Source organism: Brevundimonas sp. LM2, assembly GCF_002002865.1.
Classification (GTDB): Bacteria; Pseudomonadota; Alphaproteobacteria; order Caulobacterales; family Caulobacteraceae; genus Brevundimonas.
Genome location: NZ_CP019508.1, coordinates 273638 through 384022, shown reverse-complemented (window position 1 = coordinate 384022; position 110385 = coordinate 273638). Strand labels below are relative to the sequence as shown.

Here is a 110385-nt window from a genome sequence, read left to right as displayed (position 1 = left end):
TGCCACGGCGAAAATCACCTCGGTGTTTGGCCCGAACACGCCGCCGTGTGCATGCGGATCGGCCCCTGCCTTTTCGCTCGCATGGTCGTGGCCGTCCCCGGCTTGATGGTCGTTAGCGGACGAACTCATCGGGCCGCCTCCTTATTGTCTTCGGCGCGAGCCGCGTTCTGCAGAATTTCGACGCCGCCCTTGGTCGCGAGCGCGGCGACCAACAGTCCGACCACGAGGTCCGGCCACGACTGATCGAGCCACAGCACAAGCCCGCCAGCGACGAGAATCCCGCCGTTCGCCGCGAAGTCGTTCAGACTGAAGGTTTCGGCGGCCTCCATGTTGACGTCGTCGGAGGTGACTCTTTTCAGCAGCAACAGGCAGACGAGGTTCACGACCGCTGCGACGAGAGCCATCCCCATCATGGTCCAGCCGACGGGTTCCGCGCCGAACCACCATCGCCGGCCGACGTCGATAACGACGCCGGCGGCAAAGAGCAGCAACAGGACACCGGACAGACGGGCTGCACCTCTTTTCCAGGACAAGGCTCGGCCTACGGCCAGGAAGCTGATGAGGTAGACAACCGAGTCCGCTCCATTATCGACCGCATTGGCCAGCAGGGCGCTGGAGTCGGCGAGAATGCCGCCGGCGCCCAGACCCACGAAAAGCAGGGCGTTGAGGATGAGGACCACCAGCAGCGTACGGCGCTGCTGGTGGTCCTCCGAGGATCGAGACGTCAATCGTCCATTCCTTCCGAGGCTCTGTGCTTGACCGCCCTGGCTGCGAAGGTCGGCAAAACGAGCAAGGTCAGAATGGTCGCGGTCAGAAGACCCCCGATCACCACCGTCGCCAGCGGCTTCTGGACTTCCGCCCCGGCCCCGTGCGCCAGCGCCATCGGTATAAAGCCGACGATGGCGACCATGGCAGTCGTCAGCACCGCGCGAAGGCGGCTGGAGGCGCCCTCTATGGCGGCGTCATAGGGCGTGAGACCCGCCGTCAGCCGCTCGCGGATCGCCTGCATCAGGACAAGTCCGTTCAGGGTCGCCACACCGGAGACGGCGATAAAGCCGACAGCCGCCGAGACCGAGAAGGGCATCCCGCGCAGCAGTAGCGCGAGCGCGCCGCCGACCAGGGCCAAGGGCACGCAGGCGAACACCAAACCGGCCTCTGCGAATGAGCCCAACGCCAGGAACAGCAGCACGCCGATCAGCACGAAGACGATCGGGATGACGAGACCGAAGCGCTGCACCGCCCGCTCAAGGTTCTCGAACTGCCCGCCCCATTTTAGATAGACGCCCGCCGGCAGGTCGATCTTCGAGACCTGGCTCTGTGCGTCTGTGACGAAGCCGCCCAGATCGCGACCGCGAACATTGGCCTGAACCACCATGCGGCGGCTGCCGTTCTCGCGACTGATCTGGTTAGGGCCTTCACCGACCTGAATGCGCGCGACCGAGGACAGCGGCACGATGACACCCGTGTCGGAGACGATCGGCAGGGCCGCCAGAGACGCCGGATCGTTGCGGTCGTCGTCGGGCAGGCGGACGACGACGTCGAAGCGTCGGTCGCCCTCGAAGATGCGCCCGGCCTCGGCGCCACCGACGCCCGCCGAGACCGCCTCGCTGACGTCGGCTGCGGAGAGGCCGTAGCTGGCGGCGGCGATGCGATCGACGCTGACGGTCAGGGTGGGCAGGCCGGAGGCCTGCTCGACCCGAACGTCCGCCGATCCGGTTGTTGCCCGCAGTGAAGTCGCGACCTGATCCGCGACCCGCTGAAGCGTATCGAAGTCATCGCCGTAAACCATGACGGCGAGATCGGTGCGGACGCCGGAGATCAGTTCGTTGAACCGCAGTTCGATCGGCTGGCTGAATTCGAAGTTGTTGCCGATCTGTAGCGCTGCGACGCCTTCGATCCGCTCGATCAGCTCCTCCTTCTCCAGGCTCGGATCAGGCCAGTCCTTTCGGTCCTTCAGCACGATCACGCTGTCGGAGATGTTCGGCGGCATCGGGTCCACCGCCGCCTCTGCCGTGCCGGTGCGCGAGAACATGGTCTCCACCTCCGGCTGGGCCTTGATGGCGCGCTCCAGGGCCATTTGCATGGCGAGGGACTGCTCCAGCGAGGCCGAGGGCACGCGCAACGCCTGCATGGCGATGTCGCCTTCGTCCAGTGTGGGGATGAACTCGCGGCCCAGCGACATGAAGGAGATCGCGCCGATGGCGAGGGTCGCCACCGCAGAGATCAGCACGATCTTGGGCCGCGAGACCGCCGCCTGGATCGCCGGCTGGATGAACCGGCGGGCGAACCGCAGAATCCAGGTCTCGTGTTCGACCGCCTGACCGTCTGGACCGACGTGAACTGACTTGGGATCACGCACGAGCAGGGCCGTCATCGCGGGCACGAAAGTGAAGGAGAAGATGAAGGCGCCGACCAGAGCCAGCATGACGGTCGCGCCCATGGGCTGGAACGTCTTGCCTTCGACTCCTTCAAGCATCAGCAGCGGGGCGAACACCAGAAGGATGATCAGTTGTCCAAAGGCGGCCGGCTTGACCATCTGACGGGCAGACTGAACGGCCACGTCCAATCGCTCATGGCGGGTCAGCATCCGTCCCAGGGACGCCCGGCGCTGGGTAAGCATCAGCAGGGTGTTCTCGATCACCACGACTGCGCCATCGACCATCAGACCGAAGTCGAGTGCGCCCAGGCTCATCAGGTTACCGCTGATACCGAACCGATTCATGCCGATGACGGCGAACAGGAACGACAGCGGGATCATCAGGGCGGTGATGCTCGCCGCGCGAATGTTCCCCAGCAGCAGGAACAGGACGACGATGACCAGCAGCGCGCCTTCGGCAAGGTTGCGGGCGACCGTCGAGATGGTCGAGTTGACCAGTTCGCTGCGGTTCAGCACTGGCACGGCGACCACGCCGGGGGGCAAACTGTCGTCCACGACCGACAGACGTTCGGCTGCGGCCTGAGCGACCGTGCGGCTGTTGCCGCCCGCGATCATCAGCGCAGTGCCGAGCACCGCCTCGTGGCCGTCGCGACTGGCGCCGCCCAGACGCGGAGCCTGGCCGATCTCGACTGTGGCGACATCGGCGACCCGGACGACCAGACCCCCGCGATTGACGACCGGCGCCTGCGCCAGATCGTTGATCGTCAGCGCTAGGGCGTCGGTGCGAACGACCAGGGCCTCGCCCGCACGCTGGATATAGCCGGCTCCGGCCTGAGTGTTGGCCCGCTCGACCGCCTCGACCAGATCAGTGAGGCCGAGCCCATAGGCCGCCAGTTGCGAAGCATTGGGTCGGACGGCGTATTCCTTGACGTAGCCCCCGACCGTATCGACCCCGGCAAGACCCGTGGTGGTGCGCATTTGGGGCGCGATGATCCAATCCTGGACCGTGCGCAGATAGGTGGCGCGCTGTTCAGCGGTCGTCAGTCGCTCGCCTTCAGGGGTCAGATAGGCCCCGCCGGCCTGCCAGCCCGGTTGGCCGGGCTTGGACAGGTTTTCGCTATTGAAGGGCACATAGTCGACCGTCCACATCAGAACCTCACCGAGGCCCGTGGTGATGGGCGAAAGGCCCGGCTCCACGCCCTCGGGTAGTCCCTCCGACGCGGCGGCGAGCCGTTCGGCGACCTGCTGACGCGCGAAATAGATGTCGGTCTGGTCAGTGAAGATCGCGGTGATCTGGCTGAAGCCGTTACGCGACAATGACCGTGTGCTGGTCAGACCGGGAATGCCAGCAAGCGCGGTTTCCAATGGATAGGTGACCTGACGCTCGATCTGCTCGGGCGCCAGAGCGGGAGCGACCGTGGTGATCTGCACCTGACGGTTGGTGATGTCGGGGACCGCGTCGATCGGCAGTTTGGTCAGTTCGAACAGACCCAACGCCGCGACGAGGCTGACGGCAAGGACGATGAACCAGCGGAACCTGACGGACGCTGTGATAATAGCTGTAAACATGATCGTCGCCCCTAGTGGCCGTGCTCGGCCTCGCCCTTGGCGAGTTCGGCTTTGAGGAGGAAGGCATTGGCCCCGGCGATACGTTCGGCCCCGGTCAGGCCACTCAGGATTTCAGTGCGATCTCCCGCCTGCCGACCCGCCAGGACCGGAACGGCCCGGAAGCCCTCAGCGGTACGGACGAAGACGACGCTAGCGCCTTCAACCGTCTGGATTGCGTCGGACGGCACAGTGAGGCCGCTTCCCGAGTTACCGGTGACCACCGAGCCGGAAACCGCCGAGCCCGCGGGCGGCAGACTGCCTCCTGACGGGCGTGCGCGGATCACAGTTCCGCCGCCCTCTCCGCCTGCGCCGGCCGCAACGCCGGTGACGACGGCATCGAACTCTCCAGCAGGTCCTTGCACACGCACGGACGATCCGGCTCGAACCTGAGCCGCAAGCGCCGGCGGTGCGTTGAAGACGATCTCGACACGCGCCGGGTTGGTGACCTCGGCGATGACACCGCCTTGGGCGGCAAACCCACCCGGCCCGACCTGAACGCTGGTGACCACACCTGAAATGGGACTGGTCACGCTGAGACGTCCGGAAGCGTTGGGCGATCCGGCGGCGGAGACCCGCGCCCTCGCGGCGCGAGCCGCAGCTTCTGAACTGAGCGATTGGGCACGAGAAGTCTCGACCTCCTGTCGAGCGACGACGCCGGCTTCCTCGAGATTCCGGTCACGTTCATAGGCGCGACGGGCGGCATCCGACGATGCGGCGGCCGCGTCCGCATCGGCGCGGAGGGTCGCGGCATCGCCGCTGACCAGGATTGCCAGCGATTGTCCGGCCCGCACTGATTGACCTGGCGCGACCAGAACCCTTTCGACGCGGCCACCGACGCTCGCGGCGACGGCCGCCTTCGCATCCACCATCGGCTCGACCCGGCCCGACACGCGGGTTTCGCCGCCACCACCGCCGGTCACGGCGACGATGGCGATGTTGGCGGCGGTGATCTGAGCCGACGTCAGGACGACGACGCCTTCTTCGCCGCCTGCTTCCTCGCCCTCGGCGTGCTCGCCCTCCTCCTCGGAATGTCCGGCTTCACCCTCCGCCGCCGGAGCCTCGGCGGGTGAGCGGGTCATGGCATAGAGCCCTGCGCCACCCAGGACGACGACGGCGGCGACCCCGGCCATCAGCCAGGTCTTATTGATCTGTGGTGTGCGTTTCATAGCGATGTTCCAAACGGGGCGCGGCCTTGCAGGCGCGCGAGGTCGATTTCGGCCCGGACCCGCGCGAGACGGGCGTCCACGGCGGCGTTGCGGGCGGCAATGAGGGCGGCGCGGGAAGACCGCAGTTCCAGTTGCGAGATGCGCCCCGCCTCGAACCCGATCCGCGAGAGGCGATAGGCTTCCTCGGCGGCCGTGACCCCGGCGTCGGTGGCTGATACACGGCTTGCCGAAGCCCGCAGACGCGCCGTAGCCGCGTTACGGTCAGCCTCGGCCTCCTGTCTGGCACCGGCAAGTCGAGCGTCCGCAGCCCTAAAGTCGGCTTGCGCAGCGTCAATGTTGCCCCGGTTTCGGTCGAACAGCGGCAGTGGCATGCTGAGGCCGAAGGTCAAAGCCGTCGCGTCCTCCGCTTCGTAGCGGCGGAAGCCTACCGAGGCGCGGACATCGGGCCGGGCGCGGATGCGTTCGACCTCGATCCGGCTTTCGGCCGCCGCCCGCTCGGCCTCGGCCACGCGGACCTGCGGCGTCGCGTCCGGCGTCACGCCTGCTGCTGCAGGCACCCGGTCGATCAGGCTGACGTCGATCGAAGTAACCAGCGTCGGCAGCATCGCCACGGCGGTCAGCCGCGCGAACGCCGCGTCCCGTTCGGCCTCGGCCTCGTCCAGGGTCGCGCGGGCGGCGGCGGCTTCGCTCTCGCCCTGAATGCCGCGCAACAGGGGCTCGCGCCCCTCTTCGACCAGGATCAGCGCCGCGCGGGTGTCGGCGATGGTGACCGTCAGGGCCTCCTCGGCCAACAGGAACCGCCGCTGGGCGGCTTCCGCCTCGGCATAGACGAGGGCCAGCCTCGCGCCCGCCTCGACGGTCGCGAGGTCACGCCTCAGACCCGCCGTGCCGGCGTCGGCTCTCGCGACTTCGACCCGCGCGCCGCGACGGCCCCACAGTTCCAGGTCTTGCGTCAGCGACAGCGTGGTCTCGGCATTGTCGTAGCCGGAGAAGGGACCGCTGCCGAAGGCGTTCTCCGCCTCCAGCCCCAATTCGGGATTGGGGCGGACGCGCGCCTGACGGACGCGCGCCTCGGCCGCGTCGAGCAGAGCGCCGGCCTCGACAGTGGTTGGCGTCAGACCGATGCGTTCAAGCAGCGCCTCGAACGAAGGCGCGGGATCGGCCCAGGCAGGGCCGGTGACCGCCGTCGCCATCGCGACCACGGCGCAGCCGATCGCGAGACGCGACCGACCAGATTTCAGGGGTGGCATGTTCCATATCCCAGCAGTTCCAGACGAATGACGCGCGCCAGCAGGCGCAGGGCATCGTCAGGCTCTGGGAGGGCGTTCCAGGCCGCTGGGCGCGCGAGACGCCATGGGCTCGTCAGCCGGGCGCAGCAGACTTGGCGCGACGGCTGCCGTCACCGCCACGGATTGGGGCGAGGACGGCATCGCGGTGCCGCCGTGATGGCAGTGGCCGTGGGAACAGATGACGTGACTGTCCAGATCATTGACAGGATCGGCCGGGGCCTCCCTGACACTCTCCGAGGCATGGGCGGTCACCATTTCCGGGGCGCAGGTCGCGGCCTCGACGGCGGACGCGAGGACAAACAGGGCCAGTAACGACGCGAGCAGCGCCGCCATCCAACCTTGTCTGGCCGAGGACAATCCCATGGCCTCCCATAACACGGTCCGCCGCCACTGCAATCGCAACTTCGTCGCAGACCCTTTGCGCCTTTTCCTCATGACTGGGTCTCCGGTTGGCGTGCGGCCGCCCTGAGCTCCGCCCGCGATTGGCTGACGATCGACCAGGCGGATTGGAGGAACACCGCAGCGAGAATGCCGCCTGCGACCAGGTCGGGCCAGCGCGAGGCGGTCAGCCAGACGAGGCCGCCGGCCGCCGCGACCACAAGGCTTTCGATCAGATCGTTGCGCGTGCAGAGCCAGACGGAACGGACATTGGCGTCGCCATCGCGATGCCGCACGAGTAGCAGGGCGGCGATTGCGTTGGCGAGGAAGCCAAACAGGCCCAGGCCGGTGATCACCGTCCCTTCGGGCGGTGCACCCGACACAGCCCGCCAGATGGTGAAACCGAGGATGAACCCGGCCAGTAGCCCCAGGCTCGCGCCCTTGAGCAGGGCGGCGCGGGAACGGACCCGCACGGACCTGCCGATCGCCCACAGGCTGATGGCGTAGGTCGCGCTGTCGGCGAGGAAGTCTAGCGCATTGGCCCCGAGAGACGCCGAGCGCTGGGCCAGGGCGCCGCCCGCGACGGCCACGAAGGCCACCGCGTTGATCGCGATTACCGCGAGCAGGATGCGGCGGTAGGCGGGCGAGGCGCCGTCGAATTTGACGATCGCGCCGCAACAGGCGGCGGCGGGTCTGTCCTGGATCAGGGGCTCGGTCATCGGAGGCTCCGGCGGGGCGTCGGACGACCTATGCATCCTCTAGCGACTAGAGGATCAAGCGCTTATTCTCACGTCATGACTTCTTCCGTCCCCTCGCTTCTCCAATCTATAGGCAAGCTCGCCGCGGCCACGGGCGTGAAGGTTCCGACCATCCGCTTCTATGAACAGATTGGCCTCCTGGCGCCGCCGCCCCGTACGGCCAGCGATCGTCGCCTCTATGACGGCGCCGCCCTGCGTCGGTTGTCCTTCATCCGTCATGCACGTCAGCTGGGGTTCGACCTAGACGCCATCCGCTCGCTGCTCGATCTGTCCGACCATCCCGATCGGCCCTGTGGCGATGCCAATGCGATCGCTGAGCGTCATCTGGCGGACGTCACGGAGAAGATCGCGCAACTCCAGGCCCTGCGAACCGAACTGTCACGGATGTCGGCGGAATGCGCCGGCGGCCGGGTGTCGGCCTGCAAGGTGATCGAGGTGCTGCACGATCACGACCTGTGCGCGGAAGGCGACCACCGGGCCTCTACGGTCACAGGATCCCATGCTGTTTCGGCAACACAGAGGCCGGGGTGACCAGGCGGCGCAATCTCGGCGGACCAGAAGCGGGCGAAGCGTATGGCATCGTCTCCAAGGCTCTATTTCCGGCGATCTGCTCGCGAGCCGATATCCTCAGAAAATAATGCGATCTTTTCAGCAGATTTCAGGGGCTTTCACCGCAACGCGCCTTGCCAGTGGACAGACGAACGCTCGCCAGCAAAAGATTTTTGGTAGCGGTGTGGTAGCGGCGTAAAAAATAGGGTGGGCGATCCCGTTGGGATCGCCCTGCCATAACCTATTGATTGCCTTGGCAATCTCGACTGGAGCGGGCGAAGAGATTCGAACTCTCGACCCCAACCTTGGCAAGGTTGTGCTCTACCACTGAGCTACGCCCGCACTTCAGTCGGAGGCGGGCTTGTAGCGGGAAGGTGCGACGGATCGCAAGTCCCTTGAGCAACTTTCCTTGCGCTCAAGCAGCGAGCCGCCGCGCGGCGAGCGATAGCGCCCTCCCTCGCGTCAGCGAGGCGCCATCCTGATGGCACCGTCCAGCCGGATGCATTCGCCGTTGATATAGACGTTGCGGGCCAGCTCCAGCACCAGGGAGGCATAGTCCGACGGCTTGCCGAGGCGGCTGGGGAAGGGGATCTGGGCGGCCAGGGCGTCCTGGATCTTCTGGTCCATGCCCGCCATCATCGGCGTCCACATGATGCCGGGCAGGATGGTGTTCACGCGGATGCCCTCCTGGGCCAGGTCCCGCGCGACCGGCAGGGTCATGGCGTAGACGCCGCCCTTGGACGCCGAATAGGCCGCCTGGCCGACCTGGCCGTCCTGGGCCGCCACCGAGGCGGTGTTGACGATCAGGCCGCGCTCGCCGTCCTCCAGGGCGTCCAGCGTCACCATGCCCAGCGCCGCCTGCGACAGCACGCGGAAGGTGCCGAACAGATTGACCCGCACGGTGCGCTCGAAGCTGGCCATGTCGTGGGCGCGGATCTCGCCGGTGTCCTTCTTGCGGCTGACCGTCTTCTGGCCGGTGGCGATGCCGGCGCAGTTGACCAGCAGCCGTTCCTGGCCGTGGGCGGCGCGGGCCTTCTCGAACCCGGCGGCGACCGAGGCGTCGTCGGTCACGTCCACATGGCAGAAGACGCCGCCCAGCTGTTCGGCGATGACCTCGCCGCGCTCGGCGTTCATGTCGAACAGGGCGACCTTCGCCCCCGTGGCCGCGATCGCCCGCGCCGTGCCTTCACCGAGGCCACTGGCCCCGCCCGTGACCACCGCGGCGATGCTGCTGTCGAGTTTCATGGCGTCCGTCCCTATATGTCGTTTGAACTTCTGGAAGTCGGGGGGATTTAGCCGCCATGACCGCAAACGCCAAACCTGCAGCGGGCGCCCCCTCGCCCGAGGACGCCATCGACCCGGCCAAGGCCCTGCTGCCCGCCGTGCAGCGCGTCAATGAGGTGCGGGTCAAGACGGGCTTCTGGCCCAAGGTCGGCCGGGTCGCCGCCCGCATCCCCTTCGCCAACCCCCTGATCAGCGTCTACTACGCCGCCCGCGACCCGGAGACGCCCCTGGCCGCCAAGGGGGTGATGATGGGGGCCCTGGCCTATTTCGTCCTGCCGATGGACGCCATTCCCGACCTCCTGGCCGGCATCGGCTTCACCGACGACGCCGCCGTCATCACCGCCGTGATCGCCACGATGGGGGCCAATATCCGGAAACGCCACCGCGAGGCCGCCGAACGGGCGCTGGAGCGGCTGCGGGATTAATCCTCCCCCATCGGGGGAGGTGGCGCGGCGCGCCTTCGCGACGTGACGGAGGGGGTTCACCCCACGTTCGGCGTCTGGGGCTGGCCCCCTCCACCACTTCGTGGTCCCCCTCCCCCGATGGGGGAGGATTAGTACGTCTTCACGTCCCCCCGGCTCTGCGGCCCGATGGCGGTGTTGGACCGCAGCCACCCCACGATCGACAGCCGGTCCCGCGTCGCGAACGAGGCGACCTGGGTCACCGCGTGCCGCGTCGGCACCACGAACAGGTTCAGCGCATTGAACGCCGGCACCCAGCCGTGCTCGATATGTCCGTCGGCCCCGTAGAAGACTAGGTTGCCGCCCCAGTCGGCGCGCCAGTCGCGGCTGAAGTTCAGCACATAGCCGTACAGCCGGTTCTTGCCGGGCGAGACGTCGTTGTGGCTGGTCAGGACATGGCCCGGCCGATAGCGCGAGGCCTGGGCGTCGGCCAGGTCGATCCGGTCGTCGCCGGTCACGGCGCGCGCGAAGCCGATGAAGGCCGGGCTGTTCAGCCAGTCCAGCACGGCGTCGGCCGCGTCGCCCGCCCCGCCCCGCTCCGCCGTCAGCCGCCGCGTGTCGAAGATGTACTGGGTCAGCGGACTGGCCCCGTCGACCGCCGCCTCGTCCAGCCAGGCCTGTTTGGCCGGATCCTCCGCCACCCGCCCGTCCAGCGGCAGCTCCAGATAGGTCCCGCCCGCCGCGACCGTGGTCTTCCAGCGCCGCTCGGCCGCCAGCACCGCCTCGACGGCGTCCGCGTCCCCGGCCGCGAGAATGCCCGGCACATGCAGCCGCTGCCCACCGGCCACGAAGGCCTTCGCCAGGGCCTCGACATCCAGGTCCGGCGACAGGCGCAAGGAGCTCACCCCTGGCCTCCCGGCGGCGGGGTCGTGCGCCACCAGCCGGTGATCGCATAGCGCGGCATCCCGGCGAAGGGCGCCACCATCGACACCGCATGGCTCTGCGGCACCTTGAACAGGTTCAGGGTCCCGATCCCGGGCACGAAGGTCTCGACGACCGCCTCGCCGTGCAGGAACATCAGCAGCCCGCCCCACTCCGCCCGCCAGTCCGGCGACAGGTTCAGCACATAGGCATACAGCCGCCCGGCATCGACATGCTCGTCGGTGTGCCGGTTCAGGAAATGGCCGGGCAGGTAGCGCGTCGCCTGGGCGTCGACATAGGCGATCCGGTCGTCCCCGGTCAGGGCCCGGGCGAAGGCCAGGAACCCCTCCGAATTGAACCAGGCGTGCAGGTCGTACAGCGCCTGCGGGATCGTCAGCCCCATGGCCCGGGCCTGGCCCAGCTTCAGCCGGTCGAAGAGGAACTGGAACCCTTCGGTCGCCTCCTCGTGGCAGAGGGCGATCAGACGGGCCTGTTCCAGCAGGGGCTCGGCCTCGAACACGGCCACCGGCACCTCGGTGTTCCAGGGATTGTGGATCGCCCGCATCCACAGCATGGCCGGGTCGGTGACGGCCTCATACAGCGCCCCGACCCCCTCCTGCAGCAGGCCCGGCAACCGCAGGCGCCCCGTCGCCGCCAGCCGCGCGGCGGCCGCCTCCAGATCCAGCCCGTCCGAAAGCATGGTCACGACTCCACGGTCACCACGATCTTGCCCAGGGCGGTCCGGTCCGACAGGGCCTGGATCGCCTGATGCGCCCGCTCCAGCGGGAAGGTCCGGCTGACGCGCGGCTTGATCTTCCCATCGGCCCAGAAGGCCATCAGCTCGGCCATGTTGGCGGCGTGGCCGGCCGGGTCGCGCGCCACGGCCGCGCCCCAGAACACGCCGATCACCGACACCGACTTCAGCAGGGTCAGGTTCAGCGGAAACGACGGGATGCCCGCCGGGAAGCCGATCACCAGATAGCGTCCGTTCCAGTCCATCGACCGCAGCGCCGGCTCGGCATAGTCGCCGCCCACGCCGTCGAACACCACGTCCGGCCCGTCGCGGCCCGAGGCCAGCCGCAGTTCCCCCGACAGTTCCTTCTGCGCCGCCTTGTCCATCGCCCCGGCGGGATAGATCAGGCCGTTGTCGGCCCCCAGCTCCAGGGCGAACTGGACCTTGTCGTTGGTCGAGGCGGCGGCGGTGACCTGGGCGCCCATGGCCTTGCCCAGCTCGACCGCCGCGGCCCCCACGCCCCCGGCCGCGCCCAGCACCAGCAGCCGCTCGCCGGCCTGAAGCTTGGCCCGGTCCTTCAGCGCGTAATAGGCCGTGCCATAGGTCAGGACGAGGCCGGCCGCCTCCTCGAAGCCCATGCCGTCGGGCATCTTGATCAGGCTTTCGGCCCGCACCGCGATCCGCTCGACCAGGCCGCCCCAGCCCGGGACGGCGATGACCCGGTCGCCCTTGAACACGCCCTTGACGCCCTCGCCGACCGCCTCGACCACGCCCGCCACCTCGCCGCCCGGCGAGAACGGACGTTCCGGCCGGAACTGGTACTTGTCCTCGATGATCAGGGTGTCGGGGAAGTTGATCCCGACCGCCTTGACCTCGATCACAACCTCGCCGGCCTTGGGCGTCGGATCCAGCACCTCCTCGACCACCAGGGACGAGGGACCACCGACGGTCTTCGAAAGCACGGCGCGCATGAGTCTGGTCTCGCTTCGCTCGGGCGACCTAGAGCGCGTTCGCGCTGCTTGAGGTCGCCTTGTCAGGTTGGTTCGGCGTATCGCCACCCCCGCTTGGAAAGTGGCGCACCCCTGCGCGCGACGCTAAAGAGCGCCACGCCCGAATGAAAGAGGCGAGTGCCCAGGAGTCTCCCATGCCCCGACCCGCCCTCATCCTGCACGGCGGCGCGGGCGCGCGGCGCGACCGGGACTATGGCCGCGAGAGCGAGCACATGGGCGAGGTCGTCCGGGCCATGGCGGCGCGCCTGGCGGCGGGGGCCGCGGCGCTGGACGTGGTGGTCGAGACGCTCGTCCTGCTGGAGGATTCCGGCCTCTATGTCGCCGGTCGCGGGGCCTCGCCCAATCTGGCGGGCGACTACGAGCTGGACGCCAGCCTGATGGACGGCCCGACCCGCCGGGCCGGGGCCGTGGCCGCCTTCCAGGGCTACCGCAATCCGATCCGCGCCGCCCGCGCCGTGATGGACCACACCCCCCATGTCCTGCTGGCCGGATCCGGGGCCGCCGCCTTCGCCGCCGACCAGGGGCTTGAGCCGATCGACGACCCGGCGACCTGGTTCACCCGCGCCGGTCTGGACGAGGACAACCATCCCCCCGGCCAGGGGCGCTCGGCCGCCCTGGCCCACGGCACGGTCGGCTGCTGCGTGCTGGACGCCCAGGGCCGCCTGGCCGCCGGCACCTCGACCGGCGGGGTGTTCGGCAAGCTGCCGGGCCGCGTCGGCGACACCCCCCTGCCCGGGGCCGGCGTCTGGGCCAGCGACCGCGTCGCCGTCTCCTGCACCGGCCAGGGCGAGTATTTCATCCGGACCCAGGCCGCCGCCGCCGTCGACTGGCGCGTCCAGTCGGGCCAGAGCCTTCGCGAGGCCGGTTCCGCCGCCATCGCCGAGATCGGCACGATGGGCGGCGACGGCGGTCTGATCGCCCTGGACGCCCAGGGCCGGCGCGCCGACCCCTTCAATAGCCAGGGCATGAAACGCGCCTGGCTGACGCCGGACGGCGATGTCGGGGTCGAGGTGTTCGGCCGGTCGTAACCCGTTATCCGCCGTCTTTCTCCCCCCGCCTTCGGAGCGGGAGGACGCGGCTCAATCGTCCGTCGCCGCCGGTGCCTCGCCCTCGACCACCGCATCGCTGGCCTGATCCAGGGCGTACTGGGCGATCAGCTGATAGGTGACCAGCTGTTCGGGGTCGTCGGCGGCCCAGGCTCCGCTGATGGCCATGACCGGGGCGGCGCGCAGCGCGCCCTGGACCTCGGGATCGTTCATGGCGTCGGCGACCAGGGCCTCGACGTCAATGTCGGCCAGGGCCTCCTGGGCGATCGCCCCCGCGTGACGGCTGATCTCGGCGGTGAAGGCCGAGACCTCGGGCGCATATTCGGTCCAGATCGCCGCGATCCGCGCCTCGCGCTGGTCGGCGGTCAGGCTCTCGTCGGCGCTGATGGCCTCGGCCCGCTCCCCGAACGCCGCCATCCGCGCCTCGAAGGCCGCGCCCGCCGCCTCGATCGCGGTCTCGGACGCGGTCTGGGGCTCGCCGGCCATCGCGCTGGACAGCGGCAGGATCGCCAGGGCGGCGGCGAGGCTGAGGGCGCGGATCATGGCGGGCTCCAATCGTGACATGCGTCAGGCTCCGCGCGAACGCCGCCTCGCTCAAGTGAAATCGCGGTAAGGGGGCGGGCGGGACCAGAAGAGGCGACCTTGTGAACGGGGACGCGCCCAAACACCCCAAACGGTGTTATCTTCGATTCGAATCGAATGAAGAGCGGCGTTTTCGTCAGGATGGATGCTGAAACGCTGGCGCGGCTGGCCGAGGTGGCGCGCGCAAGCGGAGCATCGCAATCCTTTCTAATGGCGGCGATCGCTGCGGATTGGCTGGCCCGGATGGAGACGACCGATGGCGGGTGTGAAGCGGCGGCCAAGGCGCTGGTCGGAGCCGGAGGGGTCCCCGCCATGCGACGCGCCAGACCCTCAAGAGACTGATGCGACGTTGGCCGATTTGGCTACTCGACTGACAGATCTATATATTGATGAACTTGAAGCGGCTCTGGAGAAGGGTGAGTGCACGATTGAGTCTCTACAAGAAAACGGGCAGCACTCACTGCGAATCCGCAAAAGAGCGCTGCACAAGCTATTAAGAGCCCAATAAGGATGGCCTTCCGAAGAGGAAAATCGACCTCCGCCTTGGCCCATACCTCCTTATATGTTTCCCGCTGCCTTACCGCTTTCCCGGACAGATACTCAGAGCGATTGGCGAAGTCGCGAAACTGCGTCGGTGCCATCAGAGGAAACAAAACTGTCGACGCCGCGAGGCCGAAGACAAGGGCTACAAAGAACAGACCCATCAGCCGCACTTCACCGCGAGCCGGGGCGCAGGTGGCGTCTTCTGTGAGCAGAGCTTCGGGCAGACCGAATATCAGGACCGCGCCGAAGACGACCGTCAGCAAGTTCGAATTGTAGATCAAGGCCTTCAAACCCGTCCATCGAACGAACGGGTGATGCGGTCTCAGCCAAGACATCAGGGTCTGTAACTTCTCCAGAACACCCGGGTCAGTCTTTCCCAGTCCGTCGTGTTCATAACATCCGCCACCGTCAGTCTAATCCCGGTTATGCGCTTCGCTCCAAGCTCAGGCTGCAGCTGTTCAACCAGATGACGCGCGCGACGGCGAATGACGTCATGGTGGGGGCTGATGAGATTGACCCGCCGGCCCGGCCGGGTCTGGTGACCGGCCAGCGGATTGTCGGTCTCGTAAAGGGCATGGATGGCCGTATCGACCAACTGCTCGATCTGGCGAATGACGAAGTCCTTGAACCTCAGGTACAGTTGGCTCTGTTCCGAGATGGTTCCGGCTTCGCTGACTTCCGAAAGATTTGCCTTCAGCTTATCCTTGACGATCTGAAAAAGAGCCTCATCAAACGTGCAGTTGCGGCAAGGAAGACTTTCGACCCTCTGGGCCTGCTTAGCATTCTCGACCGTGGCGGCATCAATCGGCATACAATCCCCCTCAAGCTGGAACTCGTGGAACACGGTTAGCCGATTAGACAACCTTGTGAAAGTCCTTCCAGATCGCGTTGCAGGATCAGCGAGCGTTGCGCTTGGCGAGGACCCGCAGGCGAAGCGCGTTCAGCTTGATGAAGCCGGCGGCGTCGTTGTGGTCGTAAGCCTGGACGCCTTCCTCGAAGGTGACAAGGTCCTGGTCGTACAGGCTGTTGGCACTCTCGCGGCCGATGACCGAGACATTGCCCTTGTACAGCTTGATCCGGACCGTGCCCGAGACCTTCTGCTGGCTGTGGTCAATGGCGGCCTGCAGCATTTCCCGCTCCGGCGCGAACCAGAAGCCGTTGTAGATCATCTGGGCGTATTTGACCGCCAGCTCGTCCTTCAGATGCATCGCCCCCCGGTCGAGCGTGATCGACTCGATGCCCCGGTGCGCGGCCAGCAGGATGGTGCCGCCCGGCGTCTCATAGACCCCGCGCGACTTCATCCCGACGTAGCGGTTCTCGACCAGGTCCAGCCGGCCGACGCCATTGTCGTGGCCGAGCTCGTTCAGCTTGGTCAGGAGCGTGGCCGGGCTCATGGCCTCGCCGTCGATGGCGACCGCGTCGCCCTTCTCGAAGGTCATGGTGAAGACCTGCGGCGTGTCGGGCGCGTCCTCCGGGCTGATGGTGCGCTGGTGCACGAACTCGGGGGCCTCGACGTTCGGATCCTCCAGCACCTTGCCCTCGGAGGACGAGTGCAACAGGTTGGCGTCGACGCTGAACGGGGACTCGCCGCGCTTGTCCTTGGAGATCGGGATCTGGTTCTTCTCGGCGAACTCGATCAGGGCCTCGCGGCTGCGGTATTCCCATTCGCGCCAGGGGGCGATGACCCGGATGTCGGGCTCCAGCGCATAGTAGCCGAGCTCGAACCGGACCTGGTCGTTGCCCTTGCCGGTGGCCCCGTGACAGACCGCGTCGGCGCCGACCATGCGGGCGATCTCGATCTGGCGCTTGGCGATCAGCGGCCGGGCGATCGAGGTGCCGAGCAGATACTGGCCTTCGTACAGGGCGTTGGCGCGGAACATCGGGAAGACGAAGTCGCGCACGAACTCCTCGCGCAGGTCGTCGATGAAGATGTCCTCGGGCTTGATCCCCATCTTCAGCGCCTTCTCCCGGGCGGGGGCCAGCTCCTCGCCCTGGCCCAGGTCGGCGGTGAAGGTCACGACCTCGGCGTTGTACTCGGTCTGCAGCCATTTCAGGATGATCGAGGTGTCCAGGCCCCCGGAATAGGCCAGCACGACCTTCTTCACGGGCTTGTCGGAGGCTTTGGCCATGGCGGGATCCTTGAAGAACGATGCGCGGCGGGGATTGGCGGCGCTTAAAGGGCCTGACGCCCTGCGATGCAAGGGCGCGATTGTGGCCGCCCGTCTTGGCCGGGCCCGCCCCGCCGCCTATCTTCAAGGTCACAGACCGGAGACCGCCGTGACCGATCCAGCCCCCCTGCCCGCGCCGATCGCCGAGACGCCGCCTCGACCGCTGACGGACGCCGCCCGCCGCGCCCTGGCCGAGGCCGCCGAGCGCCGCGCCGCCGCCGAGGCCGCGATCCTGCCCGACGAGCATGGCGGACCGCAGGGACCCGAGCCGACGCGCTACGGCGACTGGGAGAAGAAGGGCCTGGCCATCGACTTCTGAAGCGCCGGCTTTAGCCCAGCCGTCCCGTCCGTTCGATCTCGACCGGGCCGGTCATCATCACGTGGCCGGTGGCCTCATCCCAGTCGATCTGCAGCTCGCCGCCGTCGACGACAACGGTCGCGCTCCGACCGGTCAGGCCGCGACGGGACGCCGCCACCAGCGCCGCGCAGGCCCCGGTGCCGCAGGCCCGGGTCAGGCCCGCGCCCCGCTCCCACACCCGCAGCCGGATCCGGTCCGGGGCCAGCACATGGGCGAAGCCGACGTTCACCCCCTGCGGAAACAGCGGGTGGTGCTCGATCAGCGACCCCGCCCCCGTGACGAAGCCGTCGTCCTGCCGGTCGGTGAAGAAGACGACGTGCGGATTTCCCATGCTGACCGCGCCGGGCGTGTGCATGACCGGGTCGTCGATCGGCCCGATCTGCAGCTCGATCCCGCGCGTGTCCATCTCTTCGGCCAGGGGGATGTCACGCCAGTCCAGCCGGGGCGCGCCCATGTCGACGGTGACCCGTTCCGGCCCCGCCCGTGTCGCGGTCGCCGGGCCGCCCAGGGTGTCGATGGTCACGCGGTCGGAGCCATTGGCCTGCATCAGCATCCAGCCGACGCAGCGCAGCGCGTTGCCGCAGGTCTCGACCACGCCGCCGTCGGCGTTCCACACCCGCATGAAGGCGTCGGCGCGGTCCGAGGGCTCGATGGCGATCAGCTGGTCGAACCCCTCGCCCGTCTGACGGTTCGCCAGGGCCCGCACCCGGTCGCCGTCGGGCGTGAACGGTGTCGCCAGCGCATTGACCACGACGAAGTCGTTGCCCGCGCCGTTCATCTTCACGAAGGGTGTGGAGGCCTGCATGGCGGCCATATAGGCACGCTCACCGCAGTGGCCCAAGCCCAAGCGACGCAACGCCTGGGCCGCCCACCCGTTAGGCGGTCTCCCTGGACAACAAGCGAGGCTTTTCCGATGAACCTTCCCAATGGCGCGATGGTGGCCGTGGTCGACGGCGAGAAGCTGGCCCTGTTCAAGAACACCGGCCACACCGACGTCGCCCTGACCGCCCAGCCGACCCCCGCGATCGAGGACCGGGTGTCGGGCTCGCCCGGCCGCCACTCCAGCGGGGCCAACCCCGACAACGACACCCAGGCCGAGGATGGTTTCGCCATGGGCGTGGCCGAGGTGCTGAACAAATGGGCCCTGAACAACAAGTTCGACGCCCTGCTGGTCATCGCCGCGCCCAAGACCCTGGGTGAGCTGCGCAAGCACTGGCACAAGGAACTGTCGTCCAAGCTGGTCGGCGAGATCGCCAAGGACCTGGCGGGCCATTCGACCGACCAGATCGCCGCCGCCATCCAGAAGCACTGATCCCCGACGTCTGACGCGGCCTGTCCAATCGGCCGCGTCGGGCGGCGGTGGCCGTGGCCCGATGCCTCGGCTAGAGAAATCCCATGACCGCATCGGACCGGCCCGCCGACGGGGGGCTCAGACTTCGCGCCCGACTGCGGGCCCTCTACCACGGCACGTCGCGCACGGCCGTGCGCTTCCGGCTGGCGGTGCTGGTCGTCGACCTGACCATCATCGGCTTCTTCGTCGCCGCCCCCCTGCTGCGCGATGACCGGCTCGTCTTCTATGCGCTGGACTATGTGGTGGCCGCCCTGCTCGGCGCCGATCTGCTGGCCCGCGCCCTGGCCTATTCGGATATCAAGGACTGGCTGAAACGGCCCATCGTCTGGGTCGACCTCTTCATCCTGGCCACCCTGCTGTTCCCCGCCTGGCTGTTCAACCTCGGCTTCCTGCGGGTCATCCGGCTGTGGACCCTGGTCAACTCGGACTTCTTCTGGCGCACCATCGGCCGGCGCTACGACGACACCCGGGTGGAGGACACGACCAAGGCCGTCGTCGCCCTGGTGACCTTCGTCTTCGTCGCTACCGGCTTCGTCTACACCAGTTTCATGGGCCGCTACGACGGCATCAGCGGCTGGGTCGACGCCCTGTATTTCACCGTCACCAGCCTGACCACGACCGGCTATGGCGACATCCTGCTGCCCGGGGTCTGGGGCCGTCTCGTCTCCATCGTCATCATGCTGGTGGGCGTCACCCTGTTCGTCCGCCTGGGCCAGACCCTGCTGGGGCCGCACAAGGTCCGCTTCCCCTGCGACCGGTGCGGCCTGAGGCTGCACGACCCCGACGCGGTGCACTGCAAGGCCTGCGGCAACCTGCTGTGCATTCCCGACGACGGACGTTGAGTCCGGGTCCGGATGACAAATCGGTAACCTCCCACGCGTCCGCCTTGCCCGTCCGGGCACGGCCCCTAAGGTGCGGCCCGACCGCCTGAGGAGCCGCCCCATGATCCGCCGCGCCGGCCTTGCCGCCCTTCTGGCCTCCACCCTGATCGGACCCCCCGCCATCGCCCAGACCGCCCCCGACCGCACTTCGCCCAATCCGCCGCTGATCGAGGGCGGCTTCGCCACGACCGACGCCACCGACCCCTATCTGTGGCTCGAAGATGTCGAAGGCGAGCGCGCCATGGCCTGGGTCGATGCGCGTAACACCCAATCCTTGGGCGTGCTGCAGGGCGACCCCCGCTACGAGACTCTGCACCAGCAGGCCCTGGACCTGGTCCAGGCGCGCGATCGCATCCCCCAGCCGGGCTTCACCCGAACCGGCGCGGTCGACAATTTCTGGCAGGACGCCGAGCATGTGCGCGGCATCTGGCGGCGCACCACGCTGGACAGCTACCGCACCGACGCCCCCGAGTGGCAGACCATCCTCGACATCGACGCCCTGTCGGCGGCCGAGGGCAGGAACTGGGTCTACAAGGGCTCGACCTGCCTGCCGCCCGAGGAGCGGCTGTGCCTGGTCTCCCTGTCGGACGGCGGCAAGGACGCCGTCGTGGTGCGCGAGTTCGACACCGAGGCCCGCGCCTTTGTCGACGGCGGGTTCGACCTGCCCGAGTCCAAGGGCGGCGTGGCCTGGGTCGACGCCGACACCCTGCTGGTGGCCCGCGACTTCGGCCCGGGCACCCTGACCTCCTCGGGCTATCCGATGATCGTCAAACGGTTGAAGCGGGGCCAGTCGATCGACCAGGCCGAGACCCTGTTCACCGGCCAGCCGTCGGACGTCTCCGTCAGCGGCTTCGCCCTGCGCGATGCCGACGGCGTGGTCCAGGCCGTGCTGATCAACCGGGGCGTCAGCTTCTACGAGGGCGAGACCCACCGGCTGAACGCCGACGGCACCACGACCCAGCTGGCCCTGCCGGCCAAGTCCGACATCAATGCCCTGGTCCAGGGCCAGCTGGTCGTCACCGTCAAACAGGCCTGGACCGCCCCGTCCGGCCAGGATTTCCAGACCGGCGACTTGATCGCCTGGCCGCTCAGCGCCTGGCTGGCCGATCCGGCGACGCCGGCGCGGCTGATCATTCGTCCGACCGAGCGGGAATCGATCGAGTCGGTCACCGCCACGCGCAACCGGCTGGTGGTCGCCCTGTTCGATAACGTGCGCGGCGCGGCCTATGTCTATACCCCCAATCCCGACGGCGACTGGGCCCGCAGCCGCCTGGACCTGCCCGAGAACGTCTCGGTCGGCCTGGGCTCGGCGTCAGAGGTCGACGACCAGGTCTTCGTCAGCGTCTCCGGCTATCTGACGCCGCAGAGCCTGTATCTGGCCGACGCCGCAGATGGTGGGGCCGCCGTGGTCAAGGCCCTGCCCGCCAAATTCGACGCCGCGTACATGACGGTCGCCCAGTTCGAGGCCCGCTCGGCTGACGGCACCCTGATCCCCTATTTCGTCGTTCACGGCACCGCCCTGGCCCTGGACGGGTCCAACCCGACCCTTCTGTACGGCTACGGCGGCTTCCAGAGCTCGCTGCTGCCCGGCTATTCGGCCACGGTCGGCAAGCTGTGGCTGGAGCGGGGCGGGATCTATGTCGTCGCCAACACCCGCGGCGGCGGCGAGTTCGGGCCGAATTGGCACGAGGCCGCCCTGCAGCGGAACCGCCAGCGGGCGCACGAGGATTTCCAGGCGGTGGCCCAGGACCTGATCGCCCGCAACATCACCAGCCAACCCCACCTCGGCATCATGGGCGGGTCGCAGGGCGGGCTGTTCATGGGGGCGATGCTGACCCAGCGGCCGGACCTGATCAACGCCGCCGTCATCCAGGTGCCCCTGTTCGACATGTTCCGCTTCCACAGGCTGCTGGCCGGGGCGTCCTGGCGGGCCGAATACGGCGATCCCGACATCCCCGAACAGCGCGCCTGGATCGGCGAATACTCGCCCTATCAGAACCTGCGGGCGGGCCAGCCGTATCCCGAGGTCTTCATCCACACCTCGACCAAGGACGACCGCGTCCACCCGGGCCACGCCCGCAAGGCCGCCGCGCGGCTGGAGGAGCTGGGCTATCCGGTCCTGTTCTACGAGAACACCGACGGCGGCCACGCGGCCGGCGCCAACCTGCGCGAGACCGCCCGGCGCATCGCCCTGGAATACACCTATCTCACCCGCCGGCTGATGGACTGAGGCTTGATGCGTATCCAAACCCTGATGGCGGCGACGGCCCTGATGGTGCTCGCCGCTCCCGCCCTGGCCCAGACGCCCCCGCCCCACCTGCCGACCGATCTATCCCCTGCCGGCGTCCGCGCCGCCGACGATCACCTGGCGCTGGAGCAGGTCGAGGGCGCCGAGGCCCTGGCCTTCCTCGCCGCCGCCAATGAACGGTCGCTCGCCGTCCTGACCGGAGACCCCCGCTACGAGACCTTCCGTCAACAGGCCTTCGACATCCTGTCGTCCACCGCCCGGATCCCGGCCCCATCCTTCCTCGGCGACGGCATCGGCAATTTCTGGCAGGACGCCGACCATCCCAAGGGCCTGTGGCGGCGCACGACGCTGGACCGCTACCGCACCGACGCCCCCGCCTGGGAAACCCTGATCGACGTCGACGCCCTGGCCCGCGCCGAGGGCCGGGACTGGGTCTGGAAGGGCGCGGACTGCCTGGCCCCCGACGAGACCCGCTGCCTGATCAGCCTGTCCGACGGCGGCAAGGACGCCGTGGTGGTGCGCGAGTTCGACCTCGCCACCCGGACTTTCGTCCCGGCTCAAGGCCGGGAGGGCGGCTTCGTCCTGCCCGAGGGCAAGCACAGGCTGGAATGGCTGGACCGCGACACCCTGCTGGTCGCCACCGACTTCGGGCCCAGCACCCTGACCGAGAGCGGCTATCCCTTCATCGTCAAACGGCTGACGCGCGGCCAGACCCTGGCCCAGGCGACCGAGGTCTATCGCGGCGACAGCGCCGACGGCGGCTATGGCGTCAGCCCCACCGTCTATCGCGACAAGGACGGGGTGGTCGAGGCGGTGATCATCACCCGCCCGCTGGACACCTTCCGGTCGGAGACGTGGATGCTGGCGGATACGGGTGCGGTCCAACTGGACCTGCCTGCACGGGTTACGGTTCACGGCGTCCTGCAAGGGCGCTTGATCTTCTCGCCCGAAGAAGCCTGGACGCTCAACGGGGGGACTTCCCCAGCGGGGGCCGTACTCGCCTTTTATCCGTCCGAGCTGGTGAAATCAGATGATCGAGTCATCATTGATGATGGTCCCTCAGTGGTGGTTTTCGTGCCGGAAGCGCGTCAGTCCGTGCAGCAGGTCGCCGTGCTGGACGACCGTCTGGTTATCGCGACGACAGACAATGTCGCGGGCCAGTTGCACGTCTATCGCCACCAACCCGGGCGACCCGCGCGCTGGAACGCGCAGGAGATCACCGTCCCGGACAACCTGGCGGTCGGCCTGGCTGATTCGTCCAAGGCGCGCGGCCAAGTGTTCGTCTCCACCCAGGGCTTCCTGACGCCGCCGACGCTCAGCCTGCTGGAGGCCGAAGCCACCGACCTCGTCGCGCTCAAGGCCGGCCCCGCCCTGTTCGACGCCTCGACCCATGTGGTCGAACAGTTCGAGGCCACCTCCACGGACGGGACCAAGATCCCCTATTTCGTCACCCGGCCCCGAGACCTGGCGATGGACGGATCGGCCCCGACCATCCTGTTCGGCTACGGCGGCTTCCAGGTCGCCTTCCCGCCCGCCTACAAGCCCGAGATGGGCAAGCTCTGGCTCGAGAACGGCGGAGTCTTCGTCCAGGCCAACATCCGCGGCGGCGGCGAGTTCGGCCCGGCCTGGCACCAGGCCGCCCTGCGCGAGAACCGCCAGCTCGCCTTCGACGACTTCGCCGCCGTGGCCCGCGACCTGCAGACGCGCGGCATCACCTCGCCCCGCCGCCTCGGCATCTATGGCCGCTCGAACGGCGGGGTCCTGACCTCGGTCTCGATCACCCAGCATCCGGAACTGTTCAACGCGGCGGTGATCGAAAGCCCCTTGATCGACATGCTGCGCTATCCCGACCTGCCGGCCGGGGCCTCCTGGATCGGCGAATTCGGCGACCCACGCATCCCCGGCGACGCCGCCTTCATCGCCCGCTATTCCGCCTATCAGCAACTTCGTCCGGACACGGACTATCCCCGCGTCTATGTCACCACCAACACCCGCGACGACCGCGTCCACCCCGGCCATGCCCGCAAGTTCGCCGCCCGCCTGACCGATCAGGGTCACGACGCCCTCTATTACGAGGAGACCGCGGGCGGTCACTCCAACGACGCCGACCCGGTCGCCAACGCCCGCCGCTGCGCCCGGCACTATGTCTATCTGAGCCAGCAGCTGATGGACTGATCGCTGGCGCGCGCAAGACCGGCTGGTTCACGCGAATATGAGGCGCGGAGCGACGCGGTCCCGGTTAGGACTCGGCGTATGAACCTTCAGGGCATCTTCGTCGCGGGCCTGGCCGCCCTCGTGGGCGCGGCCGCCGTTGGGTCCGACGCCCAGACCGCCGGGGTCGGCGACGCGGTGCGGGCCCTGCGCCCGGTCGAGCCCGTGGTGGTCGAGCTGTTCACCGCCCAGGGCTGCTCAGGCTGTACCGAGGCCAACCGCATGGTCGAGGCCCTGGCCGAGGCCCCCGGGGTCATCGCCCTGACCTGGTCCGTCGACTACTGGGATTATCTGGGCTGGCAGGACACCTTCGCCCGGCCCGAGTTCGGCCAGCGCCAGCGGGCCTATCAGTCGGCCCTGCGGCTGCGCGGCGTCTATACGCCCCAGGTGGTGATCGACGGCCGCCGCCAGGTCTCGGGCTCGGACGCCGAGGCGGTCCAGGGCGCCATCGTCGAGGAGGCCGCCCGCCGCGTGTTTCCGCCGGAGATCCAGTTTCGCGAAAGCGGCGACGCCGTCGGCATCGGCAGCGGCGCTGTCCCCGCTGGTGGGGCCGACGTCTGGGCCGTGACCTATCGCCCGGGCCGCCAGGACGTCAGCGTCTCGGACGGCGACAACCGGGGCCAGGTCGTCAGCGCGGTCAATGTGGTGCGCAGCCTGACACGGCTGGGGCCCTGGCGCGGCCAGCCGATCCTGCTGACCCTGCCGGCCGCCACGGACACCGACGACCGGACCGTGGTCCTGGTCCAGGGCCGGTCCGATCGCCGCATCCTGACCGCCGCGGTCCTCTGAACCTAGGCCGGTTCGTCGGCCTCGTCCGAGGGCGGGGCCCAGTCGGGGTGATCGACGTCCTCGCCGCGCGCCTTGGCGTCCTTCTTGGCCTGTTTGGCCGCCGCCTTGCGGGCCGCCTTTTCGGCGTCCGCCTTGTCCCGTTCCATCCGTTCGAAGCCGTAGTTGGGTTTTCTGGCCATGAGAGTCCTTCTTGAGGGGCACGAAACGCGCGTCCGGCGCGCGCGACTTGAGCGCCAATGTGGGGCGCTCCGGCGGTTCAGTCCACTGCGATGATTTCGACCGACTGACCGGCGACCGTGGCGGTGTCGCCGACGGCCTTGCCGATCAGGGCCCGGGTCAGGGGCGAGACGTGGCTGACGGAGCCCGCCGTCGGGTCCGCCTCGTCCTCGCCGACGATGCGCCAGGTCTGGGTGCGGCCGTCCTCGCGCTCGATCGTCACCGTGCCGCCGAACCGGACCCGGCCGTCGGCTTCGGCCTCGACCACTTGGGCATTGCCGCGTCGGGCCGACCAGTAGCGCAGGTCGCGCGTGGCCCGCGCCATGGCCGTGCGGTCGGCCTCGATCGAGCCCGATGCCTGAGCCGCCCCATAGGCGGCGCGGGCCTCGGCCAGGGCGGCGTCGATCGCGGCGAGGCCCTGCGGCGTCACCAGATTGGCATGGGGGGAGACGGGGCGATCGGGCAGATCGGCGGCCGTGGCCTCCAGATCCTCCTCGCGGGTAAAGGCAACGCTCATGGTTCCCCAAGCGTATGACGGGATGGGACGTTCCTGTGCAAGCCGCGCCGGGCTAAGGAGCGGCCATGACCACCCCCCTCGATCCCGCCGTCCACATCATCGGCGCCGGCCCCGCCGGGCTGATGGCCGCCGAGACCCTGGCCAGCGCCGGGGCCCGCGTCGTCGTCCATGACCGCATGCCGTCGGTCGGGCGCAAATTCCTGATGGCCGGGCGCGGCGGCCTGAACCTGACCCATTCCGAGGACCAGCCGGCCTTCCTGGCCCGCTATGGCCCCGCCGAGCCGCCGCTGACCGACTGGCTGGACGCCTTTTCCCCCGACGACCTGATCGCCTGGGCCCACGGCCTGGGCCAACCGACCTTCGTCGGCTCCAGCGGTCGGGTCTTCCCTCGTACGATGAAGGCCTCGCCCCTGCTGCGCGCCTGGCTGGGGCGGTTGGCCAACCTGGGGGTCGAGATCCGGACGCGGTCGCGCTGGACCGGCTGGCGCGGCGAGACCCTGGTGTTCGACACCCCGGACGGCGAACGCCTCGAACAGCCCGCCGCCACCATCCTGGCCATGGGCGGGGCCAGCTGGCCCCGGCTGGGCTCGGACGGGGCCTGGGTGCCCGCGCTGGAAGGCGAGGGCATCCCCGTGGCCCCCCTGGTTCCCGCCAACGCCGGGTTCGACGTGGCCTGGACCGAGGTCCTGACCGACCGCTTCGCCGGGGCGGTGCTGAAGCCCGTGGCCCTCAGCTTCGGCGGCCAGCCCCTGAAGGGCGAACTGGTCCTGACCCGCTACGGCGTCGAGGGCGGGGCGGTCTATGCCCTGTCGGCGGCGCTGCGCCGGGCCATCGCGGCCGACGGCTCGGCCCTGCTGAGCCTGGATCTGCGGCCCGACCTGTCGGAGGCCGCCCTCGCCGAACGGCTGGTGCGGCCGCGCGGCAAGGACAGCATGACCAACCACCTGCGCAAGGCCGGCGGCCTGTCGCCCGCCGCCATCGCCGTGCTGCGCGAGATCGGCGACATCCCGCCGGGCGTCGAGAAACTGGCCAAGCGGATCAAGGCGGTCCGGCTGAAACTGACCGGCATCCAGGGGCTGGACCGCGCCATCTCCACCGCCGGCGGGGTGCGGTTCGAGGGGCTGGATCCCGCCCTGATGCTGAGCGCCCGCCCCGGGGTCTTCGTGGCCGGGGAGATGATCGACTGGGAGGCCCCGACCGGCGGCTATCTGATCCAGGCCGCCCTGGCCTCGGGCGTCGTCGCCGCCCAGGGCGCTCTGCGGTGGCGGGCGTCGCAAACGCCGGATATGAGCCCCGCATGACCACCACCGCTCCCGAGATCTCCGGCCTTTGCCCGCCGCGCTTCGCCGCCGTGAAGGACGCTTTCGCCAATAACTTCACCGACGCCCCCGACAGGCTGAACGAACAGGCGGCCCGGTTCTCGGTCGTCATCGCCGGCGAGACCGTGGTGGACCTGTGGGCCGGGTCGGCCGACCCGCGCACGGACACCCCCTTCACCGACCGGTCGCTGGTGCCCGTCTTCTCGACCGGCAAGGCGGTCATGGCCCTGCTGATCGCCTCGGCCGTCCAGCGCGGAAAACTGGCCTATGAGGAGAAGGTCGCCCACCTGTGGCCGGCCTTCGCCGCCCACGGCAAGGGCGAGATCACCGTGGCCCAGCTGCTGTCGCACCAGGCCGGTCTGCCGGGCTTCACCCAGACGGTCGACCCGACCATCTGGTTCGACCAGAGGGCGGTGCTGGACACCCTGGCGGCCCAGGCGCCGATGTGGCCGCCCGGCACGGCCTCGGGCTACCACCCGGTCACGGTCGGCTTTCTGGCCAATGAGGTGTTTCGCCTCTCCGACGGCCGCAGCATGGGCCAGGCCCTGCGCCAGGACTGGGCCGAGCCCTTCGGCCTGGACCTGTGGATCGGCCTGCCCGAGGCCGAGCACGACCGGGTCGCCATCCTGCGCAAACCGTCCAAGGCCATCGACCTCGGCCCCATCGACGCGGTCAAGACCGCCGCCTTCCTGGATCGGGGCTCGGCCCCCGGCGGTCGCGGATCGACCGAATGGCGCACCGCGGAGATCCCCTCGGCCAATCTGCACGGCACGGCCCTGGGCCTGGCGCGCCTGCTCGGCCTGCTGGCCGACGGCGGGCGGCTGGACGGCAAGACCCTGCTGTCCCCGGGCGTGGTGGCCGAGGCGAGCCGCGAGCGCATCGTCGGCCCGGACAGGGTCCTGCCCTTCACCCTCAGCTGGGCGGCCGGCTTCACCCGCAACGCCGGGCTGAACATCTTCGGACCGAACCCCGACGCCCTGGGCCACTGCGGCTGGGGCGGGTCGTGCGCCTTCGCCGATCCGGCGACGAAGCTCTCCGCCGCCTATGCCATGACCCGCCAGTCGCCCTATCTGCTGGGCGACCCGCGGGCGCAACGGCTGATCGACGCTCTCTATTCGGCGCTCTGAACCCGTCCGGGCGCGGTCAGACCCCCGACGATCCCGGCGACGACCGCGCAGACGGCCGACAGGCCCATGACCCAGCGGAAGGCGGTGTGGAAGGCGTCGATGGCGGCATCCGACGTCTCCGTCCCCGCCATCACCCCGCCCAGCAGGGCCCGGCTCTCGGGAGCCTCCAGCGTCGCCACGAACACCGCCGACAGGACCAGCCCCAACAGCGCCACGGCCAGGAGGCCGGCGATCCGCGCCACGGCATTGTTGACGCCCGAGGCCACGCCGGTCCGGCCGGGATCGACCGCCCCCATGACCGCCGCGGTCAGGGGTCCGACCGCCAGGGTCATGCCGATCGCCAGCACCGTCATCCCCGCCAGCGGCCCGTCAACATAGCCGGCCCCGCGTCCCGGCACGGCGATCAGCGCCAGCCCCAGCCCGGCCAGGACCGGCCCCACGCTCAGCGACAGCCGCGCCCCGAACCGGTCCGCGATCCCGCCCGCCACGGTCGAGAACAGCCCCATGACCACGGCGAACGGCAGCATGGCCGACCCCGCCTCGGTCGCGCTCCAGCCCTGGACCCGGATCAGATCGAACGGCAGGAAGAACATGGCCCCGCTCAGGGCGAAATAGAGCAGCAGGGTCAGGACGTTGATCCCGCTGAACACCGGCGACCGGAACAGGCCGAGGGGCATCATCGGATGCGCCTCGCGCGCCTCGGCCACCAGGAAGCCGCCCAGCAGGACGACCCCGGCCGCCAGGGCGGCCACCACCCAGCCGTCCCCCAGGCCCCGGTCCGGCGCGGCGGTCAGGCCCCAGATCAGGACGCCCAGCCCCGCCACGGCCAGTCCGGCCCCTGGCGCGTCCAGCGTCCTGGCCTCCGGATCGCGGCTTTCCGGCACGGCCTTCAGGGCGACGACGACGGTCAGGATCGCCAGCGGGACGTTGATCCAGAAGATCGCCCGCCAGTCCGCGTGATCGGCCAGCCAGCCGCCGACCAGCGGCCCGACCATGCCGAACAGGGCCCCCGCCCCGGCCCAGGTGCCGAAGGCCTTGCCGCGTTCCTCGGGCGGGAAACTGGCCCCGATCAGGGCCAGGGCACCGGGCGTCAGCAGGGCCGCGCCCACGCCCTGCGCCGCCCGGCCCATTATTAACAGGGCCGCCGTGGGAGCCAGGCCGCAGGCCACCGAGGCCAGGGCGAAGACGACCACCCCGATCAGGAAGACCCGCTTGCGCCCGAACCGATCCCCCGCCGCGCCCCCGCTCAGGACGAGGGCCCCGAGCGTCAGCAGATAGGCGTTGGAGATCCACTGCCCCGCCGCCGGGCCCGCGCCGAGGTCGCGCTGGATGGCCGGCAGGGCCACGCCCAGGGCCGAGCCGTCGATGAAGGTCAGGGCCGAGCCCAGCACGGTGGCGACCAGGATGGCGCGCTTTCGGCCCTTCGACAGGCCCGTCTGCGTGACCGCCACAGCCTGGACTTGGCCGGCTTCGCAGGGGGGACGCTGGGAACCGTGCATGCGTCAGCCTAGACCGGCTGGGCAGCCTCGGCCATGGCCCGTCGCGCCGCCCGGGCCCGCAGGAAGGCCGCCGTCGCGAAGACCCCGGCCCCGACCCAGATGAAGGCGAACGACACGGCCCGCAGCGGGGTGAACAGCTCGCCCGTGGCCAGGCCGACGCCGAACTGCAGGGTCGGGGCCAGGAACTGGATGAACCCCATGGTCGACAGCGGCATCCGCCGCGCCGCATAGGCGAACAGGGCCAGGGGCAGGACCGTCGCCGGCCCGTTCAACAGGGCCCAGCCGAAGGCCTCCGGTGTCGCGAAGGCATGACCCTGTCCCTGCATCTGCAGCCAGGCTACGAACACCAGGCCGAACGGCAGCAGCAGCAGGCATTCGATGAACAGCCCCGCCTGGGCCTCGACCGGCACCCGTTTCTTGATGATCCCATAGGCCCCGAAACTCAGCGCCAGGGCGATCGAGATCCATGGCGGCCGACCCAGGGCCAGGGCCTGGAACACCACGCCGACGGCCGCCAGACCGATCGCCACCCAGCCCCACCGGTCGATCTTCTCGCGGAACAGCCACAGCCCCACGACCATGTTGAGCAGGGGGTTGATGTAGTAGCCGAGGCTGGCTTCCAGGGTCGCATGGTGCGTCGTGGCCCAGACGTACAGGCCCCAGTTGATCGCGATCAGCACCGTCGCCAGACCCAGCCAGGCCAGGGTCTTCGGCTGGCTCAGCACGGCCCGGACCTGCGGCGACTGCCCGGCCAGCAGCACCAGGCCGCCGGCGAACAGCACCGACCACAGGGCCCGATGCGACAGGATCTCCGGCGCGGAAAACCCCTGCGCCGCCTGGCCCATGAACAGCAGGGGCATGAACCCCCACATGATGTAGCAACCCACCGCCGACAGGAAGGCCGCGCGGGTCGGGGTGGGCGGAGGCGGGGTCATCGTCGATTCCTTTCCCTCTCCCAGAGGGAGAGGGACTCTAGACCGTCAGGGTGCGATAGCCGCTCTTGGGCTTGATGGTGCCCGTCTCGTCCAGCAGCTGGGCGATCTGGACGGCGTTCAGGGCCGCGCCCTTGCGCAGGTTGTCGGACACGACCCAGAACACCAGGCCGTTCTCGACCGTGTGATCCTTGCGGATGCGGCTGACATAGACGGCGTGCTCGCCCGCCGCGTCGACCGGGGTGATGTAGCCGTCGTGCTCCTGCTTATCGATCACCTGGATGCCGGGGGCCTCGCGCAGGATGGCGCGCGCCTCGTCGGGGCTGATCGGCCGCTCGAACTCGACCGTGACCGCCTCGGAGTGGCCGACGAAGACCGGCACGCGGACGCAGGTGACCGTCAGCTTGATGTTCGGATCCAGCATCTTGTGGGTCTCGTCCGACATCTTCTGCTCTTCGTCGGTATAGCCGTCCTCGTTGAACGACCCGATGAAGGGGATGACGTTGAAGGCGATCTGCTTGGGGAATTTTTTCGGCTTGGCGTCGCCCAGGCCATAGATGGCCTTGGTCTGGTTCCACAGCTCGTCCATGCCTTCCTTGCCGGCCCCCGAGACGGACTGATAGGTCGAGACCACCACGCGCTTGACCTTGGCCGCGTCATGCAGCGGCTTCAGCGCCACCACCAGCTGGGCGGTCGAGCAGTTGGGGTTGGCGATGATGTTCTTCTTGCCCGCCAGCTTGATCGCGTCGGGGTTCACCTCGGGCACGATCAGCGGCACGTCCGGGTCCTTGCGGAAGGCCGAGGAGTTGTCGATCACCATCGGCCCCAGCTTGCCGATCTTCTCGGACCAGGCGCGCGACACGTCCCCGCCCGCGCTCATCAGCACGATGTCGACGGTCGAGAAGTCGAAGCTGTCGATGTCCTGGCATTTGATGGTCTTGTCGCCCCAGGCGACGTCCATCCCCTTGGATTTCCGCGAGGCGACCGCGTGCATCTCCGAGACCGGGAACTCCAGCTCCTCGAGAATGGTCAGCATCTCGCGCCCGACATTGCCGGTGGCGCCCACGATCGCAATATTATAGCCCATTCTGGGTGTCCTTCGGACGCGCTATCGCTCGGCTCGCGGAGCCTCGCTGCTTGAGCGCGGTATGGGGGAGTTCGGAGCATCGTGTTCCGAGGTTTGGCATTTAGGCGTTCGCGCCTGCGAAGCAACCGCTTTTCAGGGCGGACGGGCGTCGCTATGCCCCAGTTCCATGCCCTCTCGCATTGCCCGTGCTTATGAAAGTCGCCTGACGCAGGGGCTGCTGACCCGAGATCCGGCTCAGGGGACAGCGGTCGCGGCCCTGTCCCGGCTGGAGATCGACCTGGGCAAGCGCAAGCTGTTCGGCGGGGTGCCCGAAGTGCGAGGCCTCTATCTCTGGGGCCCGCCCGGCCGGGGCAAGTCCATCCTGATGGACCTGTTCTTCGTCTGCGCCCCCGAGCCCAGGAAGACCCGGGCCCATTTCCACGCCTTCATGGCCCGGGTCCACGACCTGATCCGCCAGTGGCGCGACGGCGACCGCAAGACCCGCCAGGCCGTCTTCGGCACGCACAAGGGCGATGATCCGATCGAGCCGGTGGCCGCCCTGATCGCCTCGGAGGCCCGGCTTCTGTGTTTCGACGAGCTTCAGGTCACCGACATCGCCGACGCCATGATCCTGGGCCGCCTGTTCGACGCCCTGTTCGAACGGAAGGTGGTCGTCTGCATCACCTCGAACCGGGCCCCCGACCAGCTGTACAAGGACGGCATCAACCGGCCGCTGTTCACCCCCTTCATCGACCGGATCTCGGAACGCTGCGAGGTCATAGAACTGTCCGGGGCGCGCGACTGGCGGCTGGACCGGATGAAGGCCTCGCGCGTCTGGTTCGACGGCGCGGACGGGGTGGGTCGAAGCGATTTCGAACAGCTGTGGGACGACCTGCGCGGCGGCATGCCCGAATGCCCGGCCCGGCTGACCGTCCTGGGCCGCGAGGTGGTGATCCAGCGCACCGCCGGCGGTCTGGCCCGGGTGACCTTCGATCAGCTGTGCGAGGTGCCGCTGGGGCCGCAGGACTATCTGGCCGTCGCCGAGCGCTTCCACACCCTCTTCATCGATGACATTCCCCTGCTGGGCCCCGACCGGCGTCAGGCGGCCCGGCGCTTCGTCACCCTGATCGACGCCCTGTACGAGGCGAAATCCCGGCTGGTGGCCACCGCCGTCGGGGCCCCGGAGCAGATCTATCCGGCGGGCGACGGGGCCTTCGAGTTCGAACGCACCGTGTCGCGGCTGAACGAGATGGCGAGCCAGTCCTGGCTGGACCAGGCGACCCGGGCCGACTGACCCGGCCTTGGGTTGGCCGCAAAAGCCTCTAGGGTGAGGCGGTCAAGGAACCCGCGCATGACCCGTCTCGCCCTCGCCCTTACCATCGCCTGCCTAGCCGGACCGGTCCTGGCTCAGGAGGCCCCCGCCCCGGCCGCAAGCGCCCCCGCCCCCGCACGCTGGAACGGCCTTCCGGTCGTGGCGATCGCTGAACGGCTGACGGCAGCGGGCCTGACGGTCGAAGCCCCCCAGGCCCGCGACGACCGGGTCTATCTGCTGGTGCAGGACGGGTCCCTGCGCTGGGTCATGACCCTGTTTTCCTGCACCGCCGGGGCCTGCCCCGACGTCCAGTTCACCGCCGCCTTCTCGGGGGCCAATGCCACGCCCGAGATCATCTCGCGCTGGAACGCCGAGCGCCGCTTCGTCAAGGCTTTCTCCGCCGCTCCGGAAACCGAAGGCGGAGAGCCCCAGGCCGTGGCCCAGTACGACGTCCTGCTCAATCAGGGCACCGACGCCGCCCAGCTGGACGACCCCATCCAGGTCTGGCGCAGCCTCGCCACCGACCTGGGACGGACGGTGGCGACGTCTCAATAGAAGTGTCTCCTCCCCGTCGCGCAGCGATGGGGAGGTGGCCCGAAGCGAAGCGAAGGGACGTAGGGGTTCTGGGTGCACGCAGAACCCCTCCGTCAGCTCGCAAGGGCTCGCTGCCACCTCCCCATCCCTTCGGGACGGGGAGGAGACCAAGCGCTCAAGCAGCGAGGCCCCGCGGGCCGCGCGTTAGCGCCCTCGCTCGCCCCTACGCCAGGGACGCGTCGATGTCCTTGCAGGCCTGCAGCAGGCCCTGGACCGAGGCGACGGACTTCTCGAACATCGCCTTCTCGTCATCGTTGGTGGTGAACTCGATCACCTTCTCGACGCCGTTCGCGCCGATCAGGGCGGGCACGCCGACGTAGAGGTCCGACAGGCCGTATTCGCCCGACAGCCAGACGGCGCAGGGCAGGACGCGCTTCTGGTCCAGCAGATAGGATTTGGCCATGGCGACGGCGCTCTCGGCCGGGGCGTAGAAGGCCGAGCCGGTCTTCAGCAGGGCGACGATCTCGCCGCCGCCCTTGCGGGTGCGGTCGACGATGGCGTCCAGATCACCCTGCGACAGCAGGCCGGCCGAGACCGCGTCGGGCAGGGGCAGGCCGCCGACCGTCGAGTGGCGCACCATCGGCACCATGTCGTCGCCGTGACCACCCAGGGTCCAGGCGTGGATGTCCTGCACCGAGACGCCGGTCTTCTCAGCCAGGAAATAGGCGAAGCGGGCCGAATCCAGCACGCCGGCCATGCCGACGACCTTCTCCTTGGGCAGGCCGGAGAATTTCTGCAGGGCCCAGACCATGGCGTCCAGCGGGTTGGTGATGCAGATGACGAAGGCGTTGGGGGCGTGGGCCTTGATGCCCTCGCCGACGGCCTTCATGACCTTCAGATTGATGCCGATCAGGTCGTCGCGGCTCATGCCCGGCTTGCGCGGCACGCCGGCGGTGACGATGCAGACGTCGGCGCCGGCGATGTCCTCATAGGCGTTGGCGCCCTTCAGCGAGACGTCCGAGCCGAACACGGCGGTGGCCTCGGCGATGTCCAGCGCCTTGCCCTGCGGCGTGCCCTCGGCGATGTCGAACAGGATCACGTCGCCCAGGGCTTCGCGCGCGGCCACGTGGGCCAGGGTGCCGCCGATCATTCCGGCGCCGATGAGGGCGATCTTCGCGCGAGCCATGGGGTCAATCTCCGGGAGAGGGTGTGCGGTGCGATACCGATGTCGCGCGGCGGTCTAGACCCGGCGGCTTTCGCCTGCAACCGTGACGCCGCGTGAGGTTTCCCCGACCATGACCCAGACCCTGACCGATTTCGTGGCCCCCGCCGACGTGCCGGGCGGCCTGCTGACCGTCGCCGACGAGACCACGGTGCGGGCCGAGGTCGCGGCCTGGCGCGCCCGGGTGCTGAAGACCCCCTGCCTGTGGGACCGGGCCACGCGCGGCACCCAGGACCGGATCAACCGGATCATCCCGGAGCGGGTCCACGCGGCCATCACCTCGGGCGTGGAAGCCCTGACCCGGGGCATCCTGTCCGGCTCGGAGCTGCTGAAGGCCAAGCCTATGGCCGACGGAACCCTGGCGGCGCGGGAGCTGAAGGCCCGGGCCGTCATCACCGCCCATCGCAACACCGCCAGCGTCGAGGGCGGGGTCGCCGGCACCGGGGGCTTCGTCCTGGCGGCCGTGGACTTCCCGGCCCTGATGGCGATCAAGGTGCGCATGCTGGGCGAGATCGTCGCCGCCTACGGCTGGGGCGGTGGCCCCACGGGCGATACGCTGCGCGAGCGGCTGTTCGTCCTGCACATCTTCCACCTCGCCTTCGCCAGCGCCAAGCGACGGCCCGAGGCCCTGGCCGAACTGGAGCGGTGGATCGCCGGGGTCGACCAGCCCCAGGCCCTCGCCGACTACGACTGGCGCCGGTTCCAGATCGAGTATCGCGACTTCATCGACCTGGCCAAGATGGCGCAGCTGATCCCCGTGGTCGGGGCCCCGATCGGGGCGGCGGTCAATTGGCGGCTGGTTGAGCGGCTGGGCGAGACGGCCGTCATGGCGTGCCGGATGCGCTGGCTGGCGGAGGCGGACGGGCCGGGCATCTGACGGCTTTACCCCGCCGGAAGCGCCGGGCAAGGTCGAGGCTTCAACCGACAGGATACCCTGATCATGCGCGCACGCTTCGGACTTCCGTTGATGGCGGCCCTGGCCGTGATCCCGGCGCTCACCACACCCGCCGCGGCCCAGACCCCGCCCGCCACCATCGGCCAGCAGTACGTGCCCGCCCCCTGGTGGATGCGCGATCCGGTGATCGCCTCGATCGGCCATGTGCGGGTCGAGCTGCAGGCGAACCGGGCCGGTTTCTCCGCCACCTTCCAGACCGTCGACCGCAGCGTCGCCGACGCCTCGAGGAAGGCCGCCGACCAGGTTCGCGCCCTGAGCCAGACCCTGGCCGCCTATGGCGTCGACACCGTCCGGGTCGAGACCAGCCTGACCACCCAGCCCCTGTATGACCAGTACCGCGACGAGAACGGGGTCCTGCGCGACAACACCCGCGCCGACCGCATCGAACGCTATCAGGCCCAGGCGACGGTCAGCCTGACCATCCGCGACGTCCGCCAGCTGGAGCGGATCTACGCCACCGTCGTCGCCTCCCAGCCCAATTCGATCGGCCAGGTCTATTTCAGCCTGGAGCCCGACAATGTCGCCAAGTCGAACCTCGCCCGCGAGGCGGTCCGCGACGCCGCCAGCCGGGCCCGCGCGGCGGCCGAAGGCGCCGGCGCGACCCTCGGTGCCGTGCGGGTGATCGATCCGACCGGCCGGGCCTGCCAGACCGACGTCCTGGCCGGCTGGCCCTCCTACGGCGCGGGCGCATCCCAGGCGACCACCGTCGATGAGGACATCGTCGTCAGCGGCAGCCGGATGGCGTTTGCGCCTCCCCCGCCACCGGCGCCACCGGCGCCGCCCGCCCCAGGCCAGGCCCCCAGCGAGGCCCAGATCGAAGCGGCGCGTCTGGCACTGCAGCCGCCGCTGCAGACCCTGACCGACCAGGCCTGCGTGGTCTACGGCCTGGACTGAGCATGGCTGGCTTCGCCGTTGACCCGGCCTTCGAGGCGGGTTCGGTCTTCGTCGCCGATGGGGACCTGTGCCAGGTCCGGCTGCAGGACGACGCCCGGTTTCCCTGGCTGATCCTGATCCCGCGCGTGGACGGAGCGGTGGAGCTGGACGACCTGTCGGAAGCCGATCGGCTGCGGCTGATGGCCGAGATCGTCGCGGCCGGGGCCAGGGTCCGGGCGCTGGGTCGGGCGATGGGGCGGCCGGTCGAGAAGCTGAACGTCGCCGCCATCGGCAATGTCACGGCCCAGCTGCACGTCCACGTCGTGGGGCGGCGTCGCGACGACGGCCTGTGGCCCGATCCGGTCTGGGGGCGGGGCAGTGCCATCCCCCATGGCGACCGGCTGCCGGATGCGGTGAGGGTGGCTAGCGCGCCAGAGTGACGGCGCGACGGCGACCGGCCTCGGTCAGCTCGCCGACCCAGCCGTCGCCCGACGGCCGCAGAGTCAGGCCGCCGTCCCTCCAGGCCAGGACCACGCCTGCGTTCGACCGTTCGGCCCGGTCGATGACGCCGGACTCCGTCGGCGTCCCGTCCCTGCGCCAGGCCCCCTCCAGCGGGCGCGCCGGGCCCTCGTCGGTCAGGGCCAGCGTCAATATCTCGGCCCCGGACGCGTCCCGGACCCGCCAGCGCCCGTCCAGGGGACCCATCCGCGCATCCATGCCGGACTCGGCCTCGACGACGCCGCGATCATAGGCCGCCTCGGCGGACGTGGGGGCGAACTCGTAGCTGGCGCGATAGGCCCCGACGGCGACGGGATGGTCGATCGGGCGCCGCCGCGGATCGCCGCGGCCGTCGCCTTCGGCCGTCACCCGCCCGAAATTCGAGGGCGGCTCGAACGGGCGTACGACAGGCGGCGCATAGAGGGGCGCGCCGTCGGTCGCGACCGTCTGGGGCGATGAAACCGCCAAAGAGATCAAGGCCAGGAGCACCACGGGTCCAGACTGTCCCGGTTCTCGACCGATGACCAGCGCAGACGACGGTCACGCGAAATCGTGATCGCCGTCCCACGGTCGATCGCCGTCGTCGGATGTGCGGCCGTTTGCAGCGCAGCATCGCGTTGACACCGGCCCGTGACGGTCCCTAAAGCCATGACCCACGGGTTTTCCGCCTGATCAACCTCGGTTTTTTTGAGAACCAATCGCATGTCGAACCCTTCCGGCGACGCGGCGGACGACCAGACCGGTCGCTTCGTGGCCCAGCCCAACGGCCGCCCTCGTCCCCTGTCGCCCCATCTTCAGGTCTGGCGCTGGCACGTGACCATGTTGGCGTCGATCCTGACCCGGATCACCGGTTCGGCCCTCTATTTCGCGACGGCCCTGATCGTGCTGTGGCTGGGGGCGATGGCCTTCGGGCCCGAGGCCTACGCGACCTTCGTGGCCCTGGCCGGTTCGCCCCTGGGCCTGCTGGTCTGGTTCGGCCTGACGGTCAGCCTGATGTATCATTTCGCCGCCGGCGTCCGCCATCTGGTCTGGGACGCGGGGGCCGGCCTGACGCCGAAATCGGCCAATACGGCCTCGCATCTGTCGATCTGGTTCGGGATCCTGGCCTCGGTCGGTTTCTGGATCGCCCTGTTCGCCACCGGAAAGGTCACGCTGTGAGCCGGGTCCAGAAAGCCTTCCGCAACGGCGTCAAGGTCTCCGAAGTGCACGGCGCGGGCGAATGGACGGCCGAGCGCCTGTCGTCGCTGATCCTCGTGCCCCTGACCGTGTGGGCGATGTGGTCGGCCTTCCAGATCGCCGGTGGCGGCTACGACGGGGCGGTCGCTTGGTTCTCCAACCGCGTGAACGCCGGCCTGATGGCCGTGACCCTGCTTGCGACGCTGTGGCACATGAACATGGGCCTCAAAGTCATCGTGGAAGACTATATCCATCGGGACGGGTCGAAGGGGCTGCTGCTCGGTCTCAACACCCTGTTCTGTCTGGCGCTCGCCGCCGGCAGTGTCTTCTTCATCGTGCGGCTGGCGCTGGGTTCGGCGCCTCTGCCCGCCGGGTTCGGGATCTGATCATCTGATGCGTGCCACCTATGAGTTCGTCGATCATGCCTATGACGTCGTGGTCGTGGGGGCCGGGGGCTCCGGCCTGCGCGCCGCGCTCGGGGCCGCCCAGCAGGGCCTGAAGGTCGCCTGCGTCAGCAAGGTCTTCCCGACCCGGTCGCACACCGTGGCGGCCCAGGGCGGCATCTCGGCCGCGCTCGGCAACATGGGCGAGGACTCGTGGAAATGGCACATGTACGACACCGTCAAGGGGTCGGACTGGCTGGGCGACCAGGACGCCATCGAATATCTGGTCCGCGAGGCCCCCAAGGCCGTTTATGAGCTGGAACACTGGGGCGTGCCCTTCAGCCGCACCGACGACGGCAAGATCTATCAGCGCGCCTTTGGCGGCATGACCAAGAACTACGGCGAGGGCCCGGTGCAGCGCACCTGCGCCGCCGCCGACCGCACCGGCCACGCCATCCTGCACACCCTGTACGGCCAGTCGGTGCGCCGCGAGGTCGAGTTCTTCATCGAGTATTTCGCCCTCGACCTGATCATGCACGACGGGGCCTGCACCGGCGTCACGGCCTGGAAGCTGGACGACGGCACCGTCCACCGCTTCCGCGCCAAGCTGGTGATCCTGGCCACCGGCGGCTACGGCCGCGCCTATTTCAGCGCCACGTCGGCCCACACCTGCACCGGCGACGGCAATGCCATGGTGCTGCGCGCGGGTCTGCCGCTGCAGGACATGGAGTTCGTCCAGTTCCACCCCACCGGCATCTACGGCGCCGGCTGCCTGATCACCGAGGGCGCGCGCGGCGAGGGCGGCTATCTAACCAACTCGGAAGGGGAGCGGTTCATGGAGCGCTACGCCCCCTCGGCCAAGGACCTGGCCAGCCGCGACGTCGTCTCCCGCTCCATGACGATGGAGATCCGCGAGGGTCGCGGCGTGGGTCCGAACAAGGACCACATCAACCTGCACCTCGACCACCTCGACCCGGCCGTGCTGCACGAGCGCCTGCCCGGCATCTCGGAAAGCGCCAAGATCTTCGCCGGCGTCGACGTGACCAAGGAACCGATCCCGGTCATCCCGACGGTCCACTACAACATGGGCGGCATCCCCACGAACTATCACGGCGAGGTCCTGACCAAGGTCGGCGGCGATGCCGACACCGTGGTGCCCGGGCTGATGGCCGTGGGCGAGGCGGCTTGCGTCAGCGTCCACGGAGCCAACCGCCTGGGCTCCAACTCCCTGACCGACCTGGTGGTGTTCGGCCGAGCCGCCGGCCTGCGCGCCGGCGAGGTGGTCGACAAGGCCGCCCCCGTGCCCGAGGCCCCGGCTCACACGACCGACCGCCACCTGGCCCGCCTGGACCGCTTCCGCTTCGCCTCGGGCTCGACCCCGACGGCGAAACTGCGCGGCGAGATGCAGCGGGCCATGCAGTCCGACGCGGCGGTGTTCCGCACCGGCGAGACCCTGGCCGAGGGCGTCGCCAAGCTGCGCGACATCCACGCCCGTGGAGCCGACATCCAGACCACCGATCGCGGCATGATCTGGAACACCGACCTGGTCGAGACCCTGGAATACGACAACCTGATCGACCAGGCCCTGGTCACGATCGAGAGCGCCGCCAACCGCAAGGAAAGCCGCGGGGCGCATGCCCGCGAGGACTTCCCCGATCGCCACGACGAAGAATGGATGAAACACACGCTCGCCTGGAAGACCCAGGGCGACGGCGTCCTGATCGACTACCGCCCGGTGCACGAATACACGATGTCCACGGACATCGAATACATCAAACCCAAGGCGCGGGTTTACTGAGGAACCGATGGTCCAGCTCACCCTCCCCCGTGGCTCCAAGCCGACCAAGGGCCGTGTCCACAAGGCCGCCTCCGGCTCCAAGAACGTCAAGACCTACAAGGTCTATCGCTACGACCCCGAGGTCGACGCCTCGCCGCGCTGGGACGTCTACGAGGTCCCCACCGGCGACCACGGCCCGATGCTGCTGGACGCCCTGATCCACATCAAGTCGACCATCGACCCGACCCTGACCTTCCGCCGCTCCTGCCGGGAAGGCATCTGCGGCTCCTGCTCGATGAACATCGACGGGCGCAACACCCTGGCCTGCACCAAGGGCTGGGACGAGTGCGCGTCCAACACCATCGCCATCGCCCCCCTGCCGCACCAGGCCGTGGTCAAGGACCTGGTCACCGACTTGACCCTGTTCTACGCCCAGTACGACTCGATCAAACCCTATCTCCAGTCCGACGACGCGGACCCGACCACCGAACGCCTGCAGTCGCCGGAGGACCGCGCCAAGCTGGACGGTCTGTACGAATGCATCCTGTGCGCCTGCTGCTCGACCTCCTGCCCCAGCTACTGGTGGAACCAGACCGAATACCTCGGTCCGGCCGCCCTGCTGCAGTCGTATCGCTGGATCTCCGACAGCCGCGACGACCAGACCCAGGCCCGGCTCGACGACCTCGAGGATCCGTTCAAACTGTATCGCTGCCACACGATCATGAACTGCGCCCAGGTCTGCCCCAAGGGGCTGAACCCGGCCAAGGCCATCGCCGAGACGAAGAAACTGATGGTCGCGCCGAACCGCAAGAAGCAGGCCGCCTGATCAGACGGCCAGCCTGAGGCCGCAGTGGGTCGCGAAGTGACGGAAGTCGCCATCGCGGGTGATCAAGGCCGCGTCGTGGTCCAGGCAGAGCTGGGCGATCAGCGAGTCCGCGAACCTCGCCTTCAGACGGCGGCTTAGAACGGTCCTGCGGGTCGCCGCGGCGCGCCCAGAAACCGTCAGTGACGAGAAGGCGCGGAAGATCGTCCAGCACCTCGGCCAGTTCGGTTTGCTCGCCGGGAAAGGACAGCACCTCCATTTCTACCGGGGGCGGCAGAAAGAGGACGTTGTCCTCCATGGCGCGGTTCAGGGCTGCGGTCTGAGGCGTTCGTTCGCCCTTCAGCCAGTCGATCAGCGTGCTGCTATCGACCGCGATCAACCCCGCTCCCAAGGATCCGGCCCTTCCTCGCGCAGGGCGGCGAGCGTGACGCCGCTGTCTCTTTCCAGATCCATCGTGCCTCTCAATGCGCGCAGCCGCGCATAGGCATCGGCCCGCAGCATCCGGCGGAGCGCTTCCCGCAGGGTCTCGCTCACGCCCATGCCCGTGACTTTCTGACCGCGCTCGATCAAGTCGATCGGGACGAAAGCGGTGATCTTGCGCATCTCGTTCATAGGCCACTATTGCCATATGCGGGTTACGGCATCAACTTACGGCCTTGCCTCTCGTGGTCGCCTTTGCGAAGACCGCCCCATGCCCAAGATCACCTATATCGAGCATGACGGCCGCGAGCATGTCGTCGAGGTCAAGACCGGCCTCAGCGTCATGGAGGGGGCGGTCCGCAACAACGTGCCCGGCATCGACGCCGACTGCGGCGGGGCCTGCGCCTGCGCCACCTGCCACGTCTATGTCGACGAGGCCTGGCGCGAAAAGGCGGGCAAGGCCTCGGCCATGGAGGAGTCCATGCTGGACTTCGCCGAGAGCGTCGAACCGAACTCGCGGCTGTCCTGCCAGATCCGCATGTCCGAGGCGCTGGACGGACTGATCGTCAGGCTTCCGGCCAACCAGCACTGAGGCGGGCTTGAAGCCGCCACGGCGTTCATGCGTTGAGCAACCGTGACCATGCCCAACCCACAGGATCGTCGAAACCAGCCGCGCCTGCCCGCCGATCGTCGCGGCGTGCTGATCGTGGACGATCGGGAGCTGGCCTGCAGGATCGCCGACGCGTCCGAGGGCGGCGTCAAGGTCCGGCTGGAACGCGCCGTGGCCCTGCCGCGGACGGGGACGCTGGTCGATGTCGATCAGGCCCAGGCTGCCGAGGCCACGGTCGCCTGGCAGAAGGGTGCCGAGGCAGGTCTGAAGCTGGATCCGCGCGCCAGTGTCCGGGGCCTGGTCCCGTCACGCCTGCTCGCCGCGCGCGAAGCCTGGGTGCGCGCCTCCCGGCGTTGAGGACGCGCGTCAGTTCAGCCGCATCCGCAGGCGATCCATGCTGACCTGATGCATCCGGTGGTCCTGACCCGAGACGGCGTGGGCCCGGTGCAGGGCCGCCAGGGCTCCGGTCAGGGCCCCCTGTTTCTCGCGCGCCGCCGCGACATCCAGCCAGGGCCGGTGATCGTCCGGGTCCAGCAGGGCCCGCCGCACGGCGGACCGCTCGGCGCTGTCATAGTCCTCGGCCTTGATGGCGCGGCTGAACAGCACGTTCTGCAACCGGATCAGGGCGTGTTTCTCGCTGACGGGCGACATCAGCAGATCCAGCCGGTCGGCCACGTGCGGGGTCAGGCCGGCCAGCAGGGCGCGGCGGGTCAGCTCCGACGGCATCACCACCCGGCCCTGGCTGAAGGGATCGAGCGCGACCGGGCCGGCGTCCGTCTCGACCCGCAGCAGGAAATGGTTGGGAAAGTCGACGCCCGAGGCCTTCATCCCCGCATGCCGCGCGGCATCCAGGTAGAAGACGGCCAGGGCCACCGACAGGCCCCGGCGCCGCTCGGCCACGGCGATGATGTCGGTGTTGGCCGGGTCGTGGTAGTGCAAGAGGTCGCCATTCAGCCGCAGGTCGGCCGCCATGGTCTCGGCCAGGGCGTCGTCCGGACTTTCACCCGTCATGCGCTCGGCCAGGCGATCGCGCGCGCAGAGCGCCAGCTGCCGCGCCGGTTCGGCGTCGCGGAACGGATGATCGTGAAGGGCGCAGGCGATGGCCGCGTCCAGCAACGGAAAGTCGTCGCCCTCGGCCTGGCCCGCCTTGGCCAGCACACGTTCCGCGTCCGCTCGTGGCATGGCGACGTCCTCCGACGACGCGTCCCGGGTCCTGGGGACTACAGACCGCGACGATGACGCGGAAACCGCCCCGACGCCAGCGCCACCGTGTCCAGCCGCAGCGTCAATCCCTTCAGACCGGGTCTTTGGCGCAACACCGCCATCCCCGCCGCGCGCAGCCGCTCCCGCTGGGCCGGCTTCAGCGCGGTCAGGGCCGCCTCCAGGGTCGCGCGGCGCTTGACCTCGACGACCGCGAGAATGCCGCCCTTGCGGGCCAGGATGTCGATCTCGGCCCCCGGGGTCTTCAGCCGAAATCCCAGCACTTGATAGCCCTTCAGCATCAGCCAGAGGGCCGCGACCCACTCCGCGCCGTGCCCCTCGGCGAAGGCCTGACCGCCCCGCGCCCGTCGCCGCTCCGACGCCACCCGGACGGGCTGGACCGGCCGACGGACGCGATCCCGCTTCATCCCCGCCCCTGCAGCTCCAGCGCCCGGCGGTAGAGAGGCTTGCGCGGCAGATCCAGCGCCCGCGACACCTCCGAGGCGGCCTCGCCGGGGGCCAGCCGGGCCAGGGCCTCGGTCAGGGCGGCATCGGCATCGGCGGCGCTGGCGGTCTCGGTCTCGCCCGGCCCCACCACCACGACGATCTCCCCCTTGGGCCCGTCCAGGGCGGGATCCACCGCCAGGGCATCCAGCGGACCGCGCACGCAGGTCTCGAACAGCTTGGTCAGCTCGCGGCACACCGCCGCCGGCCGCGGCCCAAGCACCGCCGCCATGTCGGTCAGACTGGCCCGCAGCCGGGGCCCGCTCTCGAAGAAGACCAGGGTCTGGCGCGCCGATTTCAGCTCGGCCAGCATGGTCTGCCGGCCCGCCGACTTGGGCGGCAGGAAGCCCGCGAACAGGACCCGGTCGGCCGGCAGGCCCGACAGCACCAGCGCCGCCAGCAGGCTGGAGGCGCCGGGGATGGGGTGCACGGGCAGGCCCGCCGCGATCACGGCGCGGGCGACGACGAAGCCGGGATCCGACACCATCGGCGTGCCCGCATCGGACACCAGGGCCACCACCCCGCCCTCGGCGATCCGCTGGATGGCCAGCTCGGCCGCCTGGGCCGAGGCGTGGTCGTCGCACCGCTCCAGCCTGGCCTTCAGCCCATAGGCCGACAGCAGTTTGGCGCTGACCCGGGTGTCCTCGGCCAGGACCAGGTCGGCGGCGGCCAGGACGTCCAGCGCCCGCAGCGTCATGTCACGCAGGTTCCCGATCGGGGTCGAGACGAGATACAGCCCCGCCGACACCGGCCTGGGCGGCGGGGCGGTCGGGGGAAAGGGGCCGGGTTCACTCATCGGCTGACCGTGCCAGCCGGGGCGGTCCCGGACAATGGCCGCCTCACGTCAGCAGGGCCTTCAGCACGGCGTCCAGCACCGGCCGACCCCGCGCCGTCGCCGCCAGCCGCCCGGCCTCGATCCGCACGAAGCCGTCCTCGACCAGGCCTGCGACCGGCCCCGAGGCCATCGGCAGATCCAGGGCCGCCAGATCCGCCGTCGCCACGCCCTCGACCGTGCGCAGGCCCAGCAGGACCCGCTCCTCGGCGGCCTCGCGTTGATCCAGCATCGGGCTTTCCGACCACGGCGTGCCCGCCGCCACGCCCTCCACATAGGCCGCGATCCGGCGGTGGGCGACGGTCGCGGTGCGGGCCCCACCGAGGGTCAGCCGCCCATGCGCCCCCGGTCCGACGCCCAGATAGTCCCCGCCGCGCCAGACGTGCAGATTGTGCGCCGACCGCGCCGCGACGCCGCGCGCATGGTTCGACACCTCATAGGCCTCGAACCCGGCCGCCCCCAGCACGGCCTGGGTCGCCTCGTACAGGTCGGCGGCCCGGTCCTCGTCCGGCGGGACCAGGGTGCCGCGATCATAGGCCCGGCCAAAGGCCGTGGCCGCCTCGATGGTCAGCTGATAGGGCGAGACGTGCTCGAACCCCTGGGCCACCGCCTCGCGCAGCGCCCCGGCCCAGGCCTCGACGGTCTGACCGGGCAGGGCATAGATCAGGTCGATCGACAGCCGGTCGAACACCGATCCCGCCACGTCTATCGCCCGCCGCGCCTCGTCGGCCGAATGGTTGCGCCCCAGGAAGGCCAGGGCGGCGTCGTCCAGCGACTGGACGCCCAGCGACAGCCGGTTGACGCCCGCCGCCCGCAAGGCCCCGAAATGCGCCGCCTCGGCATCGGTCGGGTTGGCCTCCAGGGTGATCTCGATCTCCCCTTGGGGTCGGAACAGGGTCCTGGCCGTCTCCACCACCCGCGCCACGTCGTCCGACCGCATCAGCGACGGCGTCCCCCCGCCGAAGAAGATCGAGGCCAGGGGCCGGCCGCCGATCGTCGCCGCCTGGGCCGACAGGTCGGTCAGGATCGCCTCGACCAGCACCGCCTGCTCCGCCCGCCAGCTCCGGTCCCGCACCACGTTGAAGTCGCAGTAGGGGCAGATGCGGGCGCAATAGGGCCAGTGGACATAGACCGCCACGGCCTCGCCCGGGTCGGGCACCGGATCAGTCAATCAGGGCGGCCTTCAGCCGGTCGAACGCCCGGGCCCGGTGGCTCATGGCGTCCTTCCGGTCCGGGTCCATCTCGCCGAAGGTCTGGTCATGGCCGTCGGGAATGAAGATGGGATCGTAGCCGAAGCCGCGGTCGCCCCGGGCCGGAAAGGTCACCACTCCATCGACCCGACCATCGACCACCACGCAGGGGCCGTCGGGCCAGGCCACGGCGAGGGCCGAGGTGAACCAGGCGGTTCGATCGCGCGCGCCCAGCTCGTCGAGCCGCGCCTCGATCTTGCTCATGGCCATGCCGAAATCCCGGTCCGGCCCGGCCCAGCGCGCCGAAAAGATGCCCGGGGCCCCGTCCAGGGCCGCGACCGACAGGCCGGAATCGTCCGCCAGGCAGACCTCGCCCGAGAACGCCGCTGCGGTCCGTGCCTTCAGCATGGCGTTGCCGACGAAGGTGCCTTCGGTCTCGGCCGGTTCGGGCAGGTTCAGCTCGGCCGCCGTGACCACCGTGTAATGCCCGTCCAGCAGGGCGTGGATTTCCCGCGCCTTGCCCGCGTTATGGGTCGCTGCGACCAATCGCATCCCCTTGATAAGCTTCATCTTCATCGACGCTCCACTGGCCGAGACCATTCATTGCTCAAGTTTAATATCGTTAAACGATATGTAACGTGACCCGTCACCCGGCACGTCCTATCTATCATCTCAAGAACGGCAGCCACGACGTTCCCCGGTTTGGTCGCAACGAGCAAATCGAAGCCTGTGGTTAGAGAACGCGGGCAACAAATGACCCGGTTCAGGATCGAAAGACGAATACGATGAACACGATGAACGCCTCCCTCTTCATGGACAAGGTCGGCACCGTCCTGGTGAACGCCGCCCTGCTGGCCGCCCTGCCCACTGCCCTGGTGGCCATTCTGGTCCAGTCTTTCTAAGAAGGCTTTCTTCCGCGCGCCGCAACGTCGCTGCGCGGATCGCATAAAAAGAAAAGGGCTTCCCTTGAAGACCAGAGCGATGAAGATCACCGCGTCGGGGTTCGCCGGACCCCGCGCGGCCATCGCGCCTTAAGTCCCGGCCGAGCGCCTCAGCGATGCCCCTTCACCGGCCCGATCTCCGCCTGTCGAAACTGCCCCGCCTGCGCCCGCCGTTCGGCGTGAAATTCCAGACGCCGTTCAAGACCCTGGGTCCCGGTTCGGTGTCCAGCCTGTTGAAGATCGCCCTCGACGTCGCCTATCTGCTGCTGATGCTGATCACGGTCGTTTTGCTGCTTCTGTTCGTGGCGGCGATCTTCATCCCCGTCAGCCAGTACGACATCACCTTCACCAGCGACGACGGCGGCACGCAACAGCCGCTGACCCGCGCCCTGGTCCTGTTCGGCGTGGGGGCCTTTTCCGCCTATTTCGGCGGCTTCCTGCTGATCCTGCGAAACCTTCGCAAGATCTTCCGCACCCTGACCCTGGGCGATCCGTTCCAGCCCGAGAACGTGCGGCGCCTGCGTCAGGTCGGGCTGATCCTGGCCGTCGTCACCGCCGGCGTCTGGCTGGCCCAGGGCATGGTGGCCGCCCGCCTGGCCCCCGGGGTCATGGATCCCCAGGGCCTCGGCGAGCTTCTGACCCCGGTGTTCTCCGTTCTGGTGGTCTTCGTCCTGGCCGAGGTCTTCCGAGAGGGGGCCCGTCTGCGCCGCGAGTCGGAGCTGACCATCTGATGGCGATCCGCGTGCAACTGGACCGCATGCTGCTGGCGCGGCGCATGTCGCTGACCGAGCTGGCCGACCGGGTCGGGGTGACCCTGGCCAATCTGTCGATCCTGAAGACCGGCAAGGCCCGGGCCGTGCGGTTCTCGACCCTCTACGCCCTGTGCCGCGAGCTGGACTGCCAGCCGGGCGACCTGCTGGTCTATGAGCCCGGCCCGCCCGACGCCGACGACGGCGACGAGGCCTGAGCCGTGGCACGGCGACCGCCCCCGGACCTGACCGTCGAAGACCGCCGCATCTGGGCCCGGGTGTCGGGCACGGTGACGCCGCCCAGGACGCGCAAGGCCGCGCGGGTCACCCCCGGGGCCCTCCTGCCCGATGAACCGCTGAAGCCCGAGACGGTCAAGCCCGCCCCGCGCCCGCCCGGCCCGATGGCCGCCAAGCCCTCGACCAAGATCCGGAGCATCGCCGCAGCCACGCCTCGCGCCCTGCCGATCCCCCCGCGCGCCGTTCCGGAAGAGCTGGAACCCCGCCGCCAGCGACGGCTGTCGCGCGAGCGCGATCCGATCGAGGCCTCTATCGACCTGCACGGCTTCGGCCGGTTCGAGGCCGAGGACCAACTGAGGGCGTTTCTCGCCGCGTCCCAGGCGCGGGGCCTGAGGGCGGTGCTGGTGGTGACCGGACAAGGTCGCCGGGGCGGCGGCATCATCCGCGCCTCGATCCACGAATGGCTTCAGGGTCATGCCCTGCGCGGCGTCGTCTCCGGCTTCGCCATGGCCCACCGCCGCCACGGCGGCGACGGGGCCATCTATGTGACGCTCAAGAAGCGCTAGTTGAGGGCCAGCCCATGCTCGGCCGCCAGGTCGGCCAGGCGGACCATCGGACGAGGCCCCCAGTGGGCGATGACCTCGGACGCCGCGAGGGAGCCGAGCTTGCCGGACTGTTCCAGCGTCAGGCCACGCGCGACCCCCAGCAGGAAGCCGGCGGCGTACTGGTCGCCCGCCCCCGTGGTGTCGATCACCTTGTCGACCGGATAGGCGGCGACCGACACCCGCTCGTCGCCCGAGAGGATCACCGAGCCGTGCTCGCCCCGGGTGATGGCCGCGATCTCGACCATCGACGCCAGCCGATCCGCCGCCGCGTCGAAATCCTCGGTCTCGAACAGGGCGGCCAGCTCGCCTTCATTGGCTAGGACGATGTCGGCCGAGGCCTCGATGAAGGCCAGCAGCTCGGCGCGCCAGCGGGCGACGACGAAGGTGTCCGACAGGGTGATGGCGACCTTGCGGCCGGCCGCGTGGGCGGCGGCGGCGGCGGCTTCGAAGGCGGCGCGGGCCGGGGCCGGGTCGAACAGATAGCCCTCCAGATAGACGATGGCGCTGGCCGCGATCAGATCGGCGTCGATATCGGCCGTGCCCAGCTGGTTGGCGGCGCCCAGGAAGGTGCACATCGTGCGCTGGCCGTCCGGCGTGACGTTGATCAGGCAGCGGCCCGTTCCAGCGCCGCCTTCCAGCACCGGCGTGTCGAAGTGGACGCCCGCGGCGCGGATGTCGTGGCTGAAGACCTCGCCCAGGGTGTCGGGCGCGACCTTGCCGATATAGGCCGCCCGGCCGCCGAAGCTGCCGACGCCTGCCACCGTATTGCCGGCCGAGCCGCCCGACGCCTCCACGCCCGGAGCCATGGCGTCATAGAGGGTCGCGCTCTGGGCCTCGTCCACCAGCTGCATCGAGCCGGCGGTCAGGGCCTGGGCGGCCAGGAAGGCGTCGTCGCAGGGGCTGAGGACATCGACGATGGCGTTGCCGACGGCGCAGACGTCGTGGGTGGGGGCGTTCTGGGTCATCAGGCCCCATAGCGGGCGGAGCAGGGGGACGCCAGAGGGCGCATTACCGAAGCTTCACTTGCTCCGGCCGGGCCGACGCTCGACGGTCAAAGCCTTGCCGGAGATCGCCATGCTGACCCTCATCGCCGCCCTCGCCCTCCAGACCGCCGCCCCGACGGTCGTGCCCGACGGCGGGCGGCTTAGCGAGGAGCGCAAATGCTATGTGCTCAGCATGACCCGCGCCGGCACCTCGACCCCGGTCGGCGTGACCTGGCAGACCACCGAGCGCGACACCGTCGACGGCCAGCCCGTGCTCCGCGTTGTGGTGCATCAGTCGGTCAACGGCGGGGCCTTCGACATGCGCGACGCGTTCGTGCTGGAGGCGGCCAGCCTGCGCCCCCTCTCCCTGGTCAACACCCGCCAGGGCCAGGTCCACGTCCGGGCGACCTACAGCCCGGACCGGATCACCGGCGAGACGATCACCAACGGCGTCTCCACCCCGATCGACGTGCCCCTGACCGGCCCGGTGTGGGAGGGCAATCTGTACGGCCTGACCTTCGCCGCCCTGCCCCTGGCCGAGGGGGCGACCTTCACCCTGCCCTACTGGCAGTACGACAAGGGGTTCGGGGCCTTTTCGGTCCAGGTCACCGGATCGGAGACCGTCCGCACCCCCGATGGCCCGGTCGAGGCCTGGGTGGTACAGGCGGGCCCTGACGAAAACCGCGCCCTGACCTATCGGATTTCCAAGGCGGGCAACCGCGAATTGAGCCATACGGCGGCGCAAGGATCGCAGGCCCTCGGCGGCGATTGTTCAACCCTGGAAACCCGACCCTGACCCCGATCGCCGTCCTGACGCCCGCCGCCGACGACCCGGCTTACAAGAGCCACTGGCCCGTCGTGCTGGACCGCCTGTCCAGCGCCCTGGCCCTGGCGGACGTCACCGCCGTCCCGACGGCCTGGACCGACCATATCCACGACGCCTCGGGCCTGATGGACTATCCACTGGTCCTCGGCGTCCTGACCTGGGGCTATTATGAGCGCCCCGCTGACTGGCGCGCGGCCACCCGACTGTGGGGCGAGGCCGGTGTGCGGATCGCCAATCCGGCGTCCGTGCTGGGCTGGAACTCGGACAAATCCTATCTGCGCCGGCTGGAAGCGGCCGGCGTCCCGATCCCGCCGACGCAGTGGACCGACCAGGCCACCCAGGACCTGGTCGAGGCCGCCTTCGACCGGTTCGGCACCGACACCCTGATCGTCAAGCCGACGGTCTCGGGCGGGGCCTGGAAGACCAGCCGCCTGTCGCGCGGCCAGACCCTGACCGATGCGCCCCCCGGGGCCGCCATGATCCAGCCCTTCCTGCCCGAGCTGGTCGCGGCCGGCGAACTGTCGCTGCTGTTCTTCGGCGGGCGGCTCAGCCACGCGGTCAACAAGCGCGCCAGGGCCGGCGATTTCCGCATCCAGTCCCAGTACGGCGGCCAGTACGTCCACCTGCCCGAGCCCCCGGCCGCCGCCGTCGCCCTGGCCGAACGGGTGCTGACGGCCATCGAAGAGCCCCTCCTGTACGGCCGCATCGACATGGTCGAGACCGCCGCCGGCTGGGTGCTGATGGAGGCCGAGCTGATCGAGCCCGACTTCTATCTGGGCGAGGCTCCCGATCGCGGCCGGATGTTCGCCGAAGCGGTCCGGGCCCGCCTCGACACCGGCACCTGACAGGCCACCCGCAGACCTGCGACGAGACGCCGCCGGTCGCAACCGGGCCGGTGGCGGATGGTTCGATCCGCATGCAACGCAGACATTTCCTCGCCGGCGGCCTCGGTCTCGCCGTCGCCGGTGGGCCCTTGGCCGCCTGCGGTCAGGCCGGACCCACCGCCATTCCCACGCCGCCGACCCAGGGACTGGACCCGGCCATCTCGGCCGCCGCCCTGGCCCAGGCCGGCACCCTGCCTCGGCTCCATGCCCTGATCGTCGCGCGCGATGGACAGGTGCTGGCCGACCAAGTGTTCCGCGGGCCGGGGCTGGACGTCCCGGTCAACATCAAGTCCGCCTCCAAATCGGTCCTGACGGCTGTCGCGGAGGTCGCCATCGGGCGAGGGATCCTGACCGGCGTGGACCAGCCGGTGGCCCCCTTCCTGTCCGACCGCTTCCCGGCCAACCCCGATCCCCGACTGGCCACCCTCACGATCGGCCATCTGCTGTCAATGCGCGCCGGCCTGGGCTCGACCTCCGGGGCCAATTACGGGGCCTGGGTCTCCAGTCCGAACTGGGTCCGCCACGCCCTGGCCCGCCCCTTTGAGAGCGATCCCGGCGGCACCCTGATCTATTCGACCGGCACCTCCCACCTGACCTCGGCCGTTCTGACCCGCGCCTCGGGCCGGTCCACCCTCGAACTGGCCCGCGACTATCTTGGCGAGCCCCTGGGCATCACCATCCCCAGCTGGCCCGCCGATCCGCAGGGCATCTATTTCGGCGGCAACGACATGCGCCTGTCGCCCCGCGCCCTGCTGGCCTTCGGCGAGCTGTACCGCAACGACGGCCTGCATCAGGGCCAACGCGTCCTTCCCAAGGGCTGGGTCCAGACCTCGTGGGAGCCGCGCGGCAGCTCGCGCTACACCGGCGACGGCCACGGCTATGGCTGGTGGATCCGCCAGGCGGGCGGCCACGACGTCTTCTATGCCTGGGGCTATGGCGGCCAGATGGTCTTCGTGGTGCCCGGCCTGAACCTGACCGTGGTCATGACCTCGGACCCGTCGCCGGTCGAACAGCGCGACGGCCACGTCCAGCGCCTGCACGCCCTGCTGGCCGACGGCTTCATCCCCGCCGCCGAACGCGGGGCCTAGAGACCGGCCATCAGTCCCCGCGCCGGGCACAGGTCCGAGACCGGACAGCCGGGGCAGTTGGGCTTCCGCGCCGTGCAGGTGTAGCGGCCGTGCAGGATCAGCCAGTGGTGCGCCTTGGGCAGGAACGCCCCGGGCACCACCTTATGCAACTGGTCCTCGACCTTGTCGGCCGTCGCCGCATTGGCCAGGCCCAGCCGGTGCGAAACGCGGAACACATGGGTGTCCACGGCGATGGCCGGCTCGATCCCCAGCTCGTTCAGCACCACGCTGGCGGTCTTTCGGCCCACCCCCGGCAGGGCCTGCAGATCGGCCCGGTTCAGCGGCGTCACCCCACCATGCCGCTCCAGGATGATGCGGCTCAGGGCGATGACGTTCTTCGCCTTGCCCCGGTACAGGCCGATCGAGGCGATATAGGGCACCAGCCCCTCCTCCCCGAGCGCCAGCATCTTCGCCGGCGTGTCGGCGACGGCGAACAGCTTTTCCGTGGCCTTGTTGACCGAGACGTCGGTCGCCTGGGCCGAGAGGGCGACGGCCACCACCAGGGTGAAGGGGTCCTGGAACGTCAGCTCGGTCCTGGGCTCGGGCATGATCCGGGCCAGGCGCGCGAAGATGTCCTCGACCCGATCCTCGTCCGGCGGCCAGGCGAAGATCGGGATCGGTGCCCCGGTCATCACGCTGCCGGGCTTGCGGGCGGGCGCGGCCTTGGCCTTCGCTTTGACCTTAACCGACTTAACCACCCCGATCTCCGTCATCCTCCGGGACCGACGACAGGCGCGGATCCACCCCCAGCGCCACGATGGCCTCGACCGCCGCCCGCTCGCCCTCGGCCCAGGCCCCGTGGGCCGTGCCGTAGAAGGCCTTCGACGTCGCCTCGCCGGCCACGAAGATCCGGTCCTCGACCGGCCGCGCCAGCCGCGCCCGGGCGCCACTGTCCGGATCGCCCTGCCCCGGCAGCACATGCGAATAGGCCCCTCGCGCAAACACGTCCGCACCCCACAGGGAGGTCGCCACCGGCCGGATCCGCCGCCGGAAGCTGGACCCCAGCAGGTCGGACAGTTCGCTGGCCGCAAAATCGAGGAAGGCCGCCTCGCCCCCCACCTCCAGCCCCCAGGCCAGGTCGCCGCCGAAATAGGCCTCGATCATCGGCCGCCCGAACGGCCGAAGATGATAGCCCCCGGTCTGGGCCGTGTCGGTCCGGCCCCACAGCTGGCTGTCGATCGGGAAGTCCTCGGCCCCGTCCACCGTCATGTGCAGCTTGGACGCCAGCCCCAGCGGCGCCCCCGCCGCCGCCTCGATCAGGTCGGGCAGCGGCGGATCGAACCGCACCGCCTCGCCCGCCAGCACCGAGGTCGGCAGGGTCAGGATCACCGCCTTCGCCTCGATCATGCCCCGGGCCGTCTCGATCTTGATCACGGGCCCGCGCCGGTCGATCCGCGACACCGGGGCGTTCAGCACCACCGGCACCGCGTGCCCCAGGGCGGCGACCAGCGTGCCATAGCCCTCGACGACCCGCAGGTTCGCCCCCGTGTCCGCATAGGCGTCATAGTCCAGGGTCGAGACCTCGGCGAACGTCGCCCCGTTCAGCGCCCCGCTGATGGCGTCGATCAGGCCGTTCCAGCGTTCGCCGGCCACGAACAGGTCCGAGGCCGGCCGGTCTTGCCCTGCGGCCGCCGCCTCGGCCACCCGCGCGCCGAAGGCTTCAAAGGCTTCGCCCAGCTGCGCCTGTTCGGCCCGGCTCAGGCCCAGGTCGAAGGCCTGCTGCTGCCAGGGCGGCGGAGTGTCGTCGACGGTGAACCGGGCCGCCTGAGCCAGGCCGACCAGCGGGTTCGCATCGGCCGAATGCAGCCAGCCGCAGCCCATATCCAGCCCGAAGCCGTCGCGCTCCACCGTATGCGCCCGCCCGCCGATCCGGTCGCGCGCCTCCAGCACCACGCAGTCCACCCCGGCCGCCGCCAGGCGTCGCCCCGCCGCCAGCCCGGCGGCCCCCGCCCCGATCACGGCGACATCGATGGACGAGGGCAGGCGGATGGAGGCGGTCATGCGCCTGGAATGCCCCGAAACACGACGTGTTCAAAGAACCGGTGATGGCTTATTGATTATTGGACGATACGGTCCATTTAACGCATCTTCCCCGCCCCTCCCGCTCGCGCTGTTCAGAGTCTTCCCATGGCCCTCGCTCCCGCCTTCAAGAAACGCCTGCCGCTGATCGTCGGCGGGGTCGTCGCCGTCGGCCTGATCGTCGGCGGCGGCCTGTGGTGGACCAACAAGCAGCGCTGGGAGGCCACCGACAACGCCTTCGTCCAGGCCGACACCACCCTGGTCAGCCCCCAGATCGACGGCTACGTCGCCGAGGTCCTGGTCCAGGACAACCAGCGCGTCGAACGGGGCCAGATCCTGGTCCGTCTCGACGACGCCGACGCCCGGGCCCAGCTGGCCCAGGCCGAGGCCAATCTGGCCGCCCTGCTGGCCGCGGTCGACAATGTCGATGCCCGCGCGGCCCAGGAACAGGCCCTGATCGCCTCGCGCGCCGCCGGCGTCGCCCAGGCCCGCGCCCAGGCCGACCTCGCCCAGTCCCAGGTCCAGCGCTATTCGACCCTGCAGAAACAGGGCTGGGTCTCGCAGCAGCGGATCGAGACCGAACAGGCCGGGGCCCAGACCGCCGCCGCCTCGGTCGCCGAGGCCCAGGCCGCCCTGGTCGCCGAACAGCGCACCGCCGGGGTTCTGGGCTCGACCCGCAGCCAGAGCCTGGCCGCCGTCGAACAGGCCCGCGCCCAGGTCGACCTGGCCCGCACCAATCTGGACCGCACCGTCATCCGTGCCCCGGCCGCCGGCGTCGTGGGTGCCCGCGGCGTCCGCGCCGGCCAGTATGTCCGCCCCGGTGGGCAGCTGCTGTCCCTGGTGCCGCTCGGCGACACCTATGTCGTCGCCAACTTCAAGGAGACCCAGCTGGACCGGCTGCGGCTCGGCCAGACGGTCCACATCTCGGCCGACGCCTTCCCCGGCCAGGACCTGACGGGCCGCATCGACAGCTTCGCCCCCGCCACCGGCTCCGAGTTCGCCCTGATCCCGGTCGAGAACGCCACCGGCAACTTCACCAAGATCACCCAGCGCATCCCGGTGCGCATCCTGGTCGATCACGCCAACGGCGGCGCGGCCCTGCGGCCCGGCCTCTCGGTCGAGGTCAAGGTCGATCTGAAGAGCGCGGGCGGCGACAGCTTCGCACAAGCCGCCACCGGCCCGACCCGTCTGGCCGACGCCGGGACCTCGGCCACCCAATGACCGCCGCCACCCTCGACGGTGCGCCGCCCGCCGCCCCGGCCCAGGCCGAGCCGCAGATCAACTGGACCCTGCTGATCCTGGGGTTCGCGGGGATGGTGATCGGCCAGTTCATGGCCATCCTCGACATCCAGATCGTCGCCGCCTCCCTGCCCCAGATCCAGTCCGGCATCGGGGCCTCGGCCGACGAGATCAGCTGGATCCAGACCGCCTATCTGATCCCCGAGGTCGTGATGATCCCCCTGTCGGGTTATCTGTCCCGCCTGTGGGGCACCCAGCGGGTGTTCCTGATGAGCTGCGGCGGCTTCGTCCTGATGAGCATCGCCGTGGGCCTGTCGTCCTCGGTCGAGGTGATGATCTTCTTTCGCGCCATCCAGGGCTTCGTCGGCGGGGCCATGATCCCGACCGTCTTCGCCGTGGCCTTCACCGCCTTTCCGCCCGCCAAGCGCGTCACCGCCTCGGTCTTCATCGGCCTGATCGTGACCCTGGCCCCCACCATCGGCCCGACCCTGGGCGGCCACCTGACCGAGGCGCTGAGCTGGCGCTGGCTGTTCTTCATCAACGTGCCTTTCGGCCTGCTGTCCTTCTTCCTGGTCTGGCGCTACGCCAATTTCGACAAGGGCGATCCCAGCCTGTCCAAGGGATTCGACTGGCTGGGCCTCGGCCTGATGGCCACCTTCCTGATGAGCCTGCAGTTCGTGCTGGAGGAGGGCTCCAAGAACGACTGGTTCGCCGACGACTCCATCCTGCTGCTGGCCGTGGTCGCCCTGCTGTGCGGGCCCGCCTTCGTCTGGCGCTCGCTGCGCTACTGGAATCCCGTGGTCGAGCTGCGGGCCTTCAACAACCGCAACTTCCTGGTCGGCACCTTCATGACCTTCACGGTGGGAGCCGCCCTGTTCGGCGGCACCTTCCTGCTGCCGTTGTTCCTGGCCCGGGTGCGCGACTATTCCCCGGCCGAGGTGGGCACCACCATGGTCGTCTCGGGCCTGGCCATGTTCGCCACGGGTCCCTTCGCCGGACGGCTGGTGCGGGTGCTGGACCTGCGCATCCTGATGTTCGGGGGTTTCATGATGGCGGCCTGGGGCATGTGGGACGCCCATGCCGTCACGCCCGAATGGGGTTTCTGGCAGTTCGCGGGGGTGCAGGCCCTGCGCGGATCCGGCATCATGCTGGCCATGATCGCGGCCCAGCAGGTGACCATGTCGACGATGCCCCCGCACATGGTCAAGAACGCCTCGGGCCTGGTGAACCTGTTCCGCAACGTCGGCGGAGCCTTCGGCCTGGCCTATCTGAACACCTCCCTGACGACCAACACCGCCATCCACATGGGCGAGCTGACCAGCCGCATCAGCGTCACCAGCACCGGCATGCAGGACATGCTGGCCGGCATGGCCGAGCGCATGTCCGGCTCCATCGATCCGCAAGGCGCGGCGATGCAGGCGGTCCACGGCATTCTGCTCCGCCAGGCGACCACCCTGGCGTTCGGCGACGCCTTCGCCCTGCTGGCGATCGGCTGCGCGGTCGCCGGTTTCGTCACCCTGCTGGCCAAGCCGGTCAGGCCGGGCACCGGCACCCCTCCCCCCGCGGACGCCCACTGATGGCCCGGGTCGTCGGCCAGATCGACGAACGCAAGTCGGAGGCCATTCTGGACGCCGCCTCCGCCCTGTTCGCCGAAAAGGGGGCCGCCGCCTCGATGGACGCGATCGCCCGGCGCGCTGGGGTGTCGAAACAGACGCTCTACAACCGCTACGGGTCGAAGGTGGAGATCGGTCGCGCCCTGGCCGAGCGCCGCTCCGACCTGATCACGGCGCCGCTGCGGGCCGGGGGCGACCCCCTGACCGTCCTGACCGCCCTGGCCGAGTCCATGCTGGCCAAGCTGTGCAGCGCCGACGGCCGCGTGTCCATGCGCGGCGTGGCCCTGATGTCGCCCCAGGCCCCCGACCTGGCCGAGGCCGTCTATCACGCCGGACCGGGCGAGAGCCTGCGCCGCCTGGCCCTGTGGCTGGCCGAGCAGGACCGCCAGGGCCTGATCCGCGTCCCCGACCCCGAGCTCGCCGCCGAGATGTTCGTCGGCATGACCATGGGCCATGGCCACCTGCGCGGCATCCTGGGCATCGAGGAAGCCCGCGCCATCGACATCCCCGCCCGCGCCCGCGAGACGGCCCAGCGCTACCTGCGGGCCTTCGCAGTCTGAGCCGATGCGCCTACACAGCGAAACGTCTGTCCGGAGTGCCCTCTTATGCTGATCGCCTATTCCGCCTGGCCCGAGATCGAGGCGCGGCTGAACACCACAAAGACCATCCTCATCCCCATCGGCTCCAACGAGCAGCACGGCCCCACCGGCCTGCTGGGCACCGACTGGATGTGCCCCGAGATCATCGCCCAGGCGGCCGAGAAGACCGACGACGGCCTGATCGTCGCCCCCACCTTCAACATCGGCATGGCCCAGCATCACCTCGGCTTCGCCGGCACCATCTCCCTGCGCCCCTCGACCTTCATGGCCGCGATCACGGACTGGGTGTCATCCCTGAACCGGCACGGCTTCGACCACATCTATTTCCTGAACGGCCACGGCGGCAATGTCGCCACCATCGAGGCGACCTTCTCCGAGCTCTATGCCGAATGGTCCTTCGCCGAGGAGCCCGCCCCCTTCGTGCTGAAGCTGCGCAACTGGTGGGACCTGCCAGGCGTGATGGGGCTGTGTAATTCGCTGTTCCCGACCGGCCACGGCATGCACGCCACCCCGTCCGAGATCGCCGTCACCCAGGCCGCCTGGCCCGAGCGGATTAAGACGGCCGCCTACAGCCCCCGGATCGCGCCCAGCGGCCCGATCCGCGACGCCGCCGACTATCGCGCCCGCTTCCCGGACGGCCGCATCGGCTCCGATCCCGGCCAGGCCAGCCCGGAAAAGGGCCGCCGCATCATCGACGCCGCCGTGCCCGCCCTGCTGAAGGACGTCGCCGCCTTCGCCAACGAACCCTTGCCCGCCTGACCAAAGGGGCCCAAGCCGGTCCGATGACCACGCCCGACGAGACCGCCCGCCATAGCCACTCGGCGGAGTCCAATGCCGCCAACGGCGGCGAGATGCTGCGCGCCGCCTCGGATGTCATCGCCGCCCGACTGACGATCATGGCCGAGGGCCTGGCCAATCCGATGCAGGCGGACATGCGCGAGATGTCGCTGATGGGGTCCGAAAAGGTCGAGGCCCTGACCGCCTCGGCCCATGCCATGACGGACAATCTGGGCGACCTCGCCGCCCGCGTGTCCCAGTCCGCCCTGGACGAGGTGGCCCACGCCCAGCAGGCCGCCGCCCGCATCGCGGCCGCCGGCTCGCCCCAGGCCGCCGCCACCGCCCATTATGACTATGCCGTCGCCTGGTGGGGCCGGGCCGCCGGCCAGATGCTGACCCTGAACACCGAACTGCTGAAGGCCCAGGCCGACGCCCTGGCCCCGATCCACTCGGCCGCCGTCGCCAATGCGGCGCGCCTGAAGCGCTAGACCTTCCCCCGTTCGCGTGGATGCGCCGTCGCGTTTTTGCTCGGCGTCGACGGGTTCATCACAAAGGGCACAAAGGAAGGCACAAAGCGCACGACGGGTCCTGCGAGGTTGCCATGACCGGGCCCGCACGCGACCGGACTGAATGCGGCGTACGCCGCATCCGAAGGCATCTTCCTCAATACGGCTCAACCCCTTGGTGTCCTTTGTGGTTCTCTTCGTGCCCTTTGTGATGAACCTGCCGGCCCAGCTCCCGCCCCCTAGAAATTGGCGACCGATCGGCCGCAGCGGACCAGCGCCTCAGGAACGGCCAAGCTCGGGCAACGTTAGGTCGCCGTCACCCACAAGGAGCGACGACCATGACCGATCCCAACAACCACGCGACCGAAGACCACCCCGGCATGCTGGGCGACGGCACCGAGGAACAGAACCTCAACCAGCCCGGCGATCCGTCCAAACGGATCACCGAGGACGAGGTCGACGAGGCCTTCGGCGGCGACGAAGCGACCGAAGACGAGGCCTGATCCCGCCTAACCGGTCCGGATCACCGCCCCGTCGATCCGGACCGGCCACGGCGTCAGCCTTCCCCCCGCGCAGGGCCCTCCGACGCAGGCCCCGCTGAGGGGCTCGAACACCGCCCCGTGCCAGCCGCACAGGATCAGCGACCCGTCCGGCGTCAGATAGCGGTCCAGCTCCATGGCGATCGGAAACCCCTGGTGCGGGCAGCGATCGACCCAGCCCGCCACCTCGCCCGCCTTGCGCACCACGAATCCGTGGAAATAGGCCTCGCCGATCTGCAGCACGAAACCGCGCGAGCCCGGCTCGGCGACGTCCTCCACGGCGCACAGGGCGACCCCGGCCGGCGTGGCCCAGACGCGCTTGCGGTCCAGCGGCGCGGCGTCGCTCACGCCCGCTCGGCCTTCAGCGGCCGCGACAGCAGGGATTCGATCATCGCCTCGACCGTCGTCTCGCCCGCCAGCAGGGCCGCGGTCGCCGCGCAGATCGGCATTTCCACGCCCATCTTCCGCGCCAGGTCGCGCACCGCCGGCGCACTCTCATAACCCTCGGCCACCGACCGCTTGCCCGCCAGGGCCTGGTCGATCGTCTGGCCCTGGCCCAGGGCCAGGCCCAGGCTCATGTTGCGCGACTGGGGGCTGGAACAGGTCAGGACCAGGTCGCCCAGGCCGCACAGCCCCGCCACCGTCTCCGGCTCGCCCCCCAGGGCGACGCCCATCCGGGTCATCTCAGCGAAGCCCCGGGTGATCAGGGCGGCATGGGCCGACCGCCCCAGGCCCCGGCCCTCGGAGATGCCGCAGGCGATGGCCAGCACGTTCTTGATCGCCCCCCCGACCTCGGCCCCGATCAGATCAGTGGCCAGATAGGGTCGGAAACCCGGACCCGACAGGGTCTCCATCAACCGCTCACCCAGCCCCGCGTCGGCGCAGGCCAGGGTCACGGCCGTCGGCAGCCCCTTCGACACATCGGCGGCGAAGCTCGGCCCCGACAGGACGGCGGCGGGCGCGTCCGGGATCGTCTCCGCCAGCACCTCGGTCATCAGCTTCAGCGAGCCGCGCTCGATCCCCTTGGAGCACAGCACGATGGGCGCGCCGTCGCGATGATGCGGCGCATAGGCCGCGAGGGTCCCGCGCATGAACTGGGCCGGCGGGACCGCCAGCACCAGGTCGCACGCCCCCAGATCGGCCAGGTCCGCGGTGACCGAGATCGCCGCGTCCAGCACCACGCCCGGCAGGAAGGCTTCGTTGATCCGCCGCGCGGTGATGCTCTCGACCACCTCGGGCTCGCGCGCCTGCAGGATGACGTTCAGCCCGGCGCGCGCGCAGACCAGCGCCAGGGCCGTGCCCCACGCCCCCGCGCCGATGACCCCTGCGGTGCGAAACTGCATCGAAACTCCTACGCCTTCGCGCCCTTGCGCCCGGTCGGATGGACAGGATCGGCCAGGGCGCGCGCCTCGTCTAGCGGCCATCGCGGGCGGGCGGGCGCGTCGATATCCGAAACCAGCCCGCGCTGAAGCCGTTCCGCCCCCGCCAGGGCGATCATCGCCGCATTGTCGGTGCAATAGGCCATCGGCGGCGCCAGGAAGGCGAACCCGCGCTTGTCCGCCGTCGCCTCCAGCACCCGCCGCACGGTCTTGTTCGCCGCCACCCCGCCTGCCACCACGAAAAGCCGATGCGCGTGTTTCGCCGCATAGTCCGCCATGGCCCGGTCCGACCGCTCCGACAGCTGGCGCGCGATCGCGCTCTGCACCGCATCGGCCAGATCGGCCCGGTCCCGGTCGCTCTCGCAGGCCTGGGCCAGGCGCGACGCCGCCGTCTTCAGCCCCGAGAACGAGAAGTCGCAGTCCTTGCGGCCCAGCAGGGCGCGCGGCAGGTCGAAGCGGGATCCGTCGCCGCGCTCCGCCGCCCGCTCCAGCGCCGGTCCGCCCGGATAGCCGAGCCCCATGGCCTTGGCGATCTTGTCGAAGGCCTCGCCCGCCGCGTCGTCGATCGTGGTCCCCAGCCGGCTCATGTCGCCGATGCCGCGCACCTCCAGCAGCTGGCAATGGCCGCCGGACACCAGCAGCAGCAGGAAGGGATACTCGACCTTCGCCCCCAGCCGGGCCGACACCGCATGGCCTTCCAGATGATTGACGGCCACCAGCGGCAGGCCGCGCGCCAGGGCCACCGCCTTGCCGAAGCCCAGCCCCACCATGACCCCGCCGACCAGACCCGGCCCCGCCGTCGCCGCCACCCCGTCCAGGGCGTCATAGCCCAGCCCCGCCTCGGCCATGGCCCGGCGCACGACCCCGTCGATCATCTCGACATGGCTGCGGGCGGCGATCTCGGGCACCACCCCGCCGAAGGCCGCGTGATCGTCGATCTGGCTGTGCACGATCGAGGACAGCACCGTCGCCTCGCCATCGGCGGTCAGGCGGACCACCGAGGCGGCGGTCTCGTCGCAGCTGGTCTCAAGGCCGAGGACAGTCAGGGCGCTATCGCTCGCGACGCGGTCGCTCGCGGCTTGAGCGCGGGGGGCGCTATCGCCCGCGACGCGGTCGCTCGCGGCTTCAGTGCGCGCGGAAACCGGCTTTCCGGCGCGATTTTCGCTGTTAAGGTCGCCGACGCTTTCCACCGGGTTCAGGTAGCGACCCCGGCCCCACGACGCAACGGACCCGCATGGCCACGATCCGAATCGGTACCCGCCGCAGCGCCCTGGCGCTGGCCCAGTCCGGCATGATGCAAAGGGCCATCGCCGCCGCCATGGATCTGCCGATCGAGGAGGTCATCCTGGTCGAGATCGTCACCACCGGCGACCGGATCCAGGACCGGCGTCTGATGGAAGTCGGCGGCAAGGCCCTGTTCACCAAGGAGATCGAGGAGGCCCTGCTGGACGGTCGCGTCGACATCGCCGTCCATTCGATGAAGGACGTCCCGGCCGAACAGCCGCCCGGCCTGACCCTCGCCGCCATCCCGGAACGCGAGGACGCCCGCGACGCCTTCATCAGCCGCGACTGGGACGATCTGGAGCATCTGCCGCACGGCGGCCGCCTCGGCACCGCCTCCCTGCGGCGCCAGGCCCAGGCCCTTGCCCTGCGCCCCGACCTGCAGATCGAGATGCTGCGCGGCAATATCGACACCCGCCTGCGCCGCGCCGCCGACGGCGAGTTCGACGCCATCCTGCTGGCCGCCTCGGGCCTGAACCGGCTGGGCCGGTCGGACGCCGTGCGCGGCTTCCTGTCGGTCGACGCCTTCCTGCCCGCCCCCGGCCAGGGGGCCCTGGCCCTGCAAACGCGCGAGGGCGACACTGACCACGCCTGGGTCCAGGCCATGACCCACGTCCCCACCGCCCTGTGCGTCGCCGCAGAGCGCGGGGCCATGGTGGCGCTGGAGGGCTCGTGCCGCACCGCCGTCGGGGCCCACGCCCATATCGACGGCGACCGCCTGACCCTGACCACCGAGATGCTGGCCCCTGACGGCACCGCCCGCTGGCGCCGCGCGGGCGAGATCACCGGCCTGTCCGCCGCCGACGCCATGGACCAGGCCCGCGCCCTGGGCCTGCGCCTCGGCCACGAGGTGCACCAGAGGGCCGGTGACCAGAGCGTCCCGGCCTAGGCCTTGAGCGTGCCGCGCCGCGTCTGGGTCACCCGCGCCCGGCCCGGCGCCGACCGCACCGCCGAGCGCCTGACCGCCCTCGGCTACATCCCCCTGGTCGTCCCCCTGCTCGAGGTCCGGCCGCTCGACGTCCGTCTCGACCTCGACGGGGTCGAGGCCCTGGCCTTCACCAGCCTGAACGGCGTCGCCGCCTTCGCCGCCCTGACGCCCGACCGGACCTTGCCCGTCTTCGCCGTCGGCGACGCCACCGCCCGCGCGGCCCAGACCGCCGGCTTCGCCGCGGTCCGCTCGGCCGCCGGCGACCTGACCGCGCTGGCCGCCCTGATCCGCGGCGAGGCGCCCGGCTGTTCGATCCTTCACCCCGCCGCCGTCGAGCCCGCGGGCGACCTGGCGGCCACCGTCGGCCCCGCGGCCCGCGTCCGGGTCGTCTCCGTCTATGAGACGCGCGACACCGGCGCCGCCCCGCCCGCGCTCTGGGACGCCGTCCTGCTGCACTCCCCCCGCGCCGCCCGGGCCATGCCGCGCCACCTCGCCGGCGGCATCGCCGTCGCCCTGTCCCCCGCCGTCGCCGCCGCCCTGTCGGACCAGGCCTTCGCCGCGCTCCACATCGCCGACGCCCCGACCGAGACCGCCCTGCTAACCGCCCTTGGCAAGCCGGGGCCCGCCGTATAAACAGCCGCATCCGTCGCCCGGGCGCACGCCCGGGCCGACGCGCCGCTTTAGCTCAGCTGGTAGAGCACCGCATTCGTAATGCGGGGGTCAGGTGTTCGAGTCACCTAAGCGGCACCATTCTTCCAGGGAACGCGCTCAGACGCCGCCGTGATGGACAGGGCGATGGCCGTGGAGGCCGCCTTTCGTCTGCGCGACCCTCAGCGGGCGGTGACCTCGATGTTGAGGGTATCGAGGTAGGTTCCGGCATAAAGCCCGTTCGCATCGTCCAGCGTGATCAGGATCGGATAGCTGATGCCGTCCAGCGACGGCGCCGGTGCGCGGTTCAGGATCATGGGTCCGGTCAGGGCGCTGGAAACACCGTCGAGGGAGAATCGGTAGGCAATGCTGAACCCCGGCTCGGCCGCGCTCTGCGGGTGATCCACATGAATCATGCGGCCGAGATGGTCAGACCAGGCGGTGATCACGACGTCGGTCGTGGCGCGCACCTGCAGGGCGGCGGTCGCCGTTTCGTGGCTGTCCAGTTCGCCGAAGTCGATGAAGGCGAGGCTGCCCTGGCTCCCCCAGACGCCAGAGGCCCCCGCGATGTTCGCCTGGGCGCGGGCCGCCACGTCGATTTCAGCGATGAATCGGCTGGGGCCCGAAACGGGCGCGCCCGCGGCATCGAACAATTGCGCCTCGAGCGAGACCGCGCGCAACCCGGCCTGGGCATACTGTCCGGCGGGGACAAAAACCTCGAACCGCATCGACGCGCGAGGGCTGTCGACCGGGATGACGAGGCTGCCGCTCGCAGCGGCCGATCCGGCGTCTGACTTTAGGATGAAGGCCAGTGACGGGCCCTCGCCCTCCAGCGCATAGGGCCCGTTGTCGGCGGGTCTGATCCGCAGAATGCCCGTGGCCTCGCCCTCGAGGTCGACCGAGACCGTGAGGGCGACGGCGACCGCCGCGCCGCTGAAAGGGTCGTAGGTCGCTCGCGCGGCACCCGCGATGACAGGGTCGGCGGCGGCGGCTGGAACCGCAACGAGCAGGGCCGCCGCGGCCACCATCGAAACCGGGACGCGGAGGACGGCGGATATGAGCCTCATGGTTGGGTCCCTTTCAAGACGATGTCCGGCAGTTCGACGAGGCCAAGCGCGGCCTCCGGCACGACGATGTCTTCCGCGGCGCGGCCGTCCGCCAGAACCACGGCATACCGGCCGGGCGCGACCCGCTCGGCGACCAGCCGGCCCGTGCGGTTGGTGAAGAACGCGGAGGCGGCGGTCCCGGCTCGGTCCAGGCGTCGCAGTTCCCCGGAAACCAGCGGAACAGGGGCCCCGGCCGCGTCGCGCAGATGCGCCATCACCGTGTTGGCGGCGTCGGACCCGACCCGGTGGAAGAACCCGGAACGGGGGCCCCCGAAGGCGTCGATCCGGGCCGAACCCAGGTCGTAACCTAGCGGGAGATCGTCCACCTCCACCGAGAAGCTCTCGGCCTGGTAGGCGCGGCGGAGCGGCGCCAGACCCGGCCCCCAGCGATCCGCGACCGCGGCGATCGGTCCGCCGTTCCCCTCGCGCAACACCGCCCGCCGGCGGGCCAGCGCCGGGTGTGGCTCGACGATCACGAACCCGTCTCCGAACGGCCGCCCGAAGGCCGCGTGACCGTCCGCCCAACCGAGACCCATGCCGACACGGGCCTCGCTGATCGAACGGCGGATACGGGTGGTGTCGCGTTGGCTTTCGCTGCGGTGGCTGAGGTCGAACTCGGCGCGAGGGGCGGTGTAGATGACGTCGCCGTCGAGCCTATGGACCCCGTCGATCACGCCGACCGCGGCGCGCCCTCCCCAGTCGCCCACCCTGCGGGCCGTGAAGCGCTGGATCTCGACCTGAGCCTCGTAAGGGCTCGTGGCCTGTCGCAGGCGCAACGACGCATGGCGGCCCAGCCGGCGCGTGATGTTGAACAGGAACCGATCCGGTCGCTCGCGGGATCCAGCCACCCAGGGCTGAGCGGTCGCCGAGAGCGTCCACTCACGCCACCGCCAACCGGCGGTGAGGGAGACGAAGGTGCTGCGAACCCGGCTTTCCACATGGGAGGCCGTGAACCCCAAGAAGCGGCTTCCCTTGCGCGCGAGATACCGCGCCTCGATGCGCGTCTCATTGAACGCGGTCCCGGCGACATCGCCGAGGGAGCCGAAGCCGGCGCGGCGATGCTCGATTTGGGCATCGAACTCGTGCAGCCAGGTCCGGTACTCGACGGCGGGCAGCCGGTAGCGGGCCAGCGCGGCCCAGGCGCGGTCCACGTCGCGCTTCGATATGGCGAGTTGAGCAGCGACGAGTCCCAGGCGGGTCCCCCAGGCGGCGCGGACACCGACCAGCGCGATGTCCGGCCCCACCTCCAGCTCGCCCCCGACGGTCACGGCATCGGAGAGGCCACGGGCGTAATGCGCCGTCAGCACGGGATCGTCGGTGTAGGCGTAACCCCCCTCGAAATCGAACGGGTCTCTCAGGACACCGGCGGAGACGCCGAATTGATCGAGCCCACCCCCGAGCAATTCGATGTCGGCGAAGGTCGAAAAACCGGCGATCTCGCGAACGCCGAACTCGTCCTCGACCAGCACCCGGATGGCGTTGGCACCCTGGGTGAAGGGGAAGTCGCGCACGTCATAGCGCCCCGGCACCAGGGACAGCGTCGCGGTGACGACGCCGTTGACCTCGATCGTGACGACGGAGGGGCGCTCCAGGGTGAACGTCGCTCGACCGGACGCCTGGATATTGCGAAACGGCTGGATGGTCGCGTAGTCACGTTCGACGCTCAGTCCGAGGATGTCTGGCGAAACCTGAAAGCCCTCGGGACGCGGCCGGACATCCCCGGCCCGGTAGCGGATCGCCTGATCGTAGTCATCATGGATGAGGGTAACGGCATTGCGCCGCCAGGCCTCCCGCCTGTCCGCATCGTAGTCCCCGCCGCCGACCAGGGCCCATCCGTCAAACCCTCCGACGGCGATGAAGCCATTGAGGTCGGCGCGGAAGGGCTGGGACCCTTCGGGCTCGAAATCGCTTTCATGGACATAGGCGGCCCGGCTGACCAAGGACACGCCTGCGGCGACCTCCGCCGCGCCCGCCATGAGCTCGGCGGAGGGGGGGCTGGCCGGACGCAGCGTCAGGGCCGTCTGCCCGGTCTGTTCAGGGGTCAGGCGAACGTCGAGCGTCAGAGCGGCGGGATCGTATCCGACCACCAGACCGAGACCCTCGAGTTGGGCCAGGCTGGCGGAGCCGGAGGGCAGCTGTTCGAGCAGGGCGAGGACGCCAGGGTCGACGCGATCGGACAACAGCGCCCTCAGCCGCTCTCCCATGACGACCACGCCGCCGTCCGGCAGGATCCGGGCGCTGATGTCGCCCAGGTAGAAACCATTCAGCGACAGGGGAAGTTCGAGATCCACGGCCTGAAGCGCCGGCGGGGCGGTGCGGATGGGCGCGTCCTCAGATGGAAAAGGCGGCGCGAAAAGGCCTGGCTCGCCGGATGCGGGAAACGCGGCCACGAACAGCGCCAGCATACTGGTCATGCCCCCAGGCCAGCGGGCGCGATGATGTGCCATGCCCCGTCATTCCGTCGGCGGGGCAGAGATGGTGATCGCGACCTTCGCGGGATCGAATGCGGGCGGGGTGGCGATGACCAGTTCGCGCTGGGAACGGGGCGGAACGAGGTTGCTCTGGATGTCGCCGAACAGGGTCGGGCCATCCAGGGTCTGCTGGCGGTCGCCGTCGCTCAGGGTCCAGGCCGTTCGCGTCAGGCGGACATAGCGGGTGCCCTTGTTTTCCAGCGACAGACGCCAGCCACCCGTGGGCTCGGGAACGACGGCGTTCACAACCAGATCGCTCTGCGAGTCGGGGGGCACGACGTTGACCAGCGTGTTGAAATTCACCCCGACGACGATGCCGCTTTCGCCTTCCGGCAAGGCCACGGGCAGTTGCCTCAGCGAGATGCGGTAGGACCGGGACACCTCCAGCGAGGGGTCGCCGACATATCGAATGCGAAACGCCTGGGCCCCCCGAGACGGGATGAGCGACTGTGGCGGGAAGATCTGGAAATCTTCGTCGGCGGGGGACCAGGTCTCGGCCCCCTGCGCGTCATAGGCGATGGCGCTGGCGGTGACCTCGACCGTGATGGGCGCGCTCCTCGGATTTTCCATGCGGAGCGTTCGGGTCGCGCCGGCACCGCTGGGCGTGAGGGAGAACACCATGGGCTCGACCTGCTGCGCCCACACCGGCGACGCGACGAGCGCCAGGCCGATGGCCATGGCGGCCCACAGAAGGATGACCGCCCCCGGCGGCCGGGTGGCGAGTCTGATCAGTTTCAACATTGCGACACCCTTGTTGCTGAAGTGACGGGGAGCGGCTCTGCCACCCCCCGCCCTCTCACTCAGTTGGCAGTGATATCGACGGTCAGAGTGTCGCTGTAACCGCCGGCCCACACGCCGTTACCGGCGAGAGTCGCAGTGAACGCCGCATTGTTCACGCCGGACGCCAGCGTGAAGCTGCCGGGCAGGGCGTCGGTGTTCGAAATGTCGTTGATGCCGACGAGAGCCGCCAGGCTGAGCGACAGGCCGATCGCAGCCTGGGACATGTTGACGTTGTAGCCGACGCCCTGGTCTTCGAAATCATCGCTCTCCAGATGGCCTTCCGCCGACGTGAGCGACATCGTCGCACCGTCCACATCGTTACAGCGGACGTCGAACGCGTCGGTCACCTGGGCGCCCGTCACGATGTTGGCGAAGTTCAGGGACGGGTTCAGGTTGTTGACGAAGCAGACGGGCGCGACGGAGCCGCCCAGGTTGGTCTGCTGTTGAGCGCTGGCGGCGCCCGCGAACACCAGGGCGAGCGCGGTCACGCTTCCCAGAATGATGGACTTGGTCATGGCTTCATTCCTTTTGCTGCAAACGGAGAAATCAGGTTGTTTCTAGATTTCTGTCCGGACCTAGCCAGGACCGGCTAGGCTCGAGATCGTTAGCAGGCTGTATTGAATCACCAATCCCTAGTCTTGTTTGCCTTCTTCCGTAGCTAAAACTGACACTACCGATATTGTTATTAGTCAGTTTGCGCGTCTTATAGCAGCGAACTGGCCAGTCGGATGGTGTTGTTGAGTCCGCGCACTCCCATCTTGGCATAGATGCTTCGCAGATGCGCCCGCACAGTGTGCTCGGAAATGCGCAGCAGCTTGGCGGCGATCTTCGGGCACTGCCCGTCCAGCAGGCGGGTCAGAACATCGGTTTCCGACCGGCTCAGCTGGAAGGCCCGGCAGATCGCGTCCATGGACTGCTGGGTCGGGTTCAACTCCGCCGAAAGCGCCAGGATGCACCACGTTTCGCCGGGCACCCCGTGAACGTCCGCCGTGAACCAGCCGCCATGGCGCTGGCGCAGCACCGCCCTCATGGTCAGGCCGCTGTCGACGACCTGCTGAACGGCGGACAGATAGCGTGTGTCGCAGTCTGCGGAACCGAACTTCAAGGTGCCCAGGCTCGTGACAGCCAACTGCCCATTGTCCAGGGCGCGCTTGCTCGCCGGATTGGCGCAACGAAGCTGACCTTCCCTATTGACGACGAACCGGGGTGCCGGATCGAGGACGAACCAACCGTCCCACCCCTGCGAACAATCGACATCGTCGCCGCTCGACGATCCCTCGCCATTCAAGCGGGCCCAGGGCACCTCCAGGTTCGGTGTCTTGAGCAGTCTGTGTTTGGCGGGCTTGATCCCGGCGGGCTGGCGAATTTGGTCGTCCGCGATGGAGTTGTAAGTCACGACTTCCCCCCGTCACACCCCCAGGCCACTGCTGGGCTGTGGACACAAAACACCGCGTTACGTCAAAAATAACAATCCCAAACTTGCCTAGCCGATTCAGTGTACCCAAAAGTCGTTAGGCATAACGGGTACCCAGGCCGACGGCCGCAGACGTGGCGCGATGGTTAACAGGGCCCGCATGTTGCAGTGCACGCTTGTTGCGCTTGATCAAATCTGAACAGTGAATAGCGGATACATCCACACAGACTGCAGTCGACATCATATGGCCCAAGAAATGATACTTTCTTGTTTTGTAATCTTTTATAGTACAGCCAATTATAGGTCCCCTTGAAGGGACTAACTTCAATTATAACAGGTTGGTAATCTTGTGGATAAATTGACGGGACAGGTCCGACGTCTCGAATACCCTGCCCCGGTTGCATTAAATGATTTGCCAACCACTCATCGGTGGACATGGGCGCGCGTCCGGCAAGCCGCGTCGAAGACGTTCGCAGATGCATTGAAGTTAAGGTTGAGGGACACAGCCACGTCGGGGGTCGCGACCGCCCGCAGGCCCAAGCGGTCCCGTGTGGCTGACGCCCGGAAGGGGACACGCCAAGCGTGAGGGCCCGGTCGAGGCCAGGCCTCGCCGGCCATTCGATGAGCCGACAGCTGAACCCGTTCAGGCGACAATCCCATGATCTCGAGCGCGGTTTGGGGCTCGGGACCCGTGCCCGGTCCGCTGGCCGGGTCCTCAGCGGGATCGGGGGGTGGCAGCGTCTTTCGCAGACGGTATTCGCAGGCCGCCTCGCAGCGTCCCTTGAACATATAAGCATATCTTTATATGTCTGCACGCCACCTCGCCCCCCGTGGCTGCTCGGAGCATCGCCTTGTCCCGTTCTTCCTTCCTGTTCACCTCGGAAAGCGTCTCCGAGGGCCATCCCGACAAGGTCGCGGACCGGATCTCCGACACGGTCGTCGACCTGTTCCTGTCCAAGGACCCCTATGCCCGCGTGGCCTGCGAGACCCTGACCACGACCAATCTGGTGGTCCTGGCCGGCGAGATCCGCGGCGAGGGCGTGATGGACACGGCCGGAAACTGGGCCCCCGGCGTCGAGGCCGAGATCGAGGCCGCCGTCCGCGCCGCGGTCAAGGACATCGGCTATGAGCAGACCGGCTTCCACTGGGAGACGTTCGAGTTCATCAACCGCCTGCACGGCCAGTCGGCCGACATCGCGGTGGGCGTGGACGCCGCCGGCAACAAGGACGAGGGCGCGGGCGACCAGGGCATCATGTTCGGCTATGCCTCGAACGAGACGCCCGAGCTGATGCCGGCCACCCTGCAGTACAGCCACAACATCCTGAAACGCCTAGCCGAGGTCCGCCACGGCGGTGACACCCGGCTGGAGCCCGACGCCAAGTCCCAGGTCACCATCCAGTACGAGGACGGCGTGCCCGTCCGCGCGACCTCGATCGTCCTGTCGACCCAGCACGCCGCCGGCCTGTCCTCGGCCGACGTGGCCGAGATCGTCAAGCCGCACATCCTGGCCGTCCTGCCCGAGGGCTTCACGGACGAGACCACCGTCTGGCACATCAACCCGACCGGCATCTTCGAGATCGGCGGACCCGACGGCGACGCCGGCGTGACCGGGCGCAAGATCATCGTCGACACCTACGGCGGGGCCTCGCCCCACGGCGGCGGCGCCTTCAGCGGCAAGGATCCGACCAAGGTCGACAGGTCGGCCGCCTATGCCTGCCGCTACCTGGCCAAGAACGTCGTCGCCGCCGGTCTGGCCGACCGCTGCACCATCCAGATCAGCTATGCAATCGGCGTGGCAAAGCCCCAGTCGATCCACGTCGACCTGCACGGCACGGCCAAGGGCCCGATCAACGAGGCCGTCCTCGAAGACAAGATCCTGGGCCTGATCGGCGGGGCCACCCCCCGCGCCATCCGCGAGCATCTGGGCTTGAACAAGCCGATCTACGCCCGCACCTCGGCCTACGGCCATTTCGGCCGCACCCCCGACGCCGACGGTGGCTTCAGCTGGGAAAAGACCGATCTGGTCGATCAACTGAAGGCCCTCGCCTAGGCGCGCAGTCCGGCCAAGGATTGACCGCAGGGGAAAGGCGTGTTTTCATAAAACTCCGGTTGCGGAGGGGCATGATGCGTGTCTTCGGCATGGCTTTGGCGACGACGATGGGCCTCGGTTTGGCCTTGGGGGCCACAGCCGCATCCGCTCAGACCCCGGATGTGAATGCCGGCGGGCCGGCCCCCGGGCGGGGCAGCGTCGAGCAGACGTTCGGCCCCTACCGCCTGGAGATGATGACGGCCGCGTGGCGAGAGCTGCGCGCGCCGTATCGCGTCCGCCGCGCCCAGCGCGCGGCCGACATGATCAACAGCGGCGACTGCGACGGCGCGCGGCGACTGGTCGCCCATGACCCGCACATGGCCGATCGCGTCGGCGAGGCCTGCGGCGACTACGATATCAAGGTGTCGGACCCGATCAGTGGTCCCCCCGAACAGGGCGCTCGACGGCCCCGCCCCTGACCGGAACAGATCGCGCCCGATCGGGCCCTCGCCGACCGTGCCGAGAGGCGCGGCCGGCGATTTTGCGGTATAGGCCCGCCCATGCCCGCTTCCCGACCCAAGACACCCGGCGATCCCCTGCATCCGCGCGCCACCGGACCACTCCGCTCGTTCGGGCGGATCAAGTCGCGGGCGATCAAACCGCTTCAGGCGGCCCTGTTCGACACCCTGATGCCCCAGGTCCGCCTGCCCGATCCCTCGGCCGGCCCGATCGACGTCGCCTCCCTGATGCCCGGGGCGGCGGAGGCCTGGCTGGAAATCGGCTTCGGTGGGGGCGAACATCTGGCGGCCCAGGCGGCGGCCCATCCGGACGCCCTGATGATCGGCTGCGAGCCCTTCCTGAACGGGGTGGCCTCGGCCCTGCGCCACATCGACGAGGGCGACCTCAAGAACGTCCGCCTGCACGCCGACGACGCCCGCGCGGTGGTTGAGGCCCTGCCCGACGCCGCGCTGGACCGGATCATGATCCTGTTCCCCGACCCCTGGCACAAGGCGCGGCACAACAAGCGCCGCCTGATCCAGCCCGCCTTCGCCGCCGACCTCGCCCGTGTGCTGAAGACCGGCGGCCGGCTGCGCTTCGTCACCGACTGGAAGGACTATGCCGGCTGGGCCCTGGAGCGGTTCCTGGCCACGCCGGGCCTGGTGTGGACGGCCGACGAGGCCGCCGACTGGCGCATCGCCCCGGCGGACCACGTCGTCACCCGCTACGAGGAAAAACGCCTCGGCGACACCGACCCGCTGTTTCTGGAGTTCGAGAAGGTCTGAACGCTCACCCTATCCTTTCGGGACCGACGCTGCGTTCGGAGGCTCCGCCCGTGTGTGAGGACGTCCAGTCTCGGACGCAAAACGTGTCGCGCTGCAGCGGGGCCATGTAACCACTTGCGCGGAAGGGCGTTGCAGCTTGGCTGTGATCCTTAGGACGTAACGTGGCGACAACAGACACCGATCGACCTGACGCCGCCTTCGGCATTCCAGGGCTGGACGACATCCTGGCGGGAGGTCTGGAGCGCGAGCGCGTCTATCTGCTCGAAGGCGCGCCCGGAACCGGCAAGACCACCTCCGCGATGCGCTTCCTCCTCGAGGGCGCGCGCCTCGGCGAGCGTGGGCTCTACATCACCCTGTCCGAAACCGAAGAAGAGCTGCGCGGCACCGCGCGAAACCACGGCTGGTCGCTGGACGGCGTCGACATCTTCGAACTGGTGCCGCCCGAAAGCCTGCTGGACGAACAGCAGCAGCAGAGCCTGCTCTACTCCTCCGATCTGGAGCTGGGCGAGACGACCCGGATGATCTTCGAGTCCGTCGAGCGCAACACGCCGCGCCGCGTGGTGATCGACAGCCTGTCGGAGATCCGTCTCCTGGCCCAGAGCTCGCTGCGGTACCGACGCCAGGTGCTGGCGTTGAAGCACTATTTCGCCAGGCAGCGCGCGACCGTCATCCTGCTCGACGACTTGACCACGGACATCAACGACAAGACCGTTCACAGCGTCGCCCACGGGGTGATCCAGCTCCAGGAACTGGCGCCCGAATACGGAGCGGAACGCCGTCGCGTCCGCGTGATCAAGTACCGGGGCCGTCGCTTCCGGGGCGGCTATCACGACTTCACCATCAAGACCGGCGGACTGGAGGTCTACCCCCGGATCGTCGCGTCCGAGCACCATTCCGCCTTCGCGCGCAGTCCCATGTCCAGCGGCGTGGCCGAGCTGGACGCCCTGTTGGGCGGAGGCGTCGAGCGCGGGTCCAGCGCCCTCGTCCTGGGGCCGGCGGGGACGGGCAAGTCGCTGTTCACCATCAACTTCGCCGTGGCGGCGGTGAAACGCGGCGAGAAGGCCGCGCTGTTCGTCTTCGATGAGGAACTTGGGCTCCTCTACGACCGCATGGCCAAGATGGGCATCGACCTGAGGTCGATGGAAGCGGACGGCGACCTCATCATCGAACAGGTCGACGCCGCGGAACTGTCACCGGGCGAGTTCGCGTCGCGCGTGCGCGAATGCGTATCGGCCCAGGACATCCAGACCGTGGTGATCGACAGCCTGAACGGCTACCAGGCCGCCATGCCGCAGGAACAGTTCCTTGTGCTGCACATCCACGAACTGCTCCAGTATCTGAACCGCCAGGGGGCTTCGACCTATCTGACCGTCGCCCAGCACGGCCTCGTCGGGGAGATGAAGGCTCCCATCGACGTCACCTATCTGGCGGACACGGTCATCCTGCTTCGCTATTTCGAAGCCCGGGGCGAGGTTCGGCGGGCCGTTTCTGTCATCAAGAAGCGGGCGGGTCAGCATGAGACCACCATTCGCGAGTTCAGCATCGGCTTCGAAGGGCTCAGGCTCGGCGCGCCGCTGAACGAGTTCCAGGGTGTTTTGCGGGGCGTTCCGAACTTCGTCGGGCCAGGCGCCGGTCTGATGGGCGACCCAGGCGCGTGAGCGACGGCGGCAGCCTTTCCCGCCGCTCGTTGGTCCTGACCCCATCCGGACGAGACGGTGCGATCGCCACCGCCATCCTCGCGGAGGCGGGGTGTCCGGCGCTTCTCTGCCGGGATATCGAGGACCTCCTCGTCCGCATGAACGAAGGTGCCGGCCTGGCGATCGTCGTGGAGGACGTCCTGCGTTCGGCCGACCTCAGCGGGCTCTCGACCTGGATCCAGAGCCAGCCGTCATGGTCGGACTTTCCCTTCCTGATCCTGACCCAGCGCGGCGGCAGCGTCGAGCGCAACCCGTTGGCCCAGCGCCTCTCGCAAACGCTCGGCAATGTCGGTTTTCTGGAGCGACCTTTTCATCCGACCACGCTCGTCAGCGCCGTACGCACCGCCCTGCGCGGCCGAAGTCGCCAGTATGAGGCCCGGGAGCGGATCGAGGAGATCAGACGCGGCGAGGCGCTGCTGGAACGCCGGGTCCTCGACCGAACCGCCGAGCTCGAAGCCGCCAACCGACAGCTCGCCGACCAGATCGCCGAACGCGGAAAGGCCGAAGACGCTCTGCGTCAGGCGCAGCGTCTCGAAGCCGTGGGGCAACTGACCTCCGGCATCGCCCATGACTTCAACAATCTGCTGACGGTCATCATCGGCAACGTCGAGCAGATCCGGAAACGGACAGAGGATCCGTCGCTGCAGAAACGCCTTTCCATGATGGCCGAGGCCTCCCGGCGGGGGGCGCAGCTGACGGCTCAGATGCTGGCCTTCTCGCGTCGTCAGAAACTCGAGCCGCGGCCCGTCGATCTGAACGACACCGTTCGGAGCATGAAGGATCTGCTCCAGAGCACGATCGGCGGGAGCGTGCGTATTCTGGAGCCGGACCTGGCGGAGGACCTGTGGCCCGCCATGATCGACCCCACCCAGATCGAGCTGGTGATCCTGAACCTGGCCATCAATGCCCGCGATGCGATGGACGTCGGCGGCACCCTGAGAATTCAGACCGCCAACGTCGTCGCGCCGGCCCCTCTGACGCCCGAGCAGCCGCCCGCCGGACAGCATGTCATGGTGGCCGTGTCTGATGATGGTTCAGGCATGTCCGACGACGTGCGGGCCAAGGTCTTCGAGCCGTTCTTCACGACGAAGGCGGTCGGCAAGGGCTCCGGCCTGGGGCTGAGCCAGGTGTACGGCCTGGCCAAGCAATCCGGGGGCGGCGTCGAGATCGACACCGCCGTCGGGAAGGGCACCACGATACGGATATTCCTGCCTCGCGCGGACGCCAGGCCGTTGAACGAGACCGTTCCGATCGCGCCCGTCAGCGCGGCACCGCTCCCGGACACGACGGTTCTGGTGGTCGATGACGACGACGCCGTCCGGGCCGTGACCCGGGGGATCCTCGTCGACCTTGGCTATCGCGTCCTGGAGGCCGGCAGCGGAGGCGCGGCCCTGGATCTGTTTGATCAGCGCCCGGATATCCAGGCCGTCGTGCTGGACTTCGCCATGCCGGGCATGAACGGCGGCGAGGTCGCGCGAGAGATGGCCGTGAGACGTCCAGGCCTGCCGATCCTGTTCGTGACGGGATACGCCGACAACGACGCATTGGCGGCCACAGCAGAGGATCGGATCATACACAAGCCGTTTGATGAGAACGCCCTGGCCGAAAAACTGTCCCTGGCCCTTGGCTAGGGCGCCCTGGCGGAGACGGAGCCTTCGACCGTCGGCACAGCGACGGCGGCCCGGCGTTTCAGGCATTCAGGCCTGCCGGAAGCCCAGCACGTCCTGCATGTCGTAAAGCCCCGGCCGGCGCGACCGGACCCAGGCGGCGGCGGCCACGGCCCCCTTGGCGAACAGGGACCGGTCGATGGCCGAGTGGCTGAGGGTCAGGACCTCGTCCTCCGAGGCGAACAGCACGGTATGCTCCCCCACGATCCCGCCGGCCCGGATCGAGGCGAAGCCGATCTTGCCGGTCTCGCGGGCCTCGGCGATGCCGTCGTATGGGGCGGTCCTCAGGGCGGCGAGATCGTGGCCGCGCCCGTTAGCGGCCGCCTCGCCCAGCATCAGGGCCGTGCCTGAGGGAGCATCGACCTTGCGGCGATGATGCGCCTCGGTGATCTCGATGTCCCAGTCGCGCGCGTCCAGCCGCAGCGCCGCATGCTCGACCAGGCCGATCAGGATGTTGACGCCCAGCGAGAAATTGCCGCTGCGCACGATGGCGAGCGTCTCGCCCGCCGCGGCCAGGACGGCGTCCTGTTCGGGGGTGAAGCCGGTCGAACCGATCACCAGGGCCGGGCCGCCCTTGGCCACACAGGCCTGGACCAGGGCCACCGAGGCCTCGGCCGTCGAGAAATCGATCACCACGTCGCAGCGCGACAGGTCGGGCGTCTCGCCCCAGTCGAACCGGGCGGCGACCACGACGTCGTTGCGCGCGTCCAGGGTCTGGTCGACCGCCCGCCCCATCTTGCCGCGCGCGCCGGAGATGCCGACGTGGAAGAGCTCGCTCACTGGGCGGTCTCGCGCGAGGCCTTGGAGGCCCCTTCATCGTCCGCGCCCAGGATGTCGGCCCAGAACCGTTTGGCCTTGCCGGCGAAGCTGGAGTTGCGTGGGCTCTGGCTGTCGCCGAACGAGGCGGCCAGTTCCTGCATCAGCTCCTTCTGGCGCGGCGTCAGGTCGGTCGGGGTCTCGACGAACAGCTCGACCACCAGGTCGCCGCGCTGGCGGCCGTTCAGATGCGGCATGCCCTTGCCGCGGATGCGCACGGTCTTGCCCGTCTGGGCCCCGGCCGGGACCGAGACCGGGGCCCGGCACTGGCCGTCGCAGGCCTCGGACACCAGGCAGGGGGCCTCGATGTCACCGCCGAGCGCCGCGACGGTCATCGGCACCGGCACGGTCACCAGCAGGTCCAGGTTGTCGCGCTCGAACAGGTCATGCGGCGTCACCGACAGGAAGACGTACAGGTCCCCGCGCGGGCCGCCGCGCGTGCCGGCGTCGCCCTCGCCGGTCAGGCGGATGCGCGAGCCGTCGTCGACGCCGGCCGGCACCTTCAGCGCCAGTTTGCGGGTCTTCCGCACCTGGCCGTGGCCGTGACAGGTGACGCAGGGGTCGACGTTCTGGCCCGAGCCGCCGCAAGCGGGGCAGGTCCGCTCGACCTGGAAGAAGCCATTGGCCTGACGCACCCGGCCGGCCCCGCCGCAGGTGCCGCAAGTCTTGGGCTGAGTGCCGGGCTTGGCCCCGGAGCCCTCGCAGGTCTCGCAGGTGGCCGTGGTCGGGACCGCGATCTCCACGTCGGCCCCCTTGTAGGCCTGCTCCAGAGTGATCTCGAGATCGTAGCGCAGGTCCGAACCGCGACGCGGTCCATTCGGCTGCCGCCGGCCGCCGAACACGTCGCCGAAGGCGTCGCCAAACACTTGCGAGAAGATGTCGTTGACGTCGTGGAAGCCCTGCTGGCCCCCGCCCCCGCCGCCGTTGACGCCCGCATGACCGAACCGGTCGTAGGCCGCGCGCTTCTGGTCGTCGGACAGGATCGTATAGGCCTCGGAAATCTCCTTGAACCGGGCCATCGACTCCTCGGACCCGCCGTTGCGGTCCGGATGGTGCTCCATCGCCAGCTTGCGATAGGCGGACTTCAGGCCGGCGGCGTCTATGGTCCGCTCGACCGACAGCACCTCGTAATAATCACGCGCCATGCGCAGATGTCCTTAAGCCAACCCCGTACCTTCCGTTCACGCCTCTTTGTCGGACACGCAAGCGGAATGGCGACCCGATGAGGACATGGGTGCCGGGCGGGAGGATGCAAGTTTCATGAAAGCCACGATCCTCCCCCGCATCGCGGGGGAGGATCCTTCGGTCTTAGGCGCTCTTCTTCTGGTCGTCGTCGCCCGAGACTTCCTCGAACTCCGCATCGACCACGCCGTCGTCGGCGGGCGCATCGTCACCGCCGGCGGCGGCGTTCTGGGCGTACATGGCCTCGCCCAGCTTCATCGAGGCCTGGACCAGGGCATTGGTCTTGGTCCGGATGTCTTCCGGATCGGTGCCGTCGCGCGCGGCCTTCAGCTCGGTCAGCCCGGTCTCGATCGTGGTCTTGACGTCGGCCTCGACCTTGTCGCCGTGCTCGGCCAGGGCCTTCTCGGTCGAGTGGATCAGGCTGTCGGCGGCGTTCTGAGCCTCCACCAGGGCCTTGCGCTCCTTGTCGGCCGTGGCGTTGGCCTCGGCTTCCTTGACCATCTTGTCGATGTCGGCGTCCGACAGGCCGCCGTTGGCCTGGATGCGGATCGACTGTTCCTTGCTGGTCGCCTTGTCCTTAGCCGAGACGTTGACGATGCCGTTGGCGTCGATGTCGAAGGCCACCTCGATCTGCGGCATGCCGCGCGGCGAGGGAGGGATGCCCATCAGGTCGAACTGACCCAGCATCTTGTTGTCCGACGCCATCGGCCGCTCGCCCTGGAACACCCGGATGGTCACGGCCGACTGGTTGTCGTCGGCGGTCGAGAACACCTGGCTCTTCTTGGTCGGGATGGTCGTGTTGCGCTCGATCAGCGGGGTGAAGACGCCGCCCAGGGTCTCGATGCCCAGGGTCAGGGGGGTGACGTCCAGCAGCAGCACGTCCTTGACGTCGCCCTGCAGCACGCCGGCCTGGACCGCGGCCCCCAGGGCCACGACCTCATCGGGGTTCACGCCCTTGTGCGGCTCCTTGCCGAAGAAGGCCTTCACGGCCTCCTGCACCTTGGGCATGCGGGTCATGCCGCCGACCAGGACCACCTCGTCGATGTCCGAGGCCTTCAGGCCCGCGTCCTTCAGCGCCTTGGCGCAGGGTTCGATGGTGCGCTGGATCAGGTCGTCGACCAGGGCTTCCAGCTTGGCGCGCGACAGCTTGATGTTCAGGTGCAGCGGGCCCGAGGCGTTCATGGTGATGAACGGCAGGTTGACCTCGTACTGGGTCGTGGAGCTGAGCTCCTTCTTCGCCTTCTCGGCCTCTTCGCGCAGGCGCTGCAGGGCCAGCTTGTCCTGGCGCAGGTCGACGCCCTGTTCCTTCTTGAACTCGTCGGCCAGGTAGTCGGCCAGACGCACGTCGAAGTCCTCGCCGCCCAGGAAGGTGTCGCCGTTGGTCGACTTCACCTCGAACACGCCGTCGCCGATCTCCAGGATAGAGACGTCAAACGTGCCGCCACCCAGGTCATAGACGGCGATCTTCTGGCCGTCGTTCTTGTCCAGGCCGTAGGCCAGGGCCGCCGCGGTCGGCTCGTTGATGATGCGCAGGACTTCGAGGCCGGCGATCTTGCCCGCGTCCTTGGTCGCCTGACGCTGGCTGTCGTTGAAATAGGCGGGCACGGTGATGACGGCCTGGGTGACCTTGTCGCCCAGATAGGCCTCGGCGGCCTCCTTCATCTTGATCAGGGTGAAGGCGCTGATCTGCTGGGGCGAATAGTCCTTGCCGTTGGCGCGAACCCAGGCGTCGCCGGTCGGGCCCTTGACGATCTCGTAGGGGACCATGCCCTTGTCCTTCGCGACCACCGGGTCGTCGAAGTTGCGGCCGATCAGGCGTTTGATGGCGAAGAAGGTGTTGGCGGGGTTGGTCACCGCCTGGCGACGCGCGGGCTGACCCACCAGGGTGTCGCCGCCGTCCTGGATCGCGACCACCGACGGGGTCGTGCGATTGCCCTCGGCGTTCTCGATGACCTTGGGCGTCTTGCCGTCCATGACGGCCACGCACGAGTTGGTGGTGCCGAGGTCGATACCGATGATCTTGGCCATGAGCCTTCTTTTTCTCCGTCTGGCGGGCGATGCGGCGGCCTTGTCAAAAGCGCCGCGCGTGACCGCCCCCGTTTGTTGGCACCGCCCGCGGGGGCGCGGGACGGCAGGTGGGATGTGCTGACCGCGAAACCTCACAAACAGCAAGGTCTCTCGGGCTGGTCGGGATATGGGAAAGTCACCCTGCCCCGCAAGGCCTGACTGCGATTCAGCCGGGCGGCGACACGCTCCGGTCGCGCGTCACAGACCGCGCTCAAGCAGCGAGGAACCGCGTTCCGAGCGATAGCGCCCCCTGCAAGGACGCGCTCAAGCAGCGAGCGACCGCGTCGCGAGCGGTAGCGCCCCCTTCTAGAGGGCTTCGCCCTTCAGCAACCGCGGCAGGTCGCCGGTGGCCCCGCCCGCCTCGCCCATGAAGGCCCGGCGCAGCGGCCCGATCCGGTTGACCGCCGCCATGCCCAGGTCGCGGACCAGGCGCACCGGGGCCAGGTCGTTGGAGAACAGCCGCACGAAGGCGTCGAACCCCGCCGCCAGGGCCATGATGTCGAACCGCCGCCAGCGGGCATAGCGGTCCAGCACGGTGTCGGACCCGATGTCCTCGCCCCGCCGCATCGCCTCGACCAGCACCTCGGCCAGGACGGCGGCGTCCTTCAGCCCCATGTTCAGCCCCTGGCCCGCCACCGGATGCACCCCGTGAGCCGCGTCGCCGATCAGGGCGGTGCGCGGCGCGGTCAGCCGCGTCGCCAGTTCCAGCGCCAGCGGATAGACGAAGCGTGGCCCCTCCGGCGTCGCCGTGCCCAGGAAATCGCCGAACCGCCGCATCAGGTGCGACTGGAAGGCCTCGTCGGACGCATCCCTCAGCGCCTCGGCCGCCCGCGTCGTCTCGGTCCAGACCAGGCTCGCACGCCGGTCCGTCAGCGGCAGGATGGCGAACGGGCCGTGCGGCAGGAAATATTCGTGGGCGACGTTGCCGTGGTCGCGATCCAGCCGCACCGTCGCCACGACCCCGGACTGGCCATAGGCCCAGCCGACCGTCTCGATCCCGGCGGCGGCGCGCACCCGCGACCCCCGCCCCTCGGCCCCGATCACCAGGGGCGCGGTCAGGACCGACCCGTCCGCCAGGGTCACCGCGGCCCGGGCCCCCGCGGTCTCGACCGCCACCACCGAGGCCGGGGCCCGCAGTTCGACGTCGGATTCGGCGATGGCCTCGGACAGGGCGACCCGGATGCGCCGGTTCTCGACCATATAGCCCAGCGGCTCGCCCCCCGTGGCGTCCCCGACCTCCTCGGCGTCGAACCGCAGATAGGCGGGCGAGGCGGGCTTCGACGCCGCCCCGGGCCGGCGCCCGTCGGTCACCAGGATCCGGTCCATCCGGCAGGCGTGGGGCCTCAGCCGCGCACCCAGGCCCAGCACGTCCAGCATCCGAAAGGTCGACCAGGCGATGGCCGTCGACCGCCCGTCGAAGGTCGGTTCCAGCTGGGCGGAGAACGGCTGCGGGTCGATCAGCGCGACCCGCAGCCCCCCCTGCGCCGCCGCCAGGGCGAAGGTCGCCCCGGCCAGGCCGGCGCCGGCGATGATGACGTCGTGGGTGTGGGGGGCGGACATGTCTTTCAACCAGGCAGTAGGCAATAGGCAGTAGGCAATAGCAGATTCCTGCGACGGTCCGGCCTGCGACGAAATCCCTACTGCCTACTGCCTCGCTCGCGAGGTAAATGCCCCCTTAACCCTGTCAGGGCGACAAGGGGCGGAGTTCTGCCTCCGGAGTCCGCCGCCCTATGTCCGCCTCCCTCGTCCTCAGCCAGCGCGCCTTCATGAGCGCCCTCATCCTGTGGGACGCGCCGTTCGTGGTGCGGTTTCGCGGCGTGCTGCAGGCCCTGCTGGCCACGCTGCTGGTCGTGGCCTTCGTGTCGTGGAACCCGGCCGATCCGAGCCTGAACGCCGCCTCCTCGAACCCGGCCACCAACTGGCTCGGCCTCAACGGCGCGATCTTCGCCGACCTGTTCATGCAGAGTCTGGGCCTGGCCGCCTGGCCCGCCGCGGCCCTGACCATTGCCTTCGGCCTGGCCGCCGCCATCGGCGACGCGATCCAGCAACGGCTCAAGCCGACCCCGCTGAAGGCCCTGTCGGCCACGGGCGGCGTCCTGGCCTTGTCCGCCGCCCTGTCGGCCCTGGCCGCGCCCTCGGCCTGGCCCCTGGCCGCCGGCCTGGGCGGGCTTTGGGGCGACGCCGTCATCGGCCTGTTCGCCGCCGCCTTCCGCGCCCTGGGCCTCCCCGGCGGGGAGATCATCGGGGGCCTGCTGTTCCTCGCCGCCGGCCTGTGGGCCTGCGGCTATGCCGTCGGTCTGAGAATCTCGGACTTCGGCGAGGCCACCGCCTGGCTGTCCGGCCTGCGCCGTGCCCCGGCGTCCTCCGGCCCGGCGGTCCCCCGCCCGGCCCGCCCCCGCCCCGAACCGGTGGCCGAGCCGGTCCCGGCCCCGGCCGCCCGACGCCCCCGGGCCCGTCCCGAGGCGGTCGAGGACGCGGACGCCGACGTCCCCCTGCCGTGGGACGACGCGCCCGCGCCGGAGCCGCTCGTCCCGGTCAGCCAGAGCCCCGAACCCAGCGTCGCCGCGCCCAAACCGGCCAAGCCGTCGAAGAAGACCGTCGACGACGGCCAGGTCGCCTTCGATTTCGTCCGGCCCGAGGGCGACTTCTCCCTGCCGCCCCTGGCCATGCTGGCCAAGCCCCAGGCCCGCGTCGGCATGGTCGACGAGACCGCCCTGAAACAGAACGCCAAGATGCTGGAGGGCGTCCTGGCCGAGTTCGGGGTCAAGGGGGTGATCGACCAGATCCGCCCGGGCCCCGTCGTCACCCTGTACGAGCTGGTGCCGGCTCCGGGCGTGAAGCACGGCCGCGTCGTGGCCCTGTCCGACGACATCGCCCGCTCCATGTCGGCCCGCGCCTGCCGCATCTCGGTGGTCCCCAACCGCAACGCCATCGGGATCGAACTGCCCAATCTGAAGCGCGAGACCGTCTATCTGCGCGACCTGCTGGCCAGCGCCGAATACGGCAAGCCTTCCCATCTGCTGCCGCTGGCGCTCGGCGAGACCATCGGCGGCGAGCCCTATGTCGCCGACCTGGCGCGCATGCCCCACCTGCTGATCGCGGGCACCACCGGCTCGGGCAAGTCGGTCGGGGTCAACGCCATGATCCTGTCGATCCTGTACCGGCTCAGCCCCGCCGAGTGCCGCTTCATCATGATCGACCCCAAGATGCTGGAACTGTCGGTCTATGACGGCATCCCGCACCTGCTGGCCCCGGTCGTCACCGATCCCAAGAAGGCCGTCGTCGCCCTGAAATGGACGGTCCGCGAGATGGAGGACCGCTATCGCCGCATGTCCAAGCTCGGCGTGCGCAACGTCGCCAGCTACAACGAGCGCGCCATCGAGGCCCAGAAGAAGGGCGAGCATTTCGAACGCACGGTCCAGACCGGCTTCGACGACCAGGGCCGTCCGGTCTATGAGAGCGAGAAGATCCGCCCCGAGCCCATGCCCTATCTGGTCGTGGTCATGGACGAGATGGCGGACCTGATGCTGGTCGCCGGCAAGGACGTGGAGGGCGCGGTCCAGCGCCTGGCCCAGATGGCCCGCGCCGCCGGCATCCACCTGATCATGGCCACCCAGCGCCCCTCGGTCGACGTCATCACCGGCACCATCAAGGCGAACTTCCCGACCCGGATCAGCTTCCAGGTGACCTCCAAGATCGACAGCCGCACCATCCTGGGCGAGCAGGGGGGCGAACAGCTGCTGGGCCAGGGCGACATGCTCTACATGGCCGGCGGCGGCCGCATCACTCGTCTGCACGGCCCGTTCGTGACGGACCAGGAAGTCGAGGAGGTCTGCAAACACCTGCGCGCCCAGGCCGAGCCGGACTATCTGGACCTGATCACCGACGACCCCGACGGCGACGGCGACGGGGCCATCGACGAGGGCGGCGGGGCCTCCTCGGGCGACGACCTTTACGACCGCGCCGTGGCCGTGGTCACCCGCGACCGCAAGGCCTCGACCTCGTACGTCCAGCGCCGCCTCCAGATCGGCTACAACCGCGCCGCCTCCCTGATCGAGCGGATGGAACAGGAAGGCGTCGTCTCGCCCGCCAACCACGCCGGCAAACGCGACATCCTGGCCGGCCCGCCGCCGATGGCGTGAGATCTGCACAACGTCTCCCTCCCCCTCGGGGGAGGGTGGTCGAAGCGCAGCGGAGACCGGGTGGGAACGGCCGGCAAGCCAGACACCGACGGCGCCTTGTCGCCTTGCCGCCCCCACCCGGTCGCTTCGCCACCTGCCCTCCCCCGCGGGGGAGGGAGGAGCATCGCCGTCCCTTCTGTCTTCGACACCCGACACCAGCCACCACCACCAGCCACCCCTTTCGGGAACCATCCCACCTGAACGGGGCTTCATCTAGCCGCCGGAATAAGGTCTAGCTGCCGTCACGACGACGCCGTGCTGGCCCGGCACAACCGCGACATCGAAATCGTCCCGAATGGGAGAAAGACCCTCATGACCCTGTCCCGCAGAGACCTCGGCTTCGGCCTCGCCGCCATCGCCGGCCTCACCGCCCTGCCCGCCGCCGCCCAGTCGACCCTGTCGGCCGAGGACCGCGCCACCCTGGCCCAGGCCCAGACCTATCTGCAGGCCCTCACCTCCGCCCAGGGCAGTTTCGTCGAGACCGGGGCGGGCGGTCAGCGTCGTCAGGGCCGCTTCTATCTGCAGCGCCCCGGCAAGATGCGGTTCGAATACACCGACCCCGCCGGCCTGCTGGTCGTGTCCGACGGCGACAACGTCAAACGCTACGACCCGCGGTTGAACGTCTTCCGTCAGGTGCCGCTGGGAGCCACACCCCTGTCGACCTTCCTGGCCCGCAACGTCCGGCTGGACCAGGGCGTGCGCATCGACCGCGTCACCCGCATGCAGTCCGGAGCGTTCGCCATCACGGCCCGCGACCAGCGCCGTCCCAACGAGGGCTCGGTCATCCTGGCCTTCGCCGGCAACCCGATGCGGCTGCAGGAGTGGACCATCACCGATGCGCAGGGGGCGCGCACCCGCACCCAGCTGACCACCTTGACGCCCGCGCCCAGCTTGGCCGCCAGCCTGTTCCGCCTGACCGATCCGACGCGTCGCCCGGGCCGAAACTGACGCTTTTACGACTCGTTCACCGTGTTCTGATAAACACACACAAGACGTCTCAATCTGTGTTTGACGGTTTATTCCGCCTGTGGCAGATTAAGCACAGGACGGTCAATCCGTCCTTTAGCCTCGGATCTCATCCCCTCCCGACGGCTGCGAAATAGACGAAACCTGACCCCCGGTGCCCCCGCCGGGGGTCGATTTTCATTCTGGGCCCTTCGGCTTGAGCCGGGCGACGGCGGTCCGTAAGACCCGGCCATGATTCGTCTCGCCACCTGGAACATCAACTCCGTCCGCCTGCGCATCGATCAGGTCGCGCGTTTCGTCGCCGAGAGCGGGACCGACGTCCTGTGCCTGCAGGAGATCAAATGCCTGGCGGATCAGTTCCCCAGGAACGCCTTCGCCGAGATGGGCCTGCCGCACCTGAAGATCGCGGGCCAGAAGGGCTGGCACGGCGTCGCCATCGCCAGCCGCCTGCCCCTGGAGCCCAGCGACACCTTCCAGGCCTGCAAGCTTGGCCATGCCCGCTGCGTCTCGGCGCGGATCGCCGGGATCGACATCCAGAATTTCTACATCCCCGCCGGCGGCGACGTGCCCGACCGCGACCTCAATCCGAAGTTCGACCACAAGATGGACTTCTACGAACAGCTGACCGCCGCCGTCGCCGCCCAGGACCGGTCGCGACCCCTGCTGATGTGCGGGGACTTCAACATCGCGCCCTCCGAATTCGATGTCTGGAACCACCGCCACATGTCGAAGATCGTCAGCCACACACCGATCGAGGTCGAGACCCTGACCCGGCTGAAGGCCGCCGGGGCCTTCGCCGACGTCGTCCGCGACGCCTTCCCCGAGCCGCAGAAACTGGCCAGCTGGTGGAGCTACCGCGCCCAGGACTTCCGCAAGTCCAACCGCGGCCTGCGCCTCGACCACATCTGGACCTCGCCCGGGCTGACGCCCGCCGTCGTGCTCGGCAGCGCCACCATCCACGAACCGGTCCGTGCCTGGACCCAGCCCAGCGACCACTGCCCGATCACGGTCGACCTGGACGTCTAGCCCGCCGACTTGCGTGCCACAGACGCGAGGCGCATCTTTCCCGGCATGCCTGCCCTGTCGCCCATCGAATCCGAGTTTGCCTCGACTGAAGAGGCTGCAGCCCATGACGCCTGGTTCCGCGCCAAGGTACAGGAGGCGCTTGATGATCCCAGCGAACCCATTCCGCACGACCAGGTGATGGCGGAGCTGCAGTCCATCATCGACGCCCACAAACCGAAGGCCTGATGTCACACGTCGCCTGGGATAAGCGGGCGCGATCAGACCTTTCTACCGCGATCACCTATATCGCAGCCCGCAATCCCGACGCGGCCCAATCTCTGAAGTCCATGATCGAGACCGCAACCGAACGCCTGTCCGCCTTTCCGTATCTGCACAGGGTCGGACGGACGCCGGGCACCCGGGAGATGGTCGTCCATCCGAACTACATCGTTATCTATCGTGTGGAGACGAACGTGATCCGAATTTTGCGCGTCCTGCACGCGAGACAACACTACCCTTAAGGCTGCAACCGGTACCCGCCCGCGTCGGTCAGCAGCAGCCGCGCCTGGCCGGGCTCGGGCTCGATCTTCTGGCGCAGCCGATAGATGTGGGTCTCCAGCGTGTGGGTCGTGACCCCGGCGTTGTAGCCCCAGACCTCGGTCAGCAGCTCCTCGCGCGACACGGCCTTGGCCCCCGAGCGATAGAGATATTTGAGGATGTTGGTCTCCTTCTCCGTCAGCCGGACCTTCCGCCCCTTGCCGTCCAGCAGCATCTTGCCCGCCGGGCGGAACTCGTAGGGGCCGATCTGGAAGACCGCGTCCTCGGACTGTTCGTGGCTGCGCAGATGGGCGCGGATCCGGGCCAGCAGCACGGCGAAGCGGAAGGGCTTGGTGACGTAGTCGTTGGCCCCGCTGTCGAGACCCAGCACGGTGTCGGCGTCGGAGTCCTGCGCCGTCAGCATGATCACCGGGGTGGAGACCCCGTCCTTGCGCAGCAGGCGGCAGGCCTCGCGGCCGTCCATGTCGGGCAGGTCGACGTCCAGCAGGATCAGGTCGGCGCGGATCTCGCGACCCAGCCGGACCCCTTCGGTGGCGGTCGCCGCCTGGACGGTCCTGAACTCCTCGTGCAGCGCCAGCTGTTCGGCCAGGGCCTCGCGCAGGTCGTCGTCGTCGTCGATGATCAGCAGGGTCTTGGGTGTGGGCATGGGTCTAGAATGGCGAGGCTTGGGGCAAACGCCAAGGCGGCGACGGAAATTGGTCCGGAATCAGAGACTAGAGGGCGCCGGGAGCGGGTTTCGTTCCCCGAACAGGGCCGATCCGATGCGCACGTGGGTGGCGCCCAGCCGGATCGCGGCCTCGAAATCCCCGCTCATCCCCATCGACAGCACCGACAGGCCGTTCCGTTCGGCGATCCGGGCCAGCAGGGCGAAATGCAGGATGGGCTCCTCGTCGGCCGGGGGAATGGCCATCAGCCCCTCGACCGTCAGCCCTTCGGCCCGAGCCCGGGCGATCAGGGCGTCGGCGTCGCGCGGCGCCACGCCCGCCTTCTGCGGCTCCTCCCCGGTATTGACCTGGACCAGCAGGCGCGGCGAGCGCCCGACCTTGGCGGCGGCCGCGGTCAGGGCTCCGACCAGCTTGTCGCGATCCAGGGTCTCGATGACGTCGAATAGGGCGACCGCGTCCTCGGCCTTGTTGGACTGCAGCGGTCCGATCAGCCGCAGTTCCAGATCGGGCAGGCCGGCGCGTCGCCCGCCCCATCGGCCCTGCGCCTCCTGCACCCGGTTCTCGCCGAACACCCGCAGCCCCGCCACCAATGCCGCATCGATCGCCTCGGGCGGCTGGGTCTTGGACACGGCGGTCAGGATCGCGGCGGCGGGGTCGCGGCCGGCGGCCTGGCTCGCCGCCGCCATCCGGGCGCGAATGTCCGTCAGCCGCGCGATGAAGGCCGGATCGCTGGACGTCGGACGGGAAGCGGGCAATGAGGCGGTCATGGACGAACCGGAGATCCAGAGGGAAGCGGCGGCCCGGCTGTGGGCCACGGCCCAGGCCTTAGCCCGCCGCGCGGACTCTGTCAGGGGGGGCGCGCCGTCGCGGGTCCCTCCCCTGTTGTTCTTCACCGACCCGGACCGTACGCCGCGACCGTGGGAGACCGCCGCGCGCATGCCGGCCGGTTCGGGCGTGGTCTATCGCGCCTTCGCGGCGGCCGACGCGCTGGAAACCGCCCGCCGCCTCCGCCTCGTCACAATCGCGCGCGGAATAACCCTGCTGATCGGCCGGGATCCGGCGCTGGCCGAGGCGGTCGGTGCGGACGGCCTGCACCTGCCTGAGCGGGCCCTGTCCGCCGCCTATGCCCTGTCCGGTCGCCACCCCGACTGGATCCTGACCGGGGCGGTCCATTCCGTCGCGGCGGCCCGGGGGACGATCGGCCTGGACGCCGTCGTGCTGTCTCCGATCTTTCCGGCCGGTGGAGCGTCCGCCGGCAAGGCCGCCCTGGGAGTCGACGCCGTCGACCAGGCCAGCCGTCAATGCCGCGTGATCGCCCTGGGCGGGATCACGCCTGACAATGCAGCCGATCTCGTTGGGAACGGCGCGTCCGGCCTTGCCGGCGTCGCCGCGATCCAGGACGCCTTCGCGGCCTAGAACCGGAACAGGGTCTCGAGGCGGACGCGCGGCTGGGACCGGCGATCGGTCTCCGGCGCCCGCGCCGGGTCCTGTTCGCGCGTCGCCAGGCCGGCGGCGGCCCCGACGCGCAGGCTGGGCGACAGGCGGTAATAGGCCCCGGCCTCCACGTCGCCCCACTGGGCCTCGCGGCCGACCGGCTGGTTCAGATTGAAGTCCAGACCCCAGCGACCGTTCGAATTCCAGCGCAGGCCGCGACGGGGCGCGGAGGCCGGCGTGCCCGCCTGGGCTGCGCTGGCTTCCGACAGGCTGACGGCCGGGACCCGCGACCGAGTCTGCGCCGACGCGTCGCCCGACACGCCGGCGAAAGCGAGCAGACCAGCCGTTCCGGCGATGACGACACCCAGCCGCATTTCCAACCCTTTGATCCGGCGTTGTCCGCGGACCGTGTTACTCGACCGGCGTTTCCGCCGCGAACCCGCGATTAGGCACCTTCGCCGGCCCCGGTCAACGAAACCCGGTCGACCCCACCCGGTTCCGGCGACTCTGCCGCCGGCTGTGGCACGAGCGTCACGCGAAAGACGCCGCCGGCATTCGTGCCCGGGGGGATTCGCAGGCCCGCTCCGCCGCACGCCGGTGCGCGAACGCCATTGCCTTGTCATCGCCCCTTTTCAGCGTGTTATAGGACTTCGCTTCGCCGCGTGTCCTGAAGGGCCCGTCGAAGCGCCCGCAGGCCCGAAGGCCGTGCGGTTCGATCCTGGGATGGAGACGGAAACGAATGGCGTTTGTTCGCGGCAAGACGGTCGTTGCGGCCACGGCCCTGGCGCTGGGTGGTCTGGTTCTCGCGGGCTGCGGCGGCCTGCCCTTCGTGGGCGATCGGCCCGCCCCCCGGGCCAACGCCCAGCTCGGCATCGGCGTCAACGCCTACCTGTGGCGCGCGACCCTCGATACGCTCAGCTTCATGCCGCTGCTGACCGCCGATCCCTGGGGCGGCGTCGTCAACTACGACTGGTACGTCAATCCCCAGACCCCGAACGAGCGGTTCAAGGCCACGGTCTTCATCCTCGACACTCGCCTGCGCGCCGACGCCCTGAACGTGACCGTGACGAAAGAGGTCCGCGACGCCGCCGGCGGCTGGACCTCTACTCCAGTCGCCGCACAGACCGAGGCCGATCTGGAAAACGCGATCCTGACCAAGGCGCGCCAGCTGAACCTGTCCAACGCCGGCTGACCTCGCGCGTCACCTTCGGCCTTGTGCCGAGGGCCCATGGACACCGGGGCACACCGGCAAGCATAGAGGTCCCTATTGATGGATCCTCGGCACAAGGCCGAGGATGACGCATGATGTTCAGGAATCCCGTGTCCGCCTCTCCGACCCGATACGACCCCAAGACCGCCGAACCCCGCCAGCAGGCCCGCTGGGCGGACGCGAACGCCTTCGTCACCCGCGACACGGGTCGACCCAAATACTATGTCCTTGAAATGTTTCCCTATCCGTCCGGAAACATCCATATGGGCCACGCCCGAAACTATGTGATGGGCGACGTCGTGGCGCGGCACAAGCGGGCCCAGGGGTTCGACGTCCTGCATCCGATGGGCTGGGACGCCTTCGGCATGCCGGCCGAGAACGCCGCCATGGAGCGCGGCATCCACCCCAAGGGCTGGACCTACGACAACATCGCCGCCATGCGCGCCCAACTGAAGCTGCTGGGCCTGTCGCTGGATTGGTCGCGTGAGTTCGCCACCTGCGACCCGGAATACTATGGCCAGCAGCAGGCCTGGTTCCTGGCGCTGTATCGGCGCGGCCTGGTCTATCGCAAGGACGGGGTCGTCAACTGGGATCCGGTCGACAACACCGTCTTGGCCAATGAACAGGTCATCGACGGCAAGGGCTGGCGTTCCGGCGCCCCGGTCGAGAAGCGCAAGCTGAACCAGTGGTTCCTGCGGATCACCGACTATGCCGACGATCTGATCGAAGGGCTCAAGACCCTGGACCGCTGGCCCGAGAAGGTCCGATTGATGCAGGAGAACTGGATCGGGCGGTCCAAGGGCGCGACCCTGTGGTGGGACATCGCCGAGGTTCCGGCCTTCCTGCCGACCGCCGCGGAAGGCGAGCCCAGCCATGCGCGCGATCCGATCGAGGTCTATACCACCCGGCCCGACACCCTGTTCGGGGCCAGCTTCCTGGCCCTGGCCCCCGACCATCCCCTGACCAAGGCCATCGCCGAACACCGGCCGGATGTCGCCGCCTTCGTCGAGGCCTGCGCCCGCACCGGGACCAGCGAGGCCGAGATCGAGAAGGCCGAGAAGCTGGGCGTCGACCTGGGCCTGCGGGTCCGCCACCCGTTCGACCCCGACCGGACCCTGCCGGTCTGGGTGGCCAATTTCGTGCTCTCGACCTATGGCTCCGGGGCCATCTTCGGCTGCCCTGCGCATGACCAGCGCGACCTCGACTTCGCCCGCAAATACGACCTGCCGGTCACGCCGGTGGTCCGCCCCGAGGGCCAGGACACGGTCGAGATCGGCACCGAGGCGTTCACCGGCACGGGCACGATCTTCAACTCCGGCTTCCTCGACGGCCTGGCCATCGAGCCTGCCAAGGCGGCCGCCATCGCCCGGCTGGAGGCGTCCGGCCATGGCCAGGGCGCGACCATCTATCGCCTGCGCGACTGGGGCGTCAGCCGCCAGCGCTACTGGGGCTGCCCCATCCCCATCGTCCACTGCGCCGCCTGCGGCGTGGTCGAGGTCCCCGCCGATCAGCTGCCGGTGGTCCTGCCCGACGACGTGACGTTCGACGTGCCCGGCAACCCACTGGATCGCCATCCGACCTGGAAGCACGTCCAATGCCCGTCCTGCGGGGCCGATGCGACGCGCGAGACCGACACGCTCGACACCTTCGTCGACTCCAGCTGGTATTTCGCCCGCTTCACCGACCCGACGGCCGCCCAGCCGATCAATCCCCAGGCGGCCGACCACTGGCTGGCCGTCGACCAGTATATCGGCGGGGTCGAGCACGCGGTCCTGCACCTGCTCTACGCCCGGTTCATCACCCGGGCGCTGTCGGACGCCGGCATGCTGTCGGTCAAGGAGCCGTTCGCCGGCCTGTTCACCCAGGGCATGGTGGTCCACGAGACCTACAAGTCCCAGAACGGCCACTGGCTGGCACCCGATGAGGTCGAGAAGCGCGACGGACAATGGGTCGACCGCGAGCTCGGCCAGCCCGTGATCGTCGGCGACATCGAGAAGATGTCCAAGTCCAAAAAGAACGTCGTCGCGCCTCAGGAAATCCTCGACAGCCACGGCGTCGACGCGGGCCGGCTGTTCGTCCTGTCCGACAGCCCGCCCGAGCGGGATGTGCAGTGGACCCCCGGCGGGGTGGAGGGGGCCAGCCGCTTCGTCCAGCGCGTCTGGACCCTGTTCGACGGGTTCGATGCAGACGCCGTCGGTGACGCGGCGGCCGACACCGCCCTGCTCAAGGAGGCCCACAAGACCATCAAGGCGGTGTCCGACGGCGTCGAAAGCTTCCGCTTCAACTCGGCCATCGCCAAACTGTACGCCTTCGTCGCCAGCCTGCGCGAACACGACACGGCGTCCGGCCCGGCCCGGCGCGAGGCCCTGTCGGCCCTGGCCCGTTTGATCGCGCCCTTCACGCCGCACCTGGCCGAGGAAGGCTGGGCGCGGCTGGGCGAGGCCGGCATGGTGCTGGACGCGCCCTGGCCGGTCTTCGACCCGGCCCTGGCGGCCGACGACGACGTGGTCCTGCCGATCCAGATCAACGGCAAGCGCCGGGGCGAGATCACCCTGCCACGGGGGACCGATGCCGCGGCGGTCGAGGCCGAGGCGCTCGCCAACCCTGCCGTTCAGGCCTATCTGGAGGCCCAGGGTCAATCCATCCGCAAGGTGATCGTCGTGCCCGACCGCATCGTCAACCTGGTCGCCGCATGAGCCGGGAACGCTCGACCTCGCTGACGGCCTCGGCTGTCCTGGCTCTTGTTTCCCTGCTCCTGGCGGGGTGCGGGTTCACGCCGCTGTATGGCGATACGGGCGCGTCCGGCGCGCTCTCGCGGATCGCGGTCAGGGCGCAGGATGATCGGCTGGGCTACCGCCTGCGTGAACAGCTGGAGGACGCCCTCGGCTGGGATCGGGGTGCCGCGCCGCTGTACCGGCTCGAGACCGTGGTCGAGCAGAGCCGCCGGCCCCTCGGTCGCCGCATCGACGACACCGCCGCCCGTTATGAGCTGACGGTCCGCGCCGCCTGGACCCTGACGCCCACAGCAGCAGGCACCCCCCTGACCGGCACCCAGGCCGTAACCACGACCTATGCCGCCGCCGACCAGCCGTATGCCGCCATCGCGGCCCAGCAGGACGGCGAGGACCGCGCGGCCACCGAGCTGGCCCGCATGATCCGCCTGGACCTGATGCGGGCCCTGTCCGTCCGGTGATCCGCCGATGATCCTGGCCAAACGCCCGGAGGTCGACCGTTTCCTGTCGCGTCCCGACGCCGGCATCCGCGCCGCCGTCATCCACGGCAAGGACCGGTCCGGCGTGGCCGAGCGGGCCGAGACCCTGTGCCGGGCCGTCACGCCCGACCTGAACGATCCGTTCAACGTCACGGTCCTGACCGACAGCGACATCGACGGCAACGAAGCCCGGCTGGAAGAGGCCCTCACCGCCCTGTCGATGATCGGCGGACGACGCCTGGTCCGCGTCCGCCTCGGCGGCGACAAGGCCTCGGTCGACAAGATGCTGGCCGCGGCGCTCAAGACTCACGGCGACGGCGGCTTCAATCCCGACGCCATGCTGGTGATCGAGGCGGGGGCCCTGGGCCGCGACTCGGCCCTGCGCAAGGCGGCCGAGGCCGGCAAGGGCTCGGTCGGCATCGCGGTCTACGAGGACGAGGCCGGCGACATCGCCCGGATGACGCGCGAGGCCCTGGCGGTGGACAAGGTCGGCCTGACCAGCGACGCCCTGGCCGCCTTCGTCGCCCGTCTGCCCCGCGAACGCGGGCTGATGCGCCAGGAGATCGAGCGGCTGGCGCTGTACGTTGGGCCCGGATCGGGTCGTACCATAGATGTCGAGGAGCTGGAGGCGCATCTGGGCGTCGAGGCGGACGCCTCCTTGGCCGATGCGGCGCTCCAGGCCTTCGGCGGACGTCCCGCCCCCGCCCAGTCCGGTCTGCGGCGCGCCTTGGCCGAGGGCGAGAGCGCGGTCATGGCGGTGCGATCGGCCTCCATCCACCTGGGCAAGCTGCGCCGGATCAATGTCCTGCAGGGCTCGGGTGCGGGGGCCAAGGAGGCCGCCAAGGCCGCCGGCGTGTTCTGGAAACAGGAGACCGAGATGCTGCGCCAGGCGCGCGCTTGGCGGCTGGAGGATCTGGACGTCGTCCAGGACAGCGTCAACACGGCCGATATCGCGACCAAGACCACCGGCATGCCCGAGCATCTGATCGCCGAGCGGCTGCTGCTGGAGATCGCGGCCCGGGCTCGCCGCCTGGGGCTCTAGGCCGCCGGCCTAGCCGCGCTTGGAAGCCTTGCGGAAGGCCGGTTTGGCCAGGGCCGCGCTCTTGGCGGCGACGGCGCGCTCGTCCGCCTTGCCATTGGCCATGCCGGCATGGGCGGAGGTCCCCGCCCCCGCCTTCTTGGCGGCGAGAACGCGTTTCAGAGCTTCGGAGGCGGTTTCGGGCGTATCGGTCATGCCGACAGCCTAGCACAAAAGACGGCTCAGGCCTTCATCAACCGGCGGCACAGGTCGTCGAGTTGCTCCAGGCTGGCATAGGTCAGGGTCAGCTCGCCCTTCCCGCCCCGGTCCGCCAGGGCGACCTTCAGCCCAAGCGCGTCGGCCAGATCCTGTTCCAGAGCCGCCGTGTCCGCCGACCCGCTGACACCGGATCCGCCCGCCCTGGCCTTGCCGGGCCGTGGGCCTTCGCCCGCCCGCCGCGCCAGGGCCTCGGCCTGGCGGACGTTCAGCCCCTCGCGCTCGACCTGGGCGGCCAGGGCCCCGGGATTGGGCGCGGTGATCAGGGCCCGAGCGTGGCCGGCGCTCAGCTTGCCGCGCCGCACGTAGTCCAGCACCTCCTCCGGCAGTTGCAGCAGCCGGAGCGTATTGGCCACATGGCTGCGGCTCTTGCCGACGATGCCGGCCACGGCGTCCTGCGTACGGCCGAACCGCTCCATCAGCAGCCGATAGGCATCGGCCTCTTCCAGGGGGTTGAGATCGGCGCGCTGGACGTTCTCGATAATGGCGACCTCGAACACCTCGACGTCGTCCATCTCGCGCACGACGATGGGCACCTCGGTCAGGCGCGCGGCCTGGGAGGCCCGCCAACGACGTTCCCCGGCGATGATCTGCCACATCCCGTCCTGGCCCGGCTGGGTCCGCACCAGGATCGGCTGCAGCACGCCCTTGTCGCGGATCGAGGCCGTCAGCTCGTCGAGATCCGCCTGGGTGAAGATCTTGCGGGGCTGATCGGGATTGGGTTTCAGGCTTTCGATCGGCGCCATCTGCACGCCGGTCGGCATGGGGCCGCCGGCGACCGGGGCCTCCGCGACCGGCTCGCCCAGCAGGGCCGACAAGCCACGGCCCAATCCTCTTTGACGTTCAGACACACGCTTGCTTTCGTTCAGGGGGCAGATAGGACCATCAGGCGGCCAACTGGGTACGGCGACGGCGCTCGCGGCCGACGACTTCCTTGGCCAGACGCAGATAGGCCTGGCTGCCGGTGCATTTCAGATCATAGATCAGAACGGGTTTGCCGAAGGACGGGGCCTCCGACACCCGGACGTTCCGCGGGATCACGGCCTCATAGACCTTGTCGCCGAAATGGCCCCGCACGTCGGCCGCAACCTGTCCCGACAGGGCATTGCGACGGTCGTACATGGTCAGGACCAGGCCCTGGATCTCAAGCGACGGGTTCAGGGATTGGCGCACCATCTCGATGGTCTTCATCAGCTGGGTCAGACCCTCCAGCGCGAAGAACTCACACTGCAACGGCACCAGGACCCCGTCCGCCGCCGCCATGGCGTTCAGGGTCAACAGGTTTAGCGACGGCGGGCAGTCGATCAGGACATAGTCATACCCGGCGCTACCATCCTCACCCTGTCGCGCGAGGGCGTCGCGCAGGCGATAGGAGCGGCGGTCCTGCTGGCTCAACTCGATTTCCACGCCGGACATGTCCGCATCGGCTGGGATGATGTCCAGTCCGGGCACCGCGGTAGGGACGGCGGCGTCATGGACCGAACGACCGTCGACGATCACGTCGTAGATGGTGATCCGTCGTGTTTCACGTGGAACACCCAATCCGGTCGAGGCATTGCCTTGCGGGTCCATGTCGACAATCAGCACCTTCTCCCCGATCGCCGCGAGGGCCGTCCCGAGATTGATCGCCGTCGTTGTCTTGCCGACCCCACCCTTCTGGTTGGATACGGCGAACACGCGGGCCTTCTTGTTTGGATTAGCCACGGCGTTTCACGCTCCGGACGGTCACGATACGTCCGCGCGGGTCGCTGCGCGAGACGGTCAGATCAGCCTCCACTTGCCAGACCTTGGCGGCCTCCTGCAACTCAAGCTCTGCCTTCTCTCCCTTGAGAAACAGACCTTGTGCACCGCGCGAGAGATAGGGCTGTGCATAACCCAGCAGTTTCTCCATCGGCGCCACGGCGCGGGCGGTCACGACGTCGACCTTCAGCGCCTGCTCCTCGGCCCGTCCCCAGACGACGGTCGCCGGAAGTTCGAGCGTATCGACCACGCTCTGCAGAAAGCGGCAGCGTTTCTGCAGCGAGTCGATCAGCCAGACATGCGACCCCGGCCGCCCCTTAGCCAGCACGGCCAGAACCAATCCAGGAAAACCCGCCCCGGCCCCGAGGTCGGCCCAGGTCCGACCGAAGCCTGCGAGATCAATCAGTTGGGCTGAGTCCCAGGCATGCCGGTTCCAGAAGTCGGGCAGGCTGTCTGGTCCGACCAGGTTCATCACCGCATTGGCCTCGGTCAACAGGAGGCGGAACCGCTCGAGGTCGGCCATCCGCTCCGGCCAGGCCCCGGTCAACCGTTGAAATTCGTCGGCCGTCATCAGGCGGCGACCGCCGTCCGTTTGACATGCGACAGCAGCGCCGTCAGCGCGCCGGGCGTTACGCCCTCTATGCGTCCCGCCTGACCAAGGGTCCGAGGCTGGACCAAGGACAGCTTCTCGCGCACCTCGTTGGACAGCCCCCCGATCGCGGCATAGTCCAGGTCACCCGGCAGACGCAGCGCCTCTTCGCGGCGCAGCGCCTCGGCGTCGGCCGTTTGACGATCCAGGTAGCCGGCATAGCCCGCGTCGATCTGGATCTGCTCACGGACTGCCGGTGACCACGTTTGGATCTCGGGGTGGAGGGTCTCGAAGGCCGTCAGGTCGACCCCGGGGTAGGCCAGCAGGTCCCTCAGGGTCCGTCGTTGTCCGTCGGCATTGACGGCGATCCCGATCGCCTGGGCCTCATTCGGGGTGAACCGCGTGTTCCGCACGAGGGCGGTGGCCGCCTGAAGAGCCGCAACCTTGGTCTCGAACGCCTTACGTCGGGCGGGCGCAACGATTCCGGCCGCGAGGCCGACGGGGGTCAATCGTTGATCGGCATTGTCGGCCCGCAGCGTCAATCTGTATTCGGCCCGGCTGGTGAACATCCGGTAGGGCTCGGTCACACCGCGCGTGACCAGGTCGTCGATCATCACGCCGATATAGGCCTGATCCCGGCCCAGCACGATCTCGGCGTCACCCGCCGCCGCTCGCGCCGCGTTGAGGCCGGCGATCAACCCTTGAGCGCCCGCCTCCTCATAGCCCGTCGTGCCGTTGATCTGTCCGGCCAGATACAGCCCCGGCCGGCGCTTGACCTTTAGCGCCGGGGTCAATTCGCGCGGGTCGACGTAGTCATACTCGATCGCATACCCGTACCGAAAGACCTCCACGCTCTCCAGACCCGGCATGGTGCGGAGGAAGGCGAGTTGGGTCTCGGGCGCGACCGAGGTCGAGATGCCGTTGGGGTAGACCGTCGGATCGTCCAATCCTTCGGGCTCGAGGAAGACCTGATGCGAACTCTTGTCGGCGAAGCGCACAACCTTGTCCTCGATCGAGGGACAGTAACGCGGCCCCCGGCCGGTCAGATGGCCGCCATAGACGGCGCTCTCCCCGAGGTTCGCGGCGATGATGGCGTGGGTCGCCTCGGTCGTGTGGGTGATCCCGCAGGCGATCTGCGGCACGTCGATCCGGTCGGTCAGGAAGCTGAAGGGGACCGGCTCATCGTCGGCCGCCTGCATGTCCAGCCGATCCCAGCCGATGGTGCGTCCGTCCAGCCGCGCGGGCGTCCCGGTCTTGAGCCGCCCCATCTGCAGACCGGCCCCATAAAGGTCCGCCGCCAGACCGGTCGAGGGGGCCTCGCCGTGCCGCCCCGCCGGCGTGCGCACATCGCCCTGATGGATCACGCCATTCAGGAATGTCCCGGTCGTCAGGACGACAGCGCCTGACCGCAGCGCCGTCCTCTCCCCCGTGACGACGCCCACGACCCGATCGCCGGCGAGGATCAGCGACTCCGCCGTGCCGGCAAGGAGCGTGAGGTTGGGCGTCTGGGCCAGTTCGGCCTGCATCGCCTCGCGGTACAGACGGCGATCGATCTGGCTGCGCGGCCCCCGGACCGCCGCGCCCTTGGACCGGTTCAAGAGGCGGAACTGGATGCCCGACACGTCGGCCAGCCGGCCCATCAGCCCGTCCAGCGCGTCGATCTCCCGAACCAGGTGACCCTTGCCGAGGCCCCCGATCGCGGGATTGCAGGACATCTCGCCGATCGTCTCGAGCTTCTGCGTCAGCAGCAGGGTTCGGGCGCCCACGCGCGCGGACGCTGCGGCCGCTTCGCACCCGGCATGGCCACCACCGATCACGATTACATCAAACGAGGACGAAGACTGCATGGCGCTCACCTAATCCGAATGCGGCCCAATTGCCATTCCCGAGGCCGTTTCACGTGAAACAGCGGCGCTTATTTGCCGATGCAGAAGGTCGCGAACACCTCACCCAGTACATCCTCGACGGCGACCGCGCCGGTCACTCGGGCCAAGGCGTCGGACGCGCGACGCAGATCCTCCCCGGCCAACTCGGGGCCATCGGCCAGCCGGGCACGACCCATCCGGACCGCCTCAAGCGCCTCTGACAGCCGTCGTCGATGCCGCTCTCGCGTCACTGCTGGAAAGTCTCCCCCAGACAGATCGCGTTGAAGCCGGACGGCCAGCCAGGCTTCCAGCTCCGCCAGCCCTTGCCCCGTGACGGCGCTGATCGAGAGGCCAGGGCGGCTCGCGACATCGGCGCCCAGGTCCGCCTTGGTCCAGACGGTCAGATCGTCCGGGCGGACAAAGGCTGCCGCATCGCCCGCGCCATCGCCGGGGGCCCGAACCCATAGACGCAGATCGGCACCCTCGGCGCGGCGGCGTGCCCGCCGAACGCCTTCGGCCTCGATCGGATCGTCGCTCTCGCGCAAGCCGGCGGTGTCGGACAGGGTCACGGCATAGCCGCCGATGATCAGTTCGGCGTCAAGCACATCGCGCGTGGTGCCCGCGATCGGCGTCACGATGGCCGCCTCCCGTGCAAGAAGCGCATTGAACAGCGCCGACTTGCCCGCATTGGTTTCGCCGATCAGAACGATCCGATAGCCTTCCCGAACCCGCCGCCCCCGGTCTGCGTCGGCCATGGCGGCGCTCAGCGTCTCGATCAGCCGATCCAGGACCGGACCCGCCGAAAGTGCCAGCTGATCCGGAATCTCCTCGTCGGGAAAGTCGATCTCCGCCTCCACCAGGGCCAGGGCCCGCAGAAGATCGCGGCGGAAGCCGGCATAGGTCTCGGACAAGGCCCCGCCGAGTTGGCCGAGCGCCTGGGTGGCCTGAGCCGTGGTCTCCGCATCGATCAGATCGGCGACCGCTTCCGCCTGGGCCAGATCCATTCGCTGGTTCTCGAACGCGCGTCGGGTGAACTCGCCGGGGTCGGCCGGGCGGAGCCCGAGGGCAATCAGAGCCGCGCTGGCCCGCTCGACCACCGCGCGCCCACCATGCAGATGGAGTTCGGCACAGTCCTCGCCGGTGTAGCTGTGCGGCTTCGGAAACCGCAGGACCAGCGCCTGGTCGATCGCGACGCCGTCGAGCGCCAGGGTCCGCAGCGCAGCCAATCGCGGCTTCAGTCCGTGTGCGCCCAAGGCGTCCAGCGCCCCGTCCGTCCCCGGCCCGGACAGCCGCAGGATGGCGATCGCCCCGCGCCCCGGCGGCGTGGCCAGGGCAAAGATGGTCTGCGTCATGCGCGTGGGTTCACTTGGGCGTGGTCACGGCCGCCTGCATGAGCTGGCGAAACTGCTCTTGGGCCTGGACGCCGAAACTGGCCCAGGATCGCATGAGTTCTTCCGGCTGCATGGCGGCCATATTGGCATCCATCCGCTTCTGCATCTCGGCCACCAGATGATCGTTCAGCGGCTGGACGTCCGGCAGGCCGAGGAAATGCCGGGCCTCGGCGGGCGTGCAGTCGATCTCGACGTTGACCTTCATGACGCATTGCTCCGTGTTTCACGTGAAACAGAGGCCGGCCCGGCCCCCGCGTCAGGTGTTCATCGACTGGAAGAAGTCGGCGTTGTTCTTGGACTGTCGCAGCTTGTCGAGCAGGAACTCGATCGCGTCCTGCGGGCCCATCGGGTTCAGGATCCGGCGCAGGACATAGGTCTTGGTCAGCTGGTCCTTCGGCGTGATCAGCTCCTCCTTGCGCGTGCCGGACTTCAGCACGTCGATGGCCGGGAAGATGCGCTTGTCGGCGACCTTGCGGTCCAGCACGATCTCGGAGTTGCCGGTGCCCTTGAACTCTTCGAAGATCACCTCGTCCATCCGCGATCCGGTGTCGATCAGGGCGGTGGCGATGATGGTCAGGCTGCCGCCCTCCTCCACATTGCGCGCGGCCCCGAAGAAGCGTTTCGGCCGCTGCAGGGCATTGGCGTCGACACCCCCGGTCAGGACCTTGCCCGACGACGGCACCGTCGCGTTGTAGGCCCGGCCGAGGCGGGTGACCGAGTCCAGCAGGATGACAACATCCTTCTTGTGCTCGACCAGGCGCTTGGCCTTCTCGATCACCATCTCGGCCACGGCGACGTGTCGGGTGGCGGGTTCGTCGAAGGTGGAGGCCACGACCTCGCCCTTCACCGTGCGCTGCATGTCGGTGACTTCCTCGGGCCGTTCGTCGATCAGAAGGACGATCAGCGACACCTCGGGGTGGTTGGCCTCGATCGACTTGGCGATGTTCTGCAGCATCACCGTCTTGCCGACGCGCGGCGGGGCGACAATCAGGCAGCGCTGGCCCTTGCCGAGCGGGGCGACGATGTCGATGACCCGGCCGGACCGGTCCCTCAGGGTCGGGTCCTGGATTTCCATGATCAGCCGCTCGTTGGGATACAGCGGCGTCAGGTTGTCGAAATTGACCTTGGTGCGGACCGTCTCAGGGTCCTCGTAATTGATCGTGTCGACCTTGAGCAGGGCGAAATAACGCTCGCCCTCGCGCGGCCCGCGCACGGCGCCGTGGACGGTGTCGCCCGAGCGCAGGCCGAAGCGGCGGATCTGCGAGGGGGACACATAGATATCGTCCGGACCCGGAAGATAGTTGGCGTCCGGCGAGCGCAGGAAACCGAAGCCGTCCGGCAGCATCTCCAGCGTGCCGGAGGCGATGATCTCGACCTCCTCATCCGCCAGGGTCTTCAGGATAGCGAACAGCAGGTCCTGTTTGCGCAGGTTGGAGGCGTTCTCGATCTCCAGCTGTTCGGCGAAGGCGACCAGCTCGACCGGGGTCTTGTCGTTCAGCTCCTGCAGGGTGATCCGGCCGGACGGGACGACGGACTCGCCTTCGTCCTCGACGTCGTCCCCGATGTCGGCGGCCACGTCGGCGTCGCTGGCACCGTCAGCCTGGGACGTATCCTCGACCGCAGCCTCGGCGTCCGGGCCTTCGACCAGGTCGGTCTCGGTGATGTCGTCGGGGGTGTCGGTGACGTCGGTCATGTCGGATCTCAGGCTCACGCCATCGCGAGCAGGCATCCAGGGACGCCGCCACGATCGGTCAGGAAGTTTGGCCTCTCGGCCGTTGGGAGGGCGTCGGGTCCGAGGGCGGCACAGGTCCCGGAGGATCCGCCAGCGATCGGTCGGCGCGAAGAGAAGGGCAGCGCCGCGAACGACACCTCACCGCCAGCGGAACCACGAACCGAGGGTCCGGGTCAAGCTTGGCCGATCAGAACGTCCATTCCGTCGTGACCGACAGCACCATGACGATCGCGAGGACGAACGGCACCTCATTGGTCATGCGCCAGAATTTCGAGGTCCGCACCGACGCTCCGGCCAGGACCTTCTTGCGTTCGATCGTCAGATAGACGTGCCAGGCCAGCAGCAGGACGACGCCGATCAGCTTGGCGACCATCCAGGGCTCGGCCAGAAAGGCGGCCCCACGCATCTGGACGTCCAGATGGATCAGCCACAGGCCGAAGATCAGCGACAGCCCCATGGCCGGCTGCAGGATGATCCGCATCAGCCGGGCCTGCCACAGGCGCAGCAGAGTCCGCATCTCGGTCTTCAGCGGTTCCGGCTTGTCCGCCTGTTCGGCGTCATAGGCATAGAGCCGCGGCAGGAACAGCAGCCCCGCCATCCAGGCGATCACCGCCAGGATGTGCAGCCCGCGCGCCAGATCATAGAGGTTCATGCGGCCTGCTTCGCGTTCTGACAGGGGCAGGCCTTCCAGCGGCCCTGGCATCCCGGCCCGGCGGGGGCGATCCCCGTTCGCTCCAGGCTGTCGGCTACCGCCTCTGCGAGGCCGCCGATGAACAGGGGGCTGATGCCCACGGCCGGCACGCGGATATAGGGATGGACCCCCGCCTCATGCGCCAGCTCGCCGTATTCGATGTCCAGCTCGACCAGGGTCTCGATATGTTCGGAGACGAAGGCGATCGGGGTGACGACCAGGCCGATGCCCTCTTCACCGGCGGCGCGGATGGCGTCGGGCGTCGACGGCCCCAGCCATTTCAGCGGCCCGACCCGGCTCTGATAACACAGCAGCCAGTCGGTCAGACCGGCCGCCGCGGCCACGCCGGCCACGGTCGCCTCGACCTGTTCCTGATAGGGATCGCCGTCCTTGTGGACCAGTTTCTCGGGAATGCCGTGAGCCGAGAACAGGACCCGGACCTTGCGCCCGGGATGCTCGCGCTCCGCCTCGGCCAGTTGTTGCCTAATGCCTTCGGCCTGGGCGGCGATCCAGCCCTCGGCGCGGGGATAGCAGCAGATCGTGCGGGTGCGGCCCGAGCCGGAATAGGCGGCATTCCAGGCCTTCAGCGAGGATTGGGTCGTGGTGGTCGAGAACTGGGGATAGAGGGGCAGCAGCACGATCTCGTCCGGCCCCCAGGCCGCCACGTCCACGGCGGCCTCCTCCGTCAGGGGATGCCAGTAGCGCATGGCCATGAAGCTCTTGACCTCGTCGCTCGGCAGGCGTGCCGACAGGGCGGCGTCCAGAGCGTCCATCTGGGCCTGGGTCTCGCCCTTCAGGGGCGATCCGCCATTGGAATCCATCATCGCATAATTGGCCTGGGCGCTGGCCTCACGGCGCGACGAGATCAATTTGGCCAGAGGCGTACGGAACAGGCCCGGCAGGCCGATGATGGCCGGGTCGTTGAACAGGTTGAACAGAAACGGTTTCACGGAGGCCGCATCGTCCGGCCCCCCGAGGTTGAAGAGGACGATGGCGATCCGGCGACCGGCGGACCTTCCGGGCATGGAGTTCACTGCGCGCCGATCCGCTTCAGAACCTGCTCGACGTGAGCGATCGGCACGTCCGGCAGGATGCCGTGGCCCAGGTTGAAGATCCATGGGCCGGAACCCCAGGCCTCGACAAGCTGATCGACCCTGCGGTCCAGCGCCGCACCGCCGACCCGCAGCAGCAGGGGATCCAGCGCGCCCTGGATCGGCTTGATCGTCTGGACCAGCCTGCCGCGCTCGAGCGAACAGGCCGTGTCCAGCGCGACGCCCTGGACGTCGACCTCGCGCGCATAGCGGTCGGCATGCAGCGCCGAGCCGCGCGGAAAGCCGATCAGGGGCACGGTCACCCCCAGCTCGCGGACCCGGCGGACCAGCGCCTGGTGCGGTTTTAGGACCAGCCGTTCGAACAGGTCGTCGGGGAGGCCCTCGGCCCAGCTCTCGAAGATCTTCAGCGCATCGGCCCCGGCGTCGGCCTGCATCTTCAGATAGCGGGCGGTGGCCTCGACCAGCACCTCCAGCAGGGCATCGACCTTCTCGGGCTCGGCATAGGCGTAGGACCGTGCGGTGGCGCGTTCGCCCTTGCCGATCGTGTTGTGGTGACCGTCCAGCATGTAGGTGGCCACGGTCCAGGGCGCGCCGGCGAACCCGATCAGGGCGCGTTCCGGCTCCAGCTGGCCGCGCACCAGGCTCAGGGTCTGGCCGATCTGATGCAGATGCTGGCCGGCGCCGTCGGCGAGTTCGCGCATCCGGTCCACCGACGGCAGCAGGCCCAGCTTCGGCCCCTCGCCGGTCTCGAACCAGACGTCCTGACCCAGGGCCTGGGGGATCAGCAGGATGTCGGCGAAGACGATGGCCGCATCGAAGCCGAACCGCCGCATCGGCTGCAACGTCGCCTCGGCCGCCATTTCCGGGTTCAGGCAGAAGGCGATGAAGTCCGGAGCCTGGGCCCGGAGCGCCCGGTATTCCGGCAGATACCGTCCGGCCTGGCGCATGAACCAGACGGGCGGACGATCCAGGGTCTCGCCCTGAAGGACACGGATCAGCGAAGGCGTGAGGGTCATGACCTTGGCTTTACGGGGGGACAGGCCGGGCCTCAAGTCCGCTTGCTCCTCCTTATCCTGATTAGAATCATAAGAAGAAATGGAGGTAGGCAGTGGGGCGGGGGAGGACGGGGACAGTTCGGGGTCCGTAGCCCCGTCCGGCCGGGTTCTCCCCTTCGTTTCGACCCCAGGGAGCATCATCGTAAACGGCCGGTGGATAACGGGGACAGATCTTAACAAGACCTTAAAATTGGGCCTCGTAACGGATCGGCGGCCGAGACCCCGTGTGAGTCGTTTACCCTTTGTTAAGGATCTCCCCAACCCAACCCGGATCCGGTCTCGCGTTGGGGGACACCCGCAGCCGAAGTCGGCCGGCCATCCCCCATTCTCCCGGCTCGCCCCCTGGGATGCGCCGCGCTATATGAAACCATGCCCCGGGCCGGCACGCGCTGTGCCCATCCGATCCACAGGAATCCGTCTCATCACCCCGTCCACGACCCCGCCTATCCCCCGACGCGGTGCCCGGTGAGCCCGGTCCGCCCCGCCGGCGCCTCGCGCCTGGCGACCTATTTCCACGTCCACCTGGTGTCCGACTCCACCGGCGAGACCCTGAACGCCATGGCCAAGGCGGTGACCGCCCGGTTCGACGGCGTCATCCCGATCGAGCACATCTACGCCCTGGTCCGCTCCGACCGGCAGATGGAGCGGGTCCTGGACGAGGTGGCGACCGCTCCGGGCGTCGTCCTGCACACCATCGTCGACCGCGAGCTGCGCGCCCAGCTGGAAGAGGGCTGCCGAGCCCTGGACATTCCCCACATCGGGGCGCTGGACCCGCTGGTGGGGGCGCTGTCGCGCTATCTCGGCGCGGCGCTGTCGACGCGGGTCGGGGCTCAGCACGCCCTCGACCACGACTATTTCAACCGCATGGCGGCGCTGGACTATGCCATGGCCCACGATGACGGGCAGGGCACCAGCGAACAGCTGGAGGGCGCCGACGTCGTGCTGGTGGGCGTCAGTCGCACGTCCAAGACCCCGACCTGTATCTATCTGGCGCATCGGGGGGTGCGCGCCGCCAATGTGCCCCTGGTCCCGGGTCAGGAAGACGGAGAACGCCTGGTCGGGCTGAAGAACCCCCTGGTCGTCGGCCTGACCGTCTCGCCCGACCGTCTGATCCAGATCCGCCGCAACCGGCTGGACGGGCTGAACGCCACCCATGCCTCCGCCTATGTCGAGCCGGACGCCGTGCGCGAGGAGACGATCAAGGCCCGTCGCGCCTTCGAACGTCGGGGCTGGCCGACCATCGACGTCACGCGCCGCTCGGTGGAGGAGACCGCCGCGGCCATCCTGAACCTGCTGAACGAACGCCGCACCAAGACCGTCGGGGTGTCCTGGTGATCGCCCAGACCGGCGAGCGCCTGATCCTGGCGTCGCGCAGCGCGGCCCGACGCGCCATGCTGACCGGGGCGGGCGTGCCTTTCACCGCCCAGGACGCCGGGGTGGATGAGGCGGCGATCAAGGCCACCCTGCCCGGCATCGACCCGGCCGAACTGGCGCTGGAACTGGCGCGGGCCAAGGCCCTGGCGGTATCGCGTCACGACCCCGAAGCCTGGGTGCTCGGCTCGGACCAGACCCTGGATCTGGAAGGGACCATGGTTTCCAAGGCGCGCAACCTGCCGGAGGCGCGCGAGCGGCTGATATCGATGCGGGGCCGCACCCACCATCTGAACGCGGCGGCCGCCCTCGCCCGGGACGGTGCGGTGGTCTGGTCGGGCGTGGACACGGCGCGGATGACCTTGCGACGCTTCTCCGACGCCTTTCTCGACGCCTATCTGGAGGCCGAAGGCGAGGATCTGCTCGGATCGGTCGGCTGCTACCGGCTGGAGGGGTTGGGGTCACAGCTGTTCGACCGGGTCGAGGGCGACTATTTCACGGTCCTGGGCATGCCCCTGTGGCCGGTCCTGGCCGAACTGCGCCGGGCTGGGGTGATCGCGACGTGAACCCGGCGCGGATCACCGGGGCCGCCCGGATCGGCGGCATCGTCGGTCTGCCGGTGACCCATTCGCTGAGCCCGGTCATCCACAACGCCTGGCTCGAGGCGGCGGGGCTGGACGCCGCCTATCTCCCCTTCGCCCCGCCCGACGCCGCGGCCTTCGAGGCGCTGGTCGCGGTCGGCCGGGCCGGGCTCCTGTCCGGGCTGAACGTCACCGCCCCGTTCAAGGAACAGGCTTATGCCCTAGCCGACAGTGTTTCGGCGACGGCGCGGGCCAGCGGGTCTGCCAACATCCTGTCCTTCCGCGAGAGTCGGGTCCTGGCCGACAGCACCGACGGCGAGGGTCTGCTGTGGGCCCTGGCCCGTCAGGCCCCCGGCCTGTCGCTGACCGGCGCCATGGTCGTCATGCTGGGGGCCGGGGGTGCCGCGCGAGCAGCGGTGGCGGCCCTGGCCGGGGCGGGCGCGACCGTCCGCATCGTCAATCGGACCCCGGCCCGGGCCGAGGCCCTGGCCCGGGACCTGGGTGGAAGTGTCGAGGTCGGGGATCCGGCGACCGCCTTCGACGGCGCGGCTTTGGTCGTCAATGCGCTCAGCGTGCCGCCCGATCTGGATCCGGCCACCCTCGCCCCCGGGACGGTGGTCATGGACATGACCTATCGACCGGTCCGGACGCCGTTCCTGAAGGCGGCGGCGGCGGCGGGCCTGCTGACGGTGGACGGGCTGGCCATGCTGATCGGCCAGGCCGGGCCGTCGTTCCGGGCCATCTTCGGCCAGCCGGCTCCCGATCTCGATCCCCGTCCGCTGCTGCTGGCCCATCTGGAAGAGCCGGCGTGATCGTGCTGGGCCTGACCGGCTCGATCGGCATGGGCAAGTCCACGACGACGGCCATGTTCGCCGCGCACGGCGCGGTGATCTGGAACGCCGACGACGCGGTCCACGCCCTCTATGCCCGGGGCGGTGCGGCGGTCGGTCCGGTGGGCGAAGCCTTTCCCGGCGTGGTCGTCGACGGTGCGATCGACCGGGAGCGTCTGGCCGAGGCCCTGGGCCGGGACGACACGGCGTTCAGACGGCTGGAAACCCTCGTCCATCCCCTGGTGGCGACCGGGCGGCTGGCCGATCTGGAGGCGGCGCGCGCCTCGGGCGTTCGCCTTGCGGTCCTGGACATTCCCCTGCTGTTCGAGACGGGCGGCGACCGGGCGGTGGACGCGGTCGTCGTGGTGACGGCCTCGGCCGCGGTGCAGCGGGCCCGCGTCCTGGCCCGGCCGGGCATGACCGTCGAACGCTTCGAAACGATCCTGGCGCGCCAGCTGCCGGACGCCGAAAAGCGCCGCCGGGCCGATTTCGTCGTCGATACCGGCGAGGGGCTGGACGCCGCGCGCGCCCGGGTGGCGGAAATCGTGGGGATGGTTCTGGCTCCAGACTGGAAACGACCGCAGCGCACCCTTTCCCACCCCGGCGAACCGCCCCATTAGGGGGCATGGCTCGCGAAATCGTCCTCGATACGGAAACCACCGGCTTCGACCCCCGGACGGGCGACCGCCTGATCGAGGTCGGCTGTATCGAGATCCTGGATCTGCTGCCGACGGGCCGGACCTTTCACCGCTTCGTCAATCCCGAACGGCTGATCCCCGCCGATGCCATCCGGGTCCACGGCATCACCGACGACAAGGTCAAGGACGCGCCGAAATTCGCGGCGATCGTGGCGGATCTGATGGAATTCATCGGCGACGCCCCGGTCATCGCCCACAACGCCCAGTTCGACCGCAATTTCATCGATCACGAATGCGGGCGTTGCGGCCATCCGCTGCTGCACGAAACACGGTGGATCGACACCCTGCAGCTGGCCCAGAAACGCTTTCCGGGCATGGCCAACTCGCTGGACGCCCTGTGCAAACGCTACAAGATCAGCCTGGTCGACCGGACCCTGCACGGCGCCCTGATCGATGCCCGGCTGCTGGCCGAGGTGTATCTGGAGCTGAAGGGCGGCAAGGAGCGGGTTCTGGACCTGTCCAGCCGACGCGAACCCCAGACCGCGGCCGCCGATGCGGCCGCCGGTGGCTATGGGATTCGGCCCCGGCCCCTGGCCCCCCGCCTGGATCCCGAGGCGATCGCCGCCCATGCGGCCTTCCTGGCCGCGACGCTGAAGGACCGCTCCCTCTGGGAGGGTTACGGTCTCGTCGTCGAAGCGACCGCCTGATCGAACCTAGGCCAGGCCGCCCGGCTGGTTCTGCTGCTGCAGGCGCGCGGCGTAGATGCCGGCGAAGTCGAGCGGATCCAGCATGAAGGGCGGGTAGAAGCCCCCGTCCGCCGTGGCCCGCGCGATGATCTCGCGGGCATAGGGGAACAGATAGCGCGGGCATTCGATCAGCAGCATCGGCTCGATGTCCTGCTCGGCTACGCCCGAGATCTGGAACAGGCCGCCGTATAGAAGCTCGACCTGGAACACCGACAGGGCTTCCGTCGAGGCCTTGATCGAGAGCTTGAGATCCACTTCGAACAGACCATCCGGGCGACCCTGGGCGTTCAGCTCCACGCCCATGTCGATCGTGGGGCGGCCGTCGATCCGCAGGGAGTCCGGCGCTTTGGGGTTTTCGAACGACAGGTCGCGGACGTACTGCGCCAGGATGCGGAAGCCCGGGACGGGCGGCTGGCCCGTCGGCGCGGAGCCATTGGGGTCGGTCGGGGCGACATCGGTCATGTTCGGGAGCCGTGATCGGAGCAAGGAAAGCAGAGGCCGGGCGACTAGCATCCGGGCCCGAAGGCCGCAATGATGCCGTAACACTCGCCTCGATGACGCAGTGCCGTGCGTGTCGCCTTGCGCCGGCCTATATAGGTCCGTAATCGTCCAGCCGACGCCGTTCGTTCCTCGCCGGAGCGGACCCGCAAACCCGGGATAGACCGTGCCCTCTCAATTCCTGATCGTCATCTTCGCCGTGATCGCCGCCGTCGTCCTGTTCCAGCTCTACAATGTGCTGGGCAAGAAGGTCGGCCGCCAGCCGCAGGAAGACGCCAAGCCCCTGACGCCCGCCCTTCCGACGACCGGTGCCGATGCGCCCGCGCGGACGCCGGGGGTGGACGCCACCCTGCTGGCCGCAGCGGCCTCGCTGCGGGCCCGCGACCCGGCCTTCGACCCGGCCAAATTCATCGAAGGCGCGCGCCAGGCCTATGAAACGATCGTCCGGGGCTATGCCGCCGGCGATCGGGCGGCGTTGAAGCCCCTGCTCACCCCCGCCGTGCTCGACTCGTTCGAGACGGGCATCGCGGCGCGCGAGACGCGGGGCGAGACCGAACAGGTCGAGTTCCTGCATCCCCCCCGCGCCGATCTGGAACTGGCCTCGGCGGAGGGCGATCGCGCCGTCGCCAAGGTCCGTTTCCTGGCCGAGCTGCGGTCCAAGATCCTGCCGCCCGCCGACGAGGCCACGCCGGGCGCGACCGCCGAGCCGCGCATCGAGGAGCGCCGCACGGCCGAGCACTGGACCTTCGAGCGTTCGCTGGGCGCGTCGGATCCCAACTGGGTCCTGGCCCGGGTCGAACCCGCCAGCGCTTGAGGGTAAAGCCGAGGATGGCTACCGGGGCCGCGAGACTCGCCTGGGTCTGCGCCCTTCTGGGGGCGTCCGCGTGCTCAACCGGGCCCGCCCCGCGCCCTCCGCTGCCCACCCCGATTTCCCACCCCGTCCCGTCGCAACCGGCACCGTCCGGCCTGCCGGGACCCCAGAGCCTGCCCGGGTGGGCTGACGAGGATCATCTCGCCGCCTTTCAGGCCTACGCTGATGCCTGCCGCGTCGCC

Annotated in this window: 118 protein-coding genes and 2 tRNA genes (2 of these 120 only partly in view); 59 read left to right on the top strand and 61 right to left on the bottom strand. The window is 69.2% G+C overall.

The genetic code is table 11. The features are described from left to right. The 7 genes from BZG35_RS01975 to BZG35_RS01945 form a co-directional block, all read right to left on the bottom strand. Window positions 1–129, bottom strand: partial view of a heavy metal translocating P-type ATPase gene (locus tag BZG35_RS01975; protein WP_077354113.1) — the beginning only. 1962 nt of this gene lie to the left of the window's left edge; 129 of the gene's 2091 nt are visible here — the first part of the coding sequence; its start codon is at window positions 127–129; the stop codon falls past the left edge of the window. After that, on the bottom strand, window positions 126–728 hold the full coding sequence (locus tag BZG35_RS01970) for a cation transporter (RefSeq protein WP_077354112.1): 603 nt from the start codon (window positions 726–728) through the stop codon (window positions 126–128). Before BZG35_RS01970 ends, BZG35_RS01975 begins: the two co-directional genes overlap by 4 nt. Continuing rightward, the gene (locus BZG35_RS01965) at window positions 725–3946 is read right to left on the bottom strand and encodes an efflux RND transporter permease subunit (protein WP_077354111.1); all 3222 of its coding nucleotides are present in this window, start codon (window positions 3944–3946) and stop codon (window positions 725–727) included. The genes BZG35_RS01970 and BZG35_RS01965 overlap by 4 nt, the downstream gene beginning before the upstream one ends. A gap of 11 nt (window positions 3947–3957) precedes the next feature. Beyond that, entirely contained in the window at window positions 3958–5151 is a 1194-nt protein-coding gene (locus BZG35_RS01960; RefSeq protein WP_077354110.1) for an efflux RND transporter periplasmic adaptor subunit, read from the bottom strand. After that, window positions 5148–6401: a TolC family protein gene (locus BZG35_RS01955; protein ID WP_077354109.1), complete on the bottom strand. Its 1254-nt coding sequence runs from the start codon at window positions 6399–6401 to the stop codon at window positions 5148–5150. Before BZG35_RS01955 ends, BZG35_RS01960 begins: the two co-directional genes overlap by 4 nt. Before the next feature lie 57 nt (window positions 6402–6458). Beyond that, on the bottom strand, window positions 6459–6773 hold the full coding sequence (locus BZG35_RS01950; protein WP_150125895.1) for a hypothetical protein: 315 nt from the start codon (window positions 6771–6773) through the stop codon (window positions 6459–6461). A gap of 98 nt (window positions 6774–6871) precedes the next feature. Then, window positions 6872–7537 carry a cation transporter gene (locus BZG35_RS01945; RefSeq protein ID WP_077354107.1) on the bottom strand — a complete coding sequence of 222 codons (666 nt, stop codon included), beginning with the start codon at window positions 7535–7537 and terminating at the stop codon, window positions 6872–6874. Window positions 7538–7612: 75 nt separating this feature from the next. On the opposite strand from BZG35_RS01945, the gene BZG35_RS01940 reads away from it, so the two are divergent. Then, entirely contained in the window at window positions 7613–8107 is a 495-nt protein-coding gene (locus BZG35_RS01940; protein ID WP_150125894.1) for a helix-turn-helix domain-containing protein, read from the top strand. A gap of 285 nt (window positions 8108–8392) precedes the next feature. On the opposite strand, the gene BZG35_RS01935 is transcribed toward BZG35_RS01940, so the two are convergent. Then, window positions 8393–8467, bottom strand: a tRNA-Gly gene (locus tag BZG35_RS01935). A 120-nt stretch (window positions 8468–8587) separates the two neighbouring features. Beyond that, the gene (locus BZG35_RS01930) at window positions 8588–9370 is read right to left on the bottom strand and encodes an SDR family NAD(P)-dependent oxidoreductase (protein ID WP_077354105.1); all 783 of its coding nucleotides are present in this window, start codon (window positions 9368–9370) and stop codon (window positions 8588–8590) included. Window positions 9371–9426: 56 nt separating this feature from the next. Between BZG35_RS01930 and BZG35_RS01925 the strand changes: the two genes are divergently transcribed. Beyond that, window positions 9427–9834 (top strand): YkvA family protein, encoded by a 408-nt coding sequence (locus tag BZG35_RS01925; protein ID WP_077354104.1) that lies wholly within the window; start codon window positions 9427–9429, stop codon window positions 9832–9834. A 128-nt stretch (window positions 9835–9962) separates the two neighbouring features. Here BZG35_RS01925 and BZG35_RS01920 read toward each other — a convergent pair whose 3' ends face one another. Genes BZG35_RS01920 through BZG35_RS01910 form a run of 3 tightly spaced genes read right to left on the bottom strand, consistent with a single transcriptional unit; the run spans window position 9963 to window position 12435 of the window. Further along, a complete protein-coding gene (locus BZG35_RS01920; protein ID WP_150125892.1) occupies window positions 9963–10715 on the bottom strand; it encodes a 2OG-Fe(II) oxygenase family protein in 753 nt (250 codons plus the stop codon). Beyond that, window positions 10712–11431 (bottom strand): 2OG-Fe(II) oxygenase family protein, encoded by a 720-nt coding sequence (locus BZG35_RS01915; RefSeq protein ID WP_077354103.1) that lies wholly within the window; start codon window positions 11429–11431, stop codon window positions 10712–10714. Before BZG35_RS01915 ends, BZG35_RS01920 begins: the two co-directional genes overlap by 4 nt. 2 nt (window positions 11432–11433) lie before the next feature. Continuing rightward, window positions 11434–12435: an NADPH:quinone oxidoreductase family protein gene (locus BZG35_RS01910; protein WP_077354102.1), complete on the bottom strand. Its 1002-nt coding sequence runs from the start codon at window positions 12433–12435 to the stop codon at window positions 11434–11436. Between the two features lie 173 nt (window positions 12436–12608). Here BZG35_RS01910 and BZG35_RS01905 point away from each other — a divergent pair, with 173 nt between their 5' ends. Continuing rightward, entirely contained in the window at window positions 12609–13502 is an 894-nt protein-coding gene (locus BZG35_RS01905) for an isoaspartyl peptidase/L-asparaginase family protein (protein WP_077354101.1), read from the top strand. Window positions 13503–13553: 51 nt separating this feature from the next. Here the strand turns inward: BZG35_RS01905 and BZG35_RS01900 are convergent, their stop codons facing one another. The 4 genes from BZG35_RS01900 to BZG35_RS01880 all read right to left on the bottom strand — a co-directional run bounded on the left by BZG35_RS01900 (window position 13554) and on the right by BZG35_RS01880 (window position 16774). Further along, window positions 13554–14063: a hypothetical protein gene (locus tag BZG35_RS01900; RefSeq protein WP_077357732.1), complete on the bottom strand. Its 510-nt coding sequence runs from the start codon at window positions 14061–14063 to the stop codon at window positions 13554–13556. 401 nt (window positions 14064–14464) lie between these two features. Continuing rightward, window positions 14465–14926 carry a hypothetical protein gene (locus BZG35_RS01890; protein WP_150125890.1) on the bottom strand — a complete coding sequence of 154 codons (462 nt, stop codon included), beginning with the start codon at window positions 14924–14926 and terminating at the stop codon, window positions 14465–14467. Window positions 14927–14979: 53 nt separating this feature from the next. Then, on the bottom strand, window positions 14980–15456 hold the full coding sequence (locus BZG35_RS01885) for a hypothetical protein (RefSeq protein ID WP_150125889.1): 477 nt from the start codon (window positions 15454–15456) through the stop codon (window positions 14980–14982). 85 nt (window positions 15457–15541) lie between these two features. Further along, window positions 15542–16774: an argininosuccinate synthase gene (locus BZG35_RS01880; RefSeq protein WP_077354097.1), complete on the bottom strand. Its 1233-nt coding sequence runs from the start codon at window positions 16772–16774 to the stop codon at window positions 15542–15544. Window positions 16775–16922: 148 nt separating this feature from the next. Here BZG35_RS01880 and BZG35_RS17820 point away from each other — a divergent pair, with 148 nt between their 5' ends. Then, window positions 16923–17132: a DUF1674 domain-containing protein gene (locus BZG35_RS17820; protein ID WP_171981850.1), complete on the top strand. Its 210-nt coding sequence runs from the start codon at window positions 16923–16925 to the stop codon at window positions 17130–17132. 10 nt (window positions 17133–17142) lie between these two features. Here the strand turns inward: BZG35_RS17820 and dapF are convergent, their stop codons facing one another. Then, the gene (gene dapF / locus BZG35_RS01870; RefSeq protein ID WP_371454830.1) at window positions 17143–17976 is read right to left on the bottom strand and encodes a diaminopimelate epimerase; all 834 of its coding nucleotides are present in this window, start codon (window positions 17974–17976) and stop codon (window positions 17143–17145) included. A 108-nt stretch (window positions 17977–18084) separates the two neighbouring features. Between dapF and BZG35_RS01865 the strand changes: the two genes are divergently transcribed. From BZG35_RS01865 to BZG35_RS01845, 5 genes are all read left to right on the top strand, one after another. Continuing rightward, window positions 18085–18483, top strand: a complete 399-nt coding sequence (locus tag BZG35_RS01865) for a host attachment protein (protein ID WP_077354094.1) — start codon at window positions 18085–18087, stop codon at window positions 18481–18483. Window positions 18484–18566: 83 nt separating this feature from the next. Continuing rightward, on the top strand, window positions 18567–19364 hold the full coding sequence (locus BZG35_RS01860) for a potassium channel family protein (protein WP_077354093.1): 798 nt from the start codon (window positions 18567–18569) through the stop codon (window positions 19362–19364). A gap of 100 nt (window positions 19365–19464) precedes the next feature. Next, window positions 19465–21633, top strand: coding sequence for a prolyl oligopeptidase family protein (locus BZG35_RS01855; protein ID WP_077354092.1), 2169 nt, complete (start codon window positions 19465–19467; stop codon window positions 21631–21633). 6 nt (window positions 21634–21639) lie between these two features. Beyond that, the gene (locus tag BZG35_RS01850; protein ID WP_077354091.1) at window positions 21640–23826 is read left to right on the top strand and encodes a prolyl oligopeptidase family protein; all 2187 of its coding nucleotides are present in this window, start codon (window positions 21640–21642) and stop codon (window positions 23824–23826) included. Between the two features lie 78 nt (window positions 23827–23904). Continuing rightward, entirely contained in the window at window positions 23905–24651 is a 747-nt protein-coding gene (locus tag BZG35_RS01845) for a thioredoxin family protein (protein ID WP_077354090.1), read from the top strand. Between the two features lie 2 nt (window positions 24652–24653). On the opposite strand, the gene BZG35_RS17815 is transcribed toward BZG35_RS01845, so the two are convergent. Further along, entirely contained in the window at window positions 24654–24830 is a 177-nt protein-coding gene (locus BZG35_RS17815) for a hypothetical protein (protein ID WP_171981849.1), read from the bottom strand. Between the two features lie 77 nt (window positions 24831–24907). Continuing rightward, on the bottom strand, window positions 24908–25384 hold the full coding sequence (gene greA, locus BZG35_RS01840) for a transcription elongation factor GreA (protein WP_077354089.1): 477 nt from the start codon (window positions 25382–25384) through the stop codon (window positions 24908–24910). Between the two features lie 65 nt (window positions 25385–25449). Between greA and BZG35_RS01835 the strand changes: the two genes are divergently transcribed. Together BZG35_RS01835 and BZG35_RS01830 are read left to right on the top strand one after the other, a co-directional pair. Beyond that, window positions 25450–26685 carry a TIGR03862 family flavoprotein gene (locus tag BZG35_RS01835; RefSeq protein ID WP_077354088.1) on the top strand — a complete coding sequence of 412 codons (1236 nt, stop codon included), beginning with the start codon at window positions 25450–25452 and terminating at the stop codon, window positions 26683–26685. After that, entirely contained in the window at window positions 26682–27830 is a 1149-nt protein-coding gene (locus BZG35_RS01830) for a serine hydrolase domain-containing protein (protein ID WP_077354087.1), read from the top strand. The genes BZG35_RS01835 and BZG35_RS01830 overlap by 4 nt, the downstream gene beginning before the upstream one ends. Here BZG35_RS01830 and BZG35_RS01825 read toward each other — a convergent pair. From BZG35_RS01825 to BZG35_RS01815, 3 genes are read right to left on the bottom strand one after another with little or no spacing between them, the layout of a single operon-like run. Beyond that, on the bottom strand, window positions 27815–29281 hold the full coding sequence (locus tag BZG35_RS01825) for an MFS transporter (protein ID WP_077354086.1): 1467 nt from the start codon (window positions 29279–29281) through the stop codon (window positions 27815–27817). The genes BZG35_RS01830 and BZG35_RS01825 overlap by 16 nt on opposite strands. A 56-nt stretch (window positions 29282–29337) precedes the next feature. Beyond that, window positions 29338–30264, bottom strand: coding sequence for an EamA family transporter RarD (rarD, locus tag BZG35_RS01820; protein WP_077354085.1), 927 nt, complete (start codon window positions 30262–30264; stop codon window positions 29338–29340). Window positions 30265–30301: 37 nt separating this feature from the next. Beyond that, window positions 30302–31348, bottom strand: a complete 1047-nt coding sequence (locus BZG35_RS01815; RefSeq protein WP_077354084.1) for an aspartate-semialdehyde dehydrogenase — start codon at window positions 31346–31348, stop codon at window positions 30302–30304. A gap of 166 nt (window positions 31349–31514) precedes the next feature. Between BZG35_RS01815 and zapE the strand changes: the two genes are divergently transcribed. Together zapE and BZG35_RS01805 are read left to right on the top strand one after the other, a co-directional pair. After that, a complete protein-coding gene (zapE, locus tag BZG35_RS01810; protein ID WP_077354083.1) occupies window positions 31515–32621 on the top strand; it encodes a cell division protein ZapE in 1107 nt (368 codons plus the stop codon). 57 nt (window positions 32622–32678) lie between these two features. After that, window positions 32679–33194: a YbjN domain-containing protein gene (locus BZG35_RS01805; RefSeq protein ID WP_077354082.1), complete on the top strand. Its 516-nt coding sequence runs from the start codon at window positions 32679–32681 to the stop codon at window positions 33192–33194. Between the two features lie 202 nt (window positions 33195–33396). Here BZG35_RS01805 and mdh read toward each other — a convergent pair whose 3' ends face one another. Then, complete coding sequence (gene mdh, locus BZG35_RS01800; protein ID WP_077354081.1) at window positions 33397–34359, bottom strand: malate dehydrogenase; 963 nt, start codon at window positions 34357–34359, stop codon at window positions 33397–33399. A 109-nt stretch (window positions 34360–34468) separates the two neighbouring features. On the opposite strand from mdh, the gene BZG35_RS01795 reads away from it, so the two are divergent. The 3 genes from BZG35_RS01795 (at window position 34469) to BZG35_RS01785 (ending at window position 36663) form a co-directional block, all read left to right on the top strand. After that, the gene (locus BZG35_RS01795) at window positions 34469–35272 is read left to right on the top strand and encodes an EcsC family protein (RefSeq protein WP_077354080.1); all 804 of its coding nucleotides are present in this window, start codon (window positions 34469–34471) and stop codon (window positions 35270–35272) included. Window positions 35273–35335: 63 nt separating this feature from the next. Next, the gene (locus tag BZG35_RS01790; RefSeq protein WP_077354079.1) at window positions 35336–36244 is read left to right on the top strand and encodes an SIMPL domain-containing protein; all 909 of its coding nucleotides are present in this window, start codon (window positions 35336–35338) and stop codon (window positions 36242–36244) included. A gap of 2 nt (window positions 36245–36246) precedes the next feature. After that, window positions 36247–36663: an HIT domain-containing protein gene (locus BZG35_RS01785; RefSeq protein ID WP_077354078.1), complete on the top strand. Its 417-nt coding sequence runs from the start codon at window positions 36247–36249 to the stop codon at window positions 36661–36663. Here the strand turns inward: BZG35_RS01785 and BZG35_RS01780 are convergent. Next, window positions 36647–37210 carry a hypothetical protein gene (locus BZG35_RS01780; RefSeq protein WP_150125887.1) on the bottom strand — a complete coding sequence of 188 codons (564 nt, stop codon included), beginning with the start codon at window positions 37208–37210 and terminating at the stop codon, window positions 36647–36649. The two genes, BZG35_RS01785 and BZG35_RS01780, sit on opposite strands and share 17 nt — an antisense overlap. Window positions 37211–37423: 213 nt before the next feature. On the opposite strand from BZG35_RS01780, the gene sdhC reads away from it, so the two are divergent. Genes sdhC through BZG35_RS01760 form a run of 4 tightly spaced genes read left to right on the top strand, consistent with a single transcriptional unit; the run spans window position 37424 to window position 40883 of the window. Next, window positions 37424–37879: a succinate dehydrogenase, cytochrome b556 subunit gene (gene sdhC / locus BZG35_RS01775; protein WP_077354076.1), complete on the top strand. Its 456-nt coding sequence runs from the start codon at window positions 37424–37426 to the stop codon at window positions 37877–37879. After that, complete coding sequence (gene sdhD / locus BZG35_RS01770; protein WP_077354075.1) at window positions 37876–38283, top strand: succinate dehydrogenase, hydrophobic membrane anchor protein; 408 nt, start codon at window positions 37876–37878, stop codon at window positions 38281–38283. Before sdhC ends, sdhD begins: the two co-directional genes overlap by 4 nt. Before the next feature lie 7 nt (window positions 38284–38290). After that, on the top strand, window positions 38291–40078 hold the full coding sequence (sdhA, locus tag BZG35_RS01765) for a succinate dehydrogenase flavoprotein subunit (RefSeq protein ID WP_077354074.1): 1788 nt from the start codon (window positions 38291–38293) through the stop codon (window positions 40076–40078). A 7-nt stretch (window positions 40079–40085) separates the two neighbouring features. Continuing rightward, a complete protein-coding gene (locus BZG35_RS01760) occupies window positions 40086–40883 on the top strand; it encodes a succinate dehydrogenase iron-sulfur subunit (protein WP_077354073.1) in 798 nt (265 codons plus the stop codon). Here the strand turns inward: BZG35_RS01760 and BZG35_RS18405 are convergent, their stop codons facing one another. Together BZG35_RS18405 and BZG35_RS01755 are read right to left on the bottom strand one after the other, a co-directional pair. After that, window positions 40884–41063: a PIN domain-containing protein gene (locus BZG35_RS18405; RefSeq protein ID WP_371454829.1), complete on the bottom strand. Its 180-nt coding sequence runs from the start codon at window positions 41061–41063 to the stop codon at window positions 40884–40886. 192 nt (window positions 41064–41255) lie between these two features. Continuing rightward, complete coding sequence (locus BZG35_RS01755) at window positions 41256–41492, bottom strand: hypothetical protein (protein WP_077354072.1); 237 nt, start codon at window positions 41490–41492, stop codon at window positions 41256–41258. A gap of 79 nt (window positions 41493–41571) precedes the next feature. On the opposite strand from BZG35_RS01755, the gene BZG35_RS01750 reads away from it, so the two are divergent. Together BZG35_RS01750 and BZG35_RS01745 are read left to right on the top strand one after the other, a co-directional pair. Beyond that, window positions 41572–41892: a 2Fe-2S iron-sulfur cluster-binding protein gene (locus BZG35_RS01750; RefSeq protein WP_077354071.1), complete on the top strand. Its 321-nt coding sequence runs from the start codon at window positions 41572–41574 to the stop codon at window positions 41890–41892. A gap of 48 nt (window positions 41893–41940) precedes the next feature. Next, the gene (locus tag BZG35_RS01745; RefSeq protein WP_253189233.1) at window positions 41941–42267 is read left to right on the top strand and encodes a PilZ domain-containing protein; all 327 of its coding nucleotides are present in this window, start codon (window positions 41941–41943) and stop codon (window positions 42265–42267) included. A 9-nt stretch (window positions 42268–42276) separates the two neighbouring features. Here the strand turns inward: BZG35_RS01745 and BZG35_RS01740 are convergent, their stop codons facing one another. Genes BZG35_RS01740 through rdgB form a run of 5 tightly spaced genes read right to left on the bottom strand, consistent with a single transcriptional unit; the run spans window position 42277 to window position 46212 of the window. Continuing rightward, window positions 42277–43092 carry a transglutaminase family protein gene (locus tag BZG35_RS01740; RefSeq protein WP_077354069.1) on the bottom strand — a complete coding sequence of 272 codons (816 nt, stop codon included), beginning with the start codon at window positions 43090–43092 and terminating at the stop codon, window positions 42277–42279. A gap of 38 nt (window positions 43093–43130) precedes the next feature. Then, window positions 43131–43538, bottom strand: coding sequence for a YraN family protein (locus BZG35_RS01735; protein WP_150125886.1), 408 nt, complete (start codon window positions 43536–43538; stop codon window positions 43131–43133). Then, window positions 43535–44410: a 16S rRNA (cytidine(1402)-2'-O)-methyltransferase gene (gene rsmI / locus BZG35_RS01730; RefSeq protein WP_077354068.1), complete on the bottom strand. Its 876-nt coding sequence runs from the start codon at window positions 44408–44410 to the stop codon at window positions 43535–43537. Before rsmI ends, BZG35_RS01735 begins: the two co-directional genes overlap by 4 nt. Window positions 44411–44453: 43 nt before the next feature. Continuing rightward, a complete protein-coding gene (gene hemW / locus BZG35_RS01725; protein WP_077354067.1) occupies window positions 44454–45617 on the bottom strand; it encodes a radical SAM family heme chaperone HemW in 1164 nt (387 codons plus the stop codon). Then, window positions 45610–46212, bottom strand: a complete 603-nt coding sequence (gene rdgB, locus BZG35_RS01720; RefSeq protein WP_077354066.1) for an RdgB/HAM1 family non-canonical purine NTP pyrophosphatase — start codon at window positions 46210–46212, stop codon at window positions 45610–45612. Before rdgB ends, hemW begins: the two co-directional genes overlap by 8 nt. A 481-nt stretch (window positions 46213–46693) precedes the next feature. On the opposite strand from rdgB, the gene BZG35_RS01715 reads away from it, so the two are divergent. From BZG35_RS01715 to BZG35_RS01705, 3 genes are read left to right on the top strand one after another with little or no spacing between them, the layout of a single operon-like run. Continuing rightward, window positions 46694–47308 (top strand): DUF2975 domain-containing protein, encoded by a 615-nt coding sequence (locus BZG35_RS01715; RefSeq protein WP_077354065.1) that lies wholly within the window; start codon window positions 46694–46696, stop codon window positions 47306–47308. Continuing rightward, window positions 47308–47544 (top strand): helix-turn-helix transcriptional regulator, encoded by a 237-nt coding sequence (locus BZG35_RS01710; RefSeq protein WP_077354064.1) that lies wholly within the window; start codon window positions 47308–47310, stop codon window positions 47542–47544. Before BZG35_RS01715 ends, BZG35_RS01710 begins: the two co-directional genes overlap by 1 nt. 3 nt (window positions 47545–47547) lie before the next feature. Beyond that, the gene (locus BZG35_RS01705) at window positions 47548–48129 is read left to right on the top strand and encodes a Smr/MutS family protein (RefSeq protein ID WP_077354063.1); all 582 of its coding nucleotides are present in this window, start codon (window positions 47548–47550) and stop codon (window positions 48127–48129) included. Here the strand turns inward: BZG35_RS01705 and BZG35_RS01700 are convergent. Next, window positions 48126–49133, bottom strand: a complete 1008-nt coding sequence (locus BZG35_RS01700; RefSeq protein WP_077354062.1) for an adenosine kinase — start codon at window positions 49131–49133, stop codon at window positions 48126–48128. The two genes, BZG35_RS01705 and BZG35_RS01700, sit on opposite strands and share 4 nt — an antisense overlap. 109 nt (window positions 49134–49242) lie before the next feature. Here BZG35_RS01700 and BZG35_RS01695 point away from each other — a divergent pair, with 109 nt between their 5' ends. The 3 genes from BZG35_RS01695 (at window position 49243) to BZG35_RS01685 (ending at window position 51949) form a co-directional block, all read left to right on the top strand. After that, complete coding sequence (locus BZG35_RS01695; RefSeq protein WP_150125885.1) at window positions 49243–49947, top strand: DUF3108 domain-containing protein; 705 nt, start codon at window positions 49243–49245, stop codon at window positions 49945–49947. Continuing rightward, window positions 49920–50822, top strand: coding sequence for a RimK family alpha-L-glutamate ligase (locus BZG35_RS01690; protein WP_253189232.1), 903 nt, complete (start codon window positions 49920–49922; stop codon window positions 50820–50822). Before BZG35_RS01695 ends, BZG35_RS01690 begins: the two co-directional genes overlap by 28 nt. A gap of 71 nt (window positions 50823–50893) precedes the next feature. After that, window positions 50894–51949: a serine hydrolase gene (locus BZG35_RS01685; protein ID WP_077354060.1), complete on the top strand. Its 1056-nt coding sequence runs from the start codon at window positions 50894–50896 to the stop codon at window positions 51947–51949. On the opposite strand, the gene nth is transcribed toward BZG35_RS01685, so the two are convergent. Together nth and BZG35_RS01675 are read right to left on the bottom strand one after the other, a co-directional pair. Further along, complete coding sequence (nth, locus tag BZG35_RS01680; RefSeq protein WP_150126103.1) at window positions 51946–52692, bottom strand: endonuclease III; 747 nt, start codon at window positions 52690–52692, stop codon at window positions 51946–51948. The genes BZG35_RS01685 and nth overlap by 4 nt on opposite strands. Next, window positions 52679–53989 (bottom strand): NAD(P)/FAD-dependent oxidoreductase, encoded by a 1311-nt coding sequence (locus BZG35_RS01675; RefSeq protein WP_077354058.1) that lies wholly within the window; start codon window positions 53987–53989, stop codon window positions 52679–52681. Before BZG35_RS01675 ends, nth begins: the two co-directional genes overlap by 14 nt. A 126-nt stretch (window positions 53990–54115) precedes the next feature. Between BZG35_RS01675 and BZG35_RS01670 the strand changes: the two genes are divergently transcribed. The 6 genes from BZG35_RS01670 (at window position 54116) to BZG35_RS17810 (ending at window position 59244) form a co-directional block, all read left to right on the top strand. Then, a complete protein-coding gene (locus tag BZG35_RS01670) occupies window positions 54116–55228 on the top strand; it encodes an HlyD family secretion protein (RefSeq protein WP_077354057.1) in 1113 nt (370 codons plus the stop codon). Continuing rightward, window positions 55225–56823, top strand: a complete 1599-nt coding sequence (locus tag BZG35_RS01665; protein WP_077354056.1) for a DHA2 family efflux MFS transporter permease subunit — start codon at window positions 55225–55227, stop codon at window positions 56821–56823. Before BZG35_RS01670 ends, BZG35_RS01665 begins: the two co-directional genes overlap by 4 nt. Further along, window positions 56823–57419: a TetR/AcrR family transcriptional regulator gene (locus BZG35_RS01660; RefSeq protein ID WP_077354055.1), complete on the top strand. Its 597-nt coding sequence runs from the start codon at window positions 56823–56825 to the stop codon at window positions 57417–57419. The genes BZG35_RS01665 and BZG35_RS01660 overlap by 1 nt, the downstream gene beginning before the upstream one ends. Before the next feature lie 45 nt (window positions 57420–57464). Next, complete coding sequence (locus tag BZG35_RS01655; RefSeq protein WP_077354054.1) at window positions 57465–58217, top strand: creatininase family protein; 753 nt, start codon at window positions 57465–57467, stop codon at window positions 58215–58217. Window positions 58218–58240: 23 nt separating this feature from the next. Next, the gene (locus tag BZG35_RS01650; protein WP_077354053.1) at window positions 58241–58723 is read left to right on the top strand and encodes a phasin family protein; all 483 of its coding nucleotides are present in this window, start codon (window positions 58241–58243) and stop codon (window positions 58721–58723) included. Between the two features lie 356 nt (window positions 58724–59079). Beyond that, a complete protein-coding gene (locus BZG35_RS17810; RefSeq protein ID WP_171981848.1) occupies window positions 59080–59244 on the top strand; it encodes a hypothetical protein in 165 nt (54 codons plus the stop codon). 6 nt (window positions 59245–59250) lie between these two features. On the opposite strand, the gene BZG35_RS01645 is transcribed toward BZG35_RS17810, so the two are convergent. From BZG35_RS01645 to tsaD, 3 genes are read right to left on the bottom strand one after another with little or no spacing between them, the layout of a single operon-like run. Next, window positions 59251–59628, bottom strand: a complete 378-nt coding sequence (locus BZG35_RS01645; protein WP_077354052.1) for a Rieske (2Fe-2S) protein — start codon at window positions 59626–59628, stop codon at window positions 59251–59253. Next, entirely contained in the window at window positions 59625–60623 is a 999-nt protein-coding gene (locus tag BZG35_RS01640; protein ID WP_077354051.1) for an NAD(P)H-dependent glycerol-3-phosphate dehydrogenase, read from the bottom strand. Before BZG35_RS01640 ends, BZG35_RS01645 begins: the two co-directional genes overlap by 4 nt. A gap of 8 nt (window positions 60624–60631) precedes the next feature. Continuing rightward, on the bottom strand, window positions 60632–61705 hold the full coding sequence (tsaD, locus tag BZG35_RS01635; protein ID WP_077357726.1) for a tRNA (adenosine(37)-N6)-threonylcarbamoyltransferase complex transferase subunit TsaD: 1074 nt from the start codon (window positions 61703–61705) through the stop codon (window positions 60632–60634). A 188-nt stretch (window positions 61706–61893) separates the two neighbouring features. Between tsaD and hemC the strand changes: the two genes are divergently transcribed. The 3 genes from hemC (at window position 61894) to BZG35_RS01620 (ending at window position 63618) form a co-directional block, all read left to right on the top strand. Next, window positions 61894–62829, top strand: a complete 936-nt coding sequence (gene hemC / locus BZG35_RS01630) for a hydroxymethylbilane synthase (RefSeq protein ID WP_077354050.1) — start codon at window positions 61894–61896, stop codon at window positions 62827–62829. A gap of 9 nt (window positions 62830–62838) precedes the next feature. After that, the gene (locus BZG35_RS01625; protein WP_253189231.1) at window positions 62839–63501 is read left to right on the top strand and encodes a uroporphyrinogen-III synthase; all 663 of its coding nucleotides are present in this window, start codon (window positions 62839–62841) and stop codon (window positions 63499–63501) included. Between the two features lie 41 nt (window positions 63502–63542). After that, a tRNA-Thr gene (locus BZG35_RS01620) sits at window positions 63543–63618 on the top strand. Window positions 63619–63698: 80 nt separating this feature from the next. Here BZG35_RS01620 and BZG35_RS01615 read toward each other — a convergent pair. The 5 genes from BZG35_RS01615 to BZG35_RS01595 form a co-directional block, all read right to left on the bottom strand. Beyond that, entirely contained in the window at window positions 63699–64583 is an 885-nt protein-coding gene (locus tag BZG35_RS01615; protein ID WP_077354048.1) for a hypothetical protein, read from the bottom strand. Next, on the bottom strand, window positions 64580–67036 hold the full coding sequence (locus tag BZG35_RS01610; protein WP_150125884.1) for a hypothetical protein: 2457 nt from the start codon (window positions 67034–67036) through the stop codon (window positions 64580–64582). The genes BZG35_RS01615 and BZG35_RS01610 overlap by 4 nt, the downstream gene beginning before the upstream one ends. A gap of 39 nt (window positions 67037–67075) precedes the next feature. Further along, window positions 67076–67834 carry a hypothetical protein gene (locus tag BZG35_RS01605; protein WP_077354046.1) on the bottom strand — a complete coding sequence of 253 codons (759 nt, stop codon included), beginning with the start codon at window positions 67832–67834 and terminating at the stop codon, window positions 67076–67078. 59 nt (window positions 67835–67893) lie between these two features. Beyond that, window positions 67894–68388, bottom strand: coding sequence for a hypothetical protein (locus tag BZG35_RS01600; RefSeq protein ID WP_077354045.1), 495 nt, complete (start codon window positions 68386–68388; stop codon window positions 67894–67896). A 188-nt stretch (window positions 68389–68576) separates the two neighbouring features. Then, the gene (locus BZG35_RS01595) at window positions 68577–69269 is read right to left on the bottom strand and encodes a helix-turn-helix transcriptional regulator (protein ID WP_077354044.1); all 693 of its coding nucleotides are present in this window, start codon (window positions 69267–69269) and stop codon (window positions 68577–68579) included. An 869-nt stretch (window positions 69270–70138) separates the two neighbouring features. On the opposite strand from BZG35_RS01595, the gene metK reads away from it, so the two are divergent. The 5 genes from metK to BZG35_RS01570 all read left to right on the top strand — a co-directional run bounded on the left by metK (window position 70139) and on the right by BZG35_RS01570 (window position 75928). Then, on the top strand, window positions 70139–71338 hold the full coding sequence (gene metK, locus BZG35_RS01590) for a methionine adenosyltransferase (protein WP_077354043.1): 1200 nt from the start codon (window positions 70139–70141) through the stop codon (window positions 71336–71338). A gap of 71 nt (window positions 71339–71409) precedes the next feature. Further along, on the top strand, window positions 71410–71796 hold the full coding sequence (locus tag BZG35_RS01585; protein ID WP_077354042.1) for a hypothetical protein: 387 nt from the start codon (window positions 71410–71412) through the stop codon (window positions 71794–71796). An 81-nt stretch (window positions 71797–71877) separates the two neighbouring features. Next, window positions 71878–72600, top strand: a complete 723-nt coding sequence (trmB, locus tag BZG35_RS01580; RefSeq protein WP_077354041.1) for a tRNA (guanosine(46)-N7)-methyltransferase TrmB — start codon at window positions 71878–71880, stop codon at window positions 72598–72600. Between the two features lie 161 nt (window positions 72601–72761). After that, entirely contained in the window at window positions 72762–74258 is a 1497-nt protein-coding gene (locus BZG35_RS01575) for an ATPase domain-containing protein (protein WP_077354040.1), read from the top strand. A 137-nt stretch (window positions 74259–74395) separates the two neighbouring features. After that, on the top strand, window positions 74396–75928 hold the full coding sequence (locus tag BZG35_RS01570; RefSeq protein ID WP_077357725.1) for a response regulator: 1533 nt from the start codon (window positions 74396–74398) through the stop codon (window positions 75926–75928). A 66-nt stretch (window positions 75929–75994) separates the two neighbouring features. Here BZG35_RS01570 and dapB read toward each other — a convergent pair whose 3' ends face one another. From dapB to BZG35_RS01550, 4 genes are all read right to left on the bottom strand, one after another. Continuing rightward, window positions 75995–76744, bottom strand: a complete 750-nt coding sequence (gene dapB, locus BZG35_RS01565) for a 4-hydroxy-tetrahydrodipicolinate reductase (RefSeq protein ID WP_077354039.1) — start codon at window positions 76742–76744, stop codon at window positions 75995–75997. Beyond that, entirely contained in the window at window positions 76741–77925 is a 1185-nt protein-coding gene (gene dnaJ / locus BZG35_RS01560) for a molecular chaperone DnaJ (RefSeq protein ID WP_077354038.1), read from the bottom strand. The genes dapB and dnaJ overlap by 4 nt, the downstream gene beginning before the upstream one ends. A 163-nt stretch (window positions 77926–78088) precedes the next feature. After that, on the bottom strand, window positions 78089–80125 hold the full coding sequence (gene dnaK, locus BZG35_RS01555; protein ID WP_256364149.1) for a molecular chaperone DnaK: 2037 nt from the start codon (window positions 80123–80125) through the stop codon (window positions 78089–78091). A 210-nt stretch (window positions 80126–80335) separates the two neighbouring features. Further along, window positions 80336–81589, bottom strand: a complete 1254-nt coding sequence (locus tag BZG35_RS01550; RefSeq protein WP_077354036.1) for a UbiH/UbiF/VisC/COQ6 family ubiquinone biosynthesis hydroxylase — start codon at window positions 81587–81589, stop codon at window positions 80336–80338. Window positions 81590–81759: 170 nt separating this feature from the next. Between BZG35_RS01550 and BZG35_RS01545 the strand changes: the two genes are divergently transcribed. The 5 genes from BZG35_RS01545 (at window position 81760) to BZG35_RS01525 (ending at window position 86702) form a co-directional block, all read left to right on the top strand. Next, window positions 81760–84171 carry a DNA translocase FtsK gene (locus BZG35_RS01545; protein WP_077354035.1) on the top strand — a complete coding sequence of 804 codons (2412 nt, stop codon included), beginning with the start codon at window positions 81760–81762 and terminating at the stop codon, window positions 84169–84171. Window positions 84172–84522: 351 nt separating this feature from the next. Next, window positions 84523–85158: an outer membrane lipoprotein carrier protein LolA gene (locus BZG35_RS01540; RefSeq protein WP_077357724.1), complete on the top strand. Its 636-nt coding sequence runs from the start codon at window positions 84523–84525 to the stop codon at window positions 85156–85158. A 249-nt stretch (window positions 85159–85407) separates the two neighbouring features. Next, window positions 85408–86202 (top strand): exodeoxyribonuclease III, encoded by a 795-nt coding sequence (locus tag BZG35_RS01535; RefSeq protein WP_077354034.1) that lies wholly within the window; start codon window positions 85408–85410, stop codon window positions 86200–86202. Window positions 86203–86247: 45 nt separating this feature from the next. Then, entirely contained in the window at window positions 86248–86427 is a 180-nt protein-coding gene (locus BZG35_RS01530) for a stability determinant (RefSeq protein WP_077354033.1), read from the top strand. Further along, entirely contained in the window at window positions 86427–86702 is a 276-nt protein-coding gene (locus BZG35_RS01525; RefSeq protein WP_077354032.1) for a type II toxin-antitoxin system mRNA interferase toxin, RelE/StbE family, read from the top strand. The genes BZG35_RS01530 and BZG35_RS01525 overlap by 1 nt, the downstream gene beginning before the upstream one ends. Here BZG35_RS01525 and BZG35_RS01520 read toward each other — a convergent pair. Then, a complete protein-coding gene (locus BZG35_RS01520) occupies window positions 86699–87385 on the bottom strand; it encodes a response regulator transcription factor (RefSeq protein ID WP_077354031.1) in 687 nt (228 codons plus the stop codon). The two genes, BZG35_RS01525 and BZG35_RS01520, sit on opposite strands and share 4 nt — an antisense overlap. Window positions 87386–87445: 60 nt before the next feature. Further along, window positions 87446–88159 (bottom strand): YggS family pyridoxal phosphate-dependent enzyme, encoded by a 714-nt coding sequence (locus BZG35_RS01515; RefSeq protein WP_256364133.1) that lies wholly within the window; start codon window positions 88157–88159, stop codon window positions 87446–87448. Window positions 88160–88169: 10 nt separating this feature from the next. On the opposite strand from BZG35_RS01515, the gene BZG35_RS01510 reads away from it, so the two are divergent. Further along, window positions 88170–88820 (top strand): thiamine phosphate synthase, encoded by a 651-nt coding sequence (locus BZG35_RS01510; protein ID WP_077357723.1) that lies wholly within the window; start codon window positions 88170–88172, stop codon window positions 88818–88820. Here the strand turns inward: BZG35_RS01510 and BZG35_RS01505 are convergent. Then, complete coding sequence (locus tag BZG35_RS01505) at window positions 88817–89212, bottom strand: NtrZ family periplasmic regulatory protein (protein WP_077354029.1); 396 nt, start codon at window positions 89210–89212, stop codon at window positions 88817–88819. The two genes, BZG35_RS01510 and BZG35_RS01505, sit on opposite strands and share 4 nt — an antisense overlap. 365 nt (window positions 89213–89577) lie before the next feature. On the opposite strand from BZG35_RS01505, the gene BZG35_RS01500 reads away from it, so the two are divergent. The 4 genes from BZG35_RS01500 (at window position 89578) to holA (ending at window position 94301) form a co-directional block, all read left to right on the top strand. Then, window positions 89578–90030: a DUF3576 domain-containing protein gene (locus BZG35_RS01500; RefSeq protein WP_077354028.1), complete on the top strand. Its 453-nt coding sequence runs from the start codon at window positions 89578–89580 to the stop codon at window positions 90028–90030. Between the two features lie 113 nt (window positions 90031–90143). Further along, window positions 90144–92744 carry a leucine--tRNA ligase gene (leuS, locus tag BZG35_RS01495; RefSeq protein WP_077357721.1) on the top strand — a complete coding sequence of 867 codons (2601 nt, stop codon included), beginning with the start codon at window positions 90144–90146 and terminating at the stop codon, window positions 92742–92744. Continuing rightward, window positions 92741–93241, top strand: coding sequence for an LPS assembly lipoprotein LptE (gene lptE, locus BZG35_RS01490; protein ID WP_077354027.1), 501 nt, complete (start codon window positions 92741–92743; stop codon window positions 93239–93241). The genes leuS and lptE overlap by 4 nt, the downstream gene beginning before the upstream one ends. Window positions 93242–93248: 7 nt before the next feature. After that, window positions 93249–94301 carry a DNA polymerase III subunit delta gene (gene holA, locus BZG35_RS01485; protein WP_077354026.1) on the top strand — a complete coding sequence of 351 codons (1053 nt, stop codon included), beginning with the start codon at window positions 93249–93251 and terminating at the stop codon, window positions 94299–94301. A 9-nt stretch (window positions 94302–94310) separates the two neighbouring features. Here holA and BZG35_RS01480 read toward each other — a convergent pair whose 3' ends face one another. From BZG35_RS01480 to hemE, 11 genes are all read right to left on the bottom strand, one after another. Beyond that, window positions 94311–94493: a hypothetical protein gene (locus BZG35_RS01480; RefSeq protein WP_077354025.1), complete on the bottom strand. Its 183-nt coding sequence runs from the start codon at window positions 94491–94493 to the stop codon at window positions 94311–94313. A 26-nt stretch (window positions 94494–94519) separates the two neighbouring features. Then, window positions 94520–95404, bottom strand: a complete 885-nt coding sequence (locus BZG35_RS01475) for a ParB/RepB/Spo0J family partition protein (RefSeq protein ID WP_077354024.1) — start codon at window positions 95402–95404, stop codon at window positions 94520–94522. Between the two features lie 34 nt (window positions 95405–95438). Further along, window positions 95439–96257 (bottom strand): ParA family protein, encoded by an 819-nt coding sequence (locus BZG35_RS01470; RefSeq protein WP_077354023.1) that lies wholly within the window; start codon window positions 96255–96257, stop codon window positions 95439–95441. Continuing rightward, window positions 96250–96864, bottom strand: coding sequence for a 16S rRNA (guanine(527)-N(7))-methyltransferase RsmG (rsmG, locus tag BZG35_RS01465; RefSeq protein WP_077354022.1), 615 nt, complete (start codon window positions 96862–96864; stop codon window positions 96250–96252). The genes BZG35_RS01470 and rsmG overlap by 8 nt, the downstream gene beginning before the upstream one ends. After that, window positions 96864–98729: a tRNA uridine-5-carboxymethylaminomethyl(34) synthesis enzyme MnmG gene (gene mnmG, locus BZG35_RS01460; RefSeq protein ID WP_077354021.1), complete on the bottom strand. Its 1866-nt coding sequence runs from the start codon at window positions 98727–98729 to the stop codon at window positions 96864–96866. Before mnmG ends, rsmG begins: the two co-directional genes overlap by 1 nt. 68 nt (window positions 98730–98797) lie before the next feature. After that, window positions 98798–100099 carry a tRNA uridine-5-carboxymethylaminomethyl(34) synthesis GTPase MnmE gene (gene mnmE / locus BZG35_RS01455; protein ID WP_077354020.1) on the bottom strand — a complete coding sequence of 434 codons (1302 nt, stop codon included), beginning with the start codon at window positions 100097–100099 and terminating at the stop codon, window positions 98798–98800. A 10-nt stretch (window positions 100100–100109) separates the two neighbouring features. Further along, window positions 100110–100343 (bottom strand): DUF6489 family protein, encoded by a 234-nt coding sequence (locus BZG35_RS01450; RefSeq protein WP_077354019.1) that lies wholly within the window; start codon window positions 100341–100343, stop codon window positions 100110–100112. Window positions 100344–100394: 51 nt separating this feature from the next. Beyond that, window positions 100395–101831: a transcription termination factor Rho gene (rho, locus tag BZG35_RS01445; protein ID WP_077354018.1), complete on the bottom strand. Its 1437-nt coding sequence runs from the start codon at window positions 101829–101831 to the stop codon at window positions 100395–100397. A 226-nt stretch (window positions 101832–102057) separates the two neighbouring features. Then, window positions 102058–102522: a CopD family protein gene (locus tag BZG35_RS01440; protein ID WP_077354017.1), complete on the bottom strand. Its 465-nt coding sequence runs from the start codon at window positions 102520–102522 to the stop codon at window positions 102058–102060. Beyond that, entirely contained in the window at window positions 102519–103586 is a 1068-nt protein-coding gene (hemH, locus tag BZG35_RS01435; protein ID WP_077357719.1) for a ferrochelatase, read from the bottom strand. The genes BZG35_RS01440 and hemH overlap by 4 nt, the downstream gene beginning before the upstream one ends. 5 nt (window positions 103587–103591) lie before the next feature. Beyond that, window positions 103592–104629: a uroporphyrinogen decarboxylase gene (hemE, locus tag BZG35_RS01430; protein WP_077354016.1), complete on the bottom strand. Its 1038-nt coding sequence runs from the start codon at window positions 104627–104629 to the stop codon at window positions 103592–103594. 504 nt (window positions 104630–105133) lie between these two features. Between hemE and BZG35_RS01425 the strand changes: the two genes are divergently transcribed. From BZG35_RS01425 to dnaQ, 5 genes are read left to right on the top strand one after another with little or no spacing between them, the layout of a single operon-like run. Then, window positions 105134–106003: a pyruvate, water dikinase regulatory protein gene (locus BZG35_RS01425; protein WP_077354015.1), complete on the top strand. Its 870-nt coding sequence runs from the start codon at window positions 105134–105136 to the stop codon at window positions 106001–106003. Then, a complete protein-coding gene (locus tag BZG35_RS01420; protein ID WP_256364132.1) occupies window positions 106000–106605 on the top strand; it encodes a Maf family protein in 606 nt (201 codons plus the stop codon). Before BZG35_RS01425 ends, BZG35_RS01420 begins: the two co-directional genes overlap by 4 nt. After that, on the top strand, window positions 106602–107432 hold the full coding sequence (locus BZG35_RS01415) for a shikimate dehydrogenase (RefSeq protein ID WP_077354014.1): 831 nt from the start codon (window positions 106602–106604) through the stop codon (window positions 107430–107432). Before BZG35_RS01420 ends, BZG35_RS01415 begins: the two co-directional genes overlap by 4 nt. Then, a complete protein-coding gene (gene coaE / locus BZG35_RS01410) occupies window positions 107429–108070 on the top strand; it encodes a dephospho-CoA kinase (RefSeq protein WP_077354013.1) in 642 nt (213 codons plus the stop codon). The genes BZG35_RS01415 and coaE overlap by 4 nt, the downstream gene beginning before the upstream one ends. Before the next feature lie 5 nt (window positions 108071–108075). Then, window positions 108076–108795, top strand: coding sequence for a DNA polymerase III subunit epsilon (gene dnaQ, locus BZG35_RS01405; RefSeq protein WP_077354012.1), 720 nt, complete (start codon window positions 108076–108078; stop codon window positions 108793–108795). Between the two features lie 6 nt (window positions 108796–108801). Here the strand turns inward: dnaQ and secB are convergent, their stop codons facing one another. Continuing rightward, on the bottom strand, window positions 108802–109296 hold the full coding sequence (secB, locus tag BZG35_RS01400) for a protein-export chaperone SecB (RefSeq protein WP_077354011.1): 495 nt from the start codon (window positions 109294–109296) through the stop codon (window positions 108802–108804). A gap of 202 nt (window positions 109297–109498) precedes the next feature. On the opposite strand from secB, the gene timA reads away from it, so the two are divergent. Both timA and BZG35_RS01390 read left to right on the top strand, forming a co-directional pair. Then, the gene (gene timA, locus BZG35_RS01395; RefSeq protein ID WP_077354010.1) at window positions 109499–110146 is read left to right on the top strand and encodes a TIM44-related membrane protein TimA; all 648 of its coding nucleotides are present in this window, start codon (window positions 109499–109501) and stop codon (window positions 110144–110146) included. Window positions 110147–110160: 14 nt separating this feature from the next. Continuing rightward, window positions 110161–110385 carry the start of an MltA domain-containing protein gene (locus BZG35_RS01390; RefSeq protein ID WP_077354009.1) on the top strand. 870 nt of this gene lie beyond the right edge of the window, so only the first 225 of its 1095 coding nucleotides appear in the window; its start codon is at window positions 110161–110163; its stop codon lies beyond the right edge, outside the window.

Bases quoted from the DNA above. Each gene is read 5' to 3' on its own strand.
- BZG35_RS01505 (WP_077354029.1), bottom strand. From the start codon at position 89,212: ATGCGGCTGGGTGTCGTCATCGCCGGAACGGCTGGTCTGCTCGCTTTC.
- BZG35_RS01530 (WP_077354033.1), top strand. From the start codon at position 86,248: ATGCCTGCCCTGTCGCCCATCGAATCCGAGTTTGCCTCGACTGAAGAG.
- BZG35_RS01550 (WP_077354036.1), bottom strand. From the start codon at position 81,589: ATGTCCGCCCCCCACACCCACGACGTCATCATCGCCGGCGCCGGCCTG.
- BZG35_RS01675 (WP_077354058.1), bottom strand. From the start codon at position 53,989: ATGACCGCCTCCATCCGCCTGCCCTCGTCCATCGATGTCGCCGTGATC.
- dapF (WP_371454830.1), bottom strand. From the start codon at position 17,976: ATGCAGGCCTCCACACCCTTCGTGAAGATGAACGGCGCGGGCAACGAC.
- BZG35_RS01525 (WP_077354032.1), top strand. From the start codon at position 86,427: ATGTCACACGTCGCCTGGGATAAGCGGGCGCGATCAGACCTTTCTACC.
- sdhC (WP_077354076.1), top strand. From the start codon at position 37,424: ATGTCGAACCCTTCCGGCGACGCGGCGGACGACCAGACCGGTCGCTTC.
- BZG35_RS01600 (WP_077354045.1), bottom strand. From the start codon at position 68,388: ATGACCAAGTCCATCATTCTGGGAAGCGTGACCGCGCTCGCCCTGGTG.
- rarD (WP_077354085.1), bottom strand. From the start codon at position 30,264: ATGACCCCGCCTCCGCCCACCCCGACCCGCGCGGCCTTCCTGTCGGCG.
- BZG35_RS01510 (WP_077357723.1), top strand. From the start codon at position 88,170: ATGGACGAACCGGAGATCCAGAGGGAAGCGGCGGCCCGGCTGTGGGCC.
- BZG35_RS01785 (WP_077354078.1), top strand. From the start codon at position 36,247: ATGGCTGGCTTCGCCGTTGACCCGGCCTTCGAGGCGGGTTCGGTCTTC.
- BZG35_RS01865 (WP_077354094.1), top strand. From the start codon at position 18,085: ATGAACCTTCCCAATGGCGCGATGGTGGCCGTGGTCGACGGCGAGAAG.
- BZG35_RS01960 (WP_077354110.1), bottom strand. From the start codon at position 5,151: ATGAAACGCACACCACAGATCAATAAGACCTGGCTGATGGCCGGGGTC.
- trmB (WP_077354041.1), top strand. From the start codon at position 71,878: ATGCCCGCTTCCCGACCCAAGACACCCGGCGATCCCCTGCATCCGCGC.
- BZG35_RS01910 (WP_077354102.1), bottom strand. From the start codon at position 12,435: ATGCGCGCCGTGCTTTCGAAGACCGTCGGTGGTCCCTCGTCCCTGGTG.
- rsmI (WP_077354068.1), bottom strand. From the start codon at position 44,410: ATGAGTGAACCCGGCCCCTTTCCCCCGACCGCCCCGCCGCCCAGGCCG.
- dnaJ (WP_077354038.1), bottom strand. From the start codon at position 77,925: ATGGCGCGTGATTATTACGAGGTGCTGTCGGTCGAGCGGACCATAGAC.
- BZG35_RS01695 (WP_150125885.1), top strand. From the start codon at position 49,243: ATGCTGACCCTCATCGCCGCCCTCGCCCTCCAGACCGCCGCCCCGACG.
- BZG35_RS01665 (WP_077354056.1), top strand. From the start codon at position 55,225: ATGACCGCCGCCACCCTCGACGGTGCGCCGCCCGCCGCCCCGGCCCAG.
- BZG35_RS01915 (WP_077354103.1), bottom strand. From the start codon at position 11,431: ATGCTTTCGGACGGGCTGGATCTGGAGGCGGCCGCCGCGCGGCTGGCG.
- BZG35_RS01650 (WP_077354053.1), top strand. From the start codon at position 58,241: ATGACCACGCCCGACGAGACCGCCCGCCATAGCCACTCGGCGGAGTCC.
- BZG35_RS01500 (WP_077354028.1), top strand. From the start codon at position 89,578: ATGGCGTTTGTTCGCGGCAAGACGGTCGTTGCGGCCACGGCCCTGGCG.
- BZG35_RS01685 (WP_077354060.1), top strand. From the start codon at position 50,894: ATGCAACGCAGACATTTCCTCGCCGGCGGCCTCGGTCTCGCCGTCGCC.
- zapE (WP_077354083.1), top strand. From the start codon at position 31,515: ATGCCCTCTCGCATTGCCCGTGCTTATGAAAGTCGCCTGACGCAGGGG.
- BZG35_RS01885 (WP_150125889.1), bottom strand. From the start codon at position 15,456: ATGCCGATTGATGCCGCCACGGTCGAGAATGCTAAGCAGGCCCAGAGG.
- BZG35_RS01520 (WP_077354031.1), bottom strand. From the start codon at position 87,385: ATGCCCACACCCAAGACCCTGCTGATCATCGACGACGACGACGACCTG.
- BZG35_RS01605 (WP_077354046.1), bottom strand. From the start codon at position 67,834: ATGTTGAAACTGATCAGACTCGCCACCCGGCCGCCGGGGGCGGTCATC.
- BZG35_RS01740 (WP_077354069.1), bottom strand. From the start codon at position 43,092: ATGCCACGAGCGGACGCGGAACGTGTGCTGGCCAAGGCGGGCCAGGCC.
- BZG35_RS01760 (WP_077354073.1), top strand. From the start codon at position 40,086: ATGGTCCAGCTCACCCTCCCCCGTGGCTCCAAGCCGACCAAGGGCCGT.
- hemC (WP_077354050.1), top strand. From the start codon at position 61,894: ATGGCCACGATCCGAATCGGTACCCGCCGCAGCGCCCTGGCGCTGGCC.
- BZG35_RS01880 (WP_077354097.1), bottom strand. From the start codon at position 16,774: ATGGCCAAAGCCTCCGACAAGCCCGTGAAGAAGGTCGTGCTGGCCTAT.
- BZG35_RS01845 (WP_077354090.1), top strand. From the start codon at position 23,905: ATGAACCTTCAGGGCATCTTCGTCGCGGGCCTGGCCGCCCTCGTGGGC.
- BZG35_RS01795 (WP_077354080.1), top strand. From the start codon at position 34,469: ATGACCCAGACCCTGACCGATTTCGTGGCCCCCGCCGACGTGCCGGGC.
- mdh (WP_077354081.1), bottom strand. From the start codon at position 34,359: ATGGCTCGCGCGAAGATCGCCCTCATCGGCGCCGGAATGATCGGCGGC.
- BZG35_RS01900 (WP_077357732.1), bottom strand. From the start codon at position 14,063: ATGATCCGCGCCCTCAGCCTCGCCGCCGCCCTGGCGATCCTGCCGCTG.
- BZG35_RS01745 (WP_253189233.1), top strand. From the start codon at position 41,941: ATGCCCAACCCACAGGATCGTCGAAACCAGCCGCGCCTGCCCGCCGAT.
- hemH (WP_077357719.1), bottom strand. From the start codon at position 103,586: ATGCCCGGAAGGTCCGCCGGTCGCCGGATCGCCATCGTCCTCTTCAAC.
- BZG35_RS01640 (WP_077354051.1), bottom strand. From the start codon at position 60,623: ATGCAGTTTCGCACCGCAGGGGTCATCGGCGCGGGGGCGTGGGGCACG.
- BZG35_RS01905 (WP_077354101.1), top strand. From the start codon at position 12,609: ATGCCCCGACCCGCCCTCATCCTGCACGGCGGCGCGGGCGCGCGGCGC.
- mnmE (WP_077354020.1), bottom strand. From the start codon at position 100,099: ATGACGCAGACCATCTTTGCCCTGGCCACGCCGCCGGGGCGCGGGGCG.
- BZG35_RS01615 (WP_077354048.1), bottom strand. From the start codon at position 64,583: ATGAGGCTCATATCCGCCGTCCTCCGCGTCCCGGTTTCGATGGTGGCC.
- BZG35_RS01715 (WP_077354065.1), top strand. From the start codon at position 46,694: ATGCCCCTTCACCGGCCCGATCTCCGCCTGTCGAAACTGCCCCGCCTG.
- BZG35_RS01955 (WP_077354109.1), bottom strand. From the start codon at position 6,401: ATGCCACCCCTGAAATCTGGTCGGTCGCGTCTCGCGATCGGCTGCGCC.
- BZG35_RS01670 (WP_077354057.1), top strand. From the start codon at position 54,116: ATGGCCCTCGCTCCCGCCTTCAAGAAACGCCTGCCGCTGATCGTCGGC.
- BZG35_RS01965 (WP_077354111.1), bottom strand. From the start codon at position 3,946: ATGTTTACAGCTATTATCACAGCGTCCGTCAGGTTCCGCTGGTTCATC.
- BZG35_RS01735 (WP_150125886.1), bottom strand. From the start codon at position 43,538: ATGAAGCGGGATCGCGTCCGTCGGCCGGTCCAGCCCGTCCGGGTGGCG.
- hemE (WP_077354016.1), bottom strand. From the start codon at position 104,629: ATGACCCTCACGCCTTCGCTGATCCGTGTCCTTCAGGGCGAGACCCTG.
- BZG35_RS01655 (WP_077354054.1), top strand. From the start codon at position 57,465: ATGCTGATCGCCTATTCCGCCTGGCCCGAGATCGAGGCGCGGCTGAAC.
- BZG35_RS01755 (WP_077354072.1), bottom strand. From the start codon at position 41,492: ATGAACGAGATGCGCAAGATCACCGCTTTCGTCCCGATCGACTTGATC.
- BZG35_RS01700 (WP_077354062.1), bottom strand. From the start codon at position 49,133: ATGACCCAGAACGCCCCCACCCACGACGTCTGCGCCGTCGGCAACGCC.
- BZG35_RS01610 (WP_150125884.1), bottom strand. From the start codon at position 67,036: ATGACCAGTATGCTGGCGCTGTTCGTGGCCGCGTTTCCCGCATCCGGC.
- BZG35_RS01835 (WP_077354088.1), top strand. From the start codon at position 25,450: ATGACCACCCCCCTCGATCCCGCCGTCCACATCATCGGCGCCGGCCCC.
- BZG35_RS01570 (WP_077357725.1), top strand. From the start codon at position 74,396: ATGAACGAAGGTGCCGGCCTGGCGATCGTCGTGGAGGACGTCCTGCGT.
- BZG35_RS01790 (WP_077354079.1), top strand. From the start codon at position 35,336: ATGCGCGCACGCTTCGGACTTCCGTTGATGGCGGCCCTGGCCGTGATC.
- lptE (WP_077354027.1), top strand. From the start codon at position 92,741: ATGAGCCGGGAACGCTCGACCTCGCTGACGGCCTCGGCTGTCCTGGCT.
- BZG35_RS01945 (WP_077354107.1), bottom strand. From the start codon at position 7,537: ATGACCGAGCCCCTGATCCAGGACAGACCCGCCGCCGCCTGTTGCGGC.
- BZG35_RS01710 (WP_077354064.1), top strand. From the start codon at position 47,308: ATGGCGATCCGCGTGCAACTGGACCGCATGCTGCTGGCGCGGCGCATG.
- BZG35_RS01805 (WP_077354082.1), top strand. From the start codon at position 32,679: ATGACCCGTCTCGCCCTCGCCCTTACCATCGCCTGCCTAGCCGGACCG.
- mnmG (WP_077354021.1), bottom strand. From the start codon at position 98,729: ATGCAGTCTTCGTCCTCGTTTGATGTAATCGTGATCGGTGGTGGCCAT.
- BZG35_RS01925 (WP_077354104.1), top strand. From the start codon at position 9,427: ATGACCGCAAACGCCAAACCTGCAGCGGGCGCCCCCTCGCCCGAGGAC.
- holA (WP_077354026.1), top strand. From the start codon at position 93,249: ATGATCCTGGCCAAACGCCCGGAGGTCGACCGTTTCCTGTCGCGTCCC.
- BZG35_RS01450 (WP_077354019.1), bottom strand. From the start codon at position 100,343: ATGAAGGTCAACGTCGAGATCGACTGCACGCCCGCCGAGGCCCGGCAT.
- BZG35_RS01545 (WP_077354035.1), top strand. From the start codon at position 81,760: ATGTCCGCCTCCCTCGTCCTCAGCCAGCGCGCCTTCATGAGCGCCCTC.
- leuS (WP_077357721.1), top strand. From the start codon at position 90,144: ATGTTCAGGAATCCCGTGTCCGCCTCTCCGACCCGATACGACCCCAAG.
- BZG35_RS01750 (WP_077354071.1), top strand. From the start codon at position 41,572: ATGCCCAAGATCACCTATATCGAGCATGACGGCCGCGAGCATGTCGTC.
- secB (WP_077354011.1), bottom strand. From the start codon at position 109,296: ATGACCGATGTCGCCCCGACCGACCCCAATGGCTCCGCGCCGACGGGC.
- dnaQ (WP_077354012.1), top strand. From the start codon at position 108,076: ATGGCTCGCGAAATCGTCCTCGATACGGAAACCACCGGCTTCGACCCC.
- sdhA (WP_077354074.1), top strand. From the start codon at position 38,291: ATGCGTGCCACCTATGAGTTCGTCGATCATGCCTATGACGTCGTGGTC.
- BZG35_RS01860 (WP_077354093.1), top strand. From the start codon at position 18,567: ATGACCGCATCGGACCGGCCCGCCGACGGGGGGCTCAGACTTCGCGCC.
- BZG35_RS01815 (WP_077354084.1), bottom strand. From the start codon at position 31,348: ATGGGCTATAATATTGCGATCGTGGGCGCCACCGGCAATGTCGGGCGC.
- BZG35_RS01535 (WP_077354034.1), top strand. From the start codon at position 85,408: ATGATTCGTCTCGCCACCTGGAACATCAACTCCGTCCGCCTGCGCATC.
- BZG35_RS01855 (WP_077354092.1), top strand. From the start codon at position 19,465: ATGATCCGCCGCGCCGGCCTTGCCGCCCTTCTGGCCTCCACCCTGATC.
- rsmG (WP_077354022.1), bottom strand. From the start codon at position 96,864: ATGACGGCCGACGAATTTCAACGGTTGACCGGGGCCTGGCCGGAGCGG.
- BZG35_RS01660 (WP_077354055.1), top strand. From the start codon at position 56,823: ATGGCCCGGGTCGTCGGCCAGATCGACGAACGCAAGTCGGAGGCCATT.
- greA (WP_077354089.1), bottom strand. From the start codon at position 25,384: ATGAGCGTTGCCTTTACCCGCGAGGAGGATCTGGAGGCCACGGCCGCC.
- BZG35_RS01930 (WP_077354105.1), bottom strand. From the start codon at position 9,370: ATGAAACTCGACAGCAGCATCGCCGCGGTGGTCACGGGCGGGGCCAGT.
- rdgB (WP_077354066.1), bottom strand. From the start codon at position 46,212: ATGAAGATGAAGCTTATCAAGGGGATGCGATTGGTCGCAGCGACCCAT.
- BZG35_RS01830 (WP_077354087.1), top strand. From the start codon at position 26,682: ATGACCACCACCGCTCCCGAGATCTCCGGCCTTTGCCCGCCGCGCTTC.
- BZG35_RS17810 (WP_171981848.1), top strand. From the start codon at position 59,080: ATGACCGATCCCAACAACCACGCGACCGAAGACCACCCCGGCATGCTG.
- BZG35_RS01940 (WP_150125894.1), top strand. From the start codon at position 7,613: ATGACTTCTTCCGTCCCCTCGCTTCTCCAATCTATAGGCAAGCTCGCC.
- BZG35_RS01480 (WP_077354025.1), bottom strand. From the start codon at position 94,493: ATGACCGATACGCCCGAAACCGCCTCCGAAGCTCTGAAACGCGTTCTC.
- BZG35_RS01585 (WP_077354042.1), top strand. From the start codon at position 71,410: ATGATGCGTGTCTTCGGCATGGCTTTGGCGACGACGATGGGCCTCGGT.
- rho (WP_077354018.1), bottom strand. From the start codon at position 101,831: ATGACCGACGTCACCGACACCCCCGACGACATCACCGAGACCGACCTG.
- BZG35_RS01540 (WP_077357724.1), top strand. From the start codon at position 84,523: ATGACCCTGTCCCGCAGAGACCTCGGCTTCGGCCTCGCCGCCATCGCC.
- BZG35_RS01950 (WP_150125895.1), bottom strand. From the start codon at position 6,773: ATGGCGGCGCTGCTCGCGTCGTTACTGGCCCTGTTTGTCCTCGCGTCC.
- BZG35_RS17815 (WP_171981849.1), bottom strand. From the start codon at position 24,830: ATGGCCAGAAAACCCAACTACGGCTTCGAACGGATGGAACGGGACAAG.
- BZG35_RS01850 (WP_077354091.1), top strand. From the start codon at position 21,640: ATGCGTATCCAAACCCTGATGGCGGCGACGGCCCTGATGGTGCTCGCC.
- BZG35_RS01440 (WP_077354017.1), bottom strand. From the start codon at position 102,522: ATGAACCTCTATGATCTGGCGCGCGGGCTGCACATCCTGGCGGTGATC.